Origin of the sequence: Actinoplanes sp. NPDC051470 (genome assembly GCF_040682035.1) — a bacterium.
In the GTDB taxonomy this organism is placed as follows: domain Bacteria; phylum Actinomycetota; class Actinomycetes; order Mycobacteriales; family Micromonosporaceae; genus Actinoplanes.
The window spans coordinates 1-114,590 of record NZ_JBFBAA010000010.1 but is presented as its reverse complement, the minus strand read 5'-3'; the positions used below and the strand labels follow the sequence as shown (position 1 = coordinate 114,590).

Here is a 114,590-nt window from a genome sequence, read left to right as displayed (position 1 = left end):
CGGGATCGGGTCGGAGGACAGGTAGCGGCGCGCCGGCGTGGAGTGAAGCGCCTCCAGCACAGAGATGTTCTCAGGGGTCATGCGGTTCAGTCTCGCACTTCGGTAAGGACCGACTGTGCCGGTCACCACTGCACTCGGCCGCCCGCTGACCCATGATGGGCTCCGTGACCACCTCGTTCTCGGCCGACAAGCAGCTCGTGCGTTCGGGCAGCGTGGTGGCCGTGGTGGCGATCCTGCTGGCCGCCCTGAACCTGCGCCTCGCCGTGACCAGCGTCGGTCCCGTGCTGGCCGAGATCCGCGCCGGCCTGGGCATGAGCGGCACGGTCGCCGGGCTGCTCACCTCGCTGCCGGTGGTGTGTTTCGCGTCGGTCGGCTTCGCCGCTCCGCGACTCGCCCGCCGGTTCGGCGCGGCCACCGTGATCGCCGCCGGCCTGGCGGTGCTCACGCTGGGCCTGATCATTCGCGCGTACGCCCCCAGCACGGTCTTGTTCGTCCTGTTCAGCGCCGTCGCCCTGGCCGGCATCGCGGTCGTGAACGTGCTGCTCCCGATGATCGTCAAGGAGCGCTTCGCCGACCGCGCCGGCATGCTCACCGGCCTCTACAGCCTGTCACTCAACCTGGGCGCAGCCGGTGCCGCCGCCGCCACGATCCCGCTGACCGCCGCCCTGCACGACGACTGGCGCCTGGGCCTGGCCGCGTGGGCGCTGCTGGCCGTCCTGGCCGTGCCGCCGTGGCTGGCCCTCCGCTCGCCGCCACCAGGCTCGGCCTCGCCGGACGGTGCCACGCCGACCCGACATCTGCGCGTCATCCGCGAGCCCGTGGCGTGGGCCCTGGCCGTGTACTTCGGCATGCAGTCGACCTCGGCGTACGTCATCATCGGCTGGCTTCCCCAGATCTTCCGCGACGCCGGCTTGACGCCGTCGACGGCCGGCGTGCTCTTCGCGGTCACGTCCTTTCTGGGCGTGCCGCTGGGCTTCCTGGTGACGTCGTACGCCGGACGCGTACGCAGCCAGAGCCTGATCGCCCTCGCCCTGGGTGTGGCCGGTATCGCCGGGTACGCCGGCCTGTGGTTCGACCCCGCCGCCGCCCCCTGGGTCTGTGCGGTGCTGCTGGGCATCGGCAACTGCGCGTTCCCGCTTGTCCTGACCATGATCACGCTGCGCGGCCGCACCCCCGCGACGGTGGTCCGCCTCTCCGCGTTCGGCCAGGGCGTCGGCTACCTGATGGCCATCCCCGGCCCGATCCTGGTCGGCGTCCTGCACGACGCGACCGGCGGCTGGCGGGTCCCGCTGGCCCTGATGGTGGCCCTGATGATCCCCCAGATCATCGGCGGCGTGCAGGCCGGCCGCGACCGCCAGGTTTGACCGCGTGCGCAAGGATGCGTGACCGTGCGCGTCCTGCCCGAGCCACCTCGCCTGCCGAAACCGGCCGGCGCGGTGCGCGCGTTCTGGGCCAGGCATCCGCGGTTGGTCGACTCGTTCGTCGCCTTCGTGTGCCTGCTGTGGATGTTCGACGACGGCGCCGGGCTCCGGATACCGCAACCGGTCGACCCGACATGGGCGGCGGTCACCCTGATCGTGGCGGCCACGATGCTGGTCCGCCGTTCGAGGCCGTGGTGGCCGCTGATCGCCGTGGCGGCCGGTGGCGCCCTGACGACCGATCACTTCATCGGCGTGGCGCTCGCCTGCGCGCTCTATGTCCTCGCCGCTAACCGGTCCACCGGCGAGGCGGCGCTCGGCGCGGTGCTGGCCGTGGTCGCGCTGACCCCTATTCCCTGGCGCGGGAACGGGATCGTCTACGCGGGCATCGCGGTGACCGCGGTGGTCCTCGGCGCGAACGTCCGGATCCGGCGCCGGTACCTGCGGGCGTTGCTCGACCGGACGGAACAACTCGCGCGGCAGAAGGAACAGGAGGGGCGGCTGGCGGCGGCCCGCGAACGCACGAGGATCGCCCACGACCTGCACGACATCGTGGCCCACAGCCTCACCGTGATGGTGCGCCTGGCCGACGGCGCCGCCGCCGTGGCCGACACCGACCCGGACCGGGCCCGGTCGGCCGCGGAGCGGATCGGCGGCGTCGGCCGGGACGCGATGACCGACATGCGCCGGCTGCTCGGGGTGCTCCGCGACGGCGGCGACGAGGAGCCGGCCACCCAGGACCTGGACACTCTCGCCGCCACCTTCCGCACGGCCGGGCTTCCGGTCGAGGTCCGCCGGCAGGGTTCGGAGCCGGCGTCACCGAGCCTGCGCGTCGCCGTGTTCCGCAGCGTCCAGGAGTCCCTGACCAACGCCCTGCGCTACGCCGCGGACGCCCGGCAGGTGCTGGTCGACGTCGACTACCGGGCCGACCCCATCGTCATCGAGGTCGCCGACGACGGCCGCGGGTCCGGAGCGGCGCCGTCGGTGGGCGCCCGGCAGGGCCTCGTCGCGCTGACCGAGAGACTCGCGCTCTACGGCGGTACGGTCGACGCCGGCCCACGACCGGAGCACGGCTGGGCCGTACGCGTGACCCTGCCCCAACCCCGTGAGGCAACCGATGGCTGAGACGACCGTGCTGCTCGTGGACGACCAGGCGCTGGTGCGTGAAGGCATGGCAATGGTGCTGGGCCGGGAAACCGACCTCAGGATCGTCGGGGAGGCCGGCGACGGTCGCGCCGGTGTCGACCTCGCCCGCCGCCACCGGCCCGACGTGGTGCTGATGGACGTGCGGATGCCGGTGCTCGACGGCATCGAGGCGACTTGCCAGGTCGTCGCCCACTGCCCGCACACCCGGGTGCTCATCCTGACCACGTTCGACCTCGACGAATACGCCTTCGACGGCCTGCGCGCCGGTGCGAGCGGTTTCCTGCTCAAGGACGCGCGGACGGAGGAACTGGTGTCGGCGGTCCGCACGGTTGCGGCCGGTGAGGCGGTGGTCTCGCCCCGCATCACCCGCACGCTCCTCGACCACTACCAGGCGGGCCCGCCCGCCGCCGAACGCCTCGTGGAGGACCTGACCGCCCGGGAACGCGAGGTGCTCCTCGCCATCGCCCGTGGCCTGTCCAACCCCGAGATCGCCGGGGAACTGTTCCTCTCCGAATCGACGGTGAAGACCCACGTCGGCCGGGTCCTGGCCAAGCTCGGCGCCCGCGACCGGGTGCACGCCGTCATCTGGGCCCACCGCCACGGCCTGGTCTGAGCCGCCGGCTGTGGTACCGCGGGTGGATGGAGAAGCCGTTCGATCTCCGTAGCGTCGAGGACATGAGACGTCGTTTCCGCGCCGCCTTGGGTTGGTTCGTCGCGGTGTTCGCATCCGTCCTGTTGTTCTTCGCCGCCTTGCTCGGCACCGCGCAGACCACCGAGAACGGGTTGCTGGCCTACGCCGTTGCCACCCTCGTCACGCTCGGCTGCGCGGCCGGCGTGGCCCGGTGGTCGGGATGGCGGTCCGCACGCGTCGGCCTCGCGGTTTCCCTGCTGCTGGCGGCCGGGCTGTCCTGGGCCTGGTTCGGGGCGCCGGCAACCTACACCCCGCTGCCCGACTCGCCGGCCATGCGGTACTGGGACCTGCCGACCGGCTCCCGGATCGCCTACGTCCGAACCGCCGGCGACGTGACGCACCCCGAGCCAGTGCTGCTTGTCCATGGTGGCCCCGGAGCCCCGGCCGGGCCCAACGATGAGTTCGCCGGGCGTCTCGCGGCCGCAGGATTCGCCGTCTACAACTACCAGCAGGTCGGTGCCGGCCGGTCGAGCCGGCTCGATCCGCGGGAGTACACCGTGGCCCGGCAGGTGGCCGACCTCGAAGCCATCCGGCTGACGTTGGCGGCCCCGAAGGTGGTGCTGATCGGCTCCTCCTGGGGAGGGCAGCTCACCGCTCACTACCTGGCCGCCCACCCGGACAACGTGGCCAAGGCGATCGTGGCGAGTCCCGGAGCCATGTCGAGCAACTCCTTCAGCGACGGCAGCCTGACCCCGACCGGCGAGACCGACCAGAGCCGCCAGTTCGCGGCGCACCCCCGCTTCGCGGCGACCTACTTCCTGGGCCAGCTGGGCGGACTACCCGCGGCCCGAACCTTGATGTCCGACCACAAGGTGGACGGCCTGTACCAGCAGTTCGTGCACAGCCTCACCATGAGTTCCGGCTGCCCGGCCGCCACCGGGGCCGCCCGGCCGGCCGCCGCGACCGCCGGTTACAGCCTCTGGGCCAACCTCGCCACCCTCGCCTCAGCCTCGAAAGCCGCCGACCCCCGCCCGGCGCTGCGCCACAACCCGACCCCCGTGCTGGTCCTGCGCGCCCAATGCGACTACCTCCGCTGGGAGGTGACCCGCGAATACCGCGACACGTTCCCCCGGGCGACGATGCTGACCATCGACGGCGCCGGGCACACCGTCCTCGCCGACAAGCCCACCGAAACCGCCGAGGCCGCCGTCGCCTTCCTCACCGGTGCCACCTTGCCGGCCAGGCCGTACGCGGCCGCGGAACCACCTTGGCCACGCTGACGTGCGGGCGGTCCGGCCTCGCCCGCCGCTCATGTGCGGCCGGACGCCTTGGACGACCCGTTCGCCGCGGCCGTGCGCCGGGAACGTCGAATGATATTCGCAGGCTCTTCGAGCGGATGGTTCAGGCGCCGGTTCGGCGCCGTCCCGTCGACGGCAAAGCTGTACCTAGGTACCGGATACCCAGCCCGGCACGGAGGTCGCGGGCAGGCGGGCCGACCGCACCGGCTCGGTGAGTGGCCGGCCCACCCGGAAGACCGCCAGCGGTGTTGCCCCGACGCGGGTGGTGAGGCGGGCCGCGGTCACCGGGCAGTCGAGGAGCTGGCTCAACGGATGCACGGCCAGGCCGTGCCGGGCCAGGGTCAGCCAGGTACGCATCAGGCGCCGCCCCTCCGCGAGGACCGGCGCGCCCCGCGAGGTCAGGACCAGCACGCTGCCGTCATGGCGGAGCAGGCCCCGGCCCGCGAAGGCCAGCAGCGCCGCCACGCCCAGGCGGCGAACGGCCGGCGGGACGTGCAGGGCGGCGGCGAGCAGCCGGGCCGACGGGAGGGACAGGGCGAGCGCCCGGTCGGTCAGGCCGTCGAGGTGGTAGCGCGGGTGGCGGCGGTCCAGGCGTACCCATGAGCGAAGCTCCCAGGTCACCGAAGGGGTCGAGAACATCCACCGGTCGGCCACGGCCAGGTCGGGGGCCAGGGCGCGGCACGGCACGTGGGTCACGCCGGGTTCGAGGCCGGCCAGGAAGGCGGGACTGATGGTGCCGGGGGAGTACGGGCCCCGGGCCACCCGCCGGGACGTGATGTCGTCGAGGGTGAAGGAGGTCAGGTAGGGGCCAGGGGCGGGGATCAGGCGGAGGCGCCGCGGGTCGGACCGGTCGCAGGTCACGGGCAGGCCGGCGGCGGCGGCCACGATCAGGCAGGTTTCCAGGAAGCAGCCGAGGCCCAGGGCGAGATCGCGGCCGGACGGGTCCGAGGCGGGCAGGGCGCGGGCGGGGTCGACGCCGATGACGATCTCGTGGCGGCCGTAGCTGAGGGTCCACGGCTGGGTGTTGTGGGCGCTGGGCGCCCGGCGGTAGACCGGCTCGTACTCGCGGAAGGTTGTCACCCAGCTCATGCGGCACCTCGCTGGTAGAAGGTGTAGCCGTGCAGGGGCCGGCCGGAGTTGGCGGCCGACGCCACGTTGTCGCGTTCCACGAACGTGCTGCGCAGGGTCCGGTAGCCGCCCGCGGCGAGGTTGTGGTGCAGGTGGCGGGTCAGTCGCGAGACGTGGCCGCGGCCCTGTTCGCCGGGGACACAACCCTTGATGACGAGTACGGCCGACCGGCGGTACCGCGACCGGGTGGCCAGCAGCCGCAGTTGGTCCAGCGGGCCCAGCCGGCCCCCGGTGGACATCAGGAACCGCGAGATGTCCGGTACCGCGACCACGAAGGCCACCGGCCGCCCGAAGATCTCCAGCCACAGCAGCAGGCCCTCGTCGAGCAGGTACGCCAAGCCGTCGGTCTGTTCCGCCAGCTGCGCGGCGGAGATCGGCGTGTAGTACCCGAGCTGCGCGAAGCCGGCGTTGAGCATCTCCCGCAGGATCGGCAGCTGCGAGCCCAGCCGTCGGCGGCTCCCGTGGCGGATGACCATGCCGGGGGCGAGCGGTGGCAACGGCGACGACGAGAACGACGACAGGATCCAGGTGGACGACTCGAAGCGTCGCGTGAACCCGTGTCGCTCGTAGAAGAACGGGTAGTACGGCGGGTTCCAGGCCGAGTCGACGAAGCCGCGGGACTCGAATCCGGACGTGATCACCCCGCCGGTCTGGTTGGGCAGCAAGGCGACCGGCCCGAACACCGGCCCGGAGGTGACCGCCATCAGCGCCTCGAAGACCGCGTCGTCGTCGACGAACTCGGTGTGCCCGAACAGCTGCTCCGGGCCGAAGGCTGGATCGCGGTGCACGCTGGTCCGGCCGACGACCCGGCCGGATCGGTCGCGGACCAGGAAGAACCGGGCGACCCGCCGATGACGGGCGAGCACCGGCACCGGCAGCGGCACGTACAGCGAGCGTGGATGCAGGCGTACCGGAAAGTCGCAGAACTCGCGGAAATCGGCACGGGTGATCACCGGCGAGGCCTTCATGAGCGGTGCACCGTCGGGCCGCTGTTCTCGGTGGACAGCGGCGTGAACGTCGGGATGTGCGCCATCGGCTCGTCGGCGGCCCGCCACACGCCGTTGCTGTAGCCGTGCGGCTCGGCCTGGTAGAGCCGGATGAAGCCGCCGGTGGCGTAGCGCTCGCCGTGGTCGGTGACCCAGCACATCAGGTCGCGGTGGTGCTTGGTGCGGGCGAACCTGAGCATCGCGTCCCGGTCGGCGAAGAACGCGATGGTGCCGAGCGTGAACGGGAACCGGTAGTACACGGTGTGCCAGCGGTAGCCCTTCATCCGCTTCATCCGCCGGATCATCGGGCCCCAGGCGCGGATGGTCCGGAACATCGACAGCGGCCCGGTGTAGCGGGTGGCGCCGACGAACATCGCGGTGGCCTGCCCGGCGGGCGGCGCGGCCGAGAAGTCGGTGGTCCTCACCGGACACCGGCCAGGTACGAGTTCTTGATCTTCCCAGCCGTACCCGCGAACGGGCCGGCGCCGAAATCGTGAACCTCGACCCGCAGATCCCCGGCCGACGGATCCTCCCGCAGCGACGCGGCGAAGTCCCGGCTCACCGACGCGAGATGCCGGAGGATGCCGTCGCGGCAGGTCGTGGCGAGCGAAGCCGAAGGCAAAGCGCCGAGCCGCAGCTGGAGGTGAACCACCGGCCGCACCTCGAGATCGGTCTGCTCGTGCAGCGACAGGCAGAAGCTCTCCAGCAGGTGGGCGTGCGGGTTGCCGCTGTACAGCCCGTACTCGACGTCCTGGGGATAGAGATGCGCCCCCAGGTACGAGATCGTGCTGTCCGTGCGCCCGAACAGGAACAGCAGCGGCAGCCGCATCTCCGCCTTCTCAGCTTTGCCGAGGTGCGCCGCCACCACCGGGAACGGGATCAGCCGGCCCTCGTCGCCGACGTTGTAGCGCAGTCGCGGGTTGCGCACCGCCGTCGAGGTGATCGTGCAGAGGATCTCGTTGTCGGCGGTGGTCTCCAGGTACGTCTCCAGCGGGTTGTACTGGAACACCATCGGCAGCCGGTGCTCGTCGGCGCCGAGCAGCGCGGCCCGCAGGGCGGGATCGGTGCGCAGCCGGCGGCGGACCGTGACGCTGAAGTCGGTCTCGCCGGCGATGCCGATGGTGAGGTCGCTGGCGCCGTACCCGGACCGCACCTTGTCGAAGCGCTCCTCCAGGTAGTCGCGAGCGCCTCGGTCATGCCCTCGCCGCCGACCATCCCCGAGACGCGGTAGCCGGCCCAGGGGAACCCGTCGGCGTCGAGCGCGTCGCGGAGATGCTTCAGGAACGGCGGGTACGCGGTGACGATGTAGTCGAACCCGGGCCCGAAGTGCCGCAGCGTGTCGGCGATCTTGCCCAGGTCGGGCCCGGTGTTCTTGACCATCGCGATCCGGGACATCGCCGCGCCGGTGGTCGTTCCGGTCGCCCAGGCGCCCATCGAGTACGCGTTGATCACGAACCGCCCCCGCTTCTTCCGCGCAGGAAAGATCATCGTGGTGTACGCCGCCAGGTTCCGATGCACCGACCGCAGCTCGGCCCGGCTCCGCACCCAGTTGAACGGCCGCCCCGACGACCCGGACGACTCGTCGACCACGCTGCCGACGACGTCGATCTCGCCACCGCGGCAGCGCAGGTGCTCGGGGTACCTCACGACGTACCCCTGCTTGTCGGTCGGCGGGAAATCGCTGAGGGCGAGCCGCTTCCGGGCCCTGGAACCAACGAAATCGGCATAGGCCGGCACGTCGTGCGCCGCGACCCGGCAGGTGAGCCACGCGTGCAACCGCGCAAGGCGGCTGAGACCGGGCCGGAACGTCCGGGCCATCAGCCGCCACACGGCCGGGTGGATGCGGTAGAGCGAGGACAGCGCGCTCAGCGCGAGGCCGGTGAACCGCAGGAGAATCAGCACGTCACCGACGCTATTCGCGCCGCCCGGGGCCCGCGTCGGACCCGCTACTCAACCCTGCTGAGTACGCGGCACCAGAACCGCCACCAGCACCACGGCCGGCAGCAGAGCACCCGTGCCTGGCGCGGGTCGTCCGCGAGGGCGCCGACCACGACTTCGACACCCGCTTCGAGCATGGCGTCAACCGCATCCTGAAGGCCGTCGAAGCCTCCCTGCCTCAGTAACGGTCAGGAACGCTCGGCCCGCTGCCGGACCAGCTCCTCGACCGCGGAGGGCAGGGTGGTCTCGAAGTCGATGAGCTTGGCCCAGGTCGGCGTGATGACGATCCGGACCATGCCGTCGTAGAGCGAGCGGACCTCGGCCTCCCACTCGACCCGCTGCTCGGGGGTCATCTCGTAGCTGCCGTTCATCTGGAGGTACTCGGCCGGGATGCCGTCGACGTCGTCGAGCTCGGCCCGGCCGCGGATCAGCAGGATCTTCGGCGGGTGGACCTCGGTGTCGATGGTCAGCGCGACCATCGGGTTGGCGCGCAGGGCGGGCAGCTTCGGGGCGTTGCGTGAGGTGCACAGCACGATCTCCGACCCGTTCCAGGTGAAGGCGATCGGGATGCTGCGGGGGGTGCCGTCCTGGGCCACGTAGGCCAGCCGGGTCAGGTCGCGGGCCAGCAGCTCCTGGCTGATCGGCTTGGTCAGGATCGCGGTGATCTCGGTGGTTCGCATCTCTGGTGGCTCCTTCGTCGGCTTGTACCCCGGGGACGAAGCCGGCCGCGCGATCTCGACGTGCTCAGCCGCGCGGGTCGATGTGGATCTTCGGGGCCGCGCCCCAGGACGGGTCGCGGGCGCCGGAAAGGACCGCGACCGCCTCGTCCAGGCCCACGGTGGCGGCGACCAGCGGTCGGGGATCAACGGCCTGTGCGGCGTACGCGGAGATGGTTTGAGCCAGCGCGCCCGAACCGCTCAGGACGCCCACCGCGGTGACGTCCTTGAGCGCGAGGCGGCGGGTGTCGAGCAGGGACGGCTGCTCCGCGATGCCGATGAAGACCACGCGGCCGCCCGGCTCGACCAGGTCGACCGCCCTCGCGGGCAGGGACGCGGCGGTCGAGCAGTCGATGACCGCGTCGAACGGCAGGTCGGGCAGGTCGTCGGCGGTCCACGCGTTGGTGAGGCCGAGTGAGCGGGTGAAGTCGAGCGACAGGCCCAGCACGTGCACCTCGGCCCCGGCCGCCGCCGCGAACGACGCCGCCAGCAGGCCGATCGTGCCCGGACCCATGATCAGGACCCGGGAGCCGGGGCTCAGCGCGGCGGCCAGCACCGCCCGCAGCGCGTTGGCGCCGGGCTCGACCATCGCCCCGACCGTGGCGTCGACCTCGTCCGGCAGCTCGTGCAGGGCCGTCACCGGCACCGGGAGCTGCGCGGCCAGGGCGCCGGGCCAGCCGTGCCGGACGCCGATCTCGTGCCGGTCGGCGCACAGGTGCTGCCGCCCGGACGTGCATCGGGCGCAGTGCCCGCAGCCCAGCATCGTGTCGCCGGTGACCCGGCGGCCCAGCCAGGCCTCGTCGGCCGCCGTTCCGGCCGCGGTGACCACGCCGCTCCACTCGTGGCCGATCCGCATCGGGTAGGCCGCCTCGCCGGAGTGCAGGTAGGCCATCTCGCCGCTGAAGAACTCCAGGTCGGTGCCGCACACCCCGGCCCGGTCGACGTCCACCACGACCACACCGGGCCGCGCGACCGGCGGGTCGACGTCGATGACCGAAGCTTGCTTGGGCCCCGTGATGACGAAGGCGCGCACCTAGTTGAACCCCGCCCAGTCGAAGGCAGGGAGCCCGGTCGCGCCCACGTCGGCCAGGTAGAGGGCGTCGCGGGCGGTGATCAGCAGCCGGTCGAGGCCCGGACCGACGAACAACGGGCAGGTCACCTCGGCGCTGGCCACCTCGACCACCCCGGTCAGCTCGCCCTCGGGGCTGAACCGCCGCACCTCGCCCGTCCCGTAGACGGCCACCCACAGGTTGCCGTCGGCGTCGGTGCAGATGCCGTCCGGGTCCCAGTCGTCCCGCAGGAAGATGTGCCGCTCCCCGTGGCCAGCCCGCACGTAGATCTCGCCCGGCACGGTGTCGACGTAGTACCACAGGCTCGCGTCGGGGCTCCAGGCCAGGCCGTTGCTCAGCCCGATCCCGGCGTCGATCGTCGTCACCGACCGGTCGGCGCCGACCCGCACCAGCACCTCGTCGTCGCCCGGCTGCTCGTTCAGCTGCATGGTCCCGACCAGGAAGGCGCCGTCGGGGTCGCACTTGCCGTCGTTGAGCCGGCGGCCGCTGCCCGCCGCCAGGATCCGGGGGCCGGGGGCGACGTCACCCTCGGCGGTCACCACCATCAGGGTCTCCAGGCCGGCCACGAGCAGCTCTCCGGTACGCCCGAGAGCCACCGCGCTGACCATCCGGTCGAGCTCACGCGTCCCGGCCGGCTCCACGCCCCGGTCGGTCAGCCGGCCGCTGTGCAGCGCCCCGGCCTCGATCTCGACCCAGTGCACCAGGCCGCGTGGCGCGTCCCAGATCGGCCCCTCGGCCAGCCGGAACGTCCGGTCCGACGCCCTCTGTGCGGTCCATCGATCCACCATGAGGCCTAGCTTGCCAACAATCGGGCGGTAGGGTCCAAGAAGAGTGATCGGAAGGCGGTCGGGCGTGGCGGAACTTCGCAGCAACCAGTGGTACGGCGGGGATGACCGGAACTCGTACATCCATCGAGCCTGGATGCGTCGCGGCACCCCGGGCTCCTCGTTCATGGGCAAGCCGCAGATCGCGATCGCGAACACCGCGTCCGACCTGACCCCGTGCAACGCTCACCTGAACGAGGTGGCCGACAGCGTCAAACAGGGCGTCTGGGCGGCCGGCGGCGTACCCCTGAATCTGCCCGTCGTCTCGCTGGGCGAGACCAACGTCCGGCCGACCGCGATGCTGTGGCGCAACATGGCCGCGATGGCGATCGAGGAGATGCTGCGGGCCAACCCGATCGACGGCGTGGTGCTGCTCGGCGGCTGCGACAAGACGATCCCGTCGCTGCTGATGGCGGCCGCGTCGGTCGACCTGCCCGCGGTGGTCGTGCCGGGCGGGCCGATGCTCACCGGCACCTTCCAGGGCGTGCCGCTGGGCTGCGGCACCGACGTCTGGCGCCTGTCCGAGGAGGTGCGCGCCGGCACGCTGACCGAGGCGGCCTTCCTCGAGTCCGAGTCGTCGATGATCCGCAGCCGAGGGCACTGCAACACGATGGGTACGGCGTCGACGATGGGCCTGCTGGCCGAGGCCCTGGGTACGACCATCCCGGGCACCGCCGGCACCCCGGCCCCCGACAGCCGGCTGCTGGCCCGCTCGCACGACACCGGCCGGCTCATCGTCGAGATGATCGAGGCCGGCCGCCGCCCCAGCGAGGTGATCACCCGCGCGTCGTTCCACAACGCGATCGTGGCGCTGGCGGCGATCGGCGGCTCGACCAACGCGGTGGTGCACCTGCTCGCGATTGCCGGCCGGCTCGGCGTACCCCTGACGCTCGACGATTTTGATCGGATCGCCGCCGAGGTGCCGTTCCTGGTCGACCTGCAGCCGTCCGGTCGCTTCCTGATGGAAGACCTGTTCCGCGCGGGCGGGCTGGCGGCCGTCCTGAAAGAGGTCGCCGACCTGCTCGACCCGTCGGCGATCACGGTGACCGGCGAACCCTTCGTCGACTCGCTGGCCGGGGCGCAGATCTGGGACAAAGAGGTGATCCGTACGCGGGACGCGCCGCTGCTGCCGAGCGGCGGCATCGCCCGGCTGCGCGGGAACCTGGCCCCCGACGGCGCGATCATCAAACCGGCCGCCGCCTCACCCCACCTGCTCCAACACCGCGGTCAGGCGCTGGTGTTCGACTCGATCGAAGACTTCCACGCCCGGGTCGACGACCCGGCCCTGGACGTCGACGAGAACACCGTGCTGGTGCTGCGCGGCTGCGGCCCGCGCGGCTACCCCGGCATGCCCGAGGTCTCCAACATGCCGCTGCCGTCGAAGCTGCTGCAGAAGGGCGTCCGGGACATGGTCCGGATCTGCGACGGGCGGATGAGCGGCACCGCGTACGGGACGGTCGTGCTGCACGTGGCGCCCGAGGGCGCGTCCGGCGGGCCGCTGGCCAAGCTGCGCACCGGCGACCGGATCGTGCTCGACGTGCCGGCCCGGCGCATCGACGTGGAACTACCCGACGACGAGCTGAACGCCCGCGAGCCCGCGGCCGCGATGGTGTCGGCGCTGGCCCGGCCGACGCGGGGCTGGGAGAAGCTCTACGTCGACACGGTGACCGGGGCCGATACCGGGGCCGACTGCACGTTCCTGCAGGGTAGTAGCGGCGACAAGGTCAGCCGCGAGTCTCATTAGCCCACGTAGATGGCGTTGGTCAGGGCGGCCATCCGGCCGTCCGGGTGGCGGACCTCGAGCCGGACGTAGTCCGCGGTCCGGATGATCCTGATGGTGTTGCCGGGGACATTTCGGACATCGATGGTCAGCTCAGGGTCTCCGTCGCCGGGTGGGAGCGTGTCGCCGATCTGGGCCACGTGACCGTCGCGGCGGGCCTCGAAGGTCAGCTCGGTGGCGGCGGAATCGGTGATCCAGCCGCGGCCCGCCCGGACCGCGTCGAGGATCGCGTCGGCGGTCAGCTCGTCGGCCCGCACCACGTTGTGCGCGACGCCGATCTGGCCGGCCAGGTGGATGTCGCTGTTGCCGACCGCCTTGATCGTCATCGGGTCCCAGGCGGCGAGACCGGCCTCGTTGTCGGCCTGCCACGGCACGTCGGAGCGCCACGCGCCGTTCCAGACCTCGACCAGGTCGAAGCCGTCCCGCGACATGGTGAACGTCCCGCCCGGATAGGGGGCGACCGGATGGGCCACCACACGGAGCCGCCCCTCGATGTCGAGCCAGTGCCCGTCCGGCGTGATGTTCTCCCGCCCCCGGAAGATCAGGAAGTCCTCGGCGGCCCACTCGGGCCAGTTCGCGTCCGAGTTGTGCTCGGTGGCGGCGAGGAAGTCGAGCCCGACCGCCCTGGCCGCGGCCACCACCTCGGCCGGCGTCAGCTCCCCACCGTCGGACAGCGTCGAGTGCGTGTGCAGATCCCCCCGGAACCAAGGCATCCCGAAACCCTAGAGCGCCATGATGGGCGGATGCGCACCCGGAAGTCGTTGCTGTCCTACCGCTCCGAGGGCTCGATCCTCAGCCTGTGGTCGAAGGGCTCGATCCTCTCGATCGGCTCCAGCGGATCCGTCCTGTCGATCGGTTCCATCGGCTCCGCCGGGTCGATCGGATCCATCGGCTCCTGGCTGAGCGTCGGCTCGATCCTCTCGGCCGTCTCGGTCGGATCCGTGCTGGCGTGGCGTTCCCGCGGCCGCATGCTCGCCGCCGGCTCTTCCTCTGTTCCCAAGGACGTCAGCTGACGCCGCCGATCAGGAGGACGAGCCGGCCTCGGACGTGACCGTCCTCACGGAACTCGACCGCCGGCCGAGCCGCTAGGCCGTCGGGTCGAACCAGTTCGCGATCGCGGCTCGGATCTCGTCGACCTCGGGCCGCCCGTCGCCGCCCTCCGGCCGCAGGTCGGCCAGCAGCTCGTTCATCGCGATCTCGGCCTCGTCCCGGTGCCCTCGCTGCCCGAGCACGTCGATGGCGTAGTAGCGCGCCTTCAGCGTGGCGACGTGGTCCGGTCCCAGCACCCGGCCGGACGTGGCGGCCAACCGGTCGATGACGGTCTGCGCCTCGTCGAGCAGGTCCGCGCCGGCCAGCCACCCGGCGAGGTTGAGCTCGACCTCGAGCGTCTCGGGATGCTCCGCGCCCAGGTTCGGGTTCCGGCGATAGCCGTCGAGAACCTCCCGGAGGCCGGCCACCGCCGCCCGCGGCGACTCGACGGCGCCGAGCGTGCAGGCGAGGGCCATCCGGGCGTTGAGGGTGTCGCGCGCGTCCGGTTCGAGCACGGCTTCGTACCCGGACACGAGGGCGCGTAGCGAATCCGCGGCGCCACGACGGTCCCCGGTCGCCTCCTGAAAAATGGCGACACCGTGCCTCGATGCGAGCGTGTTCGAGTGCTCGGGTCCCAGCAGCCGGAGGCGGATGGTCAGCACGTCCCGCATTTCGGCCAGCGCGCCCACATGGTCGTCGGTGCGGTGCCGGGCCCAGGCGATGTTGTGCCTGATCGACAACGTGTCGGCGTGCTCGGCGCCGAGCCGTTCCGTCGCCGGCGGCAGCAGCGCCCGCCACCAGGCCAGGGACGTGGCGGACAGCCCCTGTGGCCACAGGCTGTTGCCGGCCCGGAACACGACCTGGTGCAGACCGTCGTCCCACAGCGCCGCCTCGGCGTTGCGGCGGAGCGCCTCGGTGTTGTTCCGTAGCTGCTCGACGAGGTCGGCGTCGCGCTCGACGTCCGGCCAGATCTCGAGCAACGCGTCCGCGGCGTACCGGGCGATCCGGGCGATCTGCTCGACCGCCTCCTCGCGGACCGACCGCTGAAGCACCGGGTGCACGTCGAGCGTGCGGCGACCGTCGCGCAGGTCACACAGGCTCAGCAGAGTGAGGTTGGCCAGGCCGTCGGACGCGTCGTCGGCGGTCATCGCCACCCCCAGCTCAGCGGTGAGCATCTGCTGGACCGTCTTGGTGACGAACAGAGCGGCCGGGCTGCCGTGCGGGTCGAGCAGGGCCGCGAGGCGGAGCAGGAGCCGGGCCGCGCCCACGGGCGGGCGCTCGTCGGCCGCCGCGATCGACAGATCCCAGGCCGTGGCCAGGGTCGTCGCCAGGGGGTCCTTGGGGTCCGGGACCAGCTCGGCGAGTCGTCGCTCCCGGAACCGCCGTAGATAGCCGGCGCAGTCGAGGTTGTAGTTCCTGATGTACGCGCCCGCGAGCGACAGTGCGAGCGGCAGGTGGCCCAGCTCCTCGGCGAGCTCGGCGGCGGCGTCGAGACCGTCGCCGGGAGCGGTAGGCCAGCTCGGCGGCGAGCTGCGTCTTGCCCACGCCGTCGAGTCCGGTGAGGACGAGCACGTGGCCGGGCGTGAGGGAACGGCTCAACCCGGCCGTCTCGGGACGGATCTGGTGAGCGTGGGCCAGCGGCGGCGGTGACCCGATCCAGTGGTCATGGCGCAGGGTCTGTTCGAAGGCCAGCAGCCACGGCGCCAGATCGGGCTCACCGGGGAGTCCGGCGTGACGGTGACAGACCCGCACGGCGGTCTGGAGGAAGAGCCAGTCCATCGGTCTCTTCCCGTCGAGCATTCGCCCGATGGACGCGTAGGAGTAGCGATGACCGACCCGGTCGGACAGATCCTCCATCACCCGCAAGGCTGGATTGCCGTGGTGAGCGCGGTATTCCCTCAGCCGGAGCCGTAGGATCGACTGCGAGTCGGTGGCGGTTCGGGAGCGGCCAGACACAACTCTTAGTATGCGTTCAGCTGCCTTGAGTGAAACCTCGTGAATGTCGGTCCGAGTTGGCAGCTCTGTGTCCCGGTGTTTCACTGCCTCGCAGGTGGCCGGGGTTTCCGCCTCCACTGATAGGTATGTGGCAGGAAGTCGTGGAAGTGTTGAACGCCCTCGGGGTGGTCGTCGTGGTCGTGAACGGCGGGATTGAGATCGTTCGGAAGGCGCGCGGGCGGCGTGACCGGAAGCGGGACGACGAGGGCTAGGCTCCTCGCGTGGCGAGGTATTTCGACGTGCATCCCGAGAACCCGCAGGCCAGGGTCATCGGGCAGGTGGCGGGCGTGATCCGGGGCGGCGGCGTCGTGGCGTACCCGACGGATTCGTGTTTTGCCCTGGGGGTTCAGCTGGGTGACAAGGACGGTCTCGACCGGATCCGGACCATCCGGCATCTGGACGAGCGACATCACTTCACGCTGATGTGCCGCGACTTCGCGCAGCTCGGGCAGTTGGTGACGATCAACAACGCGCTGTTCCGGTCGATCAAGGCGGCCACGCCGGGGCCGTACACGTTCATCCTGCCCGCCACGCGTGAGGTTCCGCGGCGGCTGCTGCACCCCAAGAAGAAGACCGTGGGGGTACGCATCCCGGAGCACGTCGTGGCCCAGGCGATCCTGGCCGAGCTGGGCGAGCCGCTGGTGTCGAGCACCCTGCTGCTGCCCGGTGACGAGGAGCCGATGACCCAGGGCTGGGAGATCAAGGAGGCGCTCGACCACCAGGTCGACGCGGTCGTCGACTCGGGGGAGTGCGGCACCGTGCCGACGACCGTGATCGACTTCTCCGGCGGCGAGCCCGAAGTCCTGCGTGAGGGAGCGGGCGACCTCAGCCGGTTCGTCTAGGTTGGGTGTATGGCCATGTTCACCACCGATGACGGCGACGGGGCGCCGGTGGTGCTGCCGGCCGGGTTCTTGCGATGACGTTGTTCGAGGGCATCGACGAGGTCACCGACCCGGACGTGCTGGCGAGCCTGTCGCACGACGAGGCCGACTGGGCGCCGGTGGGCCGGGCGGTCGCCGCGGTGCGGCCCCGGTCGACCGACGAGGTCGCCCGGGTCGTCGCCGAGTGCGCGCGCCGCGGGCTGGCCGTGGTGCCGCGCGGCGCCGGGACCGGGGTGTCCGGCGGCGCCAACGCGGTCGACGACGGTGTGATCCTCGACCTCTCCAAGATGACCGCGATCCTGGAGATCGACGCCGACAACATGGTCTGCGTGGCGCAGGCCGGCGTGGTCAACGACGTGCTGAAGGCCGAGGTGGCCAAGCACGGCCTCTGGTACCCGCCCGACCCGGCCAGCTCGCCGTGGTCGACGATCGGCGGCAACGTGGCCACCAACGCCGGCGGGCCGTGCTGCCTCAAGTACGGCGTGACCAGGGACTACGTTCTCGGGCTGACGGCCGTCGTGGGCGGGCCGGCGGGGGAGTACGGCACGGTGGCCCGGCTCGGCCGCCGCACCACCAAGGGCGTCAGCGGGTACGACCTGACCAGCCTGTTCGTCGGTTCCGAGGGGACGTTCGGGGTGATCACCGAGGCCACCCTGCGCCTGCGGCCGGCCCGCAAGGAGCCGCCGCGTACGGTCGTGGGCGCCTTCGGCAGCCTGGTCGCGGCCGGTGAGGCGGTGGCCGGGAGCACCCGCCGGGGCCTGCTGCCGGCCGCCCTGGAGCTGCTCGACCGGGCCACCCTGCGGGCCATCGAGGACTGGAAGCACCTGGGTCTGACGGCCGACGCCGAGGCGCTGCTGCTGGCCCAGATCGACACCCCGGGCGTCGCCGGCGAGGCCGAGGCGGCGGCGATGGCCGAGGCGTTCACCGGGGCGGGCGCGCTGTGGGCCGAGACGTCGACGGACGAGGTCGAGGCGGAGCAGCTGTTCGCGGCGCGCCGGCTGGCGTACCCGGCCCTGGAACGTCTTGGCCCGGTGCTGACCGAGGATGTCTGTGTGCCACGGTCGGCGGTGCCCGCGATGCTGGCCGCGATCCAGGAGATCGGCGCCCGGCACAACGTGACGATCGCCACCGTCGCCCACGCCGGTGACGGCAATCTGCACCCCTTGATCATCACGCCGGTCGGGGACGACGCCGCCCGGGCGGCCGCGCAGGAGGCCTTCGAGGAGATCCTCGCCGGGGCCATCGCCGCAGGTGGGACGGTTACCGGCGAACATGGCGTGGGCCTGCTCAAGCGCGGCGGCATGCGGCAGGAGCTGTCGCCCGCGGTGCTGGCCATGCAGTCGGCCGTGAAGCAGACCCTCGATCCGCTGAACCTGTTCAATCCCGGCAAAGTGGTCGGCCTGCCCTGAATTCGCTTGTTGCCAGGTCTGTGCAACAGCCAGTCGTGCCAAATATGCTGCGGGCATGGACCAGACCGTGGCGATGCACATCGCGAACGGCATCGTGGACGCGCGGGTCTCCGCCGCCTTCGCGATCGTCTCCCTGGTCGCGCTCGGCTTCTGTGTGATGCGCGGCCGCCTCGACCTCGACGACCGGCTGGCGCCGATGGCCGGCCTGGTCGCCGCCTTCATCTTCGCCGTGCAGATGCTCAACTTCCAGGTGCTGCCCGGCGTCTCCGGTCACCTGCTCGGCGGCGCCCTGGCCGCCGTGCTGGTCGGCCCCTGGGTGGGCGCGCTGTGCGTGGCCACCGTGCTGATCGTGCAGTGCCTGCTGTTCGCCGACGGCGGCCTCACCGCGCTGGGCCTGAACATCTTCAACATGGCCCTCCTCGGCACCGCGGTCGGCTACCTGGTCGCCGTCGCCGTCCTCAGGCTGCTGCCGCGCGCCGAGGTGGCGACCTTCGTGGCCTCGGTGGTCAGCGTCGTGGTCGCCTCGCAGGGCTTCGTCCTCGAGTACGCCCTGGGCGGCACCACCCGGCTCGACCTCGGCACCGTCGCGAGCGCCATGGCCGGCGTGCACCTGCTGATCGGCATCGGCGAGGGCCTGATCGCCGCCACCACGGTCGCGACCGTCGCCAAGGTCCGACCCGATCTGGTGTACGCCTTGCGGCGAACCACTCGGGTGACGAAGGCGGCGGAGGTTCCGGCGTGACGAAAAGACTCGGGTGGTTCCTGGCCGGCGGCCTGCTGGTGGCGCTCCTGCTGGCCGGCGTGGTCAGCAACTTCGCCTCGGGCAGCCCCGACGGCCTCGACGCCACCGCGCGGCAAGGCTGCACGTTCAACGCCGACGGCGAGATCACCGGCGGCACCTGCATGGCCCAGCGGGAGCAGGAGCACCAGCTGGGCGGCAGCCCGTTCGCCGGCTACGGCATCAAGGGCCTGGACGGCCCGCTCGGCACCGCCGTGGCCGGTGTGCTCGGCGTGCTGATCACCTTCGGCGTCGGCGGCGGCCTCTTCTGGCTGGCCCGGCGCCGCAAACCGGTGCGGTCCTGAGATGGGCGCCGGTCACGCCCACCCCCTCCATCTCGAGCACGACAGCCCGCTGCACCGGCTGCCGCCCGAGGTGAAGATCGCCGCCACCCTGCTCTTCACGATCGTCGTGGTGGTCACGCCGCGCGAGCACTTCCGCGCGTTCGCCGGGTACGCCGCGCTGATCGTGATCGTGGCCGCGATCGCCCGGATCCGGCCCGGCTGGCTGGCCAAACGGGCCACTATCGAGCTGCCGTTCGTGCTGCTGGCGTTCTGGCTGCCGTTCGCCGGTCACGGCGAGCGGATCACCTGGCTGGGCCTGTCGCTGTCGGTGGACGGGCTCCACGGCGCCTGGAACATCGTCGCCAAGGGCACTCTGGGCGTACTCGCCTCGCTCCTGCTCGCCGCGACCACCTCGATGCGCGACCTGATCATCGGCCTGGACCGCCTGCGGGTGCCGGAGGTCTTCACCCAGATCGCCACGTTCATGTTGCGCTACCTCGACATCCTGGCCGAGGACGCGCGGCGGATGCGGATCGCGCGGCTGTCCCGCGGGTACGACCAGCGCTTCCTGTGGCAGGTGAAGGCGTTCGCGGTCGGCGTCGGCGCGCTGTTCCTGCGGTCGTTCGAGCGCGGCGAGCGGGTCTACCTGGCGATGCGGTCGCGCGGCTACACCGGCCGGCTGCCTCTGCTCGCCCACCGGCGGACGTCCGCGACCCACTGGGCGGCGGCGGCCACCCTCCCGCTGGCGGCGGCCGGGCTGGCGGTGTTCACATGACGGCCGCCTTGCGCGTCACGGGACTGCACTACGCGTACCCGGATGGGACCGCCGCTCTTCGCGGGATCGACCTGACCATCGCCGAGGGCGAGCGGGTCGCGTTGCTCGGCCCGAACGGCGCCGGCAAGACCACCCTGGTGCTCCACCTCAACGGCATTCTGCACGGCGGCGCCGGCACGGTCGAGGTGGCCGGCGCGACCGTCGAACCGGGCGACCGGGCCGGCATCGCCGAGATCCGCCGCCGGGTCGGCCTGGTCTTCCAGGACCCCGACGACCAGCTGTTCATGCCGTCGGTGGCCGAGGACGTGGCGTTCGGCCCGGCCAACCTGGGCCTGCGTGGCGCCGAGCTGGACGCCCGGGTCGACGAGGCCCTGGCCGCGGTCGGCATGAGCGCCCACCGCGACCAGGTGCCGCAACACCTGTCCTTCGGCCAGCGCCGCCGGGTGGCCGTGGCCACCGTCCTGGCGATGCGCCCGTCGCTGCTGGTCCTGGACGAGCCGTCGTCCAACCTCGACCCGGCCAGCCGCCGCGAGCTGGCCGACATCGTCCGCTCCCTGCCGGTGACGGTGCTGATGGTCACCCACGACCTGCCGTACGCCCTGGAACTGTGCTCCCGGGCGCTGATCCTGGACAACGGCCGCATCGAGGCCGACGCGCCCACCCGCGACATCCTCACCGACACCGACCTGCTGGCCGCACATCGCCTGGAGCTCCCGTTCGGCTTCAACCCGCTGGCCGCCGACGCCCGCCGCTGAGTTCAATCGATCTCTGTGAGTCTCCACACGTGTGTCGTGGAGAAGGTTGACGTGGAAAGTATCGCTACCGTGGCCGTCCAAGGAACCGGCGAAGGGCGATGCGAGCGTGAAGATCGGTATTGGACTTCCGAACCAGGTACGGGACATGAACCCGGCCGTCATCCCGGGGTTCGCCAAGCGGGCCGAGGACGCCGGCTTCAGCACGCTGGGAACGGTGGGGCGGCTCGCCTACCCGGGTCTGAACGAGACCGTGGCGCTCGCCGCCGCGGCCGGCGCGACCAGCCGCATCGGGCTCTTCAGCAACGTGCTGCTCGGGCCGGTCTGGCCGCCGGTGCTGCTGGCCAAGGAGGTGGCCGGCATCGACGCGGTCTCCGGCGGGCGGCTCACGCTCGGCGTCGGCATCGGCGGGCGGGATGACGACTTCGTCGCCGAGGGCTACCCGATGAAGGCGCGCGGCAAGCGCTTCGACGCCGACCTCGACACCTACCACCGGGTGTGGAAGGGCGAGCCGGTCGGCGGCGGCGACAACGCGGCCGTTCCCACCGGCACCCGTCCGGTGCCGCTGATGTTCGGCGGCATTGCCCCGGCCGCTCTCGCCCGCATGGCGAAGTGGGGCCAGGGGTACGTCGGACCGAGCGCCCCGGCCTCGATGGTGGCCGACGGTTTCGCCGGCGCCCGGGCCGCGTGGAAGGCGGCGGGCCGCGAGGGCGAGCCGCGCCTGGTGGCGATCGCCTACTTCGGGCTCGGCGACCCCGACAAGGGCGCCCGGAACGTGGGCGACTACTACAGCGTCCACGGCGACTTCGCCAAGGTGGTCGTCGACAACCTGGCCCGCACGCCCGAGCAGGTCCGTGAGGTGGTCAAGTCGTTCGAGGCGATCGGCGCCGAGGAGCTCATCCTCAACCCGACCATCGACGACCCGGACGAGGTCGAGCGCCTCGCTGAGGTCGTACTCGAATAGCCTGCCCTTGATCTGACTGCGGCGCCGCCCCGGCATCACTAGCCTCCCCGCATGACGATTTCATGGGGGATTCGGTCCATGGTGGCCACCGGGGCGACGATCTCGGTGCTACTCGCGCCGGCGGCGGCTCGTGCTGCCGCCGGCGCCACCACCGTCCTGGTCGACGTGGCCGCCGACGGCACACCCGGCAACGGCGCCAACACCGACTGGGACATCGCCGACAACGGCCGCGTGGTGGCCTTCGTGTCGGACTCCGGCAATCTCGTCGCGGGTGACACGAACGCCACCCACGACGCCTTCGTCCGCGACCTCAACGCCGGAACGACCACGCTGGTCAGCGGCGGGCGCAACGGCCAACCGGCCAACGGCCCGGTGCGGGACGTCGCCATCTCCGGCAACGGCCGGTACGTCGCGTTCACCTCGGACGCGTCCAACCTGGTGGCCGGCGACACCAACGGCCAGCGGGACGTCTTCGTCCACGACCGCCGCACCGGCGTCACCGTCCGAGCCGGCGCCGGCACCGGCCTTCAGCAGAGCCCGTCCATCTCGGACGACGGCCGCTACGTGACCTTCATCCAGGCCGACATCCCGAACGGCGTCCGCCCGCAGGTGTACGTCCGCGACCTGACCGCCGGCGTCACCCGGCAGGTTTCGGTCCCGTTCCCGGACAGCGAGGCGGCTGCCTTCAGCGCCGAGATCTCCGGCGACGGCGCCTGGGTGGCCTTCGCCGCCACGGGTGACTACGTCGGCGACGGCGGCAGCGCCAGCGCGGTCTACCTGACGTCGCGGGCCACCGGCGGAGCGATCCGCGTCAGCCCACAGACCAGCGACACCGCCCCGTTCGTGGACGCGTCCGCACCCAGCATCGACCGCGCCGGGAGCAAGGTCCTGTACGTCTCGAACGCAAGGCTGGACCCCTCGGACAGCAACGGGATGGACGACCTCTACCTGTACGACGTGGCCGCGAGGACCACCACCCTGGTGACCGCCAACGCGGCGCGCACCGGCGCCGGGGACTCCGGCACCTCCGGGGGCGCGCTGTCCGCCGACGGCCGCTTCGCCGGTTTCGGTTCGAACGCGTCCGACCTGGTCCGGCGCGACACCAACGGCTTCGTCAGCGACGCCTTCCTCCGCAACCTGGGCGCCGGCGGCACCACGCTGGTGTCGACCGACGTGTCCGGCGCCGGCGCCAACGGTCCCAGCTACCGGGCCGTTCCGTCAGCCGACGCCAGCCGCGTCCTGTTCGCCTCGGAGGCAACCGACCTCGGCCCCGACCCGGGCGACAGCCGGCCACATTTGTATCTCCGCTCAACCCCCTTCCATCGCTAGGTCGTACGGCGTCAGCCGGCGACCGTCTGGAAAGGCGATCTGCCGCAACTTCAAAAGCTCGTTGTCGTAGCTCGGTGGGGGGTGCGGACCGCAGCTCCCGCCGAGGCCGGCTCGCTGCGCTTCGCCTGCGGCGTCCGTGCCCACTCACCCTTCTTTATCCCCAAGCCGGCTCCCCACTTGCCGACGGTTCGCTGATGCGCTTCCGTCTCGCCACCCCCGGTGTCGTCGCGGGGCTGGCCGACGGGCCGCGTGGCGTCATGGCTTCCGGGCGGTTTGCCCTCGATGGAGCCGCTCACCGCGCGGTCCACGGCGAGCGGTTGGCACCGCCGGGAACGTCTCGGCGGCCGTGAACACCACGGTTACCTAGTTGACGCCGCCCATCAACCGTCGCAACGGTTTGGTCAGGGCGATCATGATCAGGCCGGCGACGATGGCGACCGCGCCGATGATGCCGAAGTAGGGGACCTCGTGGTCCTCGCTGTAGTAGTTGGCGAGCGTGCCCGACATCGCCGTGCCGAGCGCGACCGACAGGAAGAACAGGGCGACCATCTGGGTGCGGAAGGCCTCCGGCGCCAGCTTGGTGGCCAGCGACAGGCCGACCGGGGACAGCAGCAGTTCGGCCACCGTGAAGACGAACAGGATGCCGGCCAGGCCGAGCAGCGGCGCCGAGTTCGGACCGCCACCGGCCAGGGGCAGGAAGAGCAGGAACGCCACGCCCATGATGGTGGTGCCGAGACCGAATTTGATCGGCGTGGAGGGCTGGCGGCTCCCGAGCCTGGTCCAGAGCACGGTGAACACCCCGGACAGGATGATGATGAACACCGGGTTGATCGACTGCACCCAGCTCACCGGCATCTCCCAGCCGAACAGGTTGCGGTCCAGCCGCTGGTCCGAATAGACCGTGACGACCGTGAACTGCTGCTGGTAGAGGCTCCAGAAGACGGCGCTGACCAGGAACATCGGGATGAACGCGAGCACCCGGCGGCGCTCGGTGTCGTTGATGCGGTGGCTGCTCAGGATCACCGCGAAGTAGGCGATCGCGGCCAGGATGCTCAGCACCACGACGATCGTGGACAGCCTCGCGGCCGGGATCAGGCCGGCGAACGCCAGCACGGCCACCACGACGATCACCGCCACGGCGACCGCGATCACCATCGGGCGGCGCGCGGCGGGGAGCGGGTTGGCCACCTCGTTGGTCAGGCCTTTTCGCCCGTACGCGTACTGCGCGAGCCCGAGCGCCATGCCCACGGCGGCCAGCCCGAAGCCCCAGTGGAAGCCCGCCTCCTTCTGAAGCAGCCCGGTCAGCAGCGGGCCGACCAGCGCGCCCAGGTTGATCCCGAGGTAGAACAGCGAGAACCCGGCGTCGCGCCGGTCGTCGCCGGGGGCGTAGAGCGAGCCGACCAGCGCCGTGGCGGTCGCCTTGACGCCGCCGGAGCCGAGCGCGATGCCGATCAGGCCGGCCGCGACGCCGGCCAGGCCGGGGATCACGGCCAGGCAGATGTGTCCGATCATGACCAGGACGGCCGAGCCGAACAGCACCCGTTCCGGCCCGAACAGCCGGTCGGCGATCCACGCCCCGACCACGGTGGCCAGGTAGACGCTGCCGCCGTAGGCCCCGACGATGCTGGTCGCGGTGGCCTGGTCGATCCCGAGCCCGCCCTGCGCCGCCGTGTAGTACAGATAGATCAGCAGGATCCCCTGCATGCCGTAGAACGAGAACCGTTCCCACAGCTCGACCCCGAACAGATGAGCGAGCGCACGAGGCTGGCCGAAGAACGTCCGGTCCCGCGTATCAGCAATCGTCTCTGCCATACGGACGCCGTACCCCGATTCCTTGATCCACGCACCTAACCTGGACCGGTGAATTCCCTGGCGGATCCGCCGCTCTTCGCCGCTCTGTCCTCGTCGCGAAACGTGCTGCTGGCCGGCGCCGGTGGTGGGTTCGACGTGTACGCCGCCCTGCCGCTGGCCATCGCCCTGCACGACCGCGGTGTGGGCGTACACCTGGCGAACCTGTCCTTCCCCCGCTCGAACTGGTCGACCTGGACCACTGGCACGCCCCGGACATCGTCGCCGCCCGCCCCGGCACGTCGGGGCCGGACGACTACTTCCCGGAGCGGACGCTGGCCCGCTGGCTGGCCGCCAACGACCTGCCGAGACCGGTGTACGCGTTCCCGCGCACCGGCGTGCAACCGTTGCGGGCGGCCTACCGCCACCTGGTGGACGAGCTGGACATCGACGCCATCGTTCTGGTCGACGGCGGCACCGACATCCTGATGCGCGGCGACGAGGACGGCCTGGGCACCCCGGTCGAGGACATGACCAGCCTGGCCGCGGTGGCCGGCGTGGACGTGCCGGTGCGGCTGGTCACCTGCCTCGGCTTCGGCATCGACGCCTTCCACGGCGTAGTGCACACCCAGGTCCTGGAGAACCTGGCCGCGCTCGACCGGGACGGCGCCTACCTGGGCGCGCTGTCGATCCCGGGCGCGAGCCGCGAGGCCGAGCTCTACCGGTCGGCGGTGGCGGACGCGCAGGCGGCGACCCCGATCCGCCCGAGCATCGTGCAGGGTCAGATCGAGGCGGCCACCCGGGGCGCCTTCGGGGACGTGCGGTTCACCAGGCGTACCCAGGGAAGCGTCTTGTTCGTGAATCCCCTGATGGCCATCTACTTCACCGTCGACCTGGCCGCCCTGGCCGCGCGCAACCTCTACCTGGACCGCATCGAGGAGACCGTCGGCATGAACCAGGTCGCCCTGCGCATCGAGAAGTTCCGCGAGGAGATCTCGCCGCGCGTCCCACGAGCATTTCCCCACTAGAGCTAGGGTTTCGGGCATGCGTCGGCGCCGGTGGATGTGGGTGGCCGCGGGGCCGGTCGTGCTGATCGTCGCCGCGGTCGCGGTGCTCGCCTTCGGGTATCCGTCGGTGGCCGCGACCGCCTGCCCGCGCTGCTTCTCGCTGGTCGAGGCGAGCGACGGGCTCTACGTCGAGGGCGGGCTCGACGAGACCCAGCACCAGACCATGATCCGGGTACGGTCGGACGCCGACCAGCGGGTCGCCGAGTTCTACGGCGGCCGGGAGAGCGACCCGATGCTGCTCGCCTGCTTCACCGACGACTGCTACCGCCGCATCGGCGGTGGCGGCGAACGTGGCGTCGCGGTGCTGAACCGGGCGGTGATGCTCTCCCCGCGCGGCCTCGACGTGGTGATCGCCTCGCACGAGATGGCCCACGTCGAGTTCGACCGCCGCCTGGGCGACCGTGCCGACGGGGTTCCACAGTGGTTCGACGAGGGCCTGGCCGTCATCGTCTCCAAGGACGGGCGCAACATCCGCCCGCCCGGCGCCGGCGACCGTTGCAAGGTCGAGCCCACCGGCGCCCTGCCGGTCACTCTTCAGGACTGGCTGGCCGCCGCGACGGCCGACGACCAGATGTACGCGAAGGCCGCCTGCCAGACCTACCGCTGGCTCGACGCCCACGGCGGCAAGCAGGGCGTCCTCGACCTGGCCACCACCGGCTGGCGCGGCTGAGGCCTCTCAACCGGGCGGCCGGAGGCCTCTCTACGGAGGCCTCTCTACGGGGCCGCCGGAGGTCGAAGGACGGGTGTGGGAAGGCGCCAGCGCGCGCGGGCCACCGAGGCCAGGACGCCCAGGGGCAGGCAGGCGACGGCCAGCGCGGCGTAGACGATGTCGAAGCGGCCGGCGTCGGCCGGGCCGGCGAGCAGCACCGCCGCGACCGAGCTGCCCGCGAACAGGCACCCGGCGAACAGTGACACCGCGGTGGCCCGCGCCGAGGGCAGCACCTCGGTCGCCCAGGTCTGCAGCGACGAGTGCATCGACGCCCAGCCCATGCCGAGCAGCACGGCCGCGCCCGCGGCGGCCACCGGCGCCCGCGAGACGGCGGCAACCCCGCAGGCCAGCGCGCACGCGGCCGCGCCCCCGGCGATGAGCTGCCACACCGGCCGGGTGCGGGACAGCCGCCCGACCAGCCGGGCGAAGGCGAACACGGCCACCCCGTACACCGCGGTGACCAGCCCGGCCAGCGTCGGCCCGGCGCCGGCCTGCTCGGTGGCGGCGGGCAGCAGGGTGAGCGCGCCGAGCAGGATGCCGCCCTCGACCAGGGCGATGGCCAGCACCAGCAGCGTGAAGGGGGAGCGGGCGACCCGGCCGGCCGGTGCCAGCAGCGGCTCGGGATCGGGCGGGAGCGGAAGCGGCGGCAGCCGTCGCAGGAGCACGACCAGGACCAGGGCGCAGGCCGCGGACAGCGCGAACATCAGGCGCCAGCTCACCGCCGACGCCAGCGCCCCGGCGGTCGCCGAGGCCAGTGCGGTGCCCGCCGCCACGCCGGTCATCAGCGCGGCGATCGACGGCTGCCGGCGTTCGGCCGGGACGGTGTCGCCGACGTAGATCAGGCCGGCCGGGATGGCCGCCGCGAAGCAGGCCCCGGCGATCGCCCGGGCCACCCCGAGCTGGGCGGTGTTCGCGACGCAGGCGGAGGCGGCCGACGCGGTGGCGGCCAGGACGAGCGACAGCCGCAGCGTGCGGACCCGGCCCAGCCGGTCGGAGACGACACCCCAGACCGGCTGCATCACGCCGTACGCCAGGAAGTAGAACCCGGCCACGTGCACCATCGTCGACAGCGGCACGCCCAGCGCCCCGGACATCGCCACCAGCATCGGCGGCATCGCGAACCGGTCGAGCGTGCTGACGAACGTGGTCGTCTGGAGCAGTCGCAGCGCGCTCATCCCGGACCAGACCATCATGGGGACCAATCTGCCGCAACCGATCGCAACCGATCGCAACCAGGCAACTCATGCCCTCGTACCACCGCTGTCGCAGGTGTCATCACGGCACCCTCGGGGTAGGCAGCAGCAACGCGTCGCGTACCAGCTCGATCACGGCCTAGGGTTGGAACTGCAGGCCGGCGTGGTGGCCAACCCGTACTAGGGGGTATTGCTCGTGGAAACTGATCTTTTCATCGGCGGCAAGTGGGTGTCCTCGTCCGAGCGCTTCGACGTCCAGGACCCCGCCACCGGTGACGTCATCGCCTCCGTGGCCGACGGCACCGTCTCGGACGCCGCGGCCGCGGTCGACGCCGCCGCGGCCGCGCTGCCCGGCTGGTCGGCGACCGCGCCGCGGCAGCGTTCCGAGATCCTCCGGAGCGCGTTCGAGCTGATGACCTCGCGCGCCGACGAGCTGGCCAAGCTGGTCAGCCTGGAGAACGGCAAGGCGCTGGTCGACGCCAAGGGCGAGGTGACGTACGCGGCCGAGTTCTTCCGCTGGTACGCCGAGGAGGCCGTCCGGGCCGAGGGCCAGGTCGCCACCGCGCCGTCCGGCGCCAACCGCATCCTGGTCGTCCAGCAGCCGGTCGGCGTGTGCGTGCTCGTGACGCCGTGGAACTTCCCGGCCGCGATGGCCACCCGCAAGATCGGCCCGGCGCTGGCCGCCGGCTGCACGGTCATCCTCAAGCCGGCCAGCGACACCCCGCTGACCGCGCTGGCCATGGCCGCCATCCTGGCCGAGGCCGGGGTGCCCGAGGGCGTGGTCAACGTGCTGCCGTCGCGGAGCTCGGGCAAGGTGGTGTCGGCCATGCTCAAGGACCCTCGGGTACGCAAGGTGTCGTTCACCGGCAGCACCGAGGTCGGGCGCATCCTGCTCGCCCAGGCCGCCGAGAACGTGGTCAACACGTCGATGGAGCTCGGCGGCAACGCGCCGTTCGTGGTCTTCGCCGACGCCGACCTGTCGGCCGCCCTGGACGGCGCGATGATCGCCAAGATGCGCAACGGTGGTGAGGCGTGCACGGCGGCCAACCGCTTCTACGTCGAGGCGTCGATCGCCGATGACTTCGCTTCCGGCCTCGCGTCGCGCATGCGGGCGCTGCGCGTCGGGCCCGGGACCGATCCCGCCACGCAGGTGGGCCCGCTGGTCAACGAGGACACCGTCGACAAGGTCGACAAACTGGTCTCGTCGGCCCTGGAGGCGGGCGCCACCGCCGTCACCGGTGGGTCGCGGCCCGAGGGGCCCGGGTTCTACTACCCGCCGACCGTGCTGACCGGGGTGGCGCCGGATGCTCCGATCCTGCGCGAGGAGATCTTCGGCCCGGTCGCGCCGATCGTCACCTTCGAGACCGAGGAGGAGGCCGTCCGGCTGGCCAACGACACCGAGTTCGGCCTGGTGGCGTACGTCTACACCGGCGACCTGTCCCGCGGCCTGCGGGTCAGCGAGGCCATCGAGGCCGGCATGGTCGGCCTCAACCGTGGCCTGGTCAGCGACCCCGCGGCGCCGTTCGGCGGCGTGAAGCAGAGCGGCATCGGCCGCGAGGGCGGCCACGAGGGCATGCTCGACTACCTGGAGTCCAAGTACATCGCCGTCAGCTGGTGAGCCCGCCCGCTCTGCCAGACTGATCTCGTGAGCGCATATCTGGACGCCCCCACCCCCTTGGCGTTCGCCCACCGGGGTGGGGCGGCGGCCGGCGACGAGAACACGGCGGAGGCCTTCGCCCGCGCGGTCGGCCTGGGCTACCGCTTCGTGGAGACCGACGTCCACGCCACCGCCGATGGCGTTCCGGTGGTCTTCCACGACGCCACCCTCGCCCGGCTGACCGGTTCGCCCGGCGCGGTGTCGTCCATGACCTGGGCCGACCTGTCCCAGCTCCGGGTCGGCGGCGCCAGCGCCGTGCCCCGCCTCGACGACATCCTGGGCGCCTGGCCCGAGGTCCGCTTCAACGTCGACCTCAAGGCAGCCGACGTGGTGGCGCCGGCGGTCGAGGTGATCAAGAAGTGCAACGCCTCGGCCCGGGTCCTGCTGGCCTCGTTCAGCGACGCCCGCCTGGCCACGGCCCGAGCCCTGGCCGGCCCGTCGATCGCCACCTCGATGGGCCAGCGCGCGGTGACCCGCCTGCGCCTCGCGTCCCTGTCCCGCTTCCGCAAATCATCCCGCCCCCGAGGCTGGACCGACGCGGTCGTGGCCGCCCAGGTCCCGGTGCGTTCCGGCCCCGTCCGGGTCGTCGACACGGTCTTCCTTTCGTACGCTCACCAGCTGGGCCTCCAGGTCCACGTCTGGACCATCGACGACCCGGCCGAGATCAACCGCCTCCTCGACCTGGGCGTCGACGGCATCATGACCGACGACCTGACGGCATTGAAGACGGTCTACGAAAGCCGCAACCTCTGGCCCGCCTGAGCTCGACCGGCGCGTGGATGGTGGGGAACCGCCTGGTGAATGGCCGCCACGTTCGTCAATCCACGGTGTGATCGGCGTGGTCGCGGTCGGTGCTGGTGGTGACGCCTATGCTGACTCCTCGATGATGATCCGTCTCGCTGGGTCAGGGGCTGTGGGGGTAGGGATGAACGGACGGCGGGTGGTCGCCGGCCTGGCCGTGGCGGACTGGGGGCCGCCGTCGGGGTCGCCGATCGTGCTCGCGTTGCATGGGCTGACCAGCACGTCGGAGGTGTGGAGCGCGATGGCGGGGTCGCTTCCGCACATGCGGGTGGTCGCGCCCGATCTGCCGGGTCGCGGCGGGTCGACCGGGGTGCCGGAAGGGCCGGGGCTGGCCGCGCACGCTCAGGCGGTGCTGCGGATGGCCGACGCGCTGCAGCTCCATGATGTGATCGTGGTCGGACATTCGATGGGCGCGTTCCTGGCGCCGCTGGTGGCGGCCAAGCTCGGCAACCGGGCCCGGTGCGTGATCATGCTCGATGGCGGGGTGGCTCCGGAGCGTCGGTTCGCGCTGCGCCGGCCGATCGTCCGGCTGCTGTTCGGGTTCGTCGCCCGCCGGCTCGACCGCAACTGGCCCAGCGCCGAGAAGTACGCCGAGGTCGCCGAGGGCAAGGCCATCGCGAACCGGCCCGACCTGCGGCAGCCGATGCTGGAATGGGCCGAGTACATGCTGGCCGGGGGCCGGCGCCCGCGCCTCGAACGTGATCGCCTGATCGAGGACGCGGCCGACACGCTGTCGGGGCCGCCGACGCTGGGGGCGCTCTCCCGCACCGGTCAGCCCGCCCACCTCATCGCCGCGGCCCGGGGCGCCCACGACAACGCCGCCCCGTTCCTGACCGACGCCGCGCTGGAGGCCGGCCGCTCCCAGTTGCCGCGGCTGACCATCGAGCGGGCCGACGCCAACCATCTGACGCTGCTCTTCGACCCGAGCGTCCCCGCCGCGGTGGCCCGGGCCTCCTGAAACAGCCTGGGGCCGGAAAGCCCGGGCCCGGCCTTCCTGAAACCGCCCGGGGCCGGAAAGCCCAGGCCGGGGCTTCCTGAAACAGGCCGAGCCCGGGCGACAGCCCGGGCTCGGCGAAAACGGCGGAATCAGGCGACGAAGCGCGCCCGGCGCCGGCGGGCGATCGTGAACGCGACCGCGCCCCCGATCAGCAGCACGGCCCCACCGACGGCCAGCAGCGCCGCGGGCGCACCGGTGATCGGCAGCGCGCCACCGCCGGCCCCGCCGGAGCCGCCGGCCGCGTCGGCCGGAACGCCACCGGGCGGGTTGATCAGCAGCTGAGCGGTGTTGTTGCCCTGGTTGGCGTCGGCCGTGACCGAGGTCGACGACACGGTCCCGGTCAGCGGCCCGCCCTGGTCGATCCGCAGCCCGAACGTCCACAGCACCGACGTGCCGGGGTCGATCGTCAGCACGTCGGTGGTGCAGACGTAGGTCGCGCCCTTGGCCGCGCAGCCGGCCGGCACGTCGACGACCGTGACACCCCGGGGCGGCTTCACCGTGGCCACCGCGGCGGCCTCGGGGAAGCCCTTGGCGAACGCCGGGCCGTTGTTCTTCACGCCGACCGCGGCCTTCACGGTCGCGCCCGTCGCCCCGCGCACGGAAGCGCCGGCCGCCGCAACGTCGGCGGTCTGGATGCCGGTGACCTCGGTGATCGAGTACTGCGTGTCGTACGGGCTGCTGTCGGTCTGCGGGTGGGCGGTCTTGCGGGCCGCGGCCTGCTTGGTGAGGCGCAGCGCGCCGGCCGTACCCTTCGTGGCCTTACGGGCCTTGACCAGCGCGACGTTCTTGCGGTTGTCGGCCACGGTGTGCCAGGTGTACGACGGCGAGACGATGCCGGGCGCCGGGTAGTCCGGCCGCACCCGCGCCGGGGCGGCCTCGCTGGCCGCGTAGGTCGCGCCCGCGTCCAGCACGGTGTCGAAGTGGCAGTAGCCGGCGCTGACCGCGTACCAGCAGTTGCTGAACTTCTTGGCCGGCGTGTACCACGGGTCGATGTAGAAGAAGAGCTCGACGCCGTTCACCGCCGTCTCGCTCGCGTTCTTGACGCTGAGCGGCGTCCGGATGATGTCGCCCGGCTTCGCCCGGCCCCCGGTCGACGGGCCGGCCTCGAGCGCCACCGCCTCGCCGATCTCGATCGCCGACGTGCGGCCGGCCGCGCCCTCGCGGCTGGTCAGCTTGATGGTGACCGAACCCGCGGCGCCGAGCTTCGCGCCCTCCACCGGCCGGATCCACAGGTCCTCGGCCAGCCAGCCGCTCCCCGCGCGCGCCAGCGACTCGTACGTGCAGGTCAGCAGCGTCTTGCTGGTGGCCTTGCAGGGCGTGTTCCAGTCGAAGAGCGGCCGGATGACGGCGACGCCGGCCGCCTCGGACGAGTCCACCGTGATGGTCACGTCGTGCAGGGCGCCCGGCTGGTCGCCGGACACCCCGATCCACCGTGTCTGGCTGGTCGGCGCGACCAGGATGAGGTCGTCGAAGTCGATCTGGAGCCCGGACGCGGCCGGCGCGGCGGCGGGTGCCAGCGCCGCGGCCAGGAGCGCGCCCACGACACCGGCGGCGAGCCGGCGCAGGCGGGTGAATGCCACTGTAGAAATTCCTCCCCGTTGATCTTTCGAGCGGGGAGGTTACTGATCGGGTTGTTCTCCGTCGACCCGGTTACCCGGATCCGGTCGCTACCTATACCGAATCGTCACCGCCGGTGAGCTGGCGGTGAGCTGCGTAACCATCTGTTCCGCCGAGGGTGATCGCGGCCGTAGCGTGGGGCCACGTGAGATCACGGTCGGTAGGCGTGGGTCTGGTTCTGGCCAGCGGCCTGTCGGTCCACTCCGGCGCCGCGGTGGCGGCGACCCTTTTCCCGTACGCCGGCATCTGGTCGGTCGTGGCGATCCGCCTGACCGTCGGCGCGCTCCTGCTGCTCGCGGTCTGCCGCCCGGCCCTGCGGGGTCGCAGCCGCGCGGACTGGGCGGTGATCGGCGCGTTCGGTCTGGCCCTGACCGCGATGAACACGGTGTTCTACGAGGCGATCGAACGGATCCCGCTCGGGCCGGCGGTGACGATCGAGGTGCTCGGGCCGCTGACGTTGTCGGTGATCGCCGCGCGGCGCCGGTCGGCGTGGCTGTGGGCGGGGCTGGCGGTGGCGGGCGTGCTGCTGCTGGGCCGCGGTGGCTTCGACCGGCTGAACTGGCTGGGTGTGGTGCTGGCGCTGGCGGCGGGGGTGTGCTGGGCGTCGTACATCGTGCTCTCCTCGCGCGCCGGGGCCCGCTTCCCGAAGGCCGACGGTCTCGCGCTGGCGATGGGCGTCGCGGCGGTGCTGTCGCTGCCGCTGGGGATCGCCGGGGCCGGTCCGGGTCTGCTGGAGCCGCGGGTGCTCGTGCTGGGCTGCGCGGTGGCGGTGCTGTCGTCGGTGCTGCCGTACTCGCTGGAACTGATCGCCCTGCGCCGGCTGCCGACGGCGACCTTCGCGGTGCTGATGAGCCTGGGCCCGGCGATCGCGGCCGGCGCCGGCTGGGCGATCCTGGACCAGGCGCTGAACGCGACCGAGCTGGCGGCGATCGTGCTGGTGGTGGCGGCCAGCATCGGCGCGGTCCAGACGGCCCCGGCCCCGAGGCCCGCGGCGAAGGAGCCCGTTCTAGTCGGCGAATAGGGCGACGGCCGCCGCGACTGCCACCGCCCAGGCCGCCACGAGCAGGAGCGGGCGGCGGGGGACCAGAGGTGGGGGAGGCGGTGGCCGGTCGTCGGTGGCGAAGGCCTGCCAGCGGGCGTCGCGCAGGGCGGCCACGAGCTGGTCGCGGGTGCGCTGCGATGAGGTACGCGGCCACGGCGGCGGCACCGGCACGGTGAGCACCGAGTCGCCGACCGCGAGCGTGACCGCCCCTTCGTCGTCGTGCACCGCGGCCGTGTCGACCGTCCACGGCTCGGAGACGGTGCCCCGGAAGCCGACCGCCGTGACGCCGCCGACGTTCCAGTAGAGCCGCTCCCGGATCTGCCACCGCCACCCGAACTCGACCGCCGCCAGCGAGGCGAGCGCGACCACCGCGACCGACGGCCAGTCACCGCCGTACCCGGCGACGTGCATGCCTTCGGCCGCCGCGCACGCCGTGCCCAGCCCGATCGCGGCGACCGTGCACCAGGCGCGGGCCGGCGAGACGCGGTGCTCGCGGATCACCCCGGGCGGCAGCAGGTGGTCGTCGGCGCGGAGCGCGTCCGGGTCGACGAGCTGCTCCTCGTCGTCGGAGATCTCGCGCGGCAGGCCGTGGTCGGCGTCGTACGGGACGACCGTCACCGCCCCGACCGGCTCCACCGGCACGTGCAGCCGCCCGTCGACCACCACCGCGCACCATTCGCCCGGCGCCGGGTCACCGTAGAGCAGCGCCGGCCGGGTCTGCGGGTCGCCCGCCTCGTCGTCGGTGGACCAGTCGTCGGCGGTGTCGATCCCGAACTCCACCGCAGTACGCCCGTCCGCGGCCGGCACCAGCACGTGCACGTAGCCGAGCTGGTCGACGACGCGGGCGCGGCGGACCGGCTGCACCGTGCCGAACAACCGCCGCACCGCCCGGCGGCGTTCCCGGGCCCGGGCCACCAGCGCCGCGCCGACGCCGGCCGCGAGCAGCCACGCCCCGCTACCGACTGGTTGGTCGGAAACCTGCCACCAGGCGAACAGGCCGCCCGCGACCGCCAGCGCCACGCCACCCGAGACCCCGGCCACCCGCGCCACGACCGGCCAGTCCCGGGGCCAGGGCGGCTGCTCGAAGTGCCCTGCCGGCGGCCGGTGCCCCGCCGACTCCTCGACCTCCACCGGTTCCGGAACCGGCTCGTCGACCAGTCGGGGGGCGGCGAACGTCGTTCCCGGCAGGTGCACGTCGACCAGCACCTCGTGCGGCGCGTCGGCGAACAGCCGTTCCTCCTCGTGGACGGGCACCATCAGCGGCGGCAGCGCCACCGGCACCACGACGGCCGCGGCGCGCCGCGCGACAATGATCGTGACCAGGGCGTACGCGAAGGGCAGGAAGTCCCGCCAGCCGTATCCCGGCCCGAACAGCGCCCACCCGAACGCGCATACCACGGAGGCCAGGGCGGCCGCCGGCCGATGGATGTAGATCATCACCGCGGGCGCGGCCAGCAACGCGAGGGCGGCCCAGCGGGCGCCGGTCCCCGCCCCCGGCGAGCCGGGTCCGGTCACCACCACGAGCACGACGGCCACGGCGCACGCGGGCACCAGGTGTTCGAGCCGGAGGGGCGGGAGGAACCGGGTCATACCGCCGATTGTCCCGGCCGGGCCGCCCGCCCACGGCGTTTTCGAGGGTTAGGGCAGGCCGGTCAGAGGGCGGCGGCGCGAAGCCAGGTCGCGATCGCGTGGTTGACCTCGTCCGGCTTCTCCAGCATCACCATGTGGCCGGCGTTGATCGTGTCCTCGGTCAGCGACGTACAGGCCGCGCGCATCGGATCGGCCAGCGCCGAATGCACGGTGTCGCAGACCGCGTCGTAGGTGGCGTGGATGAACAGCACCGGCATCGCCAGGTGGCCGCCGCGCGGCGCGGACGACGCGTACGCCATGTTGGCCTCGTCGTTGACGTACCACGCGCAGGGTCCGCGGAAGCCGGCGCGGGTAAGCCCGGCGACCGTCGCCGTGAACTCCTCCGGCGACAGCAGCAGCTGGTCGTCGCCCAGGTCGAGGGCCTGCCGCGCCGGGCCGAACCAGCCGTCGTTCGGCACCACGTCGGCCGATCGGGACGGCCGGCCGACCGTGCCGGGGTGGCCGGGCCGGAACATCAGCTTCACCAGGTTCGGCACCGACGCCTCGAAGTCGGACACGGCCCGGTCGAAGTCGGCCGTGTACCACCGGTAGTAGCCCCACTGCCCGTCCGGGAAGCGGGCCTCGGGGTACAGGTCGCGGTCGACCAGCGGCACCAGGTTGGCCAGGGCGAAACCTTGGGGAAGGTACGGCACACAGAGGCTCACCACCGCCCGGCACCGCGCGGCGTGGTGGGCGGCCAGCGAGAACACCACCGGGCTGCCCCAGTCGTGACCGACCCAGACGGCGGGCGGCCCGCCCAGCGCGTCGTGCAGCGCGACCATGTCGGCGACGATCTCCCGCTGCGCGTACGCGGAGGTGTCGGCCGGAACCACCGACGAGCCGTAACCGCGCATGTCCGGCGCGACGCACCGCCAGCCCCGCGCGGCGAAGTGGCTGAGCTGGGCCCGCCACATGAAGCCGCGCTCGGGCCAGCCGTGCAGGAAGATCATCAATGGCCCGTCGGCCGGGCCGTCCTCGATCCAGGAGGTGTCCACCACACGGAGGCTACCGCTGCGAATCGCCGGTCAATCGCCGGTCGGTCGCCTGTTGCCGGTGTCCCGGATGCACCAGAGTGGACACCACGCCGGGATGGAACCGCAAGCGACGCTCACGGGGGAGTCGCTCGGGGGTACGGGGAGTATCCGGGCGCGAGTGCGGCGGCCCTGCCCTCCAGGGCCGCCGCTCAGGTTCTCGCCGGCGGTGGACGGGCGGCCGGGTGGTGGGCTCCTTGGGCCCGCTCCGGCTCCACCGCCGGCGATATACAGCTCGGGTCAGGACCGTGCGACCGGCTTGTCGACGCCGGCCAGGATCGAATCCGACCGCTGCCAGGCGTTCTGCGCGGCCACCGGGTCGCCGGCCGCCTCATGCGCCTCGGCCAGGTGCCGGGACGCCTCGGCCTCGGAATACCGGTCGCCGAGCTCATGGAAAACCTGCCGGGCCTGCTGGTGGTGGGTGACCGCGCGCCGAGGGTCGCCCAGTCCGGCGTACGCGCGACCGAGCGTGTCGAGCGCGACCGCCTGCCCGTGCCGGTTGCGGACCGTGATGAACAGCTCGACCGCCTTCTGCGCGTTGTCCCGGGCCTCGGCCGATTGCCCGAGCAGCGTGTGACACCAGGCGATGCTGGTCATCGCGTCCGCGACGCCCTCGACGTTCTGGGCGCCCTCGAACAGCCGCCGCGCCTCGGACAGGTGCTCGAACGCCTCGTCCTGCCGGCCCTGCTGCTGGGCGGTGTACCCGAGGCCGTGCCGGGCCCGGGCCATCCCGAGCACGTCGTCGAGGCTGGTGGCCTGGGCCAGCGCGAGATCGAGGTGGACGCGCGCCTCGTCGAAGCGCTCCAGCCGGAACAGCGCCCGGGCCAGCCCGCGGTGGGCGTGGATCTCGCCCCGGATGTCGCCGGCCCGGCGCGCGGCCTCCAGGGCGATCTGGTGCGCGCGGATCAGGTCGTACCAGTGGCCGCGGCGCTGCATGAAGGTGGTCAGCGCCCAGGCCAGCCGCCAGGTCCGGCCGGGGAAACCCTGATCGGCCGCCATGGTGACGAGCGCGAGCAGGTTGGCGCGCTCGGCGGCCAGCCACGTCATCGCGGTGTCGTCGTCGGCGAACAGGTCGGGCGCCCGTTCGTCGACCGGCTCCCGGAACGGCTCCAGGGTCTGCGCGGCCGCCGACGACCAGAGCAGGTGGGCGTCGAGCAGCCGGGCCCGGCCGGCGCGGATCTCCGCCGGGTCGTCGGTGCGCAGGCATTGTTCGCTCGCGTACGACCGCAGCAGGTCGTGCATCGTGTACCGCCCCGGCGCCCGCTCGGTGAGCAGCTGAGTCCGGATCAGCTCGGCCACCAGTTCGGTCGCGGGCCCGCCGGCCAGCGCCTCGGCCGCCATCTCGGACACGTCCGGACCGGGGTTGAGACTGAGCAGCCGGAACAGCCGCGCCGCCCAGGGCGAGAGGATCCGGTACGACCAGGAGAACACGCTGCGCAGGTCGGTGTGCTCGTCGTCGCTGGCGAACGCCGGCATCCCGGCGGCCAGATCGCCGGCCACCCGGGTCGCGGTCAGCATCGGCTCGGAGACCAGGCGCCCGGCCACCACGGCGAGCGCGAGCGGCAGCCGCTGGCAGCGGTCGATGATGGCCCGGACCGCGTCGGTGTCGCCGTCCAGCCGGGCCGCACCGACCCGCCGGGTGAGCAGGCCGGCCGCGTCGGCCGTGCTGAGCATCTCGAGCCGGATCGGCCGGGCGCCGGCGGTGGCGACCAGCCCGTGCAGCGGGTTGCGGCTGGTCACCACGACCACGCAGCCGGCCGTGCCGGGCAGCAGCGGCCGCACCTGGGCGGCGTCGCGGGCGTTGTCCAGCACGATCAGGATGTGCTTGCCGGCCAGCACGCTGCGGAAGAGGCTGAGCTGCGCGGCCGGGTCGTCGGGCACGGCGTGCGGCGGCACGCCGAGCGCGTCCAGGAAGCCGCGGACCGCCTCGGTCGGCGGCACCTGCTCGCCCGGCCCGTACCCGCGCAGGTTGACGTAGAGCTGACCGTCCGGGAACCGGTCGACCGCGCTGTGCGCCCAGTGCACCGCGAAGCAGGTCTTGCCGACTCCGGCCGGGCCGGTGACGGTCCACACCACCGGCAGCTTTCCGGCGTCGTCGGAGATGTCCAGCTCGGTCAGCTCGGCCGTGCGCCCGACGAAGACGGCCGTGTCGGCGGGCATCTGGGCCGGCCGGGGCCGGTGCCGGCTGGGCGCGACGGCCGGCGGTTCGGCCGGGGACGCGGCCGCGGTCAGGAAGGACGTCCGGTCGTCGTTGCTCAGGCCGAGCGCCTCGGCGAGCCGCCGGACGGTGGCGGGGCGCGGCCGTGCGATGCGTCCGGTCTCCAGGTCGCGAATGTTGCGCACGCTGACGCCGCTGTCCGCGGCGAGCTCTTCCTGGGTCAGTCCGCACCTGCGGCGGGCGGTCCGCAGTGCCTGGCCGAACAAGCCGCCTCCTTCCCCGAGCATCGACGACCGTCCCATCGTGCCGGTTCGGCGGTCCGGGAAGAAGGCCGGGGCCGGAAAACCCGGGAAACCATGTCGAGTACGCCGTTCCGGCTCCGACCCACGGGCACAGGCCACACCAACGTCAGGGAGCCGAGATGCCGAAGTACCTGTTGATCCAGAACTACGAGGGCGGCCGGGGTTGCGACACGCCGATGGGCGAGTGGGACCCGGCCGACATCCGTGCCCACATCGACTTCCAGGTCGCGCTGGACGCCGAGCTGAACGCCTCGGGCGAGCTGATCGACTCGCAGGGCGTGGGCCAGGCGGTGACCGTGGTGGTCTCCGACGGCGCCGCGACCGAGGCGAGCCAGGCCCCGGTCGAGGGCCGGCTGGCCGGGTTCCGGCTGGTCGACGTGGCGACGCCGGACCGCGCGGTGGAGATCGCGGCCCGGTGCAGCGCCGCTCCGGCCCAGGGCGGCAAGCCGATCCAGCAGCCGGTCGAGGTGCGCGAGGTGATGACCGCTCCATAGACAACTCTTGATATTTGGGTCGGGGAGCCTGATTGTTAACTGACTTGCCGGTTATCCCCGACCCAAGGAGATCCCCGATGCGCAAACTCCTTGCCGCGGCCGTCGCGATCGCCGCGGCCGTGGCCTCCTTCGGCGTCCAGCTGGCCGCCGCCGAGGCCGTACCAGTCCAAGCCGCACCCGCCACCTTCACGCACCCCGGCGTGCTGGTCAGCCGTCCCCAGCTCGACTTCGTCAAGGCCAAGGTGCAGGCCGGCGAGCAGCCGTGGCTGAACGCCTACAACCAGATGATGAGCAGTCGCTACGCCTCGCTGTCCCGGGTGCCCGCCCCGCGCGCCACGGTCGAGTGCGGCCCGACCTCCAACCCCAACTACGGGTGTACGGACGAGCGCGAGGACGCCATCGCCGCCTACACCGACGCGCTGGCCTGGCACATCACCGGGAACGCGGCGTACGCCCAGAAGTCGATCGCCCTGATGGACGCCTGGTCGGCCACCATCCAGCGACACACCAACAGCAACGCGCCGCTGCAGACCGGCTGGGCCGGCTCGGTGTGGCCGCGAGCCGCCGAGATCATCCGGTACACCTACGGCAGTTGGCCCAACCAGAACCACTTCGCGACCATGCTCCGCGAGGTCTACCTACCCGTGGTCATCGCCGGTGACTCGCGGACCGGCAACTGGGACCTGACCCTGGCCGAGGCCTCGATCGGCATCGCGGTCTTCCTCGAGGACCGCACCGCCTACGACCGCGCGATCGCCCGGTTCCGGCTCGCGGCGCCCGCGTTCCTCTACGTGACCTCGGACGGCGTGCGGCCCAAGTACCCGCCGGCCAGCAGTGTCGACACCCCGGCCGAGCTGGTCGGCTTCTGGCACGGGCAGAGCACCTACAGCGACGGGCACGCCCAGGAGACCTGCCGCGACTTCGTTCACACCGGGTATGGCATCTCGGCTATCTCGCACATCGCCGAGACCACCCGCATCCAGGGCGGCGACCTCTACCCGGAGCTCCAGGAGCGGTTGCGGCACGCGCTCGGCTTCCACACCAGGTTCGAGAACGGCACCGCCGTCCCGTCGAGCGTCTGCGGCGGATCGGTGACCCTCGGCCTGGGCCCGGTGACCGAGGTCGGCTTCAACGCCCTGCACAACCGCCTGGGCATCGCGATGGCGAACACCGAGTCGTACACCGAGCGAAAGCGGCCGCAGGGGTCGAACAACCTCTTCATCGCGTGGGAGACGCTCACCCACGCCAACAACCCGGCGTAACCGGGTCGATACACTTTGACCCCGTTCTGTACCCTCTGCGAGCCGAAGGTGAAGGAGGCTCGAATTGGGTACAGGACGGGCGGCTCGGGTGGCGATCGCCCTCACGGCTGTCGTGGGTCTCGCCGCGTGCACGGGGTCGGCCGAAGGCGTCGAGACGCCCGCGCTGGACGCCCCGGGCACGGTGCTCACCACGGTCAAGCCGGTGCGCCAGGACGTGGTCAACAAGATCAGCCTGACCGGCAAGGTCGCCATCGACCCGGTCTTCGGCATCGTCGCGCCGACCGCGGGCGAGGTGCGCTACCTCGACAAGGAGCCGACCCGGACGCCGGTCCGGAACGACACCTGGGTGGCGTCGGTCTGGTGGGACGGCGAGAAGACCGAGGTCGAGATCCCCAAGGGCTCGACCCTGGCCGGGCGCCTGATGCCGGACCGCTCCCAGGTCAGCGAGGGCATGCCGATCATCTCGGCCAAGCACGCCGGGTACGGCGTCGTGGCCGAGATCGACAGCGCCCAGGCCTACCGGCTCAACGGCTCGGCCCAGTCCGTGACCGGTCAGATCAAGAACGGACCCGGTCCCTTCGCCTGCAAGCCGCTCGGCACCGTGGCCGCCCTCCCCGAGGGCACCATCCCCGAGCCCGAGCCGACCACCCCGCCGACGCCCGGTCCCGGCGCCACCCAGCCCGCCCCGGATCCGAAGAACCCCGAGGAGCAGACACCGGCGGGCGGTTCCGAGTCGACCGGGCTGCGCCTGGTCTGCACCGCGCCGAAGAGCGTCAAGCTGATCAACGGGGCCGAGGTGACCCTCGAGGTGATCACCGGCAAGGCGGCCAAGGCGCTCGTGCTGCCGATCGAGGCCGTCGCGGGCAGCCAGGGCAAGGGCAAGGTCGACGTGGTCGCCGACGGCCGTACCCGGAAGACCGTCAACGTCACGCTGGGGCTGACCGACGGCCGGTTCATCGAGATCAAAACCGGTCTGAAGGGCGGAGAGACCATCGCGGTGCCCGGACCGGACCTGCCGGACGCGCCGCCGGCCGCCGGCGACCCGAACGCCAACCCCTCCGGGCCGAACGGATGACCGCGCTGATCGAGCTCGGCGGGATCCGCAAGACGCTCAAGGGCCAGAAGCAGCCCCGGGTCATCCTGGACGGCGTCGACCTGCGGGTGGACCCGGGCGAGAGCGTCGCGATCGTCGGCCGGTCCGGGTCCGGCAAGAGCACCCTGCTCAGCGTGCTGGGCCTGTTCGACCGGCCGGACGAGGGCAGCTACCTGCTGCACGGGCAGGAGATCAGCCGGTTGCCCGAGCGCAAGGCGGCCCGGCTCCGCAGCGCCGAGTTCGGCTTCGTGTTCCAGCGGTTCTTCCTGCTCAAGCACCTGACCGCGGCCCAGAACGTGGCCATGGCGCTGGTCAACGGCCAGGGCTGGCTGCCCCGGCGGGAGCGCAGGCGACGGGTGCTGGCCGCGCTCGAACAGGTCGGCATCGTGCACCTGGCCAAGAACAAGCCGGCCAAGCTCTCCGGTGGCGAGCAGCAGCGGGTGGCGATCGCCCGGGCCCTGGTCCGTGACCCCAGGGTGCTGCTGGCCGACGAGCCGACCGGCGCCCTCGACCTGGAGACCGGCACGCTGGTGATCGACGCGCTGCACGCCGCCACCGAGCGTGGCTGTGGCCTGATCCTGGTCACCCACGACCGGGATCACGCGGCGCGGATGGGCCGTACCCTCGACCTCCAAAATGGGGTCCTGAACGAGCGGGTGCTCGCGTGAGGCGGCTCTCCGGCCGCGGCCGCTCCGCGCTCGTCATCGGGATCCAGGGCATCCGCGCCCGCAAGCTGCGCACGCTGCTCTCCATGGTCAGCCTGTTCCTCGGCGTGCTCGCGGTGGTCGTCGTGCAGGCCGGCGCCAGCATCGCCGAGAAGGCCATGTTCGCCGACATCGAGCTCCAGCAGGGCGTCGAGGGCAGCAAGACGATGTACCTGGGCGCCGAGCCGAACACCACCAAGATCGTGCTGGACGTCACCAAGGGCCGGCACGACGTGATCGCCATGGTCGGCATGCAAGCGATCATCGGCGAGCCCGGGGTGCGGCCGGTCAACGAGGGTGGCTCGCCGATCGGCGAGAACTGGGGCGGCGGTCCCGGGCCGGAAGCGGGCGGTGCCCCCGCCGGCCAGGCGGTCGAGGTCCGGCTCAGCGCGCTGACCGGAGACGTACGCGTGTTCCGCCCGTACCGCCAGCGCGACGGCCAGTGGCTCGACTTCGCCACGGTGCCGTCGGTGGCGCCCCGGCTGGTCCTCAACGAGGCCGCGGCCAAGGCGTTCCAGCAATATCACGTGCCCGCCCAGATGCGGATGAACGGCCAGCAGCAGACGGTCACGCCCCGGTTCGTCGGCGTGGTCGACGACGCCAACCCCAGCCCGACCGCCTACGCGCGGCTGGACGAGGTGAACCGCTGGAACGCGGGGGAGCAGGCCGCGGCGCCGAACGGTGGCCCCTCCGGCGATCTCCAGGTGCTGCTGACCGCCTCGACCCCGGTCACCCAGGTCCTCCAGACCCGGCTCAAGGCGGTGGGCGCCGACGCGTACGTGGACACCGTCCAGTCCCGCGAGGAGATGGCCAAGGAACTCCGGCTGATCCGGCTGATCTTCCTGGCGATGGCCGGCCTGGTCCTGCTCATCGGCGTGGCCGGCATCCTCAACGTCGGCCTGGCCAGCGTCGGCGAGCGGGTCGAGGAGTTCGCGCTGCGCCGGGCGGTCGGCACGCCCCGGCTGCTGCTGGCCGGCATCGTGCTGACCGAGACGCTGCTGACCGGCATGTTCACCGCGGCCGCGGCGATCGGGGCCGGCGCCGGCGCCCTGCGCCTGGTCAGCATGTTCTTGGGCGACCGCGAGCCGTTCCTGGCCGACGTGGTCTTCCCGTGGGACGCGGGCGTGGCCGGCATCATCGCCGGCCTGATCGCGGGCATCCTCGGCGGCGCCGTCCCGGCGCTGCGGGCGGCGGGCATCCCGATCGCCACAGTGATGCGCGCCTAGTTCCGGGCCCGGATCAGGGCCGGATCAGGGCCGGATCAGGGCCCGGATCAGGAGGGCAGCGCCCATTTCTGCGCGGCGCTGCCGGAGCAGCGGGTCATCGCGACCGACTCGCGGCCGGCCGCCGAGCGGGTCAGGCAGCGGCCGGACGACGCGCTGGTCAGCGTGCCGTTGCCGCCGACCCGCCAGTGGGTGACGTCGCGGTCGCCGCAGCCGGTGATCCGGACCATGGCCCAGCGGCTGACGTCGGCGCACATGTCGCGGACCCGCAGCGTGCCGTCGGTGGCCAGGGTGAAGGTCTGTGCGCTGGTCCCGTTGCAGGTGAAGAGCTGGATGCGGTTGCCGTCGGCCGGGTTGTTGGCGAAGAGGTCGAGGCAGCGGCCGTCGTCGGCGGTGATCCGGCCGGTCCGCGCGGCGGGCGCGGGCGGCGGCGCGAGCAGCAGCGGGTTCTTCGCGCCCTCGGTCGCGGGGGCGGTGGTGGCCGGCGTGCTGGGCGTGCGCGCGGGTTGCTCGGCCGGCTTCTCCCGCACGGTCTCGCCCTGAGGCGTTGCGGCGCGGGTCTGCTCCGGGGTGCCCTCGGTGTCCGAGCGGCCGCCGTTCTCGGTGTCCGAGCGGCCGCCGTTCTCGGTGGCCGGGTCGGCGGTGGGCGTCCCGTCCTCGAACGGCCTTCTCAGGCGCGGCCACCGCGCCCTCGGACGGGGACGGCCGGGCCGGTGGCCGGGCGCCGGCGATCAGCGGCGCACGGCCGGTCGAGTCGTCGGGGGCGAACAGCGCGTAACCCGCGGTGGCAAGCCCGGCCGCGGCGACCGCACCGGCCGCGGCCAGCACCACCGCGCGCCGGCGTCGGGGCGGGGCGAGCGGCGTGCCGTAGAGGACCGGCTCGGCGGCCGGCAGGACGGCCGGAAGCTCCTCGGGCGACACCACCGTCGGGTGGTCGGTGCCCACGGGCCAGCGCACGTCGGTCTGCGTCGCGGCGCCGCCGCGCACAGGGGAATGCAGGTATCGGCGCACCAGCAGCGGTTCGCCGAGGTCGCCCTGCCCATGGTCACTCATCGCGGTCTTTCATAGCCGCCGCCCAACCTACCCATCGGGGCCCACTGGTGATCAACCGTCCGTTCGGTCGAGATCACCACCCGGAATGGGCGGCCGGAGGGATGCGGCCGGAACCGCATCCCTCCGTTCCGGTGCTACCGGTAGCCCGGAGGCGTGAAACCGAGCCAGCGGTCGACCTGATCAGCAACGGTCACCGTGGAGTCGAAGACGGCACCGTCGTGGTTCCGGCCGGTCAGGGTGATCAGCTGGACCGGCTGCGTTCCCCAGGACTGGAGCTGAGGCACGAGGGCATCGCGGGTGATCTCGTAGGGCACGGCCTCGTCCAGGGTGCCGTGGACGATCAGGATCGGCGCCGTCGGCGCCCGCTGCGCGGGATTGCCGTACTGGCCGAGCTTGTCGACGATGCTCTGCGGCACGACACCGCCGGGCACGAGTTCGTCCGCCTCCAGGTCGTCGAACGCCTCCAGGATCTGGTAGAGGCAGTCCTGGTCGCCCAGCGAGGCGGCCGCCGTCTTGGCCGGCTGCGCGAAGACCTGGGCGGGCTTGACGCTCGAGTCGACGGCGGCCAGCCCGGCCACGGCCATCACCAGGTAGCCCTGGCCCTCGGTGCCCGGGATGGCCGGCGCGATCAGGTCCAGATTCGACGCCGGCGCGATGGCGGCGACACCCTTGAGCACCAGGTTGCCGTCGTAGCCGGGCGCGATCTCACCGGCGAAGAGGCCGCCCTGGCCGCCCTGGGAGTGGCCGTCGATCACGTAGTTGGTGGACAGCCCGGGATAGAGGATGCGGGCCGACTTGACGATGTCGATGATCGACCGCGCCTCGCTGTCGCCGACCAGGTACGGGTGCTGCTGCGGGGTGCCGAGCCCCGGGTAGTCCGGCGCGACCACGGTGTAACCCCGGCGCAGCAGTTCGAGGACGGCCTTGCGTGCTTCCGGCCAGAAGACCTGGAAGTTGGTCGACGGGGTGCAGTGGTCGGCCAGCCCGGTGGTGCCGTGGGCCCAGACGACGACCCGGTTCCTCTTCAGGGTGGTCCTGGGGGTCAGGATCAGGCCGGTGGCGGTGATGGAGGCGCCGCGGATGTCGGTGGTCCGGTACTCGACGCGGACCGCGGTCCCCTTGGCCGCGAGGTCGGCCGGCAGGGTCACGACCGTCGTGCTGACGATGGTGCCGGGGACCGGCGCCGCCGCGACAGCAGGGGTTCCCCCTGCGATCAGACCCGCGGCGATGAGGACGGTGATGAGGAATTTGCGCACACTTGCTCCCTTGAAAGTGAGCCCCCGGCATGATCTTGGACAAACAGCCTGTGTGAGGCATGTTCCAGACATCACGCGACGGACCGTCCGATCAAGGGCCGCGGGGACGTGTTCCCGCGCCATTCGGATGATCCTTTAGTGGCGAACCGGCTACGCATTGACGATGCTGAAGGGGTAGGCCGCGTTCCAAAAACCGACCACGCCTCGCACTTGGCCGGATTTTGAAACGCGACCTAGGCACCACGACAACGCCGTCTGGGTCCGGGAGGAATCATGCGCATCTCCGACGTTCTGCGTATCAAAGGTGATCGGGTCATCACGGTCACGCCGGACACCAACGTGGCCGGGCTGTTGAGGGTGCTGGCCGAGCACGGGATCGGCGCCGTGGTGGTCTCGCCGGACGGCGTGGCCATCGCCGGGATCGTCAGTGAGCGCGACGTGGTGCGGGCCATCGCCGAGCGGGGCGCCGGCGTGCTGACCGAGCCGGTCACCCGGATCGCCACCTCGAGCGTGCGTACCGTGACGCCCGAGGTCTCTCTCGAGGACGTCGAACGGCTGATGACCGACGGCCGCTTCCGGCACGTGCCGGTGCTGGTCGACGGCCGGCTGGGCGGCGTGGTGAGCATCGGCGACGTGGTGAAGAACCGGATGGACGAGCTGGAGAGCGAACGCAGCGAGCTCGCCGGCTACATCACCGGCGAGCGTCCCTGAGCTGCGGTTCCTGGTTACGAGAGCGGGCAGGTGCTCCGGTAGTCGGAGATCGCCGTCCCGCTCGGGCCCGGGCAGATGAACTGGTCGTACCGGGTGTCGTCGTCGACGAACCGCTTGAGCCAGGCCACCGCGTGCTTGGCCGTCGGCGTGTTCACCGACTGCGGGAAGAAGTGGCTGGCGTTGTTCAGCTCCACGTACGACTTCTCGGCCGACGCCGGGATGGAGTTGTAGAACGGGATCGCGTGGCTGGCCACCGGGGCCACCGTGTTCGACTCGCCGCCGATGATCGCCGTCGGCACCCGCAGCGTGCTCCACGACTTGGTGCCGTTCCACGGCGCGAGCGGCACCGCGGCCTGCAGCGACGGCCGGCTTCGGGCCGCCTCGAGGCTTCCGCCGCCACCCATCGAGTGCCCGGCGACGGCCAGCCGCGACGTGTCGATGCGGGCACGCACGGAGCTACGCGTGGTCAGGTAGTCCAGCGCGGCGAGCAGCTGCCGCCCGCGGGACGCTTCCAGGATCGAGTTGGTCGGGTCGGGCCCGCGTTCGTACGGGCTGTCGGCCTGGGCGGGGGACGCGGCGACCGCCGAGCCGGCCATCAGGGCCAGAGTGGTCGCCGCGGTCGCCAGCCAGCGGCGGAGATTCGTGGAGGACTGCACGCCGTCTTCTCCTTCTGGGTGAACGGATCGACGGCTGTCAGTCTTGGCCGGGTGCCGGTGTCGGGACATCGGTGAAATCACCGGTCCTCAGGGTGCCGGGGCAGTGCCGATGACGGCCGATCCCTCTCCCGGCGGCTGGACCTCTTCCGGCGGCGCCGCCACCCGTCAGTACGCCAGGTTGACGTGAGCCCGGTGCTGGTCCCCCTTCTCGATCAGGTCCACGAGCCCGAGCGCGTAGTCCGCGCCGGAGATCGTTCCGCCGTCCTCCGGCGCGACGGCGACCTCGCCGCCGGCCCGGTATCGGCCCAGCCGCTCGCCCGGCGCGAACGAGCCGAACGTGCCGGCCGGGCTCACGTACACCCAGTCGAGCGTCTCCGGGGTGGCGGGCAGGTCCTCGATGACGACCGCCGCTCCTGCGCGGATGTCCTCGTGGAACTCGGCGCTTCGCGCGGCACGCTCGGCGGGTGCGTGGCTGAGGCCCTCCACGAAGCGCGGTGCGCCGGCCGCCGGGCGCAGCGATGAGAACCCGCCGACGACGTACAGCCGCGCGCCCCCGGCGTCGGCGAGCCGGGCGACCGTACGGTAGACGTCGCGGAACGAACCGGGCGGGGAGAGCGCGGCCACCACGACGTCCGCACGGGTGACCACCGATGACAGCGCCGCCTCGTCCGTGGCGTCGCCCCGCACGTAGTGCACGCCCGGGACCGGCGCGGCCGGAGCCGAGCGGCTGAACGCGGTGACCTCGTGACCGCGCGCGGCCGCCTCCGCGACGACGGCCGATCCGGCGTAGCCGGTGCCGCCGATCACAACGATGCGGGACATGGGGTGCCTTTCTCTCGAGGGCTCTGCGGTTACCGTGCGGGACCAGGTCTCCCACGGGAAAAGGCACGTGGGCCGGACATGGTGAACCGGTCGCCTACGCTGTGATTGCAACGATAGCAACGAAGGGATATCGTTGGAACGTGAAGGCAGTCACCCCGCAGCCGACCCGCGACGTTGTACGCGCCCGGCTGATCGAAGTCGCCGCACGCCTGCTCGCCGCTGAGGGGCCTGACGCGGTGACCACGCGCTCGGTCGCGCTCGCCGCCGGTGTTCAGGCGCCTTCGATCTACCGCCTGTTCGGGGACAAGGACGGGTTGCTCGATGCCGTGGCGGAACACGGCTTCGCGAGCTACGTGGCGCAGAAGCCCCCCGTCGACACCGACGACGATCCGGTCGAAGGTCTGCGCGCCGGATGGAACCTGCACGTCGGCTTCGGCCTCGCGAACGCCGCCCTGTTCCGGCTCATGCACGCGGCGAAGCGAACCCCTGACGGGCAGGCCATCGTCGAGTCCGGCACGGAGATACTGCGACAGCGAGTGCGGCGGGTCGCCCGGGCGGGACGCCTGCGCCTGCCCGAAGATCGCGCCGTGGCGCTCATCCACGCGGCGGGCACGGGCGTCGTGTTCACCCTCATCGACCAACCCGACGACGAACGGGACGAAACCCTCGCCGATCTGGCGTGGGAAGCCGTGCGCACCACCATCCTGATCGACCCGCCCGAGGCCGAGCCTTTCGCCCCGGCCGTTGCGGCCGTCACCCTCCGTGCGGCCCTGCCCGGCCTCACCGCGCTCACGGCCCACGAGGCTGCACTGTTCGGCGACTGGTTGGACCGCGTCGCGGATTCCGACCCACAGGTGCCGCGTCCCGATGCACTGTGACGATCGGTATTCAGGGCGCCGTGCAGGATCTCAACGTTTACGACGGACGATAACGTCGCCGTACGAGGTGTGTGCGCGCACCTCGGCGTGCCGCTGGCCGCCGCCCGGCGCGTCGGACGCGGTCAGCCGGTTGTGCACGGTCCCGAAGGAGGTGTGCAGGTCGAGGTAGGCCGGCAGACCCTCCGGCACGCCGACCTCGAGCTCGCCCAGCGCGGTCTTCAGCGACACCGTCCCACCGGCGATCTCGTCGATCCGGATGCTGCCGTTGGCGGTGGCCGCGTCGACGTTGCCGCCGGCCCGGCCGACCATGACGCTGCCGTTCGACGACCGGGCCCGCAGGTCGCCGCCGACACTCTCCAGCCGGGTCTCGCCGTTGCCGGTCTTGAGCTGAGCGTTCTTGCCGACCTCGCCGACACGCACCTCGCCGGAGCCGCTGACCGCGGTGGCGTCGCCGTCCACGGTCAGCACGGTCAGCGCGCCGGCCCCGGTCCGGGCGTCGACCGAGGCGACCCGCTCCAGCCGGACGTCGCCGACGCCGGCCTTGACCCGGCAGTCACCGAGGGCGCCGCGGCTGGTCAGGTTGAGGATCCCGCCGTCGGCGTCGATGCCGGACCCGGTGGCCAGGGTGATCTCCACGTCGACGACGCCGGCCTTGCCGCCGAAGATGCCGAAGTTCTTCTGCTTGGGTCCCTTCACCAGCAGGCGGCCGTTGGCGTACTCGACGACGGTCTGCTCGGCGAAGGTCTGGTCGCGGTCGCTGCCGGGGTTGGCCGGACGGACCTCGACGGTGGTGCCCGGGGTGTCGCCGGCGGTGACGCGGACGTTGCCGGCGACCACGTTGATGGTGGCCTCGATGGGACCGGTGGTGTCGAAATCGGGCATGGCTGCGCGAGCCCCCTTCAGGAGGGATGGGTGGTGGTCGGAAGGTCGGGAAGGCCTCAGCGCGCCCAGCCGGTGAACCGGTCGGAGCCGGTCATCGTGCGGCGGACCGGCGGAGGGGTGGCGCCGCCCGGGCGCTGGACGGCGGCCGAGGCGGCGCGGACCAGCCAGGCGTTGACCGAGAGGCCCTCGTTGCTCGCCGCCTCCTCGATGCGGGCCTTGAGCTGGTCGGGCAGGCGGAGGTTGATGCGGGAGACCGCGTCGTCGCTCTCGGCGACCGGCGGTGGGGGAGCGGCCGGCGCCTCGGCCACCGGCTCCTCGGCCGGGGGCAGGGTGACGACGAAGGCCGGCGAGCGGTCGCGCAGGCGGACCTGGACGGAGCCCGGCGCCATCTCGGTGGTGATCTCGTCGGCGGCGCGGCTGAGCGCGTCCAGCAGGGCCAGCCGGAACGCCGACTCCATCGGCGCGGTGAGCCGTTCGGCGAGGGCGCGGGCGTCGGCGCCGCCCAGCTCGGCGGCGTTGGCCAGCTCGTCGCGGAGCTGCTCGACGTAGGGCGTGATGTCCATGGCACCAATATGGCACCACTATGGCGTCATCGCAAGCCGGGCATGATGCCATCACCTGTTCGGCCAGGTCATACCGGCTCCAGGGACAATACCGGCGCTATACGCGAATACGTATCTTCCTTGCATCCCGGGCTTACCGTGCGCCGGATCGCGAGAGGTCACCCCCCGACATGTCCCTCCTCCGCCGCCTGGCCATCGCCGGGCTTGCCGCCACCCTCATGGCCGGCCCGTTCGCCGCCCCCGCGGACGCCGCCACCGCGCACACCAGCGCCCAGGAGAAGCGCCGGGTCGACGCGGTCAAGACGCCGAAGCTCAAGTGGTACAAGTGCTACTCCTACGCCGAGTGCGCCACCGCCCAGGTGCCACTCGACTACGACCGGCCGAGGGGGCAGAAGACCGAGATCGCCCTGGTCCGGGTACGCGCGACCGACCGCAAGCACCGCATCGGCAGCCTCTTCGTCAACCCCGGCGGCCCCGGCGGATCGGCCACCGAGATGGCCATGCTGTCACCGTTGTTCCTCAGCGAGGCGGTGCTCAGCCGGTTCGACATCGTCGGGATGGACCCGCGTGGGGTCGGCTTCAGCGACCACGCCGAGTGCTTCACCTCGACCCGGGCGCAGACCGTCGCGCTGAAGGGCATGACGCCGGTCTTTCCGTACGGGAAGAAGGAAGAGAAGGCCTTCATCGCCTCGGCCGAGAAGCTGGGCCGGGCGTGCTCGACGACCGGGCGGCCGCTGACCGGCTCGATGTCCACGGCGGAGGTCGCGCGGGACATGGACGTCATGCGGCGGGCGGTCGGCGACAAGAAGCTGACCTACCTCGGCTTCAGCTACGGGTCGGCGCTGGGCAACTACTACGCCAACATGTTCCCGGACCGGTTCCGCGCGATCGCCATCGACGGCGTGATCAACCCGCGGGCCTGGGCCGGCACCAAGGAGACCCAGAACACCGTGCAGGACGTGCGGCTCGACTCCGCCGGCGGCGCCTACCGGGCGTTCGCCGAGCTGATGAACCGCTGCGCCAAGGCCGGCCCGGCGAAGTGCGAGTTCGCCGGCGGCAACACCCTGGTGCGGTTCCACAACATCGCCGAGCACCTCAAGCGCAAGCCGATCGTGGTGCCGATCCCGCTGCTCGGCATCACCCTGAAGCTCACCTACGCGGACTTCGTCGGCGACGTGCTCAGCTCGCTCTACTCGCCGACGGCCGGGGAGGACGTCGCCGCGTTCGCCGCCGACGTGCAGCTCATGCAGTCCGAGGGTCTCAGCCGGGCGACGGTCACGGCGGCCGGGACGCGGTACGCCAACCGGGTCAAGCAGCGGCTGGGACGAGCGTTCCCGTACGACAACAGCATCGACGCGTACGCCTCGATCATGTGCACCGACGGCCGGCACCCGGCCAAGGCGTCGTCGTGGCCGGCCGCCGCGGCCGCCGCCGACCGCCGGGCGCCGTACTTCGGCCGGGCCTGGGTCTGGGCCAGCGTGCCGTGCGCGCGGAAGACCTGGACCGTGCGCGACGAGGACGCCTACACCGGGCCGTTCAACCGGCGCACCCAGAACCCGGTGCTGGTGGTGGGCAGCTTCTGGGACCCGGCCACCAACTACCAGGACGCCGTGCAGGTGTCCCGGAAGCTGCCGAACAGCCGGCTGCTGTCCAGCACCAACTGGGGACACACCGCGTACGGGACGTCGGCCTGCGCGACCGGCGCGATCGACGGCTACCTGCTGACCAGGCGGCTCCCGGCCAAGGGCACGGTCTGCAAGGCGCCGCAGCCCTTCACCCAGCCGGTCGGCACCCTGTCGGCCCAGGGCTCCAAGCAGCTGCCCCCGGTGGCCAAGGTCGGCCGCTGATCACCGCTTCCAGAAGGCTTTCCGGTCCTCGGGGGTGGTTCCCCCGAGGACCCGGATCGCTTCGGCCCACTTCTCCGCGAGGCTCCGGTCACCTCGGAGGAAGGCGACGAAGTCCTTGAGCGACGGCGCCAGGACCTCCAGCCGGCTGGCCAGATCGTCGAGGAACTCGGCCCGCTCGTGGTCGGGCCGGCCCTCCGCCTCGCGCAACCGGGCCAGCTCGGTCTTCAGGATCGCCGCCAGGTCGACCGTGGACCCGGCGCCCGGCTTGCGGGCCCTCGCGAACGAGGCCATCGGGCGCGGCGGCGGCGCGCCGGCCCCGGTCGCCATCAACCGTGGCGCGAACCGCGGCCGGCCGCCCGGCGCGGGCGGCAGGGGAGAGGCCAGCGGCATCGACGCGGAGGCCATCGCGATGAACGGCGTCGCGACGTCACCCAGCGCCCCGGCCGGCGTCTCCCAGCCCGACGGCGTCTCGACCGGCTGCACCACGCGGCGGTTCTCGCCGTTCTCGTTCACCACCCGGCTGTCCACGGCCACGAACGCGGTGAACCGGCACAGCACCCCGAACCGCAGCGACGTGGCGGTGATCGCCGGCTCCAGCGAGTGGTCGCCGGCCGCGTACCGGTCCTCCAGGTCGCGCAGCCGGGCCCGGGCCCACTGCGCCGCCACCACCGGCTCCTCCTTGGCGGTGACCGGGACGGTGGTCTCGAAGTCGCCGCCGTCCCGCCGCCGGCCGGTCACCGTGATGGTGCCGCTCGGCGAGCCGGCGTACCGGCCCGAGATCACCAGCGGCACGCCCGGGTAGAGCGCGGGCAGCCGCTGCGGGCTCTGCGTGGCCGCCACCAGCGTCAGCCCCTCGGCACGCAGCGCCAGGTCGGTGACCAGCGGCGCGCCGATCCGGCGGTGGATGTGCTCCATCGCCTCGTCCAGCCGGTCCTCGCTCTCGACCAGCTCGGTACGCCCACCGCCCAGCGACGCCAGCCGGCCCAGGAAGCCGGCGTTCACCGCCCGGTCGATGCCGATCGTGTGCACCCGGATGTCCCCGATCAGCGGCATGATCTCCTCGAGGATCTGGTCCTCGTTGCCGACCTGCCCGTCGGTGACCAGCACCAGGACGCGGTCGCCGGCGCTCTCCGCCTTGTCGCCGGCCAGCAGTTCGAGCCCTTGCTTGAGGGGGGCCAGCAGTTCCGTGCCCCCTCGGGCGTTCGCGCGGGCCAGGTGTTCGACCGCGCGGAAACGATTCCGGTCGGTCGCCTCGGCCAGGCCGTCGCCCGCGCCCTCCACGGCGTGGTCGAAGGTCAGCACCGCGAACCGGTCGCCGGAGGTCAGCGTGTCGACCACCCGGGCGGCGGCGCGGCGGGCGGCCACCATCTTCCAGCCGCCCATGCTGCCCGACCGGTCCAGCAGCAGCACCACGTCCTTGGGCCGCGCGGTCGCCTCCAGGGCCGGCGGGACCACCGTCACCGCGTACGTCCCCTGCTCCGCGTCCTCGGCGTCGGCGTCCTGGTCGGGCACCGCGATCGCGGTCTGCCCGCCCGGCGCGTAGGCCAGCCTCAGGATGAAGTCGCGGTCGGCCCGCTCGCCCGGCCGGATGCTGATCCGCCGCTCGTCCTCCACGACCGCGTGCAGGCTCGACGTGACCGCGCCCAGCTCGAGCCCGGCCGGGTCGACGTCGACCTCGATGCTCAGCCGCAGCGGATTCGGGAAACCGGGCAGCAGGACGGGCGGGGAGATCCGCGACGCGTCCGGCACCGCGTCGGTGTCCGGCTCGTGCCCGGCGCCCACCTGCCGCCCCGGCAGCGCCGTCCCCGGCATGTAGCGCGGCGCCACCACCAGCGGGAACCGGAACGTCGCGGCGCCGTCCTCGTACGGCAGCGGCCCGACCAGGCGCAGCTCGACCGTGACCCGCTCGCCCGGCACCAGGTTGCCGACCCGCATGGTGAAGACGTCGGGCCGCTCCTCCTCGGCGATCGAGGCGCGCTTGCCCTCGGCGATGGCCCGGTCGTAGGTCTCCCGGGCCGCCCCGCGCTCCTGCAGCTCGGCCTGGACGGTGTGCCCGTCGGCCGTCATCGTCATGCCGGTGACCGCGGCCCGGTCGGGCAGCGGGAAGATGTACGTCGCCTCCAGCGGGACGTCATGCACGTTCACGAACTCGGCGGCCACCACGGTGCGCGCGCTGAGTCCCGAGATGCTGGTCCGCACCGCGAGCCGGTCGAGCGGCAGATTGCCGCGCTCGGTCTCCAGGGCCCCGAACCCGGCCTCGGGCAGGATCCGGATGCGGCCCACCTCGCCGGGTTCCATGGGGGTAACGGAAAGGGTCATGGCACTCTCCCATCGTCGGCTGAATCCAGCAGGCCGCGATCGGCCAGCAACGCGAGCAAAGGTGCGGCGGCGACGCTGATCGCGTCCCGATCCGCTGCGGTGGGTACGCCGGGGAGCACGAGAATCGCCCCGCCCCCGAGCCGGACTCCGCCGATAACACTGTCACGGTGTTCTTGTTCCGCCGGTTCTGCTTCCGCCGGGACGATCAAGCCGGCCGGCGCCGCAGCTGCTCGGGCGCCCCAGAAGCGCGGCCGTTCCGCGGCCGCCGCGTCGGGCGCCGGCCCGTCCGGGACCAGCAGGTCGTCGGGCACCCGGGCCACGTCGGCCAGCACCTCGTCGCCGGCCCCGGTCAGCTCGGCCTGGATCTGCGCGATCGACCGCCCCGCGGCCTGCCGCCGTTTGACCGCCACGAGCTGAAGCAGATGACGAGGCCCGTAGAGCGCGGTCCGCCCGCTCATCCCCAGCGGCCGATCGATCAAGCCGATCGTCTGGTACCACCGGATGGCCCGCCGGTCCGGCACATCCCGGACCCGCCCGTTGGGCGCGCCGGCATATTCGGCGGCCAACGCCCGGCCCACCCGATCCACCAGCTCATCCAGCGTCCACATGCCCACCACAATGACACTGTCAAATAACACTGTCAAGATTCGTCATCATCCTTCGGTGATGGGGCGTCCGGTCACAGAGGACTGCCGCAACGGCCGTGGGCCGGGGCCGACGCGCTCGGGAACACTGGATGCCGGGCGGTGGGGGATGAGACATCAGCAGAACGAGCCGGCGGAGCGATCGGCACCCGAGGTGGACCAGCGGCCCCGGTTCGACAACGCCGCCGGGCACCACCTGCTCGACATCCAGCGCACGGCGGGCAACCGGGCGACCGTCGCGTACCTCCAGCGGCAGCCGGTCGCGGGCACCGCCATCGTGCACGAACATCAGCAGCTGACCCCGGAGCTCGACCAGACCAACCAGCTGCTCGACCGGCTGATCCCCGAGCAGGGCTGGGAGGCGACCAGCGCCTGGGCGTACCGCTTCATCAACGCCGACCCGCTCGGCGACCTGAAGTACGGCGGCGACCTCGACCTGGTCGGCCGGTGCCGCCAGCGCCTGCGTACCGAGATCAAGCAGCGCCAGGCCATCGCCGACGACCTCACCGGCCCGGCCGGCGCCGACCTCGGCGACGTCGTGTTCGCCGGCGGGCGCTTCATCACGACGGCCAACAAGGTCACCACCGAGCTGCTCGACCGCAGCCAGAAACAGCTCACCGCCGAGATGGCCCACTACGGGCTGAAGGAGAACACGTTCCTCGGCATCACCACCGGCTACGAGATGAACGACGGCCCCGTCCAGCAGGGTCTCCGCGACGCCGCGCGCCGGCTCGCCGCCCGCCGGCGTGAGACGAACAAACTGTCCAAGGCCTTCTTCGCCGCGCAGCAGGCCGCCGAGGACGACGCCCGCAAACTCGGCGTGTTCTTCCCGGCGGCGCCGCCCCTGCTCGCGGCCCAGGAGGATGCCCGCAAGACGTGGGTCGCCGCCGAGGACGAGTATCACGCCGCCTGCACCAAGGAACAGATCGACCATCCGGTCCTCGCGGTGTACTCCAAGCAGGACGACGCCGCCACCCGCCTGGAGGAGCTCGTCGGCAAGAGCGCCCAGAGCCTGGCCGCGACCCTGTACACGACCATCGACGACCGGCTCAAGAGCATCAAGGAGGTCCGGGAGGCGATCGGCGGTGACTACAACCCGTGGAAGCACTCGCGGATCGTCGGCCTGACCAAGACCCAGCTCGACCTCAAGCCCTGGGAGACGAAGGTCGTCGACGAGAAGGCGGCGAAGGCGGCCCGCGGCGCCGAGGACTCGATGGCCGCGAAGGTCGCCGCGGTGGTCGCCATCGGCCTCGGTCTGCTCGGCGCGATCCCGAGTGGTGGCAGCACCCTGCTGGTCGGGCTGGCCGCCGCCTCGGCCGCGGTCGGCGCCGCCTACAGCCTCAACACGCTGTACGAGCACTACCGTGAGTACAGCCTGGCCAAGGCCGAGAACCTGACCAGCCTCGACCAGGCCCAGGCGATCTCCTCGGAGGAGCCCGGCCTGCTCTGGCTGGCCCTCGACCTGCTCGATCTCGGCCTGAACATGGTCGCGGCGGTCAAGGTGTTCGGCGGGTTGCGCGGCGCGATGGCCGCGGCCGAGAAGGGCGGCGTACGCGGACTCGTGTCTCTGCACGGCGAATCGGGCCGGGCCGGCCTGCCGCCGCCGTCGCGCAGTCGGCTGATCGCCGAGACGATCCAGCGGATGGGCGGCGGCAAGAGCGCGTCCCAGGTCTTGGAGCAGTTGCTGGAACAACTCGCCGTGGCCGGCAAGGGCAGCGGGAAGGCCACGCTGATGGAGGCGATCGACAAAGCCGCGCTGGACCTGGCGGCCAAGAAGAAGATCTGCTTCTTCATGCCGGGCAACGCCGGTGGCACCCTGGGCGAGTTCAAGCGGGTGCTGCGCGAAGCCGGTGTCGCCGAGGCCCAGCTGCAGTCCGAGGCCGCCGCCCTGATGAGGGACTTCCAGGCCCGCGGCTACCACGGCTTCTACTCGGGCAAGGGCGACTTCGTCATCCTCCGCGAGGGCGACGACATGGCCAGCATGCTGGCCCACGAATTGTCCCACCGGGCCCAGCACGTCCAGGGCCGCCTGCAGTCCCTGGGCACCCTGCGCAGCGAGTACCAGGCCCACCACATCCAGCGCGAGGTGCTGCTGAGCCTGCCCGAGGACGTGCTCGCCTCCAGCCCGTCCCGGGAGCTGGTCACCAAGACCGACGCCGAGCTGGTCGCCTACCTCAAATCCCATCCCACGTACGGACCGGAGATCAGCGCCGAGGCGGCCGACGCCACCATCGCCGACCTCGACCCCGCCGCCGACGCCAAGCTGATCGAGGACTGGTTCCTCGGCGGCGCCGCGGGCCGGTGAGGCTCGGTCCGGGCTGTCTCACCGCCACGCCGCCCCAGAAGGCGTCCGGCACGTCCTCCGGTGGGCCGTCGGGACGCCAGCGGGCGACCGGGACGATGCCCTCGGCGGTGGGGGTCCACCGGCCGAGCAGGGGCGCGAAACCGGCCGGCTCGCGCACGTGGAACGCCGGGCCCATCATCGCCAGGGCCTGAGGATGGGCGGCCAGCTCCATGGCGTCGAAGTCGAACAGCAGGCGGCTGCCGGCCGGGACGGCGTCGTACAGGGCATCGAGGGTCCGGGCCAGCGTCGGAAGCCGGGTGCGGGCGTTGTTCACTACCGACTAGTTGGTAACTAACCAGCACGGGCGCGATCTCGGGGGCGGCGGTGGCGCGCAGGGCCAGGTGATGCTTTCCGGCGCGTGCTGCCGGCCGACGTGCGGCCGCGGCTGCCCGGCGGCAGACGGCCAGGGCGTGCGAAAGACGGTGCTGGGGGAGATGGCCAGGCCTCAGACCAGGCCCGCGTCGTGTACGAGCAGAGCGACCTGCACGCGGTTGTTCATGTCGAGCTTGGTGAGCAGACGCGACACGTGCGCCTTCACGGTGGCGACGCTCATGAACAGCTCGGCCGAGATCTCGGCGTTGGACTGGCCGCGGCCGACGGCCAGGGCCACCTCTCGTTCGCGTTCGGACAGGTCGTCGAGGCGCCGCCGGGCGGTCTCCTCGCGGCCGGCGCCGTTGACCGGGCCGGCGACATGCGCGATCAGCCGCCGGGTCACCGCCGGTGACAGCGTGGCCTCGCCCGCCGCCACCCGCCGCACCGCCTGGTGGATCTCGGCCGGCGGGGTGTCCTTGAGCAGGAAGCCGCTGGCCCCGGCCCGGAGCGCGCGCAACACGTACTCGTCGGCGTCGAAGGTGGTCAGCACGATCACCTCGGGCGCGCCGGGCCGCCGGCGCAGCGTCTCGGTCGCGGCCAGGCCGTCGACCCGGGGCATCCGGATGTCCATCAGCACCACGTCGGGCTGGTGGGCGGCGACGGCCGAGGGCACGTCGGCGCCGTCGGCCGCCTCGCCGACGACGGTGACCCCGGCGGCGCCGTTGAGGATCATCGTCAGCCCGGCGCGTACCAGGGCATCGTCGTCCACGATCAGCACGCGAACCGCGTCGCTCACCAGACCTCCGAGATAGATGGTGCCGACAAAGCAGGGGTCATGCGGCCACCTCGGTGGCGGGGCGGGGCCAGGGCAGCCACGCGGTCAGGACGAAGTCGCCGCCGGGCTCGCGGCCGTGGGTGAGCCGGCCGCCGGCCAGCGTGGCGCGCTCGGCCAGCCCGACCAGCCCGGTGCCGGCCCCGGGGATGACCGTCGGCGAGTGGCCGGCCGGCCACGGGTTACGCACCGTCACGGTCAGTCCGTTGCCTGGGCCGCCCGCGATCGCCACCGTGACCGTGGCGCCGGGCGCGTGCTTGCGGGCGTTGGTGAGACCCTCCTGCACGATCCGGTACGCCGTCCGCCCGGCGCCCTCCGGGACCGCCTCGGCCGCCACGTCGAGCTCCAGGCGTACCCGGGCCCCGGCTGCTCTTGACTCGTCGGCCAGGGCGGTCAGCTCGGCGATGGTGGGCTGCGGAGGCTCGGGCGGCGACGAGACGTCACCGTCGGCCCGCAACACCCCGATCACCTCGCGAAGGTCCTGCAACGCCTGGTGGGCGCTGGCCCGGATCACCCCGGCGGCCGTCGCGACCTCGTCGGGGGAGGCGTCGCCCCGGATCTCCAGGGCGCCCGCGTGCAGGCTGACCAGGGAGATCCGGTGGGCGAGGACGTCGTGCATCTCGCGGGCGATCCGGGTGCGTTCCAGGGCCCGGGCCTGCGCCACCCGCAGCTGCTGCTCACTCTCGGCACGCTCGGCCCGGTCACGCAGCGAGATCAGCAGCTGTCGTCGTGACCGCACCACCGCGCCCCACAGCACGATGATCAGGGTGAACACGGCGCTCCAGGCCACGGTCTCCCAGTAGGGCCGGCCGGCCTCCGGACGCAGCTTCACGAACACCAGGGTGACCAGCATGAACCCGGTCGCGAGCAGGGCGGTGGTGCTGAACTTGCGGTGCACCGCGACCGTGAACAGCATGATCGCCCCGGTGATGCCCCCGGCCACGGTGAAGAGGCCGAGCACCAGCATCGCGAGGAACAGCTGGACCGGCCACCGCCGCCGCCACCACAGCCCGACCGAGGCGATCGTGGCCACCACGAAGTCGAGCCAGGCCAGCCACGGTGGGGTGTTCGCCCACTCCGGCGCGATCGACACGTTGTCGCTGAGCAGGTCGGCCGTGACCAGCACGGTGAAGCCGAACCCGATCAGGAAGCAGAGCGTGTCGATGATCCAGTCGCGGGTCGACCGGCGGGCCGGCCGGCTCGGTTCGAGCTCGGCGACCAGCGCCGACGGCAACAACCATCGGTTCTCGGTACGCACGGCCGGCATGCGCCCAGCCTAGGCGGGCGCCCGGGCCACCGGACACCGACCAAAGTCGCACCTTTCAGATGCGGTTCATCCCGGCGACCGGCGGCCGGACCGTGATCGTCGTGCCGGACAGGTGTGACGCGGCGTCACTGCACAGGAAGGCGGTCAGCGCGACCAGGTCCTCGGGTTCGCCGATCCGCCCGCCCGGATAGGCCGCCGCCACCCGCGCCACGTGTTCCTCGCTGACGATCGCGCGCATCCCGGGCGTGACGGTCAGGCCGGGCGCCAGCGCCACCGTGCGGATGCCCTGGCCGGCGAGTTCCTGGTGGACGCAGGCGGACAACGCGTTCAGGGCCGCCTTGGAGCCGCTGTAGGCCGCGCCGCCCGCCACGTGCTGCACGGCGGCGATGCTGCTGACGTACACGATCCGGCCGCCGTTGCTCTTGATCATCAGCGGCGCGAAGTGCTTGGTGCTCAGGAACGCGCCGACCACGTTCGAGTTCAGCACCCGCTGGAGCGTGTCGAGCTCGAGGTCGAGCACCGGGTTCGAGCCGGGCATCCAGCCGGCGTTGTTGATCAGCCCGTCCAGCCCGCCCCACGCGGCGTCGACCTCGGCCGCGGCCCGCCGCACCGCTTCCTCGTCGCTCACGTCGGCCTCGAGCGCGAGCCCGGCGCCGCCGTCCTTCTCGATCTCGTCGACCACGGCCTGGGCCCGGTCCCGGTCGCGCGCCAGCACGCCGACCCGCGCGCCTTCGGAGGCCAGGCCGAGCGCGAGGGTACGCCCGATGCCCTGCGCCGCGCCCGTCACGACGATGCGCTTGCCTGCGATGTCGATGTTCACAGAAACCAACTCCAACGTTTCGGTTGGATTCTGACTGTACAACTCCAACGCCGACGTTGGATATGCTGGGTACCGTGGCGTGGGACACCGAAGGCACCAGGAAGAAACTTCAGGACGCGGCGACGGCGGAGTTCGCCGAGCGCGGACCGGACGGCACCACGATGGCCCGCGTCGCCGAGCGCGCCGGGGTCAACAAGGAGCGGCTGTACAACTACTTCGGTGACAAGCGGGCGCTGTTCACCACCGTGCTCACCGCCGAGCTCGAGAAGCTGTCCGGTTCGGTGGCGCTGGCCGGGCCGACCCTCGACGACGTCGGCGAGTTCATCGGGGCCACCTTCGACTACCACGCGGCCCATCCCGAGCTGGCCCGGCTGCTGCAGTGGGAGGCGCTGGCCGGGGGACCGCCCGCCGACGAGGCCACCCGGGCCGAGCACTACCGACGAAAGGTGGAGACGGTCGCCGCGGCCCAGCGCGACGGCGTGCTCGCCGCCCATCTCGACCCGGGCCACCTGCTGTTCCTCATGATCGCGCTGGCCGCGTGGTGGCAGGCGGTGCCTCAGCTGGCGTACCTGATCACCGGCGCCGACCCGGACGACCCGGCCGAGCGCGCCAAGCGCCGGGAAAGTGTGATCCGCGCCGCTCAGCGGCTTGCGACTTAAGTCGCGACGCTCTCGACCTCAGGCTGTCGCGGGTGGCCAGGTGGCCCGGGCACCGTGATCTCCATGATTACGGTCGAACATCTCAGCAAGCGGTACGGGACGCATTCCGCCGTCTCCGACGTGTCGTTCAGCTGCGCACCCGGCACGGTCACCGGCTTCCTCGGCCCGAACGGCGCCGGCAAGTCCACCACGATGCGGATGATCACCGGGCTCACCCCGCCCACGGCCGGGCACGCGACGGTCGACGGCGTGCCGTTCGGCAAGCTCGGCAACCCCGGGACCCGGGTCGGCGTGCTGCTCGACGCCTCGGCCCAGCACGCCGGGCGCACCGGTCGCGAGGTGCTCTCACTGGCCGCGATGACCATGGGCATCGACAAGAAGCGGGTCGACGACAGCCTGGAGCGGGTCGGGCTGAACAAGGTCGCGGCGAAGCGGCGGGTGCGGGCGTACTCGCTCGGCATGCGGCAACGGCTCGGTCTGGCGTACGCGCTGCTCGGCGACCCCAGGGTCCTGATTCTCGACGAGCCGGCCAACGGCCTCGACCCCGAGGGCATCTTCTGGATGCGCGGGCTGCTGCGGGACTTCGCCGACGCCGGCGGCACCGTGCTGCTCTCGTCGCACCTCCTGCGTGAGGTCGAGGCGGTGGCCGACCAGCTCGTGGTGATCGGCGGCGGCAAGATCGTCGCGCAGGGCGACAAGGCCGAGCTGCTGTCGGCCTCCGGCATGGTGGTCCGCGCACTCGACCGCGCCGCCCTCGACATGGTGATCCGCCGGGCCGGACTGGACGGCACCCCGACCTCCGACGGCTCGATGATCGTGCAGTCGGACGCCGAGACGATCGGCCGGGCCGCCGCCGACGCCGGCCTGATCCTGCTGGAGCTGCGCCCCGCCGGTGGCGGTGGCCTCGAGCAGATGTTCCTCACCCTGACCGCCGGCGAATCCGTCCAGGAGGCTGTTCGATGACCGCCGTCGACACCCGTACCCCGTCGATCTCGCCCACGGCCCCCGCGCACCGCGCCGCTCCGATCCCGATCGGCCGCCTGATCGGCGTCGAGCTGCGCAAGCTGGCCGACACCCGGGCCGGCATGTGGCTGCTGATCATCATCGGGCTGGCCTCGGTGGCCACCGGACTGATCCAGCTGTTCGCCACGCCGGACGACTCGCAGACCTTCGCCGCCTACTTCGGCTTCGCGCAACTGCCGGCCGGGATCCTGCTGCCGGTGCTGGGCATCCTGTCGATGACCAGCGAGTGGTCGCAGCGCACGGCGCTCACCACGTTCACCCTGGTTCCCCAGCGGGGCCGGGTGCTGGCCGCGAAACTGCTGGCGGCCGCCGCGATCGCCGTGGTGGCGGCGGCGTGCACGGTCGCCTTCGCCGCGGTGTTCAACCTGATCGGCTCGGGCCTGGGCGGTGACGGCTCCTGGAGCATCGGCTGGCAGGTCGTCGCCCAGTGCGTGCTCATGCAGGTGCTCTACGTCCTGATGGGTTCGGCGTTCGGCGCCCTGCTGATGAACACGCCGGTGGCCATCGTGGGCTTCTTCGCGCTGCCGATGGTCTGGACGATCCTCGGCTCGGTGATCACCTCGCTCCAGAAGGCGTCGGCGTGGCTCGACATCAACACGACGACCGGGCCGCTGACCGAGCACGCCCTGACCGGCGGCGAGTGGTCGAGGCTCGGGGTGTCGGCCGCGGTGTGGGTGCTGGTCCCGCTGGTCGCGGGCGCGTTCCGCATGCTGCGGCGCGAGGTCTCCTAGACCCCGGCCCGCGGGTACGTTGTGCAGTCTGCCTGTCGAGGCAGACTGCACCACTGCGCGGTCTCCGTCGCAGGCAGTGGTAGGCCAGCACGGCATTACGGCCCAGAAAGCCGTCACGACCTACCACTGAAACGACGGGCGTCCCCCGAAGGTTGGACGCTAGGCCGGGGCTTCGAAGTGCTGGTAGTCCTTCAGGGTTCGCCAGCTGCCGCCCCAGGTGAAGCCGCGGGTGGTGAAGGCGCTCCAGGCCCGGTCGCCGTGGCGGATCATGCCCGGGCGCGGGGCTGATCGGTCGGTGAAGGCCTGGCCGGCGGGCGGAAGGACGGTTCGGCCCTTGACGTAGGGGTTCTCCAGCGGGTTGAGGTCGATGGCCCGGCCGTAGGAATGGACCGAGAAGCCGCTGGTCGAACCCGTGATCGGGCGGCAGTTGAAGGCCGAGGTGTTGTCGGCGATCATCGACGCGTTGTCGTCGGCCCGGTAGCGGTCGACGCGGTTCATCCGCCTGATCGGGAAGCGGGCCGCATACAGGGTGTGGAAAGCGGCCACCACCTTGCCGGCCACGTCCTTGTGGACGATCAGCTCGCCCGCGTGGCGGACCCGGTCGAAGCCCCAGTGGGTCAGCTGCACCCGGCGCAGGTCGGCGAGCGGCACGGGGCAGCCCCGCCGCCAGGAGACGCCGATCATGGTTCTCGCGGTGGCAGCCTCGATGGTCCGGATCGAGGCCCGGTAACCGTCGCCGGCGGCGGAGGCGGGTGCGACGGCTCCGGAGACGGCCAGCACCGTGCCGATCACGGCTGATGCCATGGAAGCGAGGTACACGTTCGGATCCTGCCACGCCTGTTAGAGGACTTCCGGCGTTGAGTGAGAAGGGCGGTGATATGACGGTTTTGATAACATACGGAAGGTAGCGTGACGCCATGCCGGTTGGTGCGGGGCTTGTGCTGTCGTTGGTTGTTCCACTGCTTGCTGTGCCGATCGGGCCGGAAGTCGTCACGGTGGTCGATGACACGCGGGAGTTGTCGCGCAAGACCTATGCGGTGCCGACGGAGAAGGCGACGGAGCGGAAACCGGCGGGCAACACCCGGGAATGGCTCGGCCTCGACGACGTCAAGGGCAAGTTCTACCGCAAGAACTTCACGCTGCGCGCGGTCGGCGAGCACATCGAGGTCTGGGTGGCCGACGACCTGGCGTTCCCGGCCGGTGACTGCCGCAAGGATCCCGTCGTCGTCACGGATGCCCAGGTCAAGGGGCTGGTGCACGAGTTCGACACGGTGATCTACCCGCGGGAGACGGCGGCCTTCAGCACGCCGAAGGACCGGGACGGCTCCCATCCGCTGCTCGACGGGGACTTCACCGGCGACGGCGGCCGGACGGTGACGCTGGTCGACAACATCCGGGACGACAACTACTCGGACTTCCCGACGAACTCGACGTACATCGCGGGCTTCTTCTCCATCCAGCTGAACGGGCTGGTCGACCGCAACGTGATGACGATCGACGCCTACGACTGGGCGCACCGCACCGGCGCCAACCCGCCCGACGACGCCACCGACGACCTGTGCACGAGCCGGCCGGCCCGCCCGCACATGTACGAGGGCACGTTCGCCCACGAGTGGCAGCACCTGCTGCAGAGCTACACCGACCCGGACGAGGCGCTCTGGGTCAACGAGGGCCTGTCCGACTACGCGCAGAGCCTGGTCGGCTACGTCGACACGACCAAGGGCATCCACCGCCGCGGCGCCGACTCGCACCTCACCTGCTTCCAGGGCTTCGGCAACGTCCGGACCGGCTACAACACCACGCCCCGGGAGTGCGGCGGCCCGCAGAACTCGCTGAACCTGTGGAAGGAGGGCGAACCGGCCGAGGTGCTCGCCGACTACGGCATCGCCTTCCAGTTCATGCTCTACCTGCGCGACCGCTTCGGCGAGGACGTGCTCTCCGCGATCCACCGCGACGGCACGAAGCAGGGGATCGCCGGGGTCGCCGCGGCCCTGCCGGTCCCGTTCCACGACGTGCTGCACGACTTCCAGACGATGACCCTGGTCGACAAGCTGGTCGAGGGCGGCGTCCAGGATCCGCGGTTCACGTCCCGTTCCCTGCGCTCGACGGTCAACCTCAAGAATCCGGCCGCGTACGCCCGGCCGGGCGCCGCCCCGAACGGCGCCGACTACATCCAGCTGAAGAAGCCGGTCAACGCCGTCACCTTCCGGGGGGCGAAGACCCTGCCGCCGCGGAAGCTGGCCTGGACCGTGAAGGACGGCGCGCTCTTCTCGGGCGACGCCACGGATACCGACGCCACCGCGGTCGTCGCGGTGACCGTGCCCAAGGACGATCCGCACCTGCGGCTGAAGGCCAAGTACGGCGCCGAGCGGGAGTACGACTTCGGGTACGTGACCGTCTCCACCGACGGCGGCCGGACCTATCAGGCCGTCCAGGGCGACTTCACCATCGCCGGGCCGCTGGGCCCGGGCGTCTCGGGGGACACCGGCGGCGAGTTCGTGGCCCACTCGTACGATCTGTCGGCGTACGCGGGGATGAAGGTTCTGCTGGGTTTCCGCTATGTCAGCGACGGCGCCGTGAACGAGGGAGGCTGGTACATCACCGGCATCGACGTCGGCGGCCGGAAGATCGCGGCCGAGCCGAGGCTGTTCCGCTCGTACACCCAGATCCGGCCGGCCCCGGTGCACCACTGGGAGGTCAGGCTGATCGGGATCTCCGGGACCCGGTTCATCCAGGTCCCGGTCACCGAGGTCGCCCAGGTGCGGGACTACGACAAGATCGTCGCGGTGGTGGCGTACGACGAGCCCACCGAGACCGTGACGCAGTACGCGCCGTACACGCTCACCGTGTCCTAGCCCAGAGCGGCTCCTCGGCCACGTCCTCGCTGACCTGCAGCACCCGCAGCATGTTGAGGCCGGTCAGCTTCTGCAGGTCGGCGCCGCTCCAGCCGCGGTCGGCGAGCTCGGACAGCAGCCGGGGGTAGCCGGTCACGTCCTCCAGCCCGACCGGCAGCGAGTCGGTGCCGTCGTAGTCGCCGCCCAGCCCGATGTGGTCGACGCCGGCGACGTCACGGGCGTGCTCGATGTGGTCGGCGACCTGCCCGATCGTCGCCTCCGGGCGGGGGTTGGCGGCCAGCCAGCCGGCCAGCTCGGGGTGCTGCTTGCGCGGGGACGGACCGGCGAACTCGGGCGTCGTGCCGGGCGCGGGCGCGGCCGGCCACCAGTCCTCCTCCTCGGCCAGGCCGAGCCGCTCGGACTCCTCCCGCATCGCCGCCGTCCAGGCCACGATCTCGGCCGACACGAAGATCGGCACGAAGGTCAGCTGGACCACGCCGCCGTTGTCGCGGAGCCGGGTCAGCACGTCGTCGGGCACGTTGCGGCGGTGGTCGGTGACCGCCTTGGCCGACGAGTGGCTGAAGATCACCGGGGCGACGGCCACGTCCAGGGCGGCGTGCATGGTCACCGGCGCGACGTGGGAGAGGTCGGCGAGTACGCCGATCCGCTGCATCTCGCGCACGATCGCCCGCCCGGCGTCGGTGAGCCCGCCGACGGCCGGCTTCTCGGCGGCCGAGTCGGCCCAGGACGTGTTGTTGTTGTGGGTCAGCGTGACGTAGCGGACGCCGAGCCGGGCGAACGAGCGCAGCACCCCCAGCGAGGTGGCCAGGCTGTGCCCGCCCTCGATGCCGATCAGTGAGGCGATCCGGCCGTCGGCCCAGGCGCGTCGCACATCCCCCGCGGTGCACGCGATCGTCAAGTCGGCCGGGTACGCCGCGACCATCCGGTGGACGGCGTCGACCTGCTCCATGGTCGCCACCACGGCCTCGGGCTCGGGCAGGTCGGACGGCACGTACACGGACCAGAACTGGGCGCCGACCCCGCCGGCCCGCAGCCGCGGCAGATCGGTCTGCACCCCGGGGAGCGGCTGGTCGAGGCCCTCGACCGAGTAGGAGCGCTGGGCCCGGAGCTGCATCGGCAGATCGTTGTGCCCGTCGATCACCGGCGCGGCCCGTAACACGTCAGAGACCAGGGGATTCATTCGCACTCCTTCAGCGGCGAGAGGGTGATCGCAGCTTCGCACGAGGACCCGTTGAGGTTGCAACCGGCTGGCACCGGGACGGGCACTGGGGGTGCACCGCCCGCACCGGAATCTTCTCTGCATGCCCGGCCGAACACCCGGCCGGACAACGCGGGGGAGTTAAGAAATTGCGTTCTCAGCTTCGCAAGTCGATGTCCGTCCTGGCTGCCGCGGTGACCGGCGCCGGAGTCGCGTTCGGCGCGCCGTCGGTGGCGGGGGCCGCCACCGGCGCTGAGCTGAAGATCGCGGCGAGCGACGACACCTACACCTCGAGCGTCCGCAAGGCCGCGGCGTTCGGCGACCAGGACAAGCTGGTGATCGGCACGCTCGACAAGGACGTGAAGGTTTCCTACCTGAAGTTCGTCGTGCCGGCCGGCACGAGCGTCACCGGCGCCCGCCTGAAGCTGACCACGATCGGCCCGGTCACCGGCAAGGTCACGGTCAGCCGCGTGCTGAGCAACGCCTGGACCGAGAAGAAGCTGACCTCGGCCACCGCCCCGGCGCTGGGCCTGGGCGTGGCCTCGGCCACCGGCTCGGACATGACCTTCGACCTGGGCGCCGAGATCACCGGCCCGGGCACCTACTCGCTGGCCGTGAAGTCGGCCTCGAAGTCGGTCGTCACGCGGTTCCGCTCGTCGGAGACGTCGGTCGGCGCCCCGCAGCTGGTCGTCACGACCAAGAAGGCCGACGCGCCGGTCGAGGTGCCCACCCAGGAGCCGACACCGCCGCCGGTCGTCGAGCCCACCCCGGAGCCCACCCCGGAGCCCACCAAGCCGACCAAGCCGTCGAAGGACTGCGAGACCGACGCCATGCTCGTGCCGTCCTGCGGCGTGATGTGGGGCGGCGCGGCCGGCGGTTTCACCGACACCCCGCGCGACGAGGCCCTGAAGGAGTGGGAGCAGACCACCGGTCGCACGGCCACCATCTTCCACCAGTACCACAAGGGTGACGAGCCGTTCCCCACCAAGATGGAGATCGCGATGACCCGGGACGCCGCCAAGCCGCGCGTCCTGCTGCTGAACTGGAAGATCGCGTACGGCTCGACCTGGGCCAAGGTTGCCAAGGGCGAGCAGGACAAGCGCATCGACGCGTTCGTGGCGCGCGTGAAGGCGACGTACCCGGAGAAGTTCTTCCTGGTCCTGAACCACGAGCCGGAGAACGACGTGGTGGCCACGGCCGGCTCCGGCTGGGAGGCCAAGGACTTCGCGGCGATGTACCGGCACACCATCCTGCGCCTGCGCAGCAAGGGCCTCACCAACGCGATCAACGTCATGGCCTACATGGGTAACGAGAAGTGGATGTCGCAGTCCTGGTGGAAGGACCTGTACCCGGGCGACGACGTGGTGGACTGGATGGGCCTGGACTCCTACGTCAGCGCCGAGAAGGGCTACTACCACTACGGCATGTTCGCCGACCTGCTCGACCGCCAGGGCAAGACCGGACCGGACTTCTACGAGTGGGCGACCACCAAGCACGCCTCGAAGCCGCTGATGATCGCCGAGTGGGGCGCCTACCACCGGATCGGCAAGCCGGCCGACAAGGCCCCGCAGTACAACAGCGTCCGCCCCGAGCTGAGCAAGCGCCCGGCGATCAAGGCGATCGTGCACTTCGACACCGAGCACGACGACGAGGGTGACCGCGACATCAGCATCACCAGCACCAAGACCGGCCTGGCCGCCTTCAAGAAGCTGGCCACCGACCCGATCTTCAACGTGAAGCTCAACCTGAAGTAGTCGAACAGGGACTCACGAGCCGCCCGGCGGGCCTGCCGGGCGGCTCGTGCCGTGTCTGAGCCCGTCCATCAGCAGGTCGAGCAGCCGGGACGCCTGGGCCGGGTCGGCCGAGCCGGTGATGCCGCCGAGGCCGACCAGCACGTCGAGGGCGAGCACGTCGGGCCGGATCGCGCCGGCCGCCACGCCCGCGGCCAGCAGGTCGCCGATCGCCCCGACCAGCCGTTCCCGGCTGTGCGCGAACGGGTTCCCGCCGGAGGCGATCAGCGCCCGCAGGGCGTCGCCCAGGTCGCGTTTGGTCCTCATGTAGCTCACGTACCGGTCCATCCAGGCGCGCAGCGCCGCGTCCGGCGGGCCGGCCGCGAGCAGTTCGGGCACGGCGCCGACGATCCGGTCCAGCTCGTTCTGGTACGCGGCCGCGATCAGCGCGTCGCGGGTGGGGAAGTGCCGGTACAGGGTGCCGATGCCGACCCCGGCGGCCTTGGCGATCGCCTCGAGCGACACGTCCGCGCCGTCGACGGCGAACGCCTGCACGGCCACGGCGAGCAGCTTGTCGCGGTTGCGCTGCGCGTCGGCCCGCAGCGGGCGCGCCTCGGTCATCTGGTGTTCCTTCCGACACAGCGGCGTGGCAACCGGAGGGACCTCCGGTTAATCTCGGAGGCGTACCGGAGGATCCTCCGGTTCCCATCGTAGACGGAGATGCTTCGCGGTCGAGGCCGACCGGCGCTGGGCCGAGGACGGTATCCGGGTCAACGCCCTGCACCCGGGCTCGATCCGGACGAACCTCCAGCGGCACATCACGCCCGAGGAGCTCGCCGAGCGCCGGCGGGCGGCCGGCCTCACCGCGGCCGTGGTCAAGACGGCCGAGCAGGGCGCGGCCACCTCCGTGCTGGCGGCGTCGCCCCGGCTGGACGGCGTGGGCGGCCGGTACTTCGAGGACTGCAACCAGGCCGAGCCGGTTGTGCCGGGTGTGCGGCGTGGGGTCGCGGCGTACGCGCTCGACCCCGAGGCCGCCGGCCGGCTCTGGCGGGAGAGCCTGCGGCTGCCGGCCCGGTAATCCTCAAGTGATCCCGGCCACGCCCGATTTCGAATGATGTCGAGCAGACCGGCGGCTGGGAGGGGTGGGATGGCGGTCCGGCGTACCGAAACCGTTCTGATCCTGGCCCTGTTCTCGGCGGCCGCGATCTGTCTGACCACGGGACTCGGCGGGGAGATCTTCACCCGCGACCTGTCCAACATCGCCATCACCCTGGCCGCCGCCGTGGCCGGGATCGCCTGCCTCGGCAACGCGATCACCCGGCCCGGGCGGATGCGGTGGGCCTGGATCGGGATCGGCCTCGGCTCCCTGTCGTACGCGCTGGGCGAGGGCGTCTGGACCTACGGCGAGACCTTCCGCCACCTCGAGATGCCCGTCCCGTCCCTGGCCGACCTGTTCTACCTGGGCACGGTCCCGCTCACCGCGGCCGGCCTGCTGCTCGTCCCGGTGGCCCGGCCGACCATGGCCAACCGGTTCCGCAGCATCGTCGACGGCCTGATGATCGCCGCGTCGCTGCTGCTGATCAGCTGGATCTTCGTGCTGAACCCGCTGCTGCGGACCGGCGCCGACGACCAGGCCGGCCGCTACGTCCTGCTCGCCTACCCGGTCAGCGATGTCGTCCTGATCACGGTCGTGCTCCACATGCTCGCCCTGCTTCGCCGCGGCGGCCAGGACTGGGTGCCGTTCACGCTGGTCGGGGCCGCGGCCGCGCTCCTCGGCGTCTCCGACAGCGCGTTCACCTTCGCCGGCCTGGACGGCGGCTACCGCTCGGGCGGGGTGATCGACCTGGGCTGGCTGGCCGGCTTCATGCTGGTTCTGCTGGCCGCCCGCCGCCCGGAGCCGCCGGCCATCGTCGAGCACGGCGACGACCAGGCCGACCAGCAGCCGTTCGCGATGGTCGTCCCGTACGCCGCGGTCGTGGTGGCCCTGCTGATCAGCGTCGTCGAGTACGCCGTGACCGGCCCGGACGCCTTCGTCACCTGGACCCGCTCGGCGCTGATCCTGCTCATCGTGTGCCGGCAGATCCTGACCCTGCTCGAGAACCGGGCGCTGCGGAAGCGGCTCGAGGACCGGGTCGCCGGGCGTACCGCCGAACTCCAGGCCCGGGAGAACCGCTTCCGCGCGCTGGTGCAGCAGAGCTCCGACTCGGTGGCGGTGATCGACCGCGACACCACGATCCGGTACCAGAGCGAGTCGGTCGAGCGGATCTTCGGGTTCACCGCCGACGAGCTGGTCGGCGTCCGGCTCAAGGACGCGGTCGGCAGGCGTACGAAAGCGCAGCTCGAAGCCGCGATCGACGCGGTCCTGCAGCGGCCGCTGGCCACCGTCGTGGTCGAGACCATGCTGCCGCACAAAGCGGGCGGTCGCCGGCACGCCGAGGTGACCATCACCAACCTGCTGCACGACCCCACGGTCAACGGGCTGGTGCTCAACACCCGCAACATCCACGAGGCCAAGGTGCTTCAGGACCAGCTGGTCCACGAGGCGTACCACGACACGCTGACCGGGCTGGCCAGCCGGGCGCTGTTCCGCGAGGAGCTGGACTCCGCCGTCGACGAGGTGGCCATCCTGTTCCTCGACCTGGACGGGTTCAAGGAGGTCAACGACAGCCTCGGGCACGCCGCCGGCGACACCCTGCTGACCCAGGTGGCCGACCGGCTGCGCGCCTCGGTGCGCGACGGCGACACGGTGGCCCGGTTCGGCGGCGACGAGTTCGCGGTGCTGGTCGACTCGGTGACCGCGATGGCCGACGCCACGACGGTGGCCGGGCGGATCATCGCGGCGATGGCCCAGCCCTTCCCGGTCGGCGGCCGTGAGCTGCACGTCGGCGCCAGCATCGGCATCGCCTCGGCCGCCGACGCCGGCGACATCCAGCAGCTCCAGCGGAACGCCGACCTGGCCATGTACAAGGCCAAGGCGGCCGGCGGGAGCGGCTTCGCGGTGTACGACCCGGCCATGCACGACAAGCTCGTCGAGCGCCTGGAACTGGAGGCCGACCTGCGCCGCGCCCTGGAGCGCGACGAGCTGACCCTGCACTACCAGCCGACCGTCGAGATGGCCACGGGCCAGATCACCGGCTTCGAGGCGCTGGTCCGCTGGCGTCACCCGGTCCGCGGGATCGTCTCGCCGCTGGAGTTCATCGGGATCGCCGAGGCGACCGGGCTGATCGGGCCGCTCGGCCGCTGGGTGCTGGCCGAGGCCTGCCGCCAGGCGGTCGCCTGGGGCGCGGGAACCACCCGCCGGCTGAAGATGGCGGTGAACGTCTCGGTACGCCAGTTCGACCACTGCGACCTGGCCGAACTCGTGGCCGAGGTGCTGGCCGAGACCGGGATGCCGGCCGACCAGCTGTGCCTGGAGATGACCGAGAGCGTGCTGCTCACCGAGACCGACGAGAACCTGGCCCAGCTCCAGCGGGTCAAGGCGCTCGGGGTCACGCTGGCCATGGACGACTTCGGCACCGGGTACTCGTCGCTGGCCTACCTGCGGCGCTTCCCGATGGACGTACTCAAGATCGACCGCTCGTTCGTCGACCGGCTGGGCGGGGACGACGAGGACGCGGCGCTGGTGCGGACCATCGTGCGGCTGGGCCAGAGCCTCGGCATGCAGACCGTGGCCGAGGGCATCGAGAACGTCGTCCAGCTGTCGGCGCTCCGGGAGATGGAGTGCGACTTCGCACAGGGGTACTACTTGTCGAAGCCGCTGCCCGCTCCCGAGGCCGGCGCCATCCTCGCCACCGGAATCCGGACACCCATCGCCGCCTGGGACGCCTCAAGCCTGGTTTTAAACCAGGCCTGAAGGCAGCCGGAATGGATTCGTGCCACGATGGGCGCGAGAGTCCGGGTTCCAACGCGGGAGTGTCGAAGCACAATGAGCGATCACGTTTCCGACAGCGCCGAGTGGCAGGCCGTCCAGGGTCTCGCGGAGAAGTTCTCCGCGGTGCACCTGCGAGACCTGTTCGACAGCGATCCGGGGCGCGGTGAGAAGCTCACCGGCCAGGTCGGCGATCTGTACGTGGACTACAGCAAGAACCTGGTCACCGACGAGGTGATCACCGCCCTGGTCGCGCTGGGGGAGAAGGCCCGGCTGCGCGAGCGGACCGCCGCGATGTTCGCCGGCGAACACATCAACGTCACCGAGGACCGGGCCGTGCTGCACACGGCGCTGCGCCTGCCGCGCGACGCCACGCTGGTGGTCGACGGGCAGGACGTGGTCGCCGACGTGCACGAGGTGCTCGGCCGGATGGGCGACTTCAGCGACAAGGTGCGGTCGGGCGAGTGGCGTGGCGCCACCGGCGAGCGCATCCGCACCGTGGTCAACATCGGCATCGGCGGGTCCGACCTGGGGCCGGTGATGGCCTACGAGGCGCTGCGGGCGTACGCGACCCCGGAGATCGAATGCCGGTTCATCTCCAACATCGACCCCACCGACCTCTACGCCAAGACCCACGACCTCGACCCGGCGACCACGCTGTTCGTGATCGTGTCCAAGACGTTCGGCACCCAGGAGACGCTGACCAACGCCACCGAGGCCCGCAACTGGCTGCTGGCGAAACTGGGCGGCGACGACTCCGCGGTGGCCAAGCACTTTGTCGCGGTCAGCACCAACGCCGACAAGGTGTCCGCGTTCGGCATCGACACGGCGAACATGTTCGGCTTCTGGGACTGGGTCGGCGGCCGCTACTCGCTGCCCTCCGCGGTCGGCCTGTCGGTGATGATCTCCATCGGCCGCCAGCAGTTCGCCGAGCTGCTGGCCGGTTACCACACCGTCGACGAGCACTTCCGCAACGAGCCGATCGAGCGCAACATCCCGGCGCTGCTGGGCCTGCTCAACGTCTGGTACGACACGTTCCTCGGCGCCCAGTCGCACGCGATCCTGCCGTACTCGCAATATCTGCACCGCTTCGCCGCCTACCTCCAGCAGCTCACCATGGAGAGCAACGGCAAGGGGGTACGCCTGGACGGCACCCCGGTCGCCTTCCAGACCGGCGAGGTCTACTGGGGCGAGCCCGGCACCAACGGCCAGCACGCCTTCTACCAGCTGATCCACCAGGGCACCAAGATGATCCCGGCCGACTTCATCGGGTTCAGCCAGCCCAACCACGACATCGGCGGCATGCACGACCTGTTCATGTCGAACTTCTTCGCCCAGACCGCGGCGCTCGCCTTCGGCCGCACCCTGGAGCAGGTGCAGGCCGAGGGTACGGACGCGGCCGTCGCCCCCCACCGGGTGATGCCGGGCAACCACCCGACCACCACGATCGTCGCCGACAAGCTGACCCCGAGCGTGCTCGGCCAGCTCATCGCCCTGTACGAGCACATCACGTTCACCCAGGGCACGGTCTGGCAGATCAACTCGTTCGACCAGTGGGGCGTCGAGCTCGGCAAGGTGATGGCCAACCAGCTCGCCCCGAAGCTCACCGACACCGCCACGCCGGCGTCCGACCGGGACAGCTCCACGAACACGCTGATCGCGCGGTACCGTGCGGCGCGTGGCCGTTGATTCCCTAGCGTTACGCCTGCACAGCCTGCTGCTGCGAGACCACCCCGGCGGACGTCCGTCCGATGTCGCCGGGGTGGTTCGCTGGTTCGGGGCGATGCAGGCGCAGGACATGGCGTCGGTGCTGTGGTCGCTCGGCGCCCGGCTGCCCGGCGTCACGGCCGCCGCGATCTCCGCCGCGCTCGAGGACCGTTCGGTCCTGCGGACGTGGCCGATGCGCGGCACCGTCCACCTGATCCCCTCGGCCGACGCGCGCTGGATGCTCGAGCTGATGGGCGTCCGGGCGCTGGCCGGCGCGGCCAAACGGCGCGAGGTCATCGGGTTGTCGCTGGAAGCGGCCGAGCGCGGGGTCTCGGTGCTCGCCTCGGCGCTGGCCGGGGGCAAACGGCTGACGCGGGCCGAGTGCCTGCGCACGCTCACCGGGGCGGGCATCGACGTGGGCGGTCAGCAGGGCTACCACCTTCTCTGGTACGCCAGCCAGCAGGGCGTGACAGCGATCGCGCCGCACGTGGGCAAGGAGCAGACGTTCGTGCTCCTCTCCGACTGGGCTTCTGCTTCTGACTCGCCCTCGCGGGAGGAGGCGCTGGGCATCGTGGCGTTGCGCTACTTCCGCTCGCACGGGCCGGCCACGGTCGCCGATCTGGCCCGCTGGACGGGTCTCACCGTTCGCGACTGCCGGCTCGGGGTCTCGGTCGCCGGGGATGCGCTCGCTTCCATCGATGACCTGGTGTTCGACGCCGCTCTGTCCGGCTTCGAGCCGCCGCCGCTGGACGACTGGCTGGCCCTGCCCGGGTTCGACGAGTACCTGCTCGGCTACAAGGATCGCGCGCTGATGTTCGCCGACCCCGCCCACTTCGACGCGGTGGTGCCCGGCGGCAACGGCATCTTCCAGGCCACGATCGTCCGGTCCGGCGTGGTCGTGGCGACGTGGAAGCGGGTGCTCGGTTCCAGGTCGGTCGTCGTGACCGTGCAGCCGCTGGTCCCGTTGAAGGCCGGCGACCGCAAGCACGTGGCGGCCGCGCTCCAGCCGTACGCGTCCTTTCAGGAGCTGGATCTCGATGTCCGCTGGCCCTGAGGTGACCTGGAGCGCCGGCCCGGTCTCGCTGACCGCCGCGTCGGGCAGCGTGGTCGGCTACCGCTACGACGCCAACTACGACGTCGTCCACGTGGCCGCCGACCGCGCGCTCGCGGTGGTGGCCGACGGCATGGGCAGCGGTCCGGGCAGCGCCGCGGCCGGGCGTACCGCGGTCTCCACCTTCGTCGCGGCGGCCGCCCCCGGACCGGCCGCCCTGCTGTCCGCCGTGGCCGACGTCCAGCGCGAGGTTCGCGCGGCGGGCCAGGGGATCGGCGGCCTGACCGGCTGCACGCTGACCGCGTTCGTGGGCGACGGCGACCGGGCCTGGCTGGTCCAGCTCGGCGACTCCCGGGTCTACCGGTTGCGCAACGGGCTGCTCGAACTGCTCACCTCCGACCACACGATGGCCTGGCTCGGCGTCACCCACGGCTGGCTGACCCTGGACTCCGAGGCCGGCCACCGCGCCGGGTACCACCTGACCCGCTACGCCGGGCACCCCGACGCCCCCGAACCCGACATCCTGGCCGTGTCCCTGCGCCCGCGCGACCGCCTCCTGCTGTGCACCGACGGCGTCCACGGGCAGCTCTCCTACGACCACCTCCAGTCCGCGCTGGCCGCCGACCGCCCGCCCCCCTCCACGGTGTCCCGCCTGCTGGCCGACACCCTGCAGACCGGCGACGACAACGCCACCGCGGTCCTCATCGACGTCGGCGCGTTCACCCGTCCCGTCGGCGGATGACCCCGCGCTTCGCGCAGTCCGACGACGGCGAGGACCAGCGCGGTGAGCGGCCAGGGCGCGTAGACGATCCCGGCCGGCCGGCCGCCCGCCCCCGGTCCGGGTCCGCCTGATCGGTACTGCTCACGCTCGTCGGTTGCGGCTTCTCCATCGCCGCCAGCTGCCGGCCTAGGAAACCAGCGCCCTGGCCTGCGACCTCGCCCTGCCCTCGCGCAGTGCCGCGGCCGCCCTGCCCTCGCGCAGTGCCGCGGCCGCCGGGTCGTCGCCGGTGTACGGCACCGCCGCGGTTGACGGCCGGCTGCGCCGCCCGCGACCGCGTCCACCTGGTGATCATCGGGTACGAGACGGGCCGGGTCGCCGCGCCCGTCGTATCGTCGGGTGTGACTTCCCGGCGTGACGGTGCGGTCGTCGGCCTGGCCTGCACCGTGCAGTTCGTCGACGTGATCGGCGTGACGCTGCTCGTGGTGGCACTGCCGACCGTGCAGCACGACCTTGGGCTGTCAGCGGCGATGCTTTCCTGGGTGGCCGGTGGGTATGCGCTGGTCTTCGGCGGTCTGCTGGTGCCCGGCGGCTGGGTGGTCGATCTGGTCGGCCGGCGGGCCGCGTTCCTGGCCGGCAGCGCGGTCGTCGCCGCCGGTTCGGCGGTGTGCACGGTCGCCGGCGGTGGCGGCGCACTGCTGGCCGGGCGGGCGATCCAGGGCGCCGGCGCGGCGGTCGCGGTGCCGGCCGCTCTCGCCCTGGTCCTGGTCACGACGCCGGAAGGGGCACGTCGCCGCCGGGCGCTCGGGCTGTGGACGGTCGCGGGCGCGGTGGGTGGCGCGTCGGGCTTCGTGCTCGGCGGGGTGGTCACCGAATACGTGGGCTGGCGGTGGTTGTTCGCGGCCGTCGCCGTGCTGGAGGTCATCGCGGTGGCGATCACGCCGCTGCTGGTCGGCCCGTCCGACCGCCGCGCCGCCGCTTCCCGCACTGCGGCCATTTCGGGTGGTCCGGCCATGTCGCGCGGTGCCGGCAGCTCTCGCGGTGCCGGCATCTTGCGCGGTGCCGCCGGGTCGAGGGCTGTCGGGGCTGGGGTTGCCGGACGGCTTGACCTCGGCGGGGCGGGGCTGGCCGTCGTGGCTGTGGTCGCGCTGGTGTGGTCGCTCAACCACGGACTCGGCTCGCCGGTGTCGTGGGCCGGACTGCTGGTGGCGGCGGCCGCCGGGATCGCCTTCGGGGTGCTGGAGCGGCGCGTAACCGTACCCATGGTTCCGCCGTGGGTCTGGCGGATGTCGTCGTTCCGCCTCGGGGCGGGCACGGCGGTCGTCCTGACCGCCACCACCAGTGGCGCCTCCGTGGTCGGCACCCTCTTCCTCCAGGACGGGCTGGGGCTGTCCGGCGCGGCCAGCGGCGCTTGCTTCGTGCTGCTCAGCGGCGGTGTCGTGGTCTCGTCGGCGCTGGCGCCGGCCGCCCTGCGCCGGATCGGCCCGCGCCGCGCGATGGTGACCGGCTTCGTGGTGATCGCGGCGTCGCTGGCCACGGAGGCGCTGAGCGTCGGCCGCACGTCCCTGGCCGGCTTCATGATCGGCCTGGCCGGCTCCGGCCTCGGTCTCGGTCTGGCCTCGGTCGCGTCCACCGCGCACGGGACCGCCGAGGCCACCGACGACACCAGCGGCCTGATCGGTGGCCTGCTCACCGCCGCGGCCCAGATCGGCACGGCCATCGGCATCGCCCTCCTGCTGACGGCGACAACCGACTGGGCAACCGCCTTCCTGCTGGCCGCCGCCACCGCGGTCCTCGCAGCCATGGCGTGCGCGCTGGCGGACATCAGGGCCGGAGCGGGCCGGGGTGTCCGACGACCGGGTGGGTCGCGGGGTCAACGGTGATCGGGCGATCGGGTGGCTGCGGCGTCAGGGGTGGTCGGGCGATCGGGGGCTCTGGCACAAAGTTGGTGAATCGGTCTCGACCCCGGTCGACGATGGCCGTCCGATGTGGATGATCATGTTCGCCGTGCGATGATCATGGTATTGAGCTGTTGCTGCCTCATCTCGGCTCCTTGCGGATCAGGCAGGTGCGTGCCGAGGGGCGTGCGGGGCCTGCCGGTGCCCGAGGCGGGGACGGTGTCGGTGGTCGGCGTCGACGACTTCGCGTTCCGCAAGGGCCGTGACTACGGCATCATCATCATCATCAACATGGACACGGGCCGACCGGTTGACCTGCTCCCCGACCGCCGCTCGGACACCTTCGCCGACTGGTTACGCGCTCACCCGGGCGCGCAGGTGATCTGCCGAGACCGGGCCAGCGGCTACGCCGAAGGCGGCCGGCTCGGCGCGCCGGACGCGATCCAGGTCGCTGACCGGTTCCACTTGCTGCAGAACCTCACTCAGGCGGTCGACCGAGTCGTCCGCGCCCACCGCGCCTGCCTGAAAGACCGGCCCGAGGCCGAAGCCGTGGCACAACCTCGACCGCCCGCCGACAACCCCGATGAGCAGGGCCGTCGCGCCAGCGTGACCCGCCAGCGGCACGCCGAGGTCCGCGCCTTGAACCTGACCGGCGTCGGGACCACTGCGATCAGCAGGGCGCTGAACCTCGACGCCAAGACGGTGCGTCGCTACCTGCGGGCAGAAACCCCCGGCGAGCTGCTCGCCGAGGCCATGCCCCGGGAAAAGGAACTCGACGAACATGTCGGCTACCTCGCGAAACGCTGGGAGCAGGGCTGCACCAACGCCGTCACGCTGACCAACGAATTACGCGAGCGCGGCTACCGCGGCAGCGCTCGCACCGTGCGCCGCCTGCTGCAGACCTGGCGCGACGGCACCGTCAATCCGACCGCGGTGATCGCTGTCGCCCCCAAGCCGCGCGAGGTGACCGGATGGATCATCCGGCCAGCCGCCGAACGCACCGGCCAGGAACAAGCCGACCTGAACCGCATCCTGCAGCGCTGTGACAGCCTGCACATCGTCGACCGGCTGGTCAGCGACTTCGCCGGTATGCTCCACCAGCTTCGCGGACCACACCCACCCGCACGGCTTAATGAAAGACGGAGGGTAGGAGAACAGATCCGGTCTCCGTCATCCACGCCGGAATCGCCAGACCAGATGAGGCGACGGCTTCCCGTCCGCCGCGACCGGCCGACCGGCTACCATATCGACGAGCACGGCCGATCGGTCGCGTCGATGACGGCGTTCGGGATCCTGCCCCCGTTTCACCGGCGTCGCGGTCCATGACGCCTACAGCGGCTACGACGGTTTCGCCGCTGCCACGCACGCCTTGTGCAATGCGCGCATCCTCTTCAGCGGCAACCGGGATCGGCGAGTTCGACCCACAAGCCCGCGCGGACGGCTGGGCCGAGGACCTCGTGAACCTGCTCGTCGACGCCCACCGCTGGGTCGCCCACCGGCGCACCCAAGACCACACGGCGCTGCCGCCGTTCAAGCTCGACGACCTGTCCACCCGCTACGACCGTCTCGTCGAACAGCCTCTGAGCATTCATCAACACCGCCCTGGCAAGCAACACCGGCCAGGAACCCGGCCTTACGACTACGAGACCGGAAACCCGAGTTCCTACGGTTCGCCACCGTCGCGTTCTCGAACAACGTCGCCGAACGGGCCGTCCGGATGATCAAATCCAAGACCCGGGTCAGCGGCGGCTTCCGCACCCTCACCGGCGCCCAAACGTTCCTCGCCATCCGCGGCTACATCTCGACCATCCGCAAGAACGGCTCCCGAACTACGTCACGCACTCCTCGGCAACCCATGGATGCCCCCGACGGTCGCGTGACCTGAACAGTCACGCCGCGAGGAGCTTCGCTGTGCCCAGGATCGTCGCGAAGTAAGGACGGGTACCCGAGGTCGATCATCGCCGGGTAGAAGGGCGGTTGCCGGAATAGGTCTCGGCAGCATGTCGGGCATCATGGTCAACCGCCCCCAATGGAGCTCGCGTACAACGCGTCGAAGGCCGCGGTCCACCACCTGACCAAGTCGATGGCGGTGGAGTGGGCACCCTACGGCATCCGTGTCAACGCGGTCGCGCCCGGATACTCAAGACCGAGATGGCGCCGGTCGACCGGCCCGAGTTCCGGCGCCACTGGATCGAGGACTGCCCCCAGCAACGCTTCGCATCGCCGGAGGAGATCGCCCCAGCGTCGTCTTCCTCGCCAGTGACGCCGCCTCCTTCATCACCGGCTCCGTGCTCGTGGCCGACCGTGGCTACACCGCGGTCTGACGCCGGCACGCGCGCCGGTCTCCCCGCGTCCATCACCCCCGCCTCGCCGACGCGCCCGCTCCCCACCACCCCCGCCTCACCGACCCGCACGCGCCGGGCGCACATCGCCCGCCGGTCATTCCACCGTCGAGACCCGGGATCCACTCTCGTACGAGCTGATGATCGCCTCGGCGAGCATCAGCGCCCGCCGGCCGGCGCTGATGGGTACGGGAGGTGGGCCGCCGGCCCGCAGCGCGGCGAGCAACTCATCGACGTGCCGGTCGAAGGTGGCGTGGAAACTGCGGTCGGTGTCGTTGAAGTATCCCGCCTGCCAGACGTGAGCGGTCTCGTCCTCGGCACGCTGGAAGCTGTAGCGGCGAACGGTGTCGTCGATGAGGATCCGTCCGGCGGTGCCGTTGAGCTCGACCCGGTGGGCGTCCCGGTAGGCATAGGACGAGTCGTACGAGCCGACCAGGCTGCCGACCGCGCCGTTGCCAAACCGCGCCGCCACGACGAGCGTCGACCAGCCGTGCCCGCTCGGGTCCGCCAGTTGCGCCACGACCGACTCGATCGGGCCGAAGAGGTGTTCCAGAAGGTCCAAGCCGTGGCATTGGGTCTCGATGAGGTTCGCGTGCGGGTGCCGGCTGGTCCCGGGCTCGCCACCGAAGCGCCAGGTCGCGAAGGCGAGCCGGCCGAGGTCTCCCCGGCCGATGGCGGCGACGGCCAGGCGGACGGGCTTGGCGTACCGGTGGTTGAAGTTGATGCCGACGAACAGGTCTCGCCGGGCCGCCTCGGCAACCAGGGTGTCGGCCTCGGGCAGCGCGAACACGAGCGGCTTCTCCAGCAGCAGCGGCACCCCCGCCCGGATGAGCCGCAGCGTCGGCTCGTAGTGCCGCTCGTTCGGCAGGCAGACCGCGACGAGATCGGGCCGGGTCCGGTCCAGCATCTCGTCGAGGTCGACGTAGGCGGCCGTGCCGAACTCGGCGGCTCTGGCCGCGGTCCGGCCCGGATCCCTGCCGACGATGGCGACCAGGGAGGTGTCGGTTCGGCCGGCGAACAGCTCCGCGTGGTGCCGCCCCCACCAGTCGCCGGTGCCGACGACGGCGACCCGCACCGGCACGGTGTTCGGGGACATGGGGGGCCGGACGACCCCTGGTGCGTATCGTGCCGCGGCGTTCATCGCATCCTCCGGCGGGTGAGACGGGACTGGATCAGCACCACGACCACGAGGAACGTGCCGCTGACGACCTGTTGGTAGTACGCGGTGAGGGTGCCGATCTGGTTGATGAGGTTCTGAATGACCTTGAGCAGCAGCACCCCGGCGAGGGTCCCGCTGAGCGAGCCGGCGCCACCGGTGAGCAGAGTGCCACCGATCACCACGGCGGCGATCGCCTCCAGCTCGCGGCCCTCGCCGATGGTCGGCAGGCCGGACTGCGTCTGCGCGGCCACCAGCACTCCGGCGATGCCGGTGAGCAGCGCGCTCAGGACGTACACCAGCACCCGGACCCTGGCGACCGGCAGACCCATCAGCTCGGCCGCCTCCTGGCTGTCGCCGATGGCGAACGTGGCCTGGCCGAACCTGGTTCGGTTGAGCACCACGACACCGGCGGCGAAGACCACCAGCGCGAGCCAGACCGGCGCGCTGAGCCCGAGCAGGCGTGCCTGGCCGAGCTTGGTGAGGGTCAGCTCGGCCGGGATGATGTACACCGTGTTGCCCTCGTCGGCGACGGCGAACGCCAGGCCACGGGCGAAGAGCAGGGCGGCCAGCGTGACGATGAACGGTGCGATCCGGGCCCGGCCGATCAGCAGCCCGTTGACCAGTCCGATGACGCCGCAGACGGCGAGCGGCAGCAGCACAGCGGTGACGGTGCCCCAGCGGGAGCCGTACGCGGTCAGCACACCACTGACCGCAAGGAGCGACCCGACCGAGAGGTCGATGCCGCCGCTGAGGATGACGAACGTCATGCCGGTCGCGATGAGCAGCAGGTAGGAGCTGTCCAGAGCGATGTTGCCGAGATTGCGGCCACTCGCGAAGCTTTCGCCGAAGATGAGCGAACCGGCGACGAGCACCAGGACGAGCACGATCGGCGTGCCGGCCCGGTCGGGACGCCACCACAGCAGACGGGCGACGGTCCTCGGTTCGGCTCTCGGAGCCGCGGTGTTCTCGACGGCGGTCATGCTGTGCCTCCTTTCGGCATGCCCTTCTGGCCCTCGCCTGCGAGGCTGTGGGCGGGTGCGGCCGGGTGCCGCTCGGTGCAGGCGGTCATGCCCTGCTCCGTCCGCGTTGGACGTACACGGCGGCGACGATGATGCCGGCCTGGAGCATGCGGGCCGTGGAGTCCGGCAGATCCTGCTGGATCACGGTGGCGGTGATCAACTGCATCAACAGGGCTCCCATCAGCGTGCCCACGATGCGGACACGGCCGCCGGACAAGGGGGTGCCGCCGACGACGACGGCGGTGATCGCGCTGAGCTCGATGAGCAGACCGACGAACGAGGGATCGCTGGCCCCCTGCCGAGCGGTGCTGATCACCCCGGCGGTTGCGGCCAGCAGCCCGCTGATGATGTAGACGGTGACCAGGGTGCGCTTGACCGGCAGGCCGGCCAGGGTGGCCGCGGCCCGGTTGCCGCCGACCGCCAGCAGCCGCCGTCCGAACGCGGCTCGGTGGACCGCGACTGCCGCCGCCCCGGTCACCACGAGCACCAGAAGGACGCTGACCGGGATGCCGAGGACCGCGTCGTTGCCGAGCGCGCCGAGGACGGGGTCGAAGATCTCGGTCAGCCGGCCCTCGGCGAGCACCAGGGCCAGCCCGCGGCAGGCGACCAGCATGCCGAGGGTGGCGATGATGGGTTGCATGCGGGCGAACGCGACCAGCGATCCGTTGACGGCTCCGACGGCGGCGCCGGCCAGCACCGCGATCGCGATGGCCGGCCAGGCGCCGTAGCCGAGGTACAACGGCAGCAGCGCGGCGCTGATCGCCATGGTGGAGCCGACCGAGAGATCGATGCCCTCGCTGGCGATGACCAGGGCCATGCCGACCGCGACGATCGCGACCGGTGCGACCTGCACCAGCTGGAGACGCAGGTTGGCCACGGTGGCGAAGTTCGGCGTGAAGGCGAGGTTGAAGACCAGAAGCAGGGCGATCGCGAGATAAACGCCGCCCGACTGGAGCAGGCCCAAGGTGTCCAGGCGGCCACGCCGGGCGGTGAGGGCGTCCGTCATCAGAGGCCCCCCTCCGGTGCGGCGGGTGCCCGCACCGCCTGATCGTCCTCGGAGGCCTGGGCGATCGCGTGCATGATGTGGTCCTCGCTGACATCGTCGCCGCGCAGCAGGGCGACGACGGCGCCGTCGCGCAGCACGAGTACCCGCCCGGCGCCCTCCACGACCTCCTCGAGTTCCGAGGAGATGAGAAGCACGCCCAGGCCGAGCGTGGCGAGTTCGCTGATCAACGACTGGATCTCGGCCTTGGCGCCGACGTCGATGCCGCGGGTCGGCTCATCGAGAATGAGCACTTTGGGGTACAGGCACAGCATCCGGGCGAGCAGGACCTTCTGCTGGTTGCCGCCGGACAGCTCGCCTACCTTCTGATCGAGGCTCGACGCCTTGATCCGGAGCCGTTTGACGAACGTGTTCACGATCTCGTCCTGCCGGCGTCGGGAGACGAACCCCGCCGTGGTGAGCCTCGGCAGCGCGGCCAGCACGATGTTGTCGCGAACGCTGAGTTCACCCACGATCCCCTCGGACTTGCGGTCCTCGGGCACCATCCCGATTCCGCTGCGGATGGCGGCGGCCGGGCTCCAGCGCCGGGCGGAACCGCCGTCGACGCTGACGGTTCCGGCGTCGAGTCCATCGACGCCGAAGATGGCCTTGGCGGTCTCGGTGCGGCCGGAGCCGAGCAACCCGGCCAGGCCCACGACCTCACCGGCGTGCACCTCGACGCTGACGTCGTCGAGCAGCGGACGGCGGGTGAGCCCTTCGGCACGCAACACCGGTGTGCCGGTGGCCTCGAGCTGCCGGTCGTCGAAGGTCGTCGCGCCGTGCCGGCGGATCTGGTCGACGTCCCGGCCGAGCATCGTGGCGACCAGCCGTAGCCTGGTGGTTCCGGCGACCGGCCCGGTGTGCACCAGGCGTCCGTCGCGCAGGACCGTCACCTGGTCACAGATCCGGAAGACCTCGTCGAGCTTGTGCGTCACGTAGAGCACCGCGACGTGCCGGCGGCGCAGCAGCGCGACGACGTCGAGCAGCAGATCGACCTCGCGGGGCTCCAGCGACGAGGTCGGCTCGTCCATGATGACCACCCGCGCGTCGCCGGACACCGCGCGGGCGACGGCGATCATCTGCTGCACGCCGAGGCCGAGTTCGCCGAGCCTGCGTCGCACGTCGACGGTGATCCCGTAACCCGCCAGGACTTTCCTGGCGTCGCGGTGCATGCGCCGGAAGTCGATGAGGCCGAACCGGTTGGTGGGTTCGCGGCCCAGGTACAGGTTGCCGGCGACGCTGCGCATCGGCACCAGGTTGACCTCCTGGTAGATGGTGCTGATGCCGGCGGCCTGCGCGTCACGGGGGTGCGCGAAGGCCGCCGGCTCGCCGAGATAGCGCACCTCGCCGTCGTCCGGCCGGTACACCCCGGTGATGAGCTTGATCAGCGTGGACTTACCCGCACCGTTCTCGCCGACCAGCGCGTGCACCTGGCCGGGGTGCAGTTCGACGGAGACACCGGCCAGGGCGCGAACGCCGGCGAAGTGCTTGCCGACCGAGCGCACGTCGACGGCGGGAGTGGTCATCGGGCCGCTCACTCTCAGGGTCGTCAGTACGCGTTGGCGAGTTCGGTCTTGGCGTTGTCCTTCGTGTACTCCTTGTCGGAGATGATGGTCTTCTCGACGACGCCCGTGCCGCTGTAGAAGTCCTCGAGTGCCTGGAAGGCGAGCGGACCGAAACGGGGGTTGGACTCGATGACGCCGGCGATCCAGCCGTCGAGGATTCCCTGGACGGCGCCCTTCGTACCGTCGATCGTGATGATCTTGATGTCGCCCGGCTTCTTGTTGGCGCCCTTGAGTGCCGCGACCGCCCCCAGCGCCATCTCGTCGTTCTCCGCGTAGATGGCGCCGATCCGGGGATTGGCCGAAATGAGCTGCTCGGTGACCTTCTGCCCCTTCTCCCGGGTGAAGTCGCCGGTCTGCTCGGCGACGACCTTCAGCGCGGAGTTCTTGGCAGCCAGCTGGTCCTTGAAGCCCTTGGTGCGGTCGACCGTCACGTTGACGCCGGACGCGCCGAGCAGGATCGCGACCTCGCCCTTGTCACCGGTCGCCTTGATCAGGGCGTCCGCGGCACGCTGACCCTGGACGACGAAGTCGGAGCCGATCCAGCCCAGGTAGTCATTGCAGGGCGTCTTCGTGGTGAGCAGCCGGTCGATGGTCATCACCGGCACCTTGGCGTCCTGGGCCGCCTTGAGCGCGGGGTCGAGGCCCTCCGAGTTGAGCGGTGAGATGATCAGCGCCTGGGCACCCTGGGCGATCATGCCCTGAATGTCGGCGATCTCCTTGTTGAGGTCGGACTGCGCGTTGGTGGTGATGAGCTTGATGCCCCGCTTGGCCGCCTCCTCCTTGATGGACTGCGTCTCCGTGATCCGGAACGGATTCGCTTCCTTCTCCGACTGAGCGAAACCCACGGTGATGGTCTTCAGGTCGAGCTTCGGGACACCGCCGTTGTACTTCTCCGGTATGCAGTTGTCGGTTCCCGTGGTGGTCTGGACCTGCTGTGCTGCCGAACCGTTCGCGCTGGGAGCGTCGTCGCCGTCGCCGGCGGCCTTGGTGCAGCCGGCGGTGAGCACGAGCACGGCCAGTGTGGCACCGGCCGCGGCGCCACGGATGAGCTGTCTGGGGCTGGGCATCGCTGGCGTCCCTTCACATGGGGGCATGACGGACCAGGGCCCTGCGCGGCAAGGAGAGGTGCGCAGGTGCCAGAAGTTGAAAGAGTTTGACTGGAACTGGGGCAGATCGTAGCCACGTTGTGGCAGCTGCTGTCAATAGCCGAAACGAAATGACCAGGGATGATGGAGGTGACCGGGGTGCGCCGGTCTGCCGCCGTCACGCGATCTGTACGTCGATGCCTTCCGCGCGCAACCGGCGGACCATGTCGGGATCCGCCGCGTCGTCGGTGACCAGCACGTCGATGCGGTCGCTCGGCACGGTCTGGCACATCGTGTCGTGACCGATCTTCGTGTGGTCGGCGAGCACGACGACCTGCTTCCCGGCGGCCATCATCGCCTGGTCGGTCGCGGCCGCGAAGACGTTGGGCGTGGTCAGGCCGCGCTCGGTGGTGACGCCGTCACCGGAGAGGAACACCTGCGCGCCCCGCAGGCCCTGGAGGACCTGCTCGGTGATCGGACCGACCATCGCGCCGATCGAACGGCGCAGCGCACCGCCGACGAGCACGACGTCGATCTGCGGTGTGCCGATGAGCTCCTGAGTCACCGGAATCGAGTTGGTCACCACGGTCAGATGCCCGATCGTGGTGAGCCGCCGGGCCAGTGCGGTGGTGGTGCGGCCCGGACCGAGCAGCACGGCGCTACCCGGTACGACGAGCCCGGCGGCGTGCGCCGCGATGGCCTCGCGTTCGGCGCGCACCGCGTCGATCGGCGCACCGTCGGCGGAGGCCGGTGGGGGGCTCTCGACCGGCTCGGCGGGCGTGCTCGATGGCGCTCGCGGCGCCGCTGGTGCGATGGCGGGCAGGGGGCCGACGCCGCCTCGCGTCGCCGCGAGCAGCCCGTCGGCCACCATGGAGCGCAGATCCCGGCGCACCGTGGACTCGGAGATCCCGAGCACCTCGGCGAGTTCGCGGAACGAGACGTAGCCCTGGTCGCGAACCCGCTCCAGTAGCCGTCGACGCCGCTCGGCGATCAGCACCGAGACACCTCCCTCCCTGTCCGTACCTGGTCGATGCAGAATATGTCAGATCCTGTCACCGCTGTCGAGAAGTGTGAGGAAGCGAGCGTACGCGGCGTCGATCACGTCCGACGACCGCGGCTCGAACCGCCGCGGCGGCAGCGAGGCACGCACGACGTCCCTCATCTCGGCCGGCGAGGACAGCTCGCCGGCTGCCCAGGCCTGGACCAGCAGGTTGCCGATGGCGGTGGCCTCCACCGGGCCGGCCAGCACCAGCCGGCCGGTCACATCGGCAGTCAGCTGGCACAACAACGGGTTCGCCGCCCCGCCTCCGACGATGTGCACCACGTCGGCGCGGCTGTCTGCCAGCGCCTCGGCGCGCTCCAGGGTCCATCGATGCTTACAGGCGAGGCTGTCCAGCACGCAACGCACCAGTGCGGCCCGGTCCACGGGAACCGGCTCCCCGCTCGCCCGGCAAAGCTCGGCCAGGCGCGCCGGCATGTCATCCGGCGCGACGAGACCGGGTGCGTCCGGGTCGATCAGGGACCGGAACGCCGGTGCGGTGCCCGCGGCGGCTACGAGATCGTCGTACGGTGGCGAGCCCCACGCCGCCCGGCACCGCTGGAGCAACCACAGACCCGTCCCGTTGCGCAGGAACCGGATGGTTCCGTCGATTCCGGCCTCGTTGGAGAAGCCGGCCAGCCGGGCGGCGTCGGTCAGCACCGGCGCCGGCAACTCCAGGCCGACCAGCGACCAGGTCCCCGAGGAGATGTACGCGAAGCTGCCCGCCCCGGCCGGAACCGCGGCGACGGCGGAAGCGGTGTCGTGTCCGGCGACCGCCCACAGCGGCACCCGCCGGTCAGCCAGTAACGAACCGACCTGGGTGCCGGGCGCCACGACGTCGGCGTCGAAGAGCCGGCCGGGTATGCCGAGCGCCTGGATGACGCCGGTCGCCCAGCGACGGGTGACGACGTCGAGCAGCTGGCCGGTGCTCGCGATCGTCTGCTCGGTGACCTGCCGGCCGCTCAGCCAATACCCGAAAAGGTCAGGCAGCATGGCAAGCCGTTCGGCGACGGCCAGTTGCGGTGAGTCCTCCATCGCCACGAGCTGGCTGGTGGTGTTGATCGGCAGGGTCGCGGTGCCGGTAGTGCGGTACAGCTCGGCGGGATCGACGCGCTCGGCGACCAGCCTGGCGCCGGACTCCGTCCGCCGGTCACGGTAATGCCATGGATTGCCGATCAGCCGGCCGTCGCGGTCCAGCAGCGCGAAATCGTTGCCCCACGCATCGATGCCGATCCCGCCGACCCTGTCCCGGCCCCGCTCGGCCAGCGCTGCGGTCAGCCCGGCCGACAGGTCCGCGAACAGGGCCAACACGTCCCAATGCAGTCCCTCGGGCAATGCCACGGGGCGGTTGACGAACCGGTGCACCTCGCGCACCTCGAGCCGGTCACCATCGAGCACGCCGCGCAGCACACGGCCGGTCTCGGCACCGAGGTCGACCGCCAGGAACACAGGCATCGCAAGAGCCTAGCCGCGACTCGCGGATCAGGTGACGACGGTGAGCCTTGGCGGTCATTCAGGGTCCGGCGTCGGGTGCGGTCATGGCGCGGACGGCCCCTTCGACGCCGAGGATGTGCGCGGCCGCCAGCATGCGGGCGCGCTCGCTGTCCCGGTCGGCAATCGCCTGGTAGATCATCTGGTGCTCCACGGCCGTGCGGGAGTCGGCTCCGGCGTCGGCGCGGCCGCGCCACAACCTGGCGCGCACCGTGCGCCCGGAGGCGTGCTCGATCAGCGCGGCGAGCACCGGATTCCCGCACCGCGTGGTGATCAGGTTGTGGAACGCCCGGTCGTTGGCCATCAGTTGTTCGTGGTCGATGGCCGGCGACTGGAGCAGAGCGTGGGCTTGCCTCATCAGGTTGCGGAGTTCGGCCAGGTCGTCGTCGGTAAGCCGCTCGACGGCCAGGGCCGTGGCCTCCGGTTCGAGGAGCCGGCGGACGTGCAGGAACTGCCGCTCGCCCGCTTCGCCGTGCAGGTCGGCGACGAATCCCATGCCGTCCAGCAGCAGGTCGGGCCGGAGGCTGGTGACGTACGTGCCGTCACCTTGCCGGGTCTGCAGAACCTTCAGCGTGGTGAGCGCCCGGACCGCCTCGCGCAACGTGTTCCGGGAGACGCCGAGGCTGGCGGCCAGGTCCTTCTCGACCGGCAGCTTGTCGCCGGGCCGGAGTTCGCCGTCGACGAGCATCTGTTTGATCCGGCCGATCGCCGAGTCGATCGCACCCATGGCTCAGCCTTGCACGCCGGCAGGGTTCTTCCCGAGCGTGACATGCGCTCGCCCTGATTGATCCCATGAATAACCATGGCGGGCGAGTGGCAACTTGGCTCAAGTTGAGAAAAGTGTGAGATATAAGCCGATAAACGGGGCGTATATGTCCACCGCTATTTGCAGGTTGTTTCAACTTCTGGCACTAGCGTCTATAGACATTGGGTGAATCCGAGGGATAGATTCCGGCTACCCAGCACGTTCCCCCCGCTCACAGCCCTCGTCCCGGCCATGGTGGAGGCCCCTATGGCATCTGACGCCACTGAGCGTGACGGCTACCCAGGCGCGGCATCCCCGCGCCACGGAGCAGAGATCCCGCGCGGTGTATCGAACCTTGCATGGCCGGCGGGGCACCGACCGGAAGGCGCCGGACCGGAAGACAGCGGACCCCCGATGTCCGGTTCGCCCGGCGCCGGTCCGCGTCGCGATCCGGCCGGCCTGGGCCTCGCCGCCCTGCGCGTCGGCCCGGCACTGATGTTGCTGGTCGTCGTGCTGGCCGCGGGCGCGCTGTCGCCGGTCTTCTTCACGACGCGCAACCTCGGCAACGTACTCAGCCAGACAGCGGTGATCGCGATCCTCGCGCTGGCCCAGCTGCTGGTGATCGTGACCCGGGGCATCGACCTGTCCGTCGGGTCGACGCTGGCACTGTCCTCGGTGGTCGGCGCCCTGATGTTCGGGTCGATGGGGTCCGGACCCCTGGTCATCCTGGCCATGCTCGCCACCGGCACGGCGGTCGGTGCGGTCAACGGGGCAGTGCTGGTGTGGGGCCGGCTACCTCATCCGTTCATCATGACCCTGGCCATGCTGAGCATCGCCCGGGGCCTGGCGCTGTGGCTGTCCGGAGGGCAGCCGATCAGTGGCATGCCGGACCTGGTCCAGCAGCTCGGCGGCGGATCGATCGGGTGGCTTCCGTACTCCGCATTTCTGGTCGTGGGGCTGGCACTGGCGACGTTGCTGCTCACCCGGGCGATGGTCTGGGGCCGCTGGATCTTCGCGGTCGGCGGCAATCCGGATGGCGCCCGGCGGGCCGCCATCCCGGTCAACCCCGTGGTCGTCTCGGTTTACGTGATCAGTGGGCTGGCGGCCGGGACCGCCGCGGTCGTCAACGCCGGCCGGCTCAACGGTGGATCGCCCACCTTCGGAGAACTGGCCGAGCTGGACGCGATCGCCGCCGTGGTGATCGGTGGGGCGAGCTTCCACGGCGGCCGTGGGAATGTCGGCAACGCACTCGTGGGGGCACTCATGATCGGCGTCATTCGCAACGCCATGAATCTGCTCGACGTCAACGCGTTCTTGCAACCGATCGTGATCGGCGTGGTGATCCTGCTCGCCGTCGAGCTCGACGTCCTCCGCGGGCGTTTGGAGGAGCGGCTCCGCGTTCTCCAGGCGGTCCGGTCATGACCGAGCCGAACCCGCCAGCGCTCAGCGTGCGGGCGGCGACGAAGCGTTTCGGCGCGGTGGTCGCGCTTGACGGTGTAGACGTCGAGGTACGGCGAGGCGAGGTGCTGGCCCTGCTCGGCGACAACGGCGCCGGTAAGTCGACGCTCATCAAGTGCGTCACCGGGGTGCACCGACTGGACTCGGGGACGGTCGCGATGGACGGCATTCCGGTCGACCCGGGTTCACCGGCGGCCGCCCGGGCTCTCGGTATCGAGACCGTCTACCAGGACCTGGCGTTGTTCGACAATCTCGACGCGGCGGCGAATTTCTACGCCGGACGCGAGATGACCACGCCACGATGGCTGCCCCGAGGGCTCCGGCTGGTCCGGCGGCGCGCGATGGTGGAGGCCACTGTGGTGGTACTGCGCCGGCTCGAGGTGGGCGTCGCCGACCTGAGTACGCCGGTGGGACTCATGTCCGGCGGCCAGCGGCAGGCGGTCGCGGTCGCGCGGGCCGCGGCGTTCGCCACCAAAGTGGTGATCCTCGACGAGCCCACGGCGGCCCTGGGCGTCCGTGAGTCTCGTCATGTCCTCGACCTCATCCTGCGGCTGCGAACCGAAGGGCTCGCGGTCATCGTCGTGTCGCACGCGATGGATCACGTTATGGAGATTGCGGATCGGGCCGTGGTCATGCGCCGCGGTCGTGCGGTCGGAGAGCTGATTCCCCGGCCGGAGAACAAGGAACAAATTGTGTCGCTGATCGTCGGTGGAAACGGCTGATCCGCAAGCCTCAGCCGTGTTAACGGAGGTAGGCAACATGCGAGGCAAGAAAACCATTCTCACGATGGCCCTGGCGAGCCTGATGCTCGCGTCCTGCTCATCCGGCGACGATGCCGGAAAGTCCGACCAGGGTGCCGGTGAGACCTTGAAGGTCGGTTTCATCACCAAATTCCCGGTCGACTTCTACGACATCATGGTCGACGCCGTGAAGAAGTACGACGCCGAGCACGCCGATGTCGAGGTCCTCTTCGGCCAGGGCAAGAGCGGAACGGACGACGAGGGCGTGATCAACCACGTCGAGAACATGATCGCGAAGGGCGTCAAGGCCATCGCGATCACACCCACCAGCCCGGCGGTGCAGACCGCGCTGGACAAGGCGGTCAAGGCCGGGATCAAAGTCGTGCTGGTTGACAACGACATCCCCGGCTGGACCGGCAAGAGCTCCGTGGTCGCCACCGACAACCTGGCCGGCGGCAAGCTCGCCGGCACCTGGCTCGCCGAGCACCTGGCGGACGGCGCCAAGATCGGAATCCTGCAGGGGCGGATCGGCAACCCCTCACTCGACGACCGGGTCAAGGGCCTCAAGGAGACCCTCGGCAGCAAGGCGACCGTCGTCGCCGAGCCGGCCACCGACTGCGACCAGACCAAAGGCCTGAACGCCGCGCAGGACATGCTCACCGCCCACCCGGACCTGACCGCCATCTACGGCGCGTGCGGCCCGCCGATCATCGGCGCCCTGCAGGCCGTCAAGGCCGCGGGCAAGAAGCCGGGCGACATCACGGTGGTCGGCTTCGACGCCTCACCCGACGAGCTGAAATCAATCAAGGCGGGCGAACAGACCGGTTCCGTCGCACAGTTCCCCGCGAAGATGGGGTCGCTCGGCATCGAGACCGCGGTGTCGGCCGCCCGGGGACAGGCGGTCCAGCCCAGCGTCGACACCGGTACCGAGATGGTGACGAAGGACAACGCCGACTCGTTCGCCTGATTTGTCGCTCCCCGGATTACGCCATTTCGCTCCGCTCTGCGGACTCGCGCTGATCAACGAACTGACCGTGTTCCACAACATGTTCCTCAACCGCGAACTACGCCTCGGTCCACTGCTCAACAACCGGGCCATGCGCCGTCTTGCCAGGGAGCACCTGGCCGACATGGGCGTGAACATCCCCGACGTCGGCGCCGAGGTCGCGAAGCTGTCCGGCGGGCAGCCAGGCCGTGGCGGTGGCCCGGGCGGTCTACTCCGATGCCCGGGTCCTGCTGCTCGACGAGCCGCTCGCCGCGATGGGCGCCAAGGAAGGCGCCCTGATCCTCGACCTGATCCGAGACCTCAAGGCCCGCGGTGACGTCTCGGTCATCATCATCGCCCACAACTATGCCCAGGTCCTCGACGTCTGCGACCGGGTCAATCTGCTCCAGCACGGCACCATCACCTTCGACCGGCGCACCGCCGAGGTGTCTGTCGAGGAACTGACCGAGCTCGTGGTCGCCGAATACCGCAGCCGCCGCAGCCGCCGCTGACGGCGGACGGCAAGCCGTTCGCCCGCAACACAGGAGTCGTCGCCATGCCCTCTTTCGCGCGCATCATCGCCCTGGACGTCCTGGACGTGCGCTTTCCGACGTCCGAGCAGCTCGACGGCTCCGACGCGATGAATCCCGAGCCGGACTACTCCGCCGCGTACGTGCGGCTGCGCACCGACGCCGACGACGGGCTGGAAGGCCATGCGCTGGCGTTCACCACCGGCCGCGGCAACGACGTCCAGGCCAACGCCATCGACGCGCTCGCGCCGTTCGTGGTGGGGCGCTCGGTCGCCGAGGTGTGCGGCGATCTCGGCGGCTTCGCCCGCTTGCTCGTCCACGATCCCCAATTGCGCTGGCTCGGCCCGGAGAAGGGCACCATCCACATGGCCACCGGCGCCGTCGTCAACGCGGCCTGGGACCTGGCCGCGAAGCGGGAGGGCAAGCCGGTCTGGCGGTTCCTCGGCGATATGTCGCCCGAGCAGATCGTGTCGCAGGTCGACTTCCGCTGGCTTTCCGACGCGCTGACCCCCGGCGACGCGCTCGACATCCTGCGCCGGGCGCGATCCGGTCGCGACAAGCGCATCGCGCTGCTGCTGGAGCATGGCTACTCCGCGTACACGACCACGCCCGGCTGGCTCGGGTACTCCGACGACAAGCTCGCCCGGCTGTCGCGCGAAGCCGTCGCCGACGGATTCGGCCAGATCAAGCTGAAGGTCGGCGCCAACCTCGAGGACGACATCCGGCGCCTGCGGACGGCGCGTGAGGCGGTCGGCGACGACGTACGCATCGCAGTGGACGCCAACCAGCGCTGGGATGTGCAACCGGCCATCGACTGGATGCGGCGGCTGGCCCCGTACGACCCGTACTGGATCGAGGAACCCACCTCGCCCGACGACATCCTGGGGCATGCGGCCGTGCGCCGCGCGGTGCGACCGATCAAGGTGGCCACCGGCGAGCACGTCGCCAACCGGGTCGTGTTCAAGCAACTGTTGCAGGCCGGCTCGGTGGACATCGTCCAGATCGACTCGGCCAGGGTTGCGGGGATCAACGAGAACATCGCGATCCTGCTGCTCGCCGCGAAGTTCGGGGTGCCGGTCTGCCCGCACGCCGGCGGCGTCGGGCTCTGCGAGATGGTCCAGCACCTGTCGATGTTCGACTTCGTCGCGGTCTCCGCGACGATGCAGGACAGGGTCATCGAGTACGTCGACCACCTGCACGAACACTTCCTCGATCCGGTACGCGTCGTCAACGGCCGGTACGTCGCACCCACCGCGCCCGGGCTGAGCGCTCAGATGCACCCGGCCTCCCTCAAGGAGTACGCCTACCCCGACGGACCCGTGTGGGCCACCCGTGTCTGACCCATCTGCGCCGCGGCCACGGGCGGTCCGCCGCCCGGTGTCCCGTCCCATGACGCGGTGCGTCAGCCGAGGTTCGCCGGGGCGCCGGTGCTGCTGCCCGGCGCACCGCGCCGGCGGGGGAGAGCGGTCAGGCGACGAGGCGGCGTTCTCAGGCCCAGGCGGCGATCTCGACGCGGTCGCGGGCGCGAGTTTGGCCTGGACGCTGCCCAGGTGGGTCTTGACCGTGCCGATCGAGATGAACAGCTCGGTGGCGATCTCGGCGTTGGTCAGGCCCTTCGCGTCCAGCCGGACCACGTCCAGCGCGCGCGGGGACAGGCCGCCGTCGTCGGTCGACGGGGCGGGCGGGCTGAGGTGCTCCAGCAGCCGGACGGTGATGGAGGGGCTGATCAGCCGCGGCATGCCACCAGCGTCCTGAGCTGCGAAAACAATATCGGGCGACACGCAGCGATACCCCCCGATATTCAAGATCGCAGACTCTTGATCCGCGGTCACCGGCGTCGCTGTTAGGTTGCCTGATTTCGACCATCCACCCCGAGTTGGACGAGTTGCTCGCTGACCTTGAGTGAGGCTTGACCTCGTTGAGGTCGACCCATCGCGCGCCGAAGGTCTCACCCCCGCCGGTGCCCCGGTGGGCGATCACGTGGAAGAGCGGGTAGAGCCGGTCGCTCTGGATGCCGACTAATCGGCGGCCGGCTGGCACCCGCTTCACCCTCCGGGCTACTTGACCGGTTGCCTCTTGACGGGCCTCGGCAGCAGCGAGGGGAGTTCGAAGGCCTGCCTCGCGGCGGGGAAGGGGCCACCAACCTCAGGCCTTCTTCGCGCTCGCTTCCCATCGTGGTGAAGTGGACGGATCGCCAACGAACGGAAGCTCCAGGTCACAGCCCTGAGCCATGATCGAAGAGTTCGTACGCCGTAACCTCAGCTCCACAACCTGTTGACCTGCGAATCCGTGTGGGTCGAATGAGGCGTTGCGCGAACCGTCACTCGCCCGGCTCGGCTGACTCGGTTGCCGGGCTACTGCATGGTGACCCGCGCCAGTGTCGTCCCGGCGGCTTTGGAGATCTTGCAGTCGGGACGTGGAGCGCACGCCTGCGTCTTCTTCACCGACCCGATACTTGCTTCCATCGCCCGGTCGGCCGGAACGGTTCTGCTGCACGAGGTCATGGTGCTGCGCGGCTCGATGGACCTGGGCTCGTACGACCGCCTGTTCCCGAACCAGGACGCCCTGCCCGACGGAGGCGCCGTCCACACGTCACGTCCGCACGCAACACACTCCCGGGTAATTCCCGGAAGCACCACGACGACGTCGCGGAGCGCCCTTTTGGCCATGACCGGCATGCTTTCCGTGCCGCCGGTGGCCCGACAACACCGCTTCGCATGGCTTCTGCCGTCGGAACCTGGACACGCCGGTCAGGGCCACCAGTGATGGGCGTCCAGGGGCGCCGCGGTAATCGCCGTAGCGCCGTCGGCTTTCGAGGTCCGTGGCCGGCGCGCTCCATCACCGATCGGTCCGCATGACTCATCGCCTCGGCCAGTGACGGATCCCAGGCGGTGGCTGTGGCTACTCCGGTGAGGGGAAGGCCCGTCGCGTCGGCGGTGCGGTAGTCGGCGCTGGACATGCGCCACGGTACGGCCTCCGGGTAGCGGGCCAGGGCGGCGCCGGTGAGCCGTAGGCCGGTCCAGTCGAAATCGTTGCGCCAGCGGATCACGGCGTCGGAGGCGCGGTAGCCCAGTAGCATGTGGACCGCGGCTGACGGTACCCCTTCGGTGCAGATCAGCGGGGCTGTGCCGCGCCCGGCGGCGGCTCGCAGCACCGCCGGGTTCTCGCAGACGAAGATCTCCTTGCTGGGCAGGGTCAGAGGCCCTAGCCGAAGTTGGTGAAGGGTGACGCGGAACGGCACGTGGGCGGCCGCGGCGGAGGACAGCCAGTCGCCGAGCGGGCCACCGGAGGCGGGGAGGTTCAAGACCAGTACCTGGCTGGCCAGGTCGTCGGGAACCACGCCGGCCAGTTCCCACAGCGCCCGTTCCTGCTCGGCGCCGGTCGGTACACCGGTCCCGTGCCATGCCGCCAGGGCGCGCAGGACCAGCCCGCGTACCGGGCCGTCGGTCAGAGCCTTGGTGTCTCCGAGGATTCGCTCCGCGAACACCGGCATCGGCTCGGCGGTGACCGGCATGGCGTCCAGCACCGCCAGCACCTGCGAGAACGGGAGGCCGCCGCGGGCGATCCGGGTGAGGGTCCCGTCGCCACGCAGCGCGCCGAGCCAGTTGTCGAACCACGGGGCACCGGCGTGGCGGCTCGTCGCGGCCATGGCGAGCGCCGAGTCCCGGGCCTCGGCCACGAGGGCGCGTTCGCCAGGGCGGTTCCGGAACGGACCTACCGCCGACACCAGATCGGTGCCGTACGCGTCGCGCAGGAAGACGTCGAGTTCGGCCAGGCGGACGGAGACCCGGCTGACGCCGGCGGGCCGGTGCACTCCGGTCACACCGATGACGATGTGCCGCTCCGTCTCATCAGGAGCCGCGAGGGAGACCGATCCGGAGAGGTCACCGCCGGTGCGTTCGAGGCTTCGCCGGGCAGCGGCGAGCAGCCGCCGCCAGCCTGGATCCGCGGTGAGATCAGGCATGCGACGCAACCGTACGGGTGGAGGGCGAGCCGAGCGCGGCGGCGAGTGTTCCGTCGAAGTCGGCCACGTTCACGGTGCCGTCCCAGACCAGCAGGACCGTCGACACGGCGTGTTCAACCGTGGAGTGCGACAGGTCGTAGTGGGCGCAGCCGGTCACCGCCGGATGGGTGGCCCATAGGTCGTACCCGGTCATGAACAGATCCAGATCGAACTGTTTGGCCAGGGACATCAGCTCGCCGCGCCCGTTGTCGTCGACGCTGGCGAACGCCTCGTCGAGGCCGAGCAGCCGGGGTGCGCCCGGGCGGGCCGACCCGAACAGCGCGTTGGCCGCCGCGAACAGCGGCAGGTGCAGCGACACCGACTGCTCGCCGCCAGAGAGCTGGCTGTGCCGGGCCCGGGTGAGTGGCTCACTGACCCCGCCGGGGCGGTGCAGGGTGAATGCGAAGACCCGCCACTGCCGGTAGTCCAGCACCTCGGCCAGCAGTTCCCGGTAGGGCTTCTCCGGAGCCTGGGCCCGGACCGACTTGATCCGGGCCGCGAAGTGCCGCCGCAGGGTGGTCAGCTGACCTGGGCCGAGTCGCGCCGGGTCGCGTTCGAGCAGCTTGCACACCTCACGCTGTTCCGGGTCGAGGTCGTCGGAGAGCCGCCAGCCCACACCGACGGTCAGGCCGGACGACATCCGCCGGGCACGCATCTGCTGATCCATTGCGTCGACCAGGTCGCGGGCCTCGATCGTACGCCGGTGGATCTGCCCGGCCAGCTGGCCCAGCAGCGCGTCCTCAAAACCCGCTGCTCCGCGTCGGTGAGCAGTTGCTCCTGGTCGCGGCGTTCGCCGGCGATCCGTTCGGCGAAGTGCGCGACCGGCGTCAAACCCTGCTCGTCGGCGACCCGCACGACGATGAGGCCCTCGTCGGTGTCCCATTCCGGCCGGTGGTCGAGCCCGGCGGCCGGAAGCTGGGCCTGCAGGTCGGTGAGGGCGCTGGTCAGCCGGGTCGCGCTCTGCTTCAGTGAGGTCTCGGTCGGGCTCAGCTCGCGGGTGGCCGTCAGGATCGCCTCGTGCAGCCCCACGACCGCCGGATCGAGGTCGTCGTCCGCGGTGTCGGCGGCTGGCCACCGCAGGTGCGGCGGGCAGCGCATCAGACCAAGAAGATCACTTTGAGCGTACGGCCGGAGCCGTGTCGCCTCGCGCCGCGCCTCGACGATCGCCTCGCCCACGGCCTGCTCGCCGACCTCGACCCGTGCCACCGCGCCGGCCCGGCTCTGCAACGCCTCGCTGTGCGCTGCCCTGGCCTGTTCCAGGGCCTGTTCCGCGCCGGTGACCGCCTCTTCGGTGTCAGCCACCTCGGCCAGCACCCGGGTCGCCTCGGCCCCGATCGACGCCGACAGAGTGCGCAGTTCCTCGTCCTTCTCGTCGTGCCGGGCGTGCGCCGTCCGCGCCGCCTGCCCGGCCGCCTCCGACTTCTCCTCCGCCTCGGCCTGCCGTTCGGCGGCCTCCCCGGCCGGCACGCCGGCGATGTCCGCGCTGTCATGGGCGTGCCGCAACTCCATCCCGAGCCGGTCGAACCGATCCAGCGCGGTGGCGGTCGGGTCCAGCCGTTCCACCGGCAACGACCGGTCCGCGCTGGCCCGGCGCAGCCCGGTGGCGGCGGCGGCCTGGCCGGCCACGGCCGCGTCGAGCCGGCCCGCGGCGTCGAGAGCCGACTCACGGCGTACCCGAAGAAGGGTCGCGGCCCGGTCCAGATCGCGTTCGGCCTGCGTGATCGCGGTGCGCGGCGGCAGTGTCGCACCCGCCCGGTCCAACGCCCCCAGCATCTCCCGCCGGGATTCACGGGCGGTTTCGACCTCGTTGATGTCTCGATCGAGGGCGGCGATCCGGCGGTCGCAGTCGGCGATCCGGGTGGATCGTGTGCCCGCCTCTGGCCGACGCCGAACCGGTACTGCGCTTCATCCTGCCGTCCTCTCCGACGCATCTCGGTGCACAGTTCCGTCACGAGTTCACGGCCGCTGGGAGCGCCACGGTGCACGCCCGGACTCCATCCGGACGCGCCCGGGCCCGGCAGAATTGGTCGCACCTGGGAACGTGGGTTCGGAACCGCCACAGAATTGACGTCAGCCGAAGTCCGGTCAACTACCCGATCGAGCGACTGGCGCGCCACAGGCCATCGAAGACGGCTGCTCAACGGGGGCTGGCGAGGGCCGTCGACGCGGCCGAAAAGGTTGCGGAGTAGCCCGGCGAACGACCCGCGGGTGCGCCCAGTGGGGCCGGCCGTGCGCGGCTGCTGTGCAGCACCCCCGACACCCGCGCGGTGTCCGATGTGGGGATGACGGGGAACGGCCCTCGAGTACGCAGCTGGGGATCGACGAAACGGGTCGCCGACCAGGCAGCCCGGTCGCTCTGGCATCGGCGCGGGCCTGGTGCAGCACTACCGGCAGTACTGCTTGCGCATTGGTTGCCCGGCCGGTACCTTCCGGCGATGACTGAACCGGCAGCAGTGGCTGGCGCGGCATCCGAACAGCGAGCCACAGCAGCAGTGACGTTCGCCGACCTCAACGTCAAGCTCGTAGTCATCAACCAACTCATGTACGAGCGGTCGGTCCTCACCCCGAGGTTCGACCTGGACACGTTCCTCCGTACGTTCGACGAGCATGAGATCGAAGATCCCAACGGGCCCTACCCGGAGGTGCTGGAGTACTTCGAGCGGCTGCCGTTGACCCCGGAACACCTGGCCCTCATCACCGAGCTGGACGTCGACCCGTCCGCCAGGATCTGGTCCCAGATCGACCGCGGGTGGGGCGGGGGGGAGGAGCACTTCCACCCCGCTACCTATGTCGACGTGGCGCACCTGCCGAACCTGCGCAAGGTCAATATCGACTTCATGGTCAACGAGGACACCGACCTGTCCGCCCTGTACGAACGCGACGACCTTGAGGTCACCGTCGAGGAATGACGTCAGTGGCCGGAGGCGGCAACCGGACCGGAACTCGCTTTCCTGCGCCCGAGCGACACGCCCCTGGACAGCCACGCACAGCCTTGACCGAGTGGCGTGGGACTAGTCGACCTCCACCTCGATGCCCCTCGCATAGAGCGCCGACAGGTCGGCTTCCTCGGCGTCCATGTCGATGGCTATTTTTCGCAGGTTCGGCAGATGCGCCACGTCGACGTAGGTGGTCGGGGCGAAGTAGTCCTCCTCTCCGCCCCACCCCTCGTCAATCTGTGACCAGATATCCGCGCACGGATCGACGTCCAACTCGACGACTTGCGCCAGGTCCTCGGGGGTCAGCGGGAGTGCCCGGAAATAGTCCAGCACCTCCTCGGTCGGCCCGTTCGTGTCTTCGATCTCGTGGTCGTCGAACGAGTCGATGAAGGCGTCCCGGTCGAACTTCGGGGTGAGCACCGACTGCTCGTACATGAGTTGGTTGATGACCACGAGCTTGAAGTTCTCGTCGGCGAACACCACCCCGGTGCCGGCCCGTGGCTCGGCGGGTCGCGGGGCGAGCGCGTCGGCCAGCACCACCGAGAGCTCGGCCAGGGCCGGGGTGGACCGGCCCAGATCGAGCAGCATCTCCGGGACCGCCCGGGTGTCCGGCGCCCGGCGCAGCACGACCGGCAGCGACGGGCGCGCCTTACCTGTCCCCAGCAGTACCTCGCGGACGACCAGCTCGAGCTGGTCGTCGGTCCAGCGCTCGGCGTACGGGCGCAGCCGTACGGCGAGGTCCGGCAGGTCCACCCGATCCGTGGTGACCAGCAACCCGCGCAGCGTCTCGGCATAGTCGCGGCGGCGGGGCCCGGCGTACGGCACCGCGCTGAGCAGCGCGGCAAGCCCTTCGAGCGGGTCGGGGTGTCGCTCGAGGACGAGGTCGATCCAGTCGCCCGCGCCGCCCGTGGCGTCAGCGGGCAGCAGGACCGGGCCGAGCTGCACCAGCTCGGCCATGATCGGATCCTGTCGGGTCGCCTGCTGGCGGATCGCCAGCAGCAGCCTTCCGGGCCGCCCGGCGGGTTGCTCGGCTTCGGTCCACCCGGCCAACAGCCCGAGCACCCGCGTGGCGTTGGCCGCCAACAGCGGGCCGTACGGCGACCCGGCGCCTTTCGGGCTGGCCCACGGATCCTGAGTGAGCACGTGCAGCAGCCGTGCCCCGGTCTTCGGGTCGGCCGCCTCGATCCGGTCCAGCAGCGCCGTGTACCACTCGTGGGCGGCCTCGGCGTCACCCTCGGCGGCGGCCCGCCACCCTTCGTGCAGCGGCTCGTAGAACGCGTACGGGCGAGGCTCTTCCGTGGGGCGGAACTTCCCTTCCCCGGGGAATTCGATGGCGGCCGCGTCGATGGAGGCCAGCAGCGCCGGCAGGGCGTCGAGGCCGTAGCAGCGGACCAGGTCGGCCAGGGCGCGCGCCCCGGCGATCCTGGTCGCCGGCTCGGCCGACCGGAGCTGGGCCGCGGTGGCCGCTACGCGAGAAGACACTCGCGGGATGGTACGTCAGGATCAGCGAATACGGCAGTGCGGTGAACGAACTTCGGCTCGGTCGCGTAGTTGTCGTCGTGGCGACCCTGGAACTGGTCCGATGGAGCTCTGCTCACGAGCCGCCCGCCCGCCGGCTCGCGGTGACCGTCCACGGCCCACCGGGTGTGGCGCTGAGTGCACTGCTGTTCCGGCGTACCACCACCGCGGAGGTGCCGGCGGGCATCGTGCGGGCGTCGCAGGTGCCCGGCGCGCGGAGCCGCAGGCCGGCCGGCGGGCAGCCGTGGCGGCTCGATCTGGACCTGGACTGGTTGCCCACCGAGGTGGCCCGGGTCGTGATCGCCGCCGACCTGCCGGCCGGCGGCCCGCCGTTCGGCAAGCTGCCGGCGCCAGTGGTCCGGCTGGCCGACCATCGCGGCGTGCCCGTCGCCGAATACGCGATGACCTGGCTGACCACGGAGTACGCCGTGGTGACGGTCGAGCTGCACCGCGTCGACGGCCGGTGGCGCATGCGGACCGGTTCCGACGGGTATGCCGATGGGCTGGCCGGCCTGGCCGCCGCCCACCATGTCGACGAGCTGCCGGACGCGGACCGGGCGGACGACGCCTCTGCCATTCGGCGTGCGGTGGCCCGGATCCTCGGCCGGGCGCCGGCACCGGCCGGCGACCGGATCGACGCCGCCACCGTTACCGCGTACCGGCACGTCCAGGATCGGCTCGCGGAGGTACCGGAGGGACACCACCCCGCCTACCTCCATCTCGCGGCCCGCTGCACAGGCGCCGGCGCGCTGGCGGACGCCGTGGCCGCGACCGGGCGGCGCCTGGCATGGCGGACGGACTGGGCGGCATGGCGTAGCCCGCTGCCCGACACCACGCTGTACGGCCCGGTCGGGCACGTCGGGGCGCTCGCGTGCGGCGAGGCCGACGGCCGGATGGTGGCGGCGGCAGTCGCGCACGGGGTATCGGTGTCCGGGGTCCACGTCTGGGACGCGGCCACCGGCGCGCCGCTCGGTTTCGACCAGGCCGGACACCTTGGCCCGGACGCGGACAACGTCCTCGCGATCGCCTTCGCCGAGCACGCCGGCCGTACCGTGATCCTCACCGGGGATCTGACTGGCACGCTGCGGATGTGGGACGCCGGCGGCGGCGCCCCGGTCGGTGACCCGCTCATCGGGCACCGCGCGCCGGTCCGGGCGCTGGCCGTCGGCCACATCGACGGCCGCCCCGTGGTGGTGTCGGGCGCCGCGGACGGCACCCTCCGGCGATGGGACGTTGCCGCCTGGAGGCCGGTCGGAGACCCGATCACCGGTCACGCCGGCCGGGTTCGGGCGCTGGCCGCCGGTGCGCTCGGCGGGCGCCCGGTCGCCGTTTCCGGCGGTGACGACGGCATGGTGCGGGTGTGGGACCTGGCCACCGGGCAGCCGGTCGGCCAGCCGACCCGCCACGACGGCCCGGTGTGCGCGCTCGCGTTCGGAGTGACCGCCGGCCGGCCGGTGATCGTGTCCGCCGACGGGCCGTTGGTCCGGATCCACCACGCGGACACGGGTCAGCCGGCAGGTCGGCCGCTGACCGGGCACACGGACGCAGTGCTGGCCCTGGCCCTGACCGAGGCCGGCGGCCGGCCGGTCGTCGTCACCGGCGGCGCCGACGCGACGCTGCGGCTGTGGGATCCGACCACCGGCGCGGCGCTGCGCGAGCCGGTCCGGCACACCGCCCCGGTCACCAGCCTCGCCGTCGGCCGGGTCGGGGAGCGCACGGTGGTGGTGCACGGACGCGATGCGGTGCGCCGGATAGACCTCGAAGCGCTGGTCGAGCCGGCGGCGTCCGCGACGCACACCGGCGAGGTGTACGCGGTGGCCTACGGCATGCGGCACGGCCGCGTGTTCCTGGCCACCGGTGGTCAGGACAGGACGGTGCGGGTGCTGGACCCGGACACGGGCGTCCCGCTCGCCCCGCCACTGACCGGTCACGACGACGCGGTCCTCGACGTGCGGTTCGAGCTGGTGTCCGGGGTGCCGGCGCTGCTCACGGGCGGCGCGGACGGTCAGCGCGCGTGGGACCCGGACAGCCTGCGGGAGGCCGGCGATCCGGACACGAACTGGCAGCCGACCGGCACCAACTGCCAACTGCCGGACGGCCGGCAGCTGTACGCCTTCGGCCTGCCCGACTTCGGAGTCGCGGTGTTCGACATGAACCGTCGGGCGGCGCTGCACGGACCGCTGCGTGGACACACCGCACCGATCCGCGCGATGGCTCCCGGCCCGGTACGCGGTCGGATCGCGATCGCCACGGGCAGCGACGACAACACCATCCGGTTGTGGGACGTGCTGAGCGGAGAACCGATCGGCGAGCCGCTGGTCGGGCACCTCGGACCCGTGTGGGGGTTGTCGTTCGGCGCGCTGCCGGCGCCGAACGGCCTCCTGTGGATCCTGGCCAGCGCCAGCAGCGACGGCACGGTGCGGCTGTGGGATCCGGACACCGGCGGGCCCGCGCACACCACGGAAGACGACGCGCTACGGGCCGCGGGGTACGACCTGCCACGCCGGATCGACCTGGGCGCGCCCGCATACGGTGTGGCCTGCGCCCCACCGCCTGGACCGCCGCGGCTGGCGGTGGTAACCGCGGCCGGCACCGTCGCCATTCGCGTGCCGGACGGCACAGAAGTGGGGAGGACGGCGTGATGGACGCCCGGTTGCAGGGATGCCGGGACCGGTTCGGGTCGCCGTCGCGCTCGATCCCGGACAGGGGGACGGCCGCGTACCTGTCGATCCCGCGTCCGGGCTGGTTGAGCGACGAACCGACGCATGCCTTCTATCGCCAGATCCTGGCCGATCAGGCGGCGCTGTGTCGCGGTGGCCGGATCGTGTGGGGACACATCGTCCAGGCCAACAAGCGGCTGTTCAAGCCCGGAGACGAGGATCACCGCGCCCACCTGGTCTACAGCCTCGACCCCACGATGGACGGCACACCGACGCGGCTGCGGACAATCGCGGACGCGGTGTTCCCGCTCAAGGGCGAGCCGCAGCCCGACCGGGCACACCAAGCCATCGCCGACACGTTGAGCACGCGGCGCGAACCGACCGTGCGGGTGCCCGTGCCGCCCGCGCTCGCCGGCGCCCGACACGTGTTCCTCACCTGCACCATCGTCGTGCGCCGCCACCTGCCGGCCGACCATGTCCGGAGCCGTCTGCTCCCGCTGCTGGTGGACCCGGCGAGGACCGCCGCCACCATGATCCTGCCGAGCCGGTACTGGCCCGAGGAACTGATCCGCCCTTGGTAGCTGGACGAGTGACGCATTTGAGACCTCGCCTGTTGCGGGCCGCGGCGATCACATGCCACCGACCCGCCCGAGCGGCGGTAGGGGTCTGGCCGCGTGGCGGGTCTGCAGGTGGATGAGCAGGTCGTGGCGGCTGGAGCGCGGCACTGCCGCGCAGCGCAGAGCCCGCAAGGAACTTCATCATCTTAGAGCCCGTGAAATAACCGGGTCAGGCGGCCTTTGTGGCCGCGGTAGGCGTGGTCGTGGCTATCACGGGCTTGTTGGTCGAGGTCGGTTTGCGGGCCAATCGGCGGGTCATGATGATGACCATGGCCCACTGCGCCATCGCCGCATGGTGCTCGGGTCGTCGTTCATAGTCCCGTACGGTCCGGCGGCAGCGACTGATCCACGAAAACGTGCGCTCAACGACCCATCTGCGAGGTAACACCTTGAACCCGACCTGGTCGGCGAGTTTCGCGACGACCTCGACCAACAGCCCCAACCCGGCACCGTAGGTGAGCAAAGCGCCACGGTAGGCGCCGTCGACCCAGACCATCCGGACCCGGCGGAAACAGGTGGCCAGGACCCACAGCAGGAGCCGGCCGCCGTCTCGGTCCTGCACCGCCGCGCCGGTGACCAGGACCATCAGCAATAGCCCACCATCGTTGGGCCTTCGTTGTGAGCAGAGGTTTCGTCACCAGTGCTCGTACCGAAGGCCCTTCCTTATGTCACCGCGACACGCCCACCCGCAAGGCATTGATGATCAACGTCACTGTCCACTGCGGACCCAGTCATTTCACGGGCTCTGACAGAGGCGGCTGCGGTGGGCGCAAAACTTTCGACTGGCTTCGCGCCGTTCCCGACCTCACCCCATGATCCGTCAGTTACGCCCCTATACGTCCTGTGGCTCACTCGGTGGGATCAGTGTTGCCAGCTCGAACCGACATGATCAGCTATTAGCGACGGGTACCACGACCGCATCAACGCCTACCGCCAACCGCTAGAGGGCGGGTCACGATCGTCGACGGACAGCGTTCACGACCACATCAGGCCCTTGAGCTGCGATAATTCGGTTCTTATTCTTCCAAGTATGGTCCACCGCGGTTCGATGCATCATCACGGGCACCCTTCTGGTGCCCGGCGCAGCCTCTCCCTCCGCGCCGCCGCAGCCATCCTCAGACGGGTGAACCTCGACCTGATCAGCGGGCTTTGCCCGTACGCTTGGCGCGAAGACGAGAGGTTGATCGTGTCGGCCGATTTCGGGATGCAGACACGCCTTGTCATCCGTCACGGCGCAGCGTGACAGCGGACTGGCACGGGTGATCGCGGCCGGTGAGATCGGCCCGTCCACCTCCGAGCGGTTGCCCGGGGGTTGACCACGGCCAGCCGGGCGCCGGTACCTGAATCAGGTGCGTCATCGGCACATCTAGGGAGGCGTGAGCGTGTGGCCGCCGGGTATCGAGTCCGGAATCACCGACGTTCGACGCACCACATGCGCGTTCTCGTGGAGACCAACATCGATGCGTGAATGCCACCTTCGCCTCCGGTCACGAGCTGCTCCCGTGCGTCGGGACCGGACCCGCCGCCCGTGCTGTCGGTCGCGGCGACATGCTCGCGACCGACAATGCGGCTACGTCGTCACACCACGGCTGCGCGGCTCGGAGACGACGGAAGCCATCTCGCACGCCAATGCTCTCGGTCCGGCGCCGCTGTTGTGCGCCTGCGGTCCGGCGTTCTGCCGCCGCGGCGGGCTCGACGGCGCGCGGGAGTACCTGAGCCTCGGTGACAGCCGATTGTGGCCGATCGATGCGAGCACGATCGAACGTCGTGTGTCCGGCGCGGTCGAGCGGGCCGTTCCGGGGTTGACCGCCGGCGGCCGGACTAACCGTCCGGGCGAGGGTGTTGGTGCGTCTGTTCGTTCGGATTGAGAGGGGCGGCGCGGTCGAGGACATCCGGTTCGTTCCGCGCGCATAGGCCCCGCTTGTCGTCGCTGCGATCAGGGCGCGGCGGCGGGCGGACGTTTCCGTGAACAGCAACGAGCCTGCTCCACCGGCGCCGCGTTGGCCGAGCCGGCGCGGGCGCCATGACAACGTCGCCTGCCGTCGCTGGGAAGCCGGCGACTCGGCGGTGACCAAACAGTTCTGGGGAGGGATTCCGCCGTGGGCGGTCTCAAGATAGGAATGGCTCGGCACGGGGTACGACGCCGCGCTCGCCAACCATTCAGGGGCATCGATGTCGGGTTTGCCGGTGGCTCGACGGTTCGGTGGGTGGTGCGCCGGGACTGCAAAGCTCTGGACTGTCCTCGCGCGCAGTTGCCCGCGGCGGGGGTGGAGGCGGCATGAGCCAGGCCACTCTGTCGCGTCGGTCCTTGGGCGGAGGCGCCCTGTTCGTGTTCGCCGCTGGTGCCAGTTCGCCGTTGACGGTGCTGGTTGGTGGTGTGGTCGCGACGTACACATTGACCGGTGTGGTCGGTGTGCCGCTGTCCTTCCTCGTGATCATGGTCGTGCTGGGGCTGCTCCTGGTCGGCTACGTGGCGATGTCCCGGCACGTCCCGCACAGCGCCCCGTTCTATGCCCAGTTGGCGCGCGGGCTCAATCCGGCGGTCGGGGTGGCCGGGGCGGCGATGGCGTTTCTGGGCTACAACGCGATCCAGATCTCGCTGTACGGGCTGATTGGAGCCACCGTCGCCGGGATTATCGGTGGTGCGTGGTGGGTGTCGGCGGCGTGGGCCTGGGCGGCGGTGGCGGTGCTGGGCCGCTTTCGCGGAGCGACGAACGCGGTGATCCTCGGCAGCTTGCTGGCGGTGGAAATCGCCACGATCGTGTTGTTCGACATCGCCGCATTCACGAATCCCGCTGACGGTGCGGTAAGCGTGACGCCGCTGATGGCAGGCAATCTGCTGACACCGGGGATCTCCGGGGCGCTGGCGTTCGCGATGGCGGCGTTCACGGGCGCGGAGAGTCCACCGGCGTTCGGTGAGGAGGCCCGCTCGTCCAAGGCCGTTCTCCGGGCGGCGTATGGCGGGGTCACGTTCCTGGGAGTCTTCTACGCCCTGTCGGCCTGGGCGTACGCGGAAGCCGTCGGCCCGGCCCGGGTGGTCGAGGCCGCTGCCGATCCGGACCGTGCGCCGCTGGTCGTGCTCGGCCAGATGTACGGGCCGGCGGTGACCGCGATGGCGACGGCGTTGCTGGTGACCAGTGTGCTGGCCGCGAAGGTGTCCTTCCACGCGACGAACGCCCGATACGTGTTCGCGTTGGCGCGCGAGGACGTACTGCCGGCCGGGTTGGCGCGGGTCAGCGGCGGCACGACTGGCGGTGCACCGCTGGGCGGCTCGCTGGTGCAGTCGACGGTGGCCGCCATCGTCGTCGGCGTCTTCGCCGGCACGGGTGCCGATCCGATGACGATGTTCGTGTGGCTGTCCACCATCGGCGCGTTCTCCATCCTGTTGCTGCTGACACTGTCCTCGGTGGCGGCGCGGGCGTACTTCACCGCCGGTGGCGGTACCCGCGAGTCGGCGTGGGTGCGCCAGGTCTTCCCGAGCCTCGGCGCCGTGGTGGGAGTCCTCGTGCTGGTATTCATGGCCGGCAACCTGTCCTCGCTGCTCGGCACTCCTGCCGGGTCGGCACTGCCGTGGCTGGTGCCCGCGCTGGCTGTAGCCGCGGCGTTGATCGGTCTGGCCCGGGGCCATTGGCTGCGTCGCACCCGACCGGAGGTCTACCGGCGGCTCGGGCACGGCGCGCCGAATCCCCTCACCGTGCAGGACCAACGGCTGTCCGGCCTGGCGGTGTAGTGGTGATGACCGACACCAACGGAGACCCCCGGTTCGGTGCCCCGGCGAACGCCGCAACGCCCGAGCAGACCGCACCACCCCGCGACATCAAGCGCGAGGTGAACCTGCGCCAGCAGGCCGTACAGCGGCTGCGTTACATGAACATCCAGCATGCGATGCACGCTTGGGAAAACCGGTACCGCGACCCGATCGCCGCGTACGCGATGGCGTTCCTCTTCGCGCAACCCGGCTCCCGGCCAGAGTGGCTGACGCTGCGCGCGGCCACGAAGCTGTGGCTGGCCGGTCCGGAGGCAGCCGACCTGCCGCGGCTGCTGTACGACCTCAACAAGGCGATAGCCGAACAGGCCGGGAATCCGAGCTTCGACCTGCGCCGCGACCTGGCGAACCGGGTGGACGAGGACATGGCGGCCGACGCCTACTACGTCGGGATCGGCGTCTCCAGCCTCGACACCTGCACCGGCACCTGGGAACACGCGTGCTCCACGGTGGACAGCTACGAGGACGTTCCCGGCCAGATCCGCATCCTCATGACCGACCCCACGACGATCGTCTGTGACCGGCGGGGCCTGTCCGACTTCAATACCCTGACCGTGCAGGCCACGAACCCGTTGAGCCTGTCACCGTTCGACTCTCCGTACCGGTGGGGAACGGTCATGGTGAAGCAGCTTCAGGAGGATCCTGCCCACGGCGCCGTGCTGCGCTGGATGGATGAACTCAACCTCAGCCTGTGGCGGGCCGACAACGCCCGGCTGGTCGCCCGCCAGCAGGCGCAGACATCCCGGTCCCACCGGAGGCAGTCGTGATCCTCCCGAGCACCGACACCGGCGGTGATCCGGAGTTAGCCCTGGTGAAGCTGCTCACCGACGCCCGCGCCGCGCGCCGCTACGACATCGGCTTTCCCGGCGCTACCGACCTGGGTTTTCCCGCCCTCGCGCAGATCCTGACCGGGCAACTGCTCAACAACGTCGGCGACCCTTGGGACCTCGGCCACGGCCGTAACCACACCAAGGAGATCGAACAACAGGTCATCGCCACCGTCGCCGACCTGCTGCGCGCCCCACCAAGCCGGTGGGGATACCTCACCACCGGCGCAAGTGAGGGCACGCTGCATGCCCTGGACGCAGCCTGGCTGCGCTACCGCGACTTGGTTGTCTACACCTCGACCAGCGGCCATTACTCGATCGTGAAGGGTGCACGGCTGCTGAAGTTGCCCGTGGTCACGGTCCGCACCGACGCGTTCGGCCGGATGGACATCGTCGACTTGCGCGCAGAGCTGGCACGACGCCGGGAACGCTCGGCAATGATCGTCGCCACCGCCGGCACCACCATGACGGAAGCCGTGGACGACGTCGCCGCTATCACGGACGTCTGTGATGAGTTGGCGGTGACCCGCCGCCGCATCCATGTCGACGCCGCCCTCGGCGGGATCCCCTACGCGACGCTCCCGGACGGGGTTCGTCCCTCGTTCGACTTCACGGCCGGCGCCACCAGCATGGTGATCAGCGGGCACAAGTTCCTGAGCACACTCATGCCCTGCGGGGTCCTGATCTACGCCGAACCACCGGCCGCCACCGGCGGCGGCCGAGTCGCCTACACCGGCAGCGCCGACTCAACCATCACCGGCTCCCGCTCCGGACACACCCCACTGCTGCTGTGGTGGGCACTGAACACCCTCGGCCCGCACGGGCTGCGCCAACGCGCCGAAGCCTCCCGCGAGCTGGCCACCTACACCCACCACAGACTGCAGAAGATCGGCTGGCCTACCGCTCTCAACCCACACGCCTTCACCGTCACCCTCGATCAACCGCCGCCGCCGGTGCTGGCGAAGTGGGTGCTGGCCACCAACGGAAGGACCGCCCACATCGTGTGCATGCCGGGTGTCACCCGAGATCAGATCGACGAGTTTCTCAACGACCTTTCGGTGTCGCGGCCGATCCCCGCCCAACGCCGCCGACGGCTGATGGCGGTGCAGACCGCACCGCGACCTTGACCGCCTCCGCACGCCCCGTCCGCCGCACCGACGTCAGCATGTTCACCCGTGCTCTGCGCGGCGTCGACGGCGGGGCAGCTTCGACGCCGTTGACCCACGAGGCAATGCCAGAGCCAGACATCCGGCGCCTACGGTCCCGACCCGTCGGCGATCCCAGCCGCCGGCCGTGCCCACCAGGTGGCCGATGCCGAACGTGACGGTCATGGCCAGGGCCCCGCCGATCACCAGCCGCGCCACCGCCCGCCGCGATGTCGCCCCGCCCAGGTAGCCGGTCAGCGCGAGAGCCACGGCCACCGCAACGAACGTGACGGGGGACGCCCGCGGCCCGCATCAAGGGCTGGTTTGATAATCTGACGTCGAAGTCGAGCGGCAGCTCCGAAGTGAGCGAGGCTGACAGCCAACCCGCCCTGGACGGCCCGCGACGGGCTTCTCAGAGCCCGTGAAATAACTGGGTCCGCAGTGGACAGTGACGTTGATCATCAATGCCTTGCGGGTGGGCGTGTCGCGGGGACATAAGGAAGGGCCTTCGGTACGAGCACTGGTGACGAAACCTCTGCTCACAACGAGCTGTGCGTAGACGAGAAGTTGCCCATCGAGCATCGGCTCCGCCCAGCCTGCAGAACGAGGTTTAGAATCTTCGCGCACCCGCATTGCCCTTACGTACTGAACACCGCCGCTCGGTTCTCACTTCCTTCAAGCAGCAGGCAGCCGACCAGGCTACAAGCGCCCTCAAGCCCGACGCCCTCTATGCCGCCGAGTCGGGTGGCTGGGTGCAGGTCTGGAACCCGATGATGGATGTGGTCATGGGCTGGGAGCCGACCGACCCGGCCGACGCTTGGTGGTCTTCTTCAGCAGCGGGATCTGAGCCGCAGTGTCTTGGCGGGTTCGGCGCCTGCACGTCAGAGTCGAGTTGCTATCTGGGTGCGCCGGAGGGAGGAGGCGTCTGGGACGATCGCGCAGTAATGGGCGAGACCCTCCCGCTTGGCGTGGTACATCGCCGCGTCGGCACGGCGCATGATGTCGTCCGGGTCAACGGGGCCGTCCTCGGAGTAGGCGATGCCAATGCTCGCCCCGATCGAGAGCGGGTGCCCTCCGAAGGTAACCGGTCGGCCGAGCGATGCGGTGATGCGCTCGGCGATGGTTACCGCAGCGTCGTCATCGGCGAGATCCTCGACCAGGACGGCGAACTCGTCGCCGCCGAGCCGGGCCGCGGTGTCCTCGGTCCGTACGGCCTGATCGATCCGCCGGGCGACCTCGCGCAGCACCTCATCACCGGCCTCGTGGCCGAGCGTGTCGTTGATCTGCTTGAAGCGATCGAGGTCGAGCAGCAGCACTGCCGTATCGGCGGTGTGCCGGCGGGAGCGGGCCAGCGCCTGCCGAAGCCGCTCGTGGAGGAAGGCACGATTGGCCAAGCCGGTCAGCGGATCGTGCATGGCCAGGTGGCGCAGTTCGGCCGTACTGGCCGCATTCTCCAACGCGAGGGTCAGCTGAGTGCGCAGCGTGTCCAGTGCCTTCACGGCGTCGGCACCGATCGGGCCGTCGGCGGTCGCGGTCAGCACGGCCACGAGACGCCGATCGACGACCAGTGCCAGCAGACAGTGCCCTGTTTCGTCCGCCGCATCGGTGTGGAAAACGTCGTCACACACCAGCGGCTCGCCACCGACCAGCCGTTCGGCGAGCGCGGACGGGATCGCGATGGTGGAACCAAGCGGCGGCCGGGCGTCGTCACCCGCCACTGCGACCACCTGTGCCGTCGAGTAGTCAGCCGCCACCACGGCGACCGAGCACGTGGCCGCCGAGAGGCCGGCGAGCAGTGCGCGTCCGGCCTCAGCGGCGATGCGGTAGATGTCCTCGGGACCGCCCGCGCCGATCAGCTCGGTACCGGCTTCAGCCAGCCGCTGCTCTCGGCTGAGCGTGGTGTCGAGGCGGCCCAGCAGGCGAGCGTTGTCTGTCAGTACCGAAGCCTGCCGGATCACGACCAGTGCGGTCATCGCGATCGCTCCGACGAGCACGATCACGCCGCGAGCGGTGGGGCCGTTCAGGAAGGCCGGCACCAGCAGCGCGTAGGTCGCCGCGACCGCCGCGTAGGGCAGGAGACTGAACGGCCGTCTGCGTTGATCGGAGGCGGGCCGTTGTGAGCCCATTGCCATCATCGCCATCATCGCCACCAACGGCACCGCGATGAGCAGCGCACGGAAGATCGCCGACACGGCGAGGGCGATGGACATCCTGTCGGTGTCGGCGAGTGCGACGGCCAGCCCAGCTCGAACGACCTCCGTCAGCCCCGCGAGCGCGAACAGCCCAAGAGTCAACCGGTTGACCGCTGCCGAGCCGGCCACCATCACACGTGTGACAGCGAAGACGACAACGAATACCCCACAGGCCCGCAACAGCGTGGAGATGGCCACGACGCCATCACCCGGCTGTCGCAGCCAGATCGCCAACATGAAGTAGGAGACGTACACCACCGTTGCGAGCATCACGATGGTCATGTCCAGCGCGAGCCGTCGCCGGCCGCCACCTGCCCGAGCATGTCGAACGGGGAGTCGCAGGATCGCAACCACGACGAGAACCATGGTCGCGATGGCGAACACCCGGGAGACCGGAGTGCCGATCCCGTACCCGACTGACTCGCCGTTCAGCTCCGCGAGCAGGCTGCTGCAGGACGCCCCACCCATGCCCAGGTACCCGCCGGCGAGCAGCCACCAGAACCAACGCGCCCCGCCGGCCTCGGCGCGGCACCCGACCCGCGCCGCCAATGCGGCTCCGATCACCATCGAGAGCCCGCCGCCGAACAGAGAGACCACGAACTGCGTCGACCAGCCCGCCACGTCGAGCGCGTGCCAACCCGCCGTGCCCATGTTGACCAGCATCGCGGCGACGGCGACGTACCGCAGTGCGCGATCGGCTTGGGGAAGCACCATCTCGGCAGGCCCCTCATCCCTCGCATGCTCGGCGTCAGTGGGCACCGGACTCCAACCCCTTCGGTCAAGAGACATCGAACCTTAGGGTTCCGGGCCAGAACGGCTTCCCGCTCCGTCCAGCCTCGCGAGCGAGGGGCAACAGCCACCAGGTTGCCGCCGGGCGGGGCGAGGGAGAGTTTGAGGGGACGTGCGTTGGAGGCGTAGAGCAGCCACAGCCGGCGTAGGTCGCGTTCTGCCGGTGCATGTGCCAACCCAATCACGTATCCAGCCAGCACCGGCACGTATATGGGCCTTCGAGCGCCCTCGTCCGGCATCGCCCGCTGGCGCAACTCGGCCCATCTTGCTACTTGCCGAAGCCGGAACCGCGCACGGTGCGCGGCAGATCCGTGCGCTTCAGAAGAAGGGGCCTTCGATAAGTTCGCTCCGTCTAGGATGGCCGAATGGTTCATGGAAACGCCGATGCAAACAAG

General features: G+C 71.2%; 99 protein-coding genes and 4 pseudogenes (1 of these 103 running past the window's edge). 57 read left to right on the top strand and 46 right to left on the bottom strand.

Features of this window, described 5'->3' with window-relative positions:
- On the bottom strand, positions 1-81 hold the beginning of the coding sequence (locus AB0M54_RS19400) for a nitroreductase family protein (protein ID WP_364319311.1). The gene continues 558 nt to the left of window position 1, outside the view; only the first 81 of its 639 coding nucleotides appear in the window; the start codon lies at positions 79-81; the stop codon falls past the left edge of the window.
- Positions 82-164: 83 nt separating this feature from the next.
- On the opposite strand from AB0M54_RS19400, the gene AB0M54_RS19395 reads away from it, so the two are divergent.
- From AB0M54_RS19395 to AB0M54_RS19380, 4 genes are all read left to right on the top strand, one after another.
- Positions 165-1,364, top strand: coding sequence for an MFS transporter (locus tag AB0M54_RS19395; RefSeq protein ID WP_364472830.1), 1,200 nt, complete (start codon positions 165-167; stop codon positions 1,362-1,364).
- A gap of 18 nt (positions 1,365-1,382) precedes the next feature.
- Positions 1,383-2,543 carry a histidine kinase gene (locus tag AB0M54_RS19390; RefSeq protein WP_364472828.1) on the top strand — a complete coding sequence of 387 codons (1,161 nt, stop codon included), beginning with the start codon at positions 1,383-1,385 and terminating at the stop codon, positions 2,541-2,543.
- Positions 2,536-3,177, top strand: coding sequence for a response regulator transcription factor (locus tag AB0M54_RS19385; RefSeq protein ID WP_364472826.1), 642 nt, complete (start codon positions 2,536-2,538; stop codon positions 3,175-3,177). The genes AB0M54_RS19390 and AB0M54_RS19385 overlap by 8 nt, the downstream gene beginning before the upstream one ends.
- A gap of 62 nt (positions 3,178-3,239) precedes the next feature.
- Positions 3,240-4,475: an alpha/beta hydrolase gene (locus AB0M54_RS19380; RefSeq protein ID WP_364472825.1), complete on the top strand. Its 1,236-nt coding sequence runs from the start codon at positions 3,240-3,242 to the stop codon at positions 4,473-4,475.
- 165 nt (positions 4,476-4,640) lie between these two features.
- Here AB0M54_RS19380 and AB0M54_RS19375 read toward each other — a convergent pair whose 3' ends face one another.
- From AB0M54_RS19375 to AB0M54_RS19360, 4 genes are read right to left on the bottom strand one after another with little or no spacing between them, the layout of a single operon-like run.
- Positions 4,641-5,582 carry a hypothetical protein gene (locus AB0M54_RS19375; RefSeq protein WP_364472823.1) on the bottom strand — a complete coding sequence of 314 codons (942 nt, stop codon included), beginning with the start codon at positions 5,580-5,582 and terminating at the stop codon, positions 4,641-4,643.
- Positions 5,579-6,589 carry a hypothetical protein gene (locus AB0M54_RS19370; RefSeq protein ID WP_364472821.1) on the bottom strand — a complete coding sequence of 337 codons (1,011 nt, stop codon included), beginning with the start codon at positions 6,587-6,589 and terminating at the stop codon, positions 5,579-5,581. The genes AB0M54_RS19375 and AB0M54_RS19370 overlap by 4 nt, the downstream gene beginning before the upstream one ends.
- Positions 6,586-7,032 carry a DUF4188 domain-containing protein gene (locus AB0M54_RS19365; RefSeq protein WP_364319299.1) on the bottom strand — a complete coding sequence of 149 codons (447 nt, stop codon included), beginning with the start codon at positions 7,030-7,032 and terminating at the stop codon, positions 6,586-6,588. The genes AB0M54_RS19370 and AB0M54_RS19365 overlap by 4 nt, the downstream gene beginning before the upstream one ends.
- Positions 7,029-7,760 carry a hypothetical protein gene (locus AB0M54_RS19360; RefSeq protein WP_364472819.1) on the bottom strand — a complete coding sequence of 244 codons (732 nt, stop codon included), beginning with the start codon at positions 7,758-7,760 and terminating at the stop codon, positions 7,029-7,031. The genes AB0M54_RS19365 and AB0M54_RS19360 overlap by 4 nt, the downstream gene beginning before the upstream one ends.
- Positions 7,761-7,973: 213 nt before the next feature.
- Between AB0M54_RS19360 and AB0M54_RS19355 the strand changes: the two genes are divergently transcribed.
- Positions 7,974-8,336, top strand: a complete 363-nt coding sequence (locus tag AB0M54_RS19355; protein WP_364472817.1) for a hypothetical protein — start codon at positions 7,974-7,976, stop codon at positions 8,334-8,336.
- 397 nt (positions 8,337-8,733) lie between these two features.
- On the opposite strand, the gene AB0M54_RS19350 is transcribed toward AB0M54_RS19355, so the two are convergent.
- From AB0M54_RS19350 to AB0M54_RS19340, 3 genes are all read right to left on the bottom strand, one after another.
- On the bottom strand, positions 8,734-9,225 hold the full coding sequence (locus tag AB0M54_RS19350; RefSeq protein WP_364319295.1) for a pyridoxamine 5'-phosphate oxidase family protein: 492 nt from the start codon (positions 9,223-9,225) through the stop codon (positions 8,734-8,736).
- A gap of 64 nt (positions 9,226-9,289) precedes the next feature.
- Positions 9,290-10,294, bottom strand: a complete 1,005-nt coding sequence (locus AB0M54_RS19345; protein ID WP_364319293.1) for an alcohol dehydrogenase catalytic domain-containing protein — start codon at positions 10,292-10,294, stop codon at positions 9,290-9,292.
- Positions 10,295-11,119 (bottom strand): SMP-30/gluconolactonase/LRE family protein, encoded by an 825-nt coding sequence (locus AB0M54_RS19340; RefSeq protein ID WP_364319291.1) that lies wholly within the window; start codon positions 11,117-11,119, stop codon positions 10,295-10,297. It abuts the gene before it with no gap.
- Between the two features lie 64 nt (positions 11,120-11,183).
- Here AB0M54_RS19340 and AB0M54_RS19335 point away from each other — a divergent pair, with 64 nt between their 5' ends.
- Positions 11,184-12,899, top strand: a complete 1,716-nt coding sequence (locus AB0M54_RS19335; RefSeq protein WP_364472815.1) for an IlvD/Edd family dehydratase — start codon at positions 11,184-11,186, stop codon at positions 12,897-12,899.
- Here the strand turns inward: AB0M54_RS19335 and AB0M54_RS19330 are convergent.
- Positions 12,896-13,648 (bottom strand): PHP-associated domain-containing protein, encoded by a 753-nt coding sequence (locus AB0M54_RS19330; RefSeq protein ID WP_364472813.1) that lies wholly within the window; start codon positions 13,646-13,648, stop codon positions 12,896-12,898. The two genes, AB0M54_RS19335 and AB0M54_RS19330, sit on opposite strands and share 4 nt — an antisense overlap.
- A gap of 30 nt (positions 13,649-13,678) precedes the next feature.
- Between AB0M54_RS19330 and AB0M54_RS19325 the strand changes: the two are divergent.
- A pseudogene (locus AB0M54_RS19325) lies at positions 13,679-13,921 on the top strand (hypothetical protein); the annotation flags it as partial.
- A gap of 99 nt (positions 13,922-14,020) precedes the next feature.
- On the opposite strand, the gene AB0M54_RS19320 reads toward AB0M54_RS19325, so the two are convergent.
- Positions 14,021-15,232: a tetratricopeptide repeat protein gene (locus AB0M54_RS19320; protein ID WP_364472811.1), complete on the bottom strand. Its 1,212-nt coding sequence runs from the start codon at positions 15,230-15,232 to the stop codon at positions 14,021-14,023.
- Positions 15,233-15,629: 397 nt separating this feature from the next.
- Here AB0M54_RS19320 and AB0M54_RS19315 point away from each other — a divergent pair, with 397 nt between their 5' ends.
- From AB0M54_RS19315 to AB0M54_RS19275, 9 genes are all read left to right on the top strand, one after another.
- Positions 15,630-15,878 (top strand): hypothetical protein, encoded by a 249-nt coding sequence (locus tag AB0M54_RS19315; RefSeq protein ID WP_364472809.1) that lies wholly within the window; start codon positions 15,630-15,632, stop codon positions 15,876-15,878.
- Positions 15,879-16,180: 302 nt separating this feature from the next.
- Positions 16,181-16,801: an L-threonylcarbamoyladenylate synthase gene (locus AB0M54_RS19310; protein ID WP_364319284.1), complete on the top strand. Its 621-nt coding sequence runs from the start codon at positions 16,181-16,183 to the stop codon at positions 16,799-16,801.
- Positions 16,802-16,875: 74 nt separating this feature from the next.
- Positions 16,876-18,249 (top strand): FAD-linked oxidase C-terminal domain-containing protein, encoded by a 1,374-nt coding sequence (locus AB0M54_RS19305; RefSeq protein ID WP_364319282.1) that lies wholly within the window; start codon positions 16,876-16,878, stop codon positions 18,247-18,249.
- Between the two features lie 55 nt (positions 18,250-18,304).
- Positions 18,305-18,991 (top strand): energy-coupling factor ABC transporter permease, encoded by a 687-nt coding sequence (locus AB0M54_RS19300; protein WP_364472807.1) that lies wholly within the window; start codon positions 18,305-18,307, stop codon positions 18,989-18,991.
- On the top strand, positions 18,988-19,332 hold the full coding sequence (locus tag AB0M54_RS19295; RefSeq protein ID WP_364319278.1) for a PDGLE domain-containing protein: 345 nt from the start codon (positions 18,988-18,990) through the stop codon (positions 19,330-19,332). Before AB0M54_RS19300 ends, AB0M54_RS19295 begins: the two co-directional genes overlap by 4 nt.
- Position 19,333: 1 nt before the next feature.
- Positions 19,334-20,086, top strand: coding sequence for a cobalt ECF transporter T component CbiQ (cbiQ, locus tag AB0M54_RS19290; RefSeq protein WP_364472805.1), 753 nt, complete (start codon positions 19,334-19,336; stop codon positions 20,084-20,086).
- The gene (locus AB0M54_RS19285) at positions 20,083-20,841 is read left to right on the top strand and encodes an ABC transporter ATP-binding protein (protein WP_364472803.1); all 759 of its coding nucleotides are present in this window, start codon (positions 20,083-20,085) and stop codon (positions 20,839-20,841) included. Before cbiQ ends, AB0M54_RS19285 begins: the two co-directional genes overlap by 4 nt.
- A 106-nt stretch (positions 20,842-20,947) precedes the next feature.
- Positions 20,948-21,802 (top strand): LLM class flavin-dependent oxidoreductase, encoded by an 855-nt coding sequence (locus AB0M54_RS19280; protein WP_364319272.1) that lies wholly within the window; start codon positions 20,948-20,950, stop codon positions 21,800-21,802.
- A 51-nt stretch (positions 21,803-21,853) separates the two neighbouring features.
- Positions 21,854-23,131, top strand: a complete 1,278-nt coding sequence (locus AB0M54_RS19275; RefSeq protein ID WP_364472801.1) for a hypothetical protein — start codon at positions 21,854-21,856, stop codon at positions 23,129-23,131.
- A gap of 363 nt (positions 23,132-23,494) precedes the next feature.
- On the opposite strand, the gene AB0M54_RS19270 is transcribed toward AB0M54_RS19275, so the two are convergent.
- On the bottom strand, positions 23,495-24,943 hold the full coding sequence (locus tag AB0M54_RS19270) for a peptide MFS transporter (protein WP_364319268.1): 1,449 nt from the start codon (positions 24,941-24,943) through the stop codon (positions 23,495-23,497).
- Positions 24,944-25,293: 350 nt separating this feature from the next.
- Between AB0M54_RS19270 and AB0M54_RS19265 the strand changes: the two genes are divergently transcribed.
- Complete coding sequence (locus AB0M54_RS19265; RefSeq protein WP_364472799.1) at positions 25,294-25,947, top strand: DUF1152 domain-containing protein; 654 nt, start codon at positions 25,294-25,296, stop codon at positions 25,945-25,947.
- 16 nt (positions 25,948-25,963) lie between these two features.
- Positions 25,964-26,656 carry a hypothetical protein gene (locus AB0M54_RS19260; protein WP_364472797.1) on the top strand — a complete coding sequence of 231 codons (693 nt, stop codon included), beginning with the start codon at positions 25,964-25,966 and terminating at the stop codon, positions 26,654-26,656.
- Positions 26,657-26,700: 44 nt separating this feature from the next.
- Here AB0M54_RS19260 and AB0M54_RS19255 read toward each other — a convergent pair whose 3' ends face one another.
- A complete protein-coding gene (locus tag AB0M54_RS19255) occupies positions 26,701-27,888 on the bottom strand; it encodes an MFS transporter (protein WP_364472795.1) in 1,188 nt (395 codons plus the stop codon).
- 196 nt (positions 27,889-28,084) lie between these two features.
- Between AB0M54_RS19255 and AB0M54_RS19250 the strand changes: the two genes are divergently transcribed.
- From AB0M54_RS19250 to AB0M54_RS19240, 3 genes are all read left to right on the top strand, one after another.
- The gene (locus AB0M54_RS19250; RefSeq protein ID WP_364319261.1) at positions 28,085-29,506 is read left to right on the top strand and encodes an NAD-dependent succinate-semialdehyde dehydrogenase; all 1,422 of its coding nucleotides are present in this window, start codon (positions 28,085-28,087) and stop codon (positions 29,504-29,506) included.
- A gap of 27 nt (positions 29,507-29,533) precedes the next feature.
- The gene (locus AB0M54_RS19245; protein WP_364472793.1) at positions 29,534-30,307 is read left to right on the top strand and encodes a glycerophosphodiester phosphodiesterase family protein; all 774 of its coding nucleotides are present in this window, start codon (positions 29,534-29,536) and stop codon (positions 30,305-30,307) included.
- A gap of 163 nt (positions 30,308-30,470) precedes the next feature.
- Entirely contained in the window at positions 30,471-31,304 is an 834-nt protein-coding gene (locus AB0M54_RS19240; protein ID WP_364319257.1) for an alpha/beta fold hydrolase, read from the top strand.
- A gap of 128 nt (positions 31,305-31,432) precedes the next feature.
- Here AB0M54_RS19240 and AB0M54_RS19235 read toward each other — a convergent pair whose 3' ends face one another.
- A complete protein-coding gene (locus tag AB0M54_RS19235; RefSeq protein ID WP_364472791.1) occupies positions 31,433-32,923 on the bottom strand; it encodes a hypothetical protein in 1,491 nt (496 codons plus the stop codon).
- Positions 32,924-33,126: 203 nt separating this feature from the next.
- Here AB0M54_RS19235 and AB0M54_RS19230 point away from each other — a divergent pair, with 203 nt between their 5' ends.
- Positions 33,127-33,981 carry an EamA family transporter gene (locus tag AB0M54_RS19230; protein WP_364472789.1) on the top strand — a complete coding sequence of 285 codons (855 nt, stop codon included), beginning with the start codon at positions 33,127-33,129 and terminating at the stop codon, positions 33,979-33,981.
- Here the strand turns inward: AB0M54_RS19230 and AB0M54_RS19225 are convergent.
- The 3 genes from AB0M54_RS19225 to AB0M54_RS19215 all read right to left on the bottom strand — a co-directional run bounded on the left by AB0M54_RS19225 (position 33,967) and on the right by AB0M54_RS19215 (position 39,086).
- A complete protein-coding gene (locus tag AB0M54_RS19225) occupies positions 33,967-35,592 on the bottom strand; it encodes a hypothetical protein (protein WP_364472787.1) in 1,626 nt (541 codons plus the stop codon). The genes AB0M54_RS19230 and AB0M54_RS19225 overlap by 15 nt on opposite strands.
- Positions 35,593-35,654: 62 nt before the next feature.
- Positions 35,655-36,626 carry an alpha/beta fold hydrolase gene (locus AB0M54_RS19220; protein ID WP_364472785.1) on the bottom strand — a complete coding sequence of 324 codons (972 nt, stop codon included), beginning with the start codon at positions 36,624-36,626 and terminating at the stop codon, positions 35,655-35,657.
- 276 nt (positions 36,627-36,902) lie between these two features.
- Entirely contained in the window at positions 36,903-39,086 is a 2,184-nt protein-coding gene (locus tag AB0M54_RS19215) for a tetratricopeptide repeat protein (RefSeq protein ID WP_364319244.1), read from the bottom strand.
- Positions 39,087-39,241: 155 nt separating this feature from the next.
- Here AB0M54_RS19215 and AB0M54_RS19210 point away from each other — a divergent pair, with 155 nt between their 5' ends.
- The 5 genes from AB0M54_RS19210 to AB0M54_RS19190 all read left to right on the top strand — a co-directional run bounded on the left by AB0M54_RS19210 (position 39,242) and on the right by AB0M54_RS19190 (position 43,901).
- Positions 39,242-39,616, top strand: coding sequence for a hypothetical protein (locus AB0M54_RS19210; protein WP_364319242.1), 375 nt, complete (start codon positions 39,242-39,244; stop codon positions 39,614-39,616).
- 77 nt (positions 39,617-39,693) lie between these two features.
- Complete coding sequence (locus AB0M54_RS19205; RefSeq protein WP_364472783.1) at positions 39,694-40,878, top strand: alginate lyase family protein; 1,185 nt, start codon at positions 39,694-39,696, stop codon at positions 40,876-40,878.
- A gap of 64 nt (positions 40,879-40,942) precedes the next feature.
- A complete protein-coding gene (locus AB0M54_RS19200; RefSeq protein ID WP_364319240.1) occupies positions 40,943-41,953 on the top strand; it encodes an efflux RND transporter periplasmic adaptor subunit in 1,011 nt (336 codons plus the stop codon).
- On the top strand, positions 41,950-42,639 hold the full coding sequence (locus tag AB0M54_RS19195; RefSeq protein WP_364319238.1) for an ABC transporter ATP-binding protein: 690 nt from the start codon (positions 41,950-41,952) through the stop codon (positions 42,637-42,639). The genes AB0M54_RS19200 and AB0M54_RS19195 overlap by 4 nt, the downstream gene beginning before the upstream one ends.
- Positions 42,636-43,901, top strand: coding sequence for an ABC transporter permease (locus AB0M54_RS19190; protein ID WP_364472781.1), 1,266 nt, complete (start codon positions 42,636-42,638; stop codon positions 43,899-43,901). Before AB0M54_RS19195 ends, AB0M54_RS19190 begins: the two co-directional genes overlap by 4 nt.
- A 47-nt stretch (positions 43,902-43,948) precedes the next feature.
- Here AB0M54_RS19190 and AB0M54_RS19185 read toward each other — a convergent pair whose 3' ends face one another.
- Together AB0M54_RS19185 and AB0M54_RS19180 are read right to left on the bottom strand one after the other, a co-directional pair.
- Positions 43,949-44,428, bottom strand: coding sequence for an RICIN domain-containing protein (locus AB0M54_RS19185; protein WP_364472779.1), 480 nt, complete (start codon positions 44,426-44,428; stop codon positions 43,949-43,951).
- 657 nt (positions 44,429-45,085) lie between these two features.
- Positions 45,086-46,207 carry an alpha/beta fold hydrolase gene (locus AB0M54_RS19180; protein WP_364319232.1) on the bottom strand — a complete coding sequence of 374 codons (1,122 nt, stop codon included), beginning with the start codon at positions 46,205-46,207 and terminating at the stop codon, positions 45,086-45,088.
- A gap of 273 nt (positions 46,208-46,480) precedes the next feature.
- On the opposite strand from AB0M54_RS19180, the gene AB0M54_RS19175 reads away from it, so the two are divergent.
- A complete protein-coding gene (locus AB0M54_RS19175; protein ID WP_364319230.1) occupies positions 46,481-46,918 on the top strand; it encodes a CBS domain-containing protein in 438 nt (145 codons plus the stop codon).
- A gap of 14 nt (positions 46,919-46,932) precedes the next feature.
- On the opposite strand, the gene AB0M54_RS19170 is transcribed toward AB0M54_RS19175, so the two are convergent.
- Entirely contained in the window at positions 46,933-47,514 is a 582-nt protein-coding gene (locus AB0M54_RS19170) for a hypothetical protein (RefSeq protein WP_364473005.1), read from the bottom strand.
- A gap of 225 nt (positions 47,515-47,739) precedes the next feature.
- The gene (locus tag AB0M54_RS19165) at positions 47,740-48,396 is read right to left on the bottom strand and encodes an NAD(P)H-binding protein (RefSeq protein WP_364472777.1); all 657 of its coding nucleotides are present in this window, start codon (positions 48,394-48,396) and stop codon (positions 47,740-47,742) included.
- Positions 48,397-48,536: 140 nt separating this feature from the next.
- On the opposite strand from AB0M54_RS19165, the gene AB0M54_RS19160 reads away from it, so the two are divergent.
- On the top strand, positions 48,537-49,274 hold the full coding sequence (locus tag AB0M54_RS19160; protein ID WP_364319226.1) for a TetR/AcrR family transcriptional regulator: 738 nt from the start codon (positions 48,537-48,539) through the stop codon (positions 49,272-49,274).
- Positions 49,275-49,304: 30 nt separating this feature from the next.
- Here AB0M54_RS19160 and AB0M54_RS19155 read toward each other — a convergent pair whose 3' ends face one another.
- Positions 49,305-50,156 carry a DUF4097 family beta strand repeat-containing protein gene (locus tag AB0M54_RS19155; RefSeq protein WP_364472775.1) on the bottom strand — a complete coding sequence of 284 codons (852 nt, stop codon included), beginning with the start codon at positions 50,154-50,156 and terminating at the stop codon, positions 49,305-49,307.
- A 56-nt stretch (positions 50,157-50,212) separates the two neighbouring features.
- Complete coding sequence (locus tag AB0M54_RS19150) at positions 50,213-50,719, bottom strand: toxin-antitoxin system HicB family antitoxin (protein WP_364319222.1); 507 nt, start codon at positions 50,717-50,719, stop codon at positions 50,213-50,215.
- 170 nt (positions 50,720-50,889) lie between these two features.
- Here AB0M54_RS19150 and AB0M54_RS19145 point away from each other — a divergent pair, with 170 nt between their 5' ends.
- A complete protein-coding gene (locus tag AB0M54_RS19145; protein ID WP_364472773.1) occupies positions 50,890-52,566 on the top strand; it encodes an alpha/beta hydrolase in 1,677 nt (558 codons plus the stop codon).
- On the opposite strand, the gene AB0M54_RS19140 is transcribed toward AB0M54_RS19145, so the two are convergent.
- Together AB0M54_RS19140 and AB0M54_RS19135 are read right to left on the bottom strand one after the other, a co-directional pair.
- Positions 52,567-54,885, bottom strand: coding sequence for a VIT domain-containing protein (locus AB0M54_RS19140; protein WP_364472771.1), 2,319 nt, complete (start codon positions 54,883-54,885; stop codon positions 52,567-52,569).
- Positions 54,882-55,493, bottom strand: a complete 612-nt coding sequence (locus AB0M54_RS19135; RefSeq protein ID WP_364319217.1) for a MerR family transcriptional regulator — start codon at positions 55,491-55,493, stop codon at positions 54,882-54,884. Before AB0M54_RS19135 ends, AB0M54_RS19140 begins: the two co-directional genes overlap by 4 nt.
- Before the next feature lie 145 nt (positions 55,494-55,638).
- Between AB0M54_RS19135 and AB0M54_RS19130 the strand changes: the two genes are divergently transcribed.
- Positions 55,639-57,834, top strand: a complete 2,196-nt coding sequence (locus AB0M54_RS19130; RefSeq protein WP_364472769.1) for a hypothetical protein — start codon at positions 55,639-55,641, stop codon at positions 57,832-57,834.
- Here AB0M54_RS19130 and AB0M54_RS19125 read toward each other — a convergent pair.
- The 4 genes from AB0M54_RS19125 to AB0M54_RS19110 form a co-directional block, all read right to left on the bottom strand.
- Positions 57,734-58,147 carry a hypothetical protein gene (locus AB0M54_RS19125; RefSeq protein WP_364472767.1) on the bottom strand — a complete coding sequence of 138 codons (414 nt, stop codon included), beginning with the start codon at positions 58,145-58,147 and terminating at the stop codon, positions 57,734-57,736. The two genes, AB0M54_RS19130 and AB0M54_RS19125, sit on opposite strands and share 101 nt — an antisense overlap.
- Positions 58,148-58,318: 171 nt before the next feature.
- Positions 58,319-58,981 carry a response regulator transcription factor gene (locus tag AB0M54_RS19120; protein ID WP_364319212.1) on the bottom strand — a complete coding sequence of 221 codons (663 nt, stop codon included), beginning with the start codon at positions 58,979-58,981 and terminating at the stop codon, positions 58,319-58,321.
- Positions 58,982-59,018: 37 nt separating this feature from the next.
- Positions 59,019-60,284, bottom strand: coding sequence for a histidine kinase (locus AB0M54_RS19115; RefSeq protein ID WP_364472765.1), 1,266 nt, complete (start codon positions 60,282-60,284; stop codon positions 59,019-59,021).
- Between the two features lie 55 nt (positions 60,285-60,339).
- Entirely contained in the window at positions 60,340-61,104 is a 765-nt protein-coding gene (locus tag AB0M54_RS19110; protein WP_364472763.1) for an SDR family oxidoreductase, read from the bottom strand.
- Between the two features lie 74 nt (positions 61,105-61,178).
- Between AB0M54_RS19110 and AB0M54_RS19105 the strand changes: the two genes are divergently transcribed.
- The 3 genes from AB0M54_RS19105 (at position 61,179) to AB0M54_RS19095 (ending at position 63,517) form a co-directional block, all read left to right on the top strand.
- Positions 61,179-61,763 (top strand): TetR family transcriptional regulator, encoded by a 585-nt coding sequence (locus AB0M54_RS19105; RefSeq protein ID WP_364319208.1) that lies wholly within the window; start codon positions 61,179-61,181, stop codon positions 61,761-61,763.
- Between the two features lie 63 nt (positions 61,764-61,826).
- Positions 61,827-62,726 carry an ATP-binding cassette domain-containing protein gene (locus AB0M54_RS19100; RefSeq protein WP_364472761.1) on the top strand — a complete coding sequence of 300 codons (900 nt, stop codon included), beginning with the start codon at positions 61,827-61,829 and terminating at the stop codon, positions 62,724-62,726.
- Positions 62,723-63,517 carry an ABC transporter permease gene (locus AB0M54_RS19095; RefSeq protein ID WP_364472759.1) on the top strand — a complete coding sequence of 265 codons (795 nt, stop codon included), beginning with the start codon at positions 62,723-62,725 and terminating at the stop codon, positions 63,515-63,517. Before AB0M54_RS19100 ends, AB0M54_RS19095 begins: the two co-directional genes overlap by 4 nt.
- A gap of 159 nt (positions 63,518-63,676) precedes the next feature.
- Here the strand turns inward: AB0M54_RS19095 and AB0M54_RS19090 are convergent, their stop codons facing one another.
- On the bottom strand, positions 63,677-64,321 hold the full coding sequence (locus tag AB0M54_RS19090) for a M15 family metallopeptidase (protein WP_364472757.1): 645 nt from the start codon (positions 64,319-64,321) through the stop codon (positions 63,677-63,679).
- A gap of 113 nt (positions 64,322-64,434) precedes the next feature.
- Between AB0M54_RS19090 and AB0M54_RS19085 the strand changes: the two genes are divergently transcribed.
- The gene (locus AB0M54_RS19085; RefSeq protein WP_364319201.1) at positions 64,435-66,372 is read left to right on the top strand and encodes a peptidase M6 immune inhibitor A; all 1,938 of its coding nucleotides are present in this window, start codon (positions 64,435-64,437) and stop codon (positions 66,370-66,372) included.
- On the opposite strand, the gene AB0M54_RS19080 is transcribed toward AB0M54_RS19085, so the two are convergent.
- Complete coding sequence (locus AB0M54_RS19080; RefSeq protein ID WP_364472756.1) at positions 66,359-67,552, bottom strand: dipeptidase; 1,194 nt, start codon at positions 67,550-67,552, stop codon at positions 66,359-66,361. The genes AB0M54_RS19085 and AB0M54_RS19080 overlap by 14 nt on opposite strands.
- Before the next feature lie 191 nt (positions 67,553-67,743).
- Between AB0M54_RS19080 and AB0M54_RS19075 the strand changes: the two genes are divergently transcribed.
- On the top strand, positions 67,744-69,324 hold the full coding sequence (locus AB0M54_RS19075; protein WP_364472754.1) for a DNRLRE domain-containing protein: 1,581 nt from the start codon (positions 67,744-67,746) through the stop codon (positions 69,322-69,324).
- A gap of 12 nt (positions 69,325-69,336) precedes the next feature.
- Here the strand turns inward: AB0M54_RS19075 and AB0M54_RS19070 are convergent, their stop codons facing one another.
- Positions 69,337-69,921, bottom strand: coding sequence for a TetR/AcrR family transcriptional regulator (locus tag AB0M54_RS19070; protein WP_364319196.1), 585 nt, complete (start codon positions 69,919-69,921; stop codon positions 69,337-69,339).
- 136 nt (positions 69,922-70,057) lie between these two features.
- On the opposite strand from AB0M54_RS19070, the pseudogene AB0M54_RS19065 reads away from it, so the two are divergent.
- The 10 genes and pseudogenes from AB0M54_RS19065 to AB0M54_RS19020 form a co-directional block, all read left to right on the top strand.
- Positions 70,058-70,378 (top strand): annotated as a pseudogene (locus AB0M54_RS19065) (oxidoreductase); the annotation flags it as partial.
- A gap of 69 nt (positions 70,379-70,447) precedes the next feature.
- Positions 70,448-73,153 carry an EAL domain-containing protein gene (locus AB0M54_RS19060; RefSeq protein WP_364472752.1) on the top strand — a complete coding sequence of 902 codons (2,706 nt, stop codon included), beginning with the start codon at positions 70,448-70,450 and terminating at the stop codon, positions 73,151-73,153.
- Positions 73,154-73,225: 72 nt separating this feature from the next.
- The gene (pgi, locus tag AB0M54_RS19055; RefSeq protein WP_364472750.1) at positions 73,226-74,857 is read left to right on the top strand and encodes a glucose-6-phosphate isomerase; all 1,632 of its coding nucleotides are present in this window, start codon (positions 73,226-73,228) and stop codon (positions 74,855-74,857) included.
- Positions 74,847-75,929, top strand: coding sequence for a winged helix DNA-binding domain-containing protein (locus AB0M54_RS19050; RefSeq protein ID WP_364472748.1), 1,083 nt, complete (start codon positions 74,847-74,849; stop codon positions 75,927-75,929). The genes pgi and AB0M54_RS19050 overlap by 11 nt, the downstream gene beginning before the upstream one ends.
- Positions 75,913-76,668 (top strand): protein phosphatase 2C domain-containing protein, encoded by a 756-nt coding sequence (locus tag AB0M54_RS19045; RefSeq protein ID WP_364319188.1) that lies wholly within the window; start codon positions 75,913-75,915, stop codon positions 76,666-76,668. Before AB0M54_RS19050 ends, AB0M54_RS19045 begins: the two co-directional genes overlap by 17 nt.
- 377 nt (positions 76,669-77,045) lie before the next feature.
- Entirely contained in the window at positions 77,046-78,527 is a 1,482-nt protein-coding gene (locus AB0M54_RS19040; protein ID WP_364472746.1) for an MFS transporter, read from the top strand.
- A 201-nt stretch (positions 78,528-78,728) separates the two neighbouring features.
- The gene (locus AB0M54_RS19035) at positions 78,729-79,868 is read left to right on the top strand and encodes a transposase (protein ID WP_364472744.1); all 1,140 of its coding nucleotides are present in this window, start codon (positions 78,729-78,731) and stop codon (positions 79,866-79,868) included.
- Between the two features lie 131 nt (positions 79,869-79,999).
- Positions 80,000-80,263, top strand: a complete 264-nt coding sequence (locus AB0M54_RS19030; protein WP_364473010.1) for a hypothetical protein — start codon at positions 80,000-80,002, stop codon at positions 80,261-80,263.
- Positions 80,206-80,427, top strand: a pseudogene (locus tag AB0M54_RS19025) (transposase); the annotation flags it as partial. The gene AB0M54_RS19030 and the pseudogene AB0M54_RS19025, both read left to right, overlap by 58 nt.
- Positions 80,428-80,571: 144 nt before the next feature.
- Positions 80,572-80,805 carry an SDR family oxidoreductase gene (locus AB0M54_RS19020; RefSeq protein ID WP_364319182.1) on the top strand — a complete coding sequence of 78 codons (234 nt, stop codon included), beginning with the start codon at positions 80,572-80,574 and terminating at the stop codon, positions 80,803-80,805.
- 176 nt (positions 80,806-80,981) lie between these two features.
- On the opposite strand, the gene AB0M54_RS19015 is transcribed toward AB0M54_RS19020, so the two are convergent.
- From AB0M54_RS19015 to AB0M54_RS18980, 8 genes are all read right to left on the bottom strand, one after another.
- Positions 80,982-81,980, bottom strand: a complete 999-nt coding sequence (locus AB0M54_RS19015) for a Gfo/Idh/MocA family oxidoreductase (protein WP_364319180.1) — start codon at positions 81,978-81,980, stop codon at positions 80,982-80,984.
- Positions 81,981-82,021: 41 nt separating this feature from the next.
- Entirely contained in the window at positions 82,022-83,023 is a 1,002-nt protein-coding gene (locus AB0M54_RS19010; RefSeq protein ID WP_364472742.1) for an ABC transporter permease, read from the bottom strand.
- Between the two features lie 85 nt (positions 83,024-83,108).
- Entirely contained in the window at positions 83,109-84,068 is a 960-nt protein-coding gene (locus tag AB0M54_RS19005; RefSeq protein WP_364319176.1) for an ABC transporter permease, read from the bottom strand.
- On the bottom strand, positions 84,068-85,630 hold the full coding sequence (locus tag AB0M54_RS19000; protein ID WP_364472740.1) for a sugar ABC transporter ATP-binding protein: 1,563 nt from the start codon (positions 85,628-85,630) through the stop codon (positions 84,068-84,070). Before AB0M54_RS19000 ends, AB0M54_RS19005 begins: the two co-directional genes overlap by 1 nt.
- Before the next feature lie 23 nt (positions 85,631-85,653).
- Entirely contained in the window at positions 85,654-86,736 is a 1,083-nt protein-coding gene (locus AB0M54_RS18995; RefSeq protein WP_364472739.1) for an ABC transporter substrate-binding protein, read from the bottom strand.
- Positions 86,737-86,932: 196 nt separating this feature from the next.
- Positions 86,933-87,751, bottom strand: a complete 819-nt coding sequence (locus AB0M54_RS18990) for a DeoR/GlpR family DNA-binding transcription regulator (RefSeq protein ID WP_364472737.1) — start codon at positions 87,749-87,751, stop codon at positions 86,933-86,935.
- A gap of 45 nt (positions 87,752-87,796) precedes the next feature.
- Positions 87,797-89,248 (bottom strand): FGGY-family carbohydrate kinase, encoded by a 1,452-nt coding sequence (locus tag AB0M54_RS18985; RefSeq protein WP_364319170.1) that lies wholly within the window; start codon positions 89,246-89,248, stop codon positions 87,797-87,799.
- A gap of 58 nt (positions 89,249-89,306) precedes the next feature.
- Positions 89,307-90,011, bottom strand: a complete 705-nt coding sequence (locus tag AB0M54_RS18980) for a FadR/GntR family transcriptional regulator (protein ID WP_364319168.1) — start codon at positions 90,009-90,011, stop codon at positions 89,307-89,309.
- A gap of 432 nt (positions 90,012-90,443) precedes the next feature.
- On the opposite strand from AB0M54_RS18980, the gene AB0M54_RS18975 reads away from it, so the two are divergent.
- From AB0M54_RS18975 to AB0M54_RS18955, 5 genes are all read left to right on the top strand, one after another.
- Positions 90,444-91,451: an ABC transporter permease gene (locus tag AB0M54_RS18975; protein WP_364319166.1), complete on the top strand. Its 1,008-nt coding sequence runs from the start codon at positions 90,444-90,446 to the stop codon at positions 91,449-91,451.
- Positions 91,448-92,209, top strand: coding sequence for an ATP-binding cassette domain-containing protein (locus tag AB0M54_RS18970; RefSeq protein ID WP_364319164.1), 762 nt, complete (start codon positions 91,448-91,450; stop codon positions 92,207-92,209). Before AB0M54_RS18975 ends, AB0M54_RS18970 begins: the two co-directional genes overlap by 4 nt.
- Positions 92,210-92,246: 37 nt before the next feature.
- Complete coding sequence (locus AB0M54_RS18965) at positions 92,247-93,194, top strand: sugar ABC transporter substrate-binding protein (RefSeq protein WP_364319162.1); 948 nt, start codon at positions 92,247-92,249, stop codon at positions 93,192-93,194.
- Between the two features lie 227 nt (positions 93,195-93,421).
- Positions 93,422-93,724 carry a hypothetical protein gene (locus AB0M54_RS18960; RefSeq protein WP_364472735.1) on the top strand — a complete coding sequence of 101 codons (303 nt, stop codon included), beginning with the start codon at positions 93,422-93,424 and terminating at the stop codon, positions 93,722-93,724.
- 44 nt (positions 93,725-93,768) lie between these two features.
- Positions 93,769-95,082 (top strand): L-fuconate dehydratase, encoded by a 1,314-nt coding sequence (locus AB0M54_RS18955; protein ID WP_364319158.1) that lies wholly within the window; start codon positions 93,769-93,771, stop codon positions 95,080-95,082.
- A 246-nt stretch (positions 95,083-95,328) separates the two neighbouring features.
- Here AB0M54_RS18955 and AB0M54_RS18950 read toward each other — a convergent pair.
- The 4 genes and pseudogenes from AB0M54_RS18950 to AB0M54_RS18935 all read right to left on the bottom strand — a co-directional run.
- Positions 95,329-95,481 (bottom strand): annotated as a pseudogene (locus AB0M54_RS18950) (DNA-binding response regulator); the annotation flags it as partial.
- Between the two features lie 761 nt (positions 95,482-96,242).
- Complete coding sequence (locus tag AB0M54_RS18945) at positions 96,243-97,706, bottom strand: TIGR02679 domain-containing protein (protein WP_364319156.1); 1,464 nt, start codon at positions 97,704-97,706, stop codon at positions 96,243-96,245.
- Positions 97,699-98,400 carry an SbcC/MukB-like Walker B domain-containing protein gene (locus tag AB0M54_RS18940; RefSeq protein WP_364472733.1) on the bottom strand — a complete coding sequence of 234 codons (702 nt, stop codon included), beginning with the start codon at positions 98,398-98,400 and terminating at the stop codon, positions 97,699-97,701. The genes AB0M54_RS18945 and AB0M54_RS18940 overlap by 8 nt, the downstream gene beginning before the upstream one ends.
- Positions 98,370-99,506, bottom strand: a complete 1,137-nt coding sequence (locus tag AB0M54_RS18935; RefSeq protein ID WP_364472731.1) for a hypothetical protein — start codon at positions 99,504-99,506, stop codon at positions 98,370-98,372. The genes AB0M54_RS18940 and AB0M54_RS18935 overlap by 31 nt, the downstream gene beginning before the upstream one ends.
- Before the next feature lie 674 nt (positions 99,507-100,180).
- Here AB0M54_RS18935 and AB0M54_RS18930 point away from each other — a divergent pair.
- Entirely contained in the window at positions 100,181-100,654 is a 474-nt protein-coding gene (locus AB0M54_RS18930; RefSeq protein WP_364472729.1) for a hypothetical protein, read from the top strand.
- A gap of 102 nt (positions 100,655-100,756) precedes the next feature.
- On the opposite strand, the gene AB0M54_RS18925 is transcribed toward AB0M54_RS18930, so the two are convergent.
- Positions 100,757-102,163 (bottom strand): hypothetical protein, encoded by a 1,407-nt coding sequence (locus AB0M54_RS18925; RefSeq protein ID WP_364472727.1) that lies wholly within the window; start codon positions 102,161-102,163, stop codon positions 100,757-100,759.
- 41 nt (positions 102,164-102,204) lie between these two features.
- Here AB0M54_RS18925 and AB0M54_RS18920 point away from each other — a divergent pair, with 41 nt between their 5' ends.
- Both AB0M54_RS18920 and AB0M54_RS18915 read left to right on the top strand, forming a co-directional pair.
- Entirely contained in the window at positions 102,205-104,841 is a 2,637-nt protein-coding gene (locus tag AB0M54_RS18920) for a TerD family protein (RefSeq protein WP_364472725.1), read from the top strand.
- Complete coding sequence (locus AB0M54_RS18915) at positions 104,841-105,440, top strand: hypothetical protein (protein ID WP_364472723.1); 600 nt, start codon at positions 104,841-104,843, stop codon at positions 105,438-105,440. Before AB0M54_RS18920 ends, AB0M54_RS18915 begins: the two co-directional genes overlap by 1 nt.
- 205 nt (positions 105,441-105,645) lie before the next feature.
- On the opposite strand, the gene AB0M54_RS18910 is transcribed toward AB0M54_RS18915, so the two are convergent.
- Positions 105,646-106,068, bottom strand: a complete 423-nt coding sequence (locus AB0M54_RS18910; protein WP_364472721.1) for a transposase — start codon at positions 106,066-106,068, stop codon at positions 105,646-105,648.
- 1,686 nt (positions 106,069-107,754) lie between these two features.
- On the opposite strand from AB0M54_RS18910, the gene AB0M54_RS18905 reads away from it, so the two are divergent.
- Genes AB0M54_RS18905 through AB0M54_RS18895 form a run of 3 tightly spaced genes read left to right on the top strand, consistent with a single transcriptional unit; the run spans position 107,755 to position 111,196 of the window.
- Positions 107,755-109,206, top strand: a complete 1,452-nt coding sequence (locus AB0M54_RS18905; RefSeq protein ID WP_364319144.1) for an APC family permease — start codon at positions 107,755-107,757, stop codon at positions 109,204-109,206.
- A 5-nt stretch (positions 109,207-109,211) separates the two neighbouring features.
- On the top strand, positions 109,212-110,009 hold the full coding sequence (locus tag AB0M54_RS18900) for a hypothetical protein (protein WP_364319143.1): 798 nt from the start codon (positions 109,212-109,214) through the stop codon (positions 110,007-110,009).
- Positions 110,006-111,196, top strand: a complete 1,191-nt coding sequence (locus AB0M54_RS18895) for a pyridoxal-dependent decarboxylase (RefSeq protein WP_364472719.1) — start codon at positions 110,006-110,008, stop codon at positions 111,194-111,196. Before AB0M54_RS18900 ends, AB0M54_RS18895 begins: the two co-directional genes overlap by 4 nt.
- Positions 111,197-112,095: 899 nt before the next feature.
- Here the strand turns inward: AB0M54_RS18895 and AB0M54_RS18890 are convergent.
- On the bottom strand, positions 112,096-114,165 hold the full coding sequence (locus AB0M54_RS18890) for a GGDEF domain-containing protein (protein ID WP_364472717.1): 2,070 nt from the start codon (positions 114,163-114,165) through the stop codon (positions 112,096-112,098).
- Between the last annotated feature and the right edge of the window lie 425 nt (positions 114,166-114,590).

Excerpts from the sequence above, each read along its gene's own strand:
- AB0M54_RS19340 (WP_364319291.1), bottom strand. The coding sequence starts at position 11,119 with ATGGTGGATCGATGGACCGCACAGAGGGCGTCGGACCGGACGTTCCGG.
- AB0M54_RS19155 (WP_364472775.1), bottom strand. The coding sequence starts at position 50,156 with ATGCCCGATTTCGACACCACCGGTCCCATCGAGGCCACCATCAACGTG.
- AB0M54_RS19370 (WP_364472821.1), bottom strand. The coding sequence starts at position 6,589 with ATGAAGGCCTCGCCGGTGATCACCCGTGCCGATTTCCGCGAGTTCTGC.
- AB0M54_RS19020 (WP_364319182.1), top strand. The coding sequence starts at position 80,572 with ATGGAGCTCGCGTACAACGCGTCGAAGGCCGCGGTCCACCACCTGACC.
- AB0M54_RS19170 (WP_364473005.1), bottom strand. The coding sequence starts at position 47,514 with ATGGCCGGCTCGGCGGTCGCCGCGTCCCCCGCCCAGGCCGACAGCCCG.
- AB0M54_RS18940 (WP_364472733.1), bottom strand. The coding sequence starts at position 98,400 with ATGCGTGCCCGGCGGATGTCGTCCGGCCTGACCGTCGGTGTGGGCTGG.
- AB0M54_RS19005 (WP_364319176.1), bottom strand. The coding sequence starts at position 84,068 with ATGACGGACGCCCTCACCGCCCGGCGTGGCCGCCTGGACACCTTGGGC.
- AB0M54_RS19140 (WP_364472771.1), bottom strand. The coding sequence starts at position 54,885 with ATGACCCTTTCCGTTACCCCCATGGAACCCGGCGAGGTGGGCCGCATC.
- cbiQ (WP_364472805.1), top strand. The coding sequence starts at position 19,334 with ATGGGCGCCGGTCACGCCCACCCCCTCCATCTCGAGCACGACAGCCCG.
- AB0M54_RS19145 (WP_364472773.1), top strand. The coding sequence starts at position 50,890 with ATGTCCCTCCTCCGCCGCCTGGCCATCGCCGGGCTTGCCGCCACCCTC.
- AB0M54_RS19135 (WP_364319217.1), bottom strand. The coding sequence starts at position 55,493 with ATGTGGACGCTGGATGAGCTGGTGGATCGGGTGGGCCGGGCGTTGGCC.
- AB0M54_RS19260 (WP_364472797.1), top strand. The coding sequence starts at position 25,964 with ATGCGTCGGCGCCGGTGGATGTGGGTGGCCGCGGGGCCGGTCGTGCTG.
- AB0M54_RS19380 (WP_364472825.1), top strand. The coding sequence starts at position 3,240 with ATGAGACGTCGTTTCCGCGCCGCCTTGGGTTGGTTCGTCGCGGTGTTC.
- pgi (WP_364472750.1), top strand. The coding sequence starts at position 73,226 with ATGAGCGATCACGTTTCCGACAGCGCCGAGTGGCAGGCCGTCCAGGGT.
- AB0M54_RS19270 (WP_364319268.1), bottom strand. The coding sequence starts at position 24,943 with ATGGCAGAGACGATTGCTGATACGCGGGACCGGACGTTCTTCGGCCAG.
- AB0M54_RS19330 (WP_364472813.1), bottom strand. The coding sequence starts at position 13,648 with ATGCCTTGGTTCCGGGGGGATCTGCACACGCACTCGACGCTGTCCGAC.
- AB0M54_RS19095 (WP_364472759.1), top strand. The coding sequence starts at position 62,723 with ATGACCGCCGTCGACACCCGTACCCCGTCGATCTCGCCCACGGCCCCC.
- AB0M54_RS19015 (WP_364319180.1), bottom strand. The coding sequence starts at position 81,980 with ATGTCCCCGAACACCGTGCCGGTGCGGGTCGCCGTCGTCGGCACCGGC.
- AB0M54_RS19075 (WP_364472754.1), top strand. The coding sequence starts at position 67,744 with ATGTCCGTCCTGGCTGCCGCGGTGACCGGCGCCGGAGTCGCGTTCGGC.
- AB0M54_RS19000 (WP_364472740.1), bottom strand. The coding sequence starts at position 85,630 with ATGACCACTCCCGCCGTCGACGTGCGCTCGGTCGGCAAGCACTTCGCC.
- AB0M54_RS19210 (WP_364319242.1), top strand. The coding sequence starts at position 39,242 with ATGCCGAAGTACCTGTTGATCCAGAACTACGAGGGCGGCCGGGGTTGC.
- AB0M54_RS19195 (WP_364319238.1), top strand. The coding sequence starts at position 41,950 with ATGACCGCGCTGATCGAGCTCGGCGGGATCCGCAAGACGCTCAAGGGC.
- AB0M54_RS19275 (WP_364472801.1), top strand. The coding sequence starts at position 21,854 with ATGACGATTTCATGGGGGATTCGGTCCATGGTGGCCACCGGGGCGACG.
- AB0M54_RS18905 (WP_364319144.1), top strand. The coding sequence starts at position 107,755 with ATGAGCCAGGCCACTCTGTCGCGTCGGTCCTTGGGCGGAGGCGCCCTG.
- AB0M54_RS18980 (WP_364319168.1), bottom strand. The coding sequence starts at position 90,011 with ATGGGTGCGATCGACTCGGCGATCGGCCGGATCAAACAGATGCTCGTC.
- AB0M54_RS19090 (WP_364472757.1), bottom strand. The coding sequence starts at position 64,321 with ATGGCATCAGCCGTGATCGGCACGGTGCTGGCCGTCTCCGGAGCCGTC.
- AB0M54_RS19070 (WP_364319196.1), bottom strand. The coding sequence starts at position 69,921 with ATGACCGAGGCGCGCCCGCTGCGGGCCGACGCGCAGCGCAACCGCGAC.
- AB0M54_RS19300 (WP_364472807.1), top strand. The coding sequence starts at position 18,305 with ATGGACCAGACCGTGGCGATGCACATCGCGAACGGCATCGTGGACGCG.
- AB0M54_RS19045 (WP_364319188.1), top strand. The coding sequence starts at position 75,913 with ATGTCCGCTGGCCCTGAGGTGACCTGGAGCGCCGGCCCGGTCTCGCTG.
- AB0M54_RS19100 (WP_364472761.1), top strand. The coding sequence starts at position 61,827 with ATGATTACGGTCGAACATCTCAGCAAGCGGTACGGGACGCATTCCGCC.
- AB0M54_RS19350 (WP_364319295.1), bottom strand. The coding sequence starts at position 9,225 with ATGCGAACCACCGAGATCACCGCGATCCTGACCAAGCCGATCAGCCAG.
- AB0M54_RS18900 (WP_364319143.1), top strand. The coding sequence starts at position 109,212 with ATGACCGACACCAACGGAGACCCCCGGTTCGGTGCCCCGGCGAACGCC.
- AB0M54_RS18915 (WP_364472723.1), top strand. The coding sequence starts at position 104,841 with ATGGACGCCCGGTTGCAGGGATGCCGGGACCGGTTCGGGTCGCCGTCG.
- AB0M54_RS19315 (WP_364472809.1), top strand. The coding sequence starts at position 15,630 with ATGGCGCAGGGTCTGTTCGAAGGCCAGCAGCCACGGCGCCAGATCGGG.
- AB0M54_RS18975 (WP_364319166.1), top strand. The coding sequence starts at position 90,444 with ATGTCCGGTTCGCCCGGCGCCGGTCCGCGTCGCGATCCGGCCGGCCTG.
- AB0M54_RS18985 (WP_364319170.1), bottom strand. The coding sequence starts at position 89,248 with ATGCCTGTGTTCCTGGCGGTCGACCTCGGTGCCGAGACCGGCCGTGTG.
- AB0M54_RS19115 (WP_364472765.1), bottom strand. The coding sequence starts at position 60,284 with ATGCCGGCCGTGCGTACCGAGAACCGATGGTTGTTGCCGTCGGCGCTG.
- AB0M54_RS18945 (WP_364319156.1), bottom strand. The coding sequence starts at position 97,706 with ATGCCTGATCTCACCGCGGATCCAGGCTGGCGGCGGCTGCTCGCCGCT.
- AB0M54_RS19205 (WP_364472783.1), top strand. The coding sequence starts at position 39,694 with ATGCGCAAACTCCTTGCCGCGGCCGTCGCGATCGCCGCGGCCGTGGCC.
- AB0M54_RS18970 (WP_364319164.1), top strand. The coding sequence starts at position 91,448 with ATGACCGAGCCGAACCCGCCAGCGCTCAGCGTGCGGGCGGCGACGAAG.
- AB0M54_RS18965 (WP_364319162.1), top strand. The coding sequence starts at position 92,247 with ATGCGAGGCAAGAAAACCATTCTCACGATGGCCCTGGCGAGCCTGATG.
- AB0M54_RS19080 (WP_364472756.1), bottom strand. The coding sequence starts at position 67,552 with ATGAATCCCCTGGTCTCTGACGTGTTACGGGCCGCGCCGGTGATCGAC.
- AB0M54_RS19060 (WP_364472752.1), top strand. The coding sequence starts at position 70,448 with ATGGCGGTCCGGCGTACCGAAACCGTTCTGATCCTGGCCCTGTTCTCG.
- AB0M54_RS19385 (WP_364472826.1), top strand. The coding sequence starts at position 2,536 with ATGGCTGAGACGACCGTGCTGCTCGTGGACGACCAGGCGCTGGTGCGT.
- AB0M54_RS19285 (WP_364472803.1), top strand. The coding sequence starts at position 20,083 with ATGACGGCCGCCTTGCGCGTCACGGGACTGCACTACGCGTACCCGGAT.
- AB0M54_RS19085 (WP_364319201.1), top strand. The coding sequence starts at position 64,435 with ATGCCGGTTGGTGCGGGGCTTGTGCTGTCGTTGGTTGTTCCACTGCTT.
- AB0M54_RS18995 (WP_364472739.1), bottom strand. The coding sequence starts at position 86,736 with ATGCCCAGCCCCAGACAGCTCATCCGTGGCGCCGCGGCCGGTGCCACA.
- AB0M54_RS19130 (WP_364472769.1), top strand. The coding sequence starts at position 55,639 with ATGAGACATCAGCAGAACGAGCCGGCGGAGCGATCGGCACCCGAGGTG.
- AB0M54_RS19175 (WP_364319230.1), top strand. The coding sequence starts at position 46,481 with ATGCGCATCTCCGACGTTCTGCGTATCAAAGGTGATCGGGTCATCACG.
- AB0M54_RS19165 (WP_364472777.1), bottom strand. The coding sequence starts at position 48,396 with ATGTCCCGCATCGTTGTGATCGGCGGCACCGGCTACGCCGGATCGGCC.
- AB0M54_RS19375 (WP_364472823.1), bottom strand. The coding sequence starts at position 5,582 with ATGAGCTGGGTGACAACCTTCCGCGAGTACGAGCCGGTCTACCGCCGG.
- AB0M54_RS18930 (WP_364472729.1), top strand. The coding sequence starts at position 100,181 with ATGACTGAACCGGCAGCAGTGGCTGGCGCGGCATCCGAACAGCGAGCC.
- AB0M54_RS18955 (WP_364319158.1), top strand. The coding sequence starts at position 93,769 with ATGCCCTCTTTCGCGCGCATCATCGCCCTGGACGTCCTGGACGTGCGC.
- AB0M54_RS19150 (WP_364319222.1), bottom strand. The coding sequence starts at position 50,719 with ATGGACATCACGCCCTACGTCGAGCAGCTCCGCGACGAGCTGGCCAAC.
- AB0M54_RS19225 (WP_364472787.1), bottom strand. The coding sequence starts at position 35,592 with ATGACCCGGTTCCTCCCGCCCCTCCGGCTCGAACACCTGGTGCCCGCG.
- AB0M54_RS19255 (WP_364472795.1), bottom strand. The coding sequence starts at position 27,888 with ATGATGGTCTGGTCCGGGATGAGCGCGCTGCGACTGCTCCAGACGACC.
- AB0M54_RS19010 (WP_364472742.1), bottom strand. The coding sequence starts at position 83,023 with ATGACCGCCGTCGAGAACACCGCGGCTCCGAGAGCCGAACCGAGGACC.
- AB0M54_RS19240 (WP_364319257.1), top strand. The coding sequence starts at position 30,471 with ATGAACGGACGGCGGGTGGTCGCCGGCCTGGCCGTGGCGGACTGGGGG.
- AB0M54_RS19305 (WP_364319282.1), top strand. The coding sequence starts at position 16,876 with ATGACGTTGTTCGAGGGCATCGACGAGGTCACCGACCCGGACGTGCTG.